This is a genomic window from Hoeflea prorocentri, from assembly GCF_027944115.1.
Taxonomy (GTDB): Bacteria; Pseudomonadota; Alphaproteobacteria; order Rhizobiales; family Rhizobiaceae; genus Hoeflea_A; species Hoeflea_A prorocentri.
Genome location: NZ_JAPJZI010000001.1, coordinates 4182009 through 4296727 on the forward strand (window position 1 = coordinate 4182009; position 114719 = coordinate 4296727).

Sequence of the window (114719 nt, forward strand, 5' to 3'; positions counted from 1 at the left end):
ACATGGTGTGGGCGAATGAGACGATACCGGTATAGCCAATCAGCAGATCGTAACTTGCCACCAGTACAATGAAGATGCAGATGCGGGCGGCCACCTCCTGGCTGCGCACATCGGGAAACAGCATCGGTGCAAAGAGAAGGCATATCCCGATGACGCCGATGATGGCATAGACGATCATCCGCCCGGTGCGGCCGGTCGCCTCGGTCTGATCTGCGCTAATCGCTACATCGCTCACGGGGCCACTCCTATTTAACCGCAGGTCTCAGCCCGTAGGGCCGCCAGAGCAGAATCGCCATCATCAGGATCATGTTGGAGGCGAGCGCCATCTTCGGCGCCAGGAACGCCACATAATTGCCCATCAGCCCGACCAGCAGCGCTCCAAGGAGCGAGCCTTCAATGGAGCCAAGCCCACCGATTATGATGACGATGAAAACGATGATCATCATTTCGGAACCGATCGCCGCCGTGATCAGCGTCTCGTAGCCTGCCCACATGGCGCCGCCGACTGCGGCAAGCGCCGAGCCGAGCACGAAGACGCCGACAAAGAGCCGGTCGATGCGAAAACCGAGTGCCTCGACCATTTCCCTGTTCTCAACGCCGGCGCGTACGAGCAAACCGACGCGGGTGCGGTTAAGGACCACATAAAGCGCCACATAGGCGACAAGCCCCAAAACGAAGGCAAACAGCCGGTAGAGCTCGATGGACACATCGCCGATGATCAGGGAGCCGGTGAGGAAATGCGGCCGCGGCACGGAGATGGGCGAGCCGCCCCAGACAGCCAGGATGATCTGCTCGGCAACGATCAGCGCGCCCATGGTGATCAGGATCTGGCGCAGGTGATCGCGGTAAACCGGCTTGATGATCACCTTTTCAAAGACCCAGCCGGCCAGAAGGCCGAACAGGGCCGCAGCCGCGATCGCCAGGAAAAGAGCGGTGAGGTTAAGCAATACGCTGTCAGCCGCCACCCAGGCGGCGAGCGCGGCCAGCACCGATGCAGCGATGAAGGCTCCAAAGGATATAAAGGCCGAGTGGCCGAAATTGAGCACGTCCATCAGGCCGAAGACGAGGCTCAGCCCCGAGGCCATCAGGAAGATCATCATGCCCATCGCAAGGCCGGCGACCGTCAGCGTCAGCCATGTGGAAGGCGAGCCGATCAACACGAAGGCGATCACGGCAAGAATGACCGGAAGCAGATTGATGCCGCCGTAACGCTCGAAATAGCTGCCAAGCTGTTCCACGGGCAGTCCCCCTATTGACTGACTTCGAGTGACAGGCTGAGCAGCCTTGTCTGCAGTTCGGTGTCGGCGACGAGATCCGCCATCGTGCCGGTATGGGCAATGCGGCCATCATCGATGACGGCAACGGTCTCACCCAGAGATTTGGCGAAGAGAAAATTCTGCTCGACCAGGAGGATCGTCGCCTCGCGGGCGATTTCCCTGAACGCATCCACCATGTTGAGGATGATCGATGGCGCCAGACCCTTCGTCGGCTCGTCAATCAGGATGAGATCGCGCGGCTCGATAATGGCGCGGGCAATTGCGAGCATTTGTTTCTGCCCGCCAGAGAGCGACCAGGCCGATTTTGTCCAGAACGTTTCCAGCGCCGGAAACAGGGCATAGATGCGGTCGAGGCGTTGTTTTTCGAAACGGCCGTCCCGGGTCGCAAGACGCATGTTCTCCTCAACGGTCAGCCCGCCGAAAATACCCATATTCTCCGGCACGAAGGCGATCCCCTTCCGGGCAATGTCGCTGGTGTGAAGGGTCGCTATCTCGTCGCCGCGAAACCGGATGGAGCCCTGCCGCGCGCGCCATAACCCCATGATCGTGCGCAGCGTGGTGGTCTTGCCGGCGCCGTTTCGCCCAAGCAGCACATGGACGCCGCCATCCGGGACGCTGAGCGAAATATCGTGAAGGATGTGATACTGGGCAATGTCGGTGCTCACGCCTTCAAGCTCGAGGACAGGGGCCGTCATGCCGCATCCTCCGCCGGAACGCCCAGATAGATTTCCCGGACCAGCGGCAGCGCGATGACGTCATCCGGCTTGCCGTCCGCCACCAGTTCGCCATTGTGCAGGACAACGATGCGGTCCGCCAGTGAACGTACGACATCCATCTTGTGCTCGACCAGAAGGATTGTTTTGCCGGCATCCTTTTTGATCTCCTCGATCAGTTCGAGGATCACCGGCGCCTCGTCGACGGACATGCCGGCCGTTGGCTCGTCGAACATGAAGATGTCCGGCTTGAGTGCCAGGAGCAGAGCGATCTCCAGCTTGCGCTGATCGCCGTGCGTCAGCGCCGTCACCGGCAGTTTGGCCGCCTCCTGAAGCCGGGTGGCTTCCAGATGGGCATAGGCTTCATCGCGCAGGCGGGTAAAAGACCGCGCCCGGCGAAATATCACCGGTCCGATGCCGTGCTGCGCCTGAACGGCAAGGCGCACATTCTCCAGAACCGAAAGCTTCGGGAAGAGGTTGGTGAGCTGGAAGGCGCGGCCGATACCGGCTTTGGCGCGCGCCGAGGCGCTCAGTGCGGTGATGTCCTGGCCGTTCTTGAGGATCCGTCCGCCGGACGGACGGAGCTGGCCGGAAATCAGATTGAAGCAGGTGGTTTTGCCCGCGCCGTTCGGACCGACAACCACGGTGAGTTCACCCGCACGGAACGCACAGGTCACCATGTTGACGGCGGCATGACCTCCAAAACGGATCGTCAGATCCTCGATGCGCAGCGATGCTTGTTCCATGGTCTTTTCCGATGACGTCAAACCGGACCTGAGGGAAGAGCCGCCCCGAAGCAGTCCCGACCTGATACGGTCCGGCACGCTCCGGGACGACAACCCCCGGCGCTTATTCCTGGTTGTTGCGTCCGACCGGAATATCCATTTCGTCGGCCTTGATTTCCCGGACAAGCTCAGGAATGGCCCAGTCGACGTCGTCATCGACCCTGATCTTGAAATGATACATGGACTGGAGTGCCTGGTGATCCTCGGGCCGGAAAGTCATCTCGCCCTTCGGCGTATCCCAGGACATGCCTTCCATTGTCTCGATCAGGTTTTCCGTATCCCAATCATCGGTGCTCTGCAGCGCCTTTGCCACGGCAAGACCTGCCGCCATGCCACCGGCAGTGAAGAAATCGGGCGGTGAGCCGTAGCGCTTGGTGTGTTCCTCGACCAGCCAGTCATTGATCGGATTGGACGGGTTTTCATAGTAGTAGTAGATGGCGCCTTCCATGCCGGGCACGCGCTTGTAGGTCGGCAGAACGGGCAGGATATGGCCGCCGGTCGAAATCTCGATGCCGTAGCGCTCCGGCTGCATTGCCTTGATCTTGCCCATCGGATCACCGCCGCCCGCAACATAGATCAGGATGACCTTGCGGCCTTCCTTGTCGCGAAGGGCCGCAAACATGCGTTCGGCGGCGGCAGTGAAATCGGTGGTCTTGAGCGGCACATATTCTTCTGCGACGATCGTCGCACCGGACCCCTCAAGCGCCTTCCTGAATGCGGCGATTCCGTCCTTGCCGAAGGCATAGTCTTCGGCGAGCGTTGCCACATGCAGGTCGGGGCCGGGCTTCAGCGCCAGCGCCTGGGCTTGCATGTCCATGGAGGAATTGCGCGACGTCTTAAAGACGTAGCGGTTGGAATCGGGACCGGTGAGCGAGTCGGCAACTGCCGGTTCGACCAGAAGGATGCGCTCATACTCCTCGGCAATCGGCAACATGCCTTTGGTGACGCCGGACGAGGTGCCGCCGACAGCGATCAGCACATCGTCATCGCCATAGGCTTCGGCAAGAACGGCGCGCGCCACATCGGGCTTGAACTGGGTATCCTTTTCAATGATCTCGATGTCGCGGCCATTGATCTTCATTGTTCCGTCGGTGGCATATTCAAGCCCGAGGCGGAAGCCGGTATGGCTCTGCTTGGAAAAAGCCTCGAAGGTCGAGCCGGACAGGCCGTGAACCAGTGCAATCTTGACCGGATCGTCAGCGGCGATCGCCGAAAATCCTGCGAGCGTCAAAGCTGTCGCCATGACAAGTGTTGATATCTGCTTTTTCATTCTTTCCTCCTCAAGGCGCGATGATACAAAACTCCGTCCCCGGCACGGCTCGCCGGGGCCCGCGTCTCATCGGACCTTTCCTGTATTGGATAGCCGACTATTCCGCGTTTTGCGGCCAGCGATCAAGATGGTAGAAATACGCTAGACGGTCAGATGAGCCCCGGAATGCCCGTGACATGAGTATACCCAGGAACCCTATGGATCCGCGTGCCATGCTGGAGATGGCCTTCAATGAAGCGCCCATCGGCATTGTCATGACCCAACACCGGATCATCCGCTACTACAACAAGGCCTTTGCGGAGATGTTCGGCTATTGCGGAGACGAACTGCGCGACCAGTCCTTTGCGATCCTTTATCCGTCGCTCGACGAGTTCGTGAAAATCGGCAATATCGGTCTTCGTCCGCTTCGCGAAACCGGGCGCTATTCGGACGAGCGCATCATGGCGCGGCGCGACGGATCGCTGTTCTGGTGCCGGGTGCGCGGCAACTCGCTGACGCGCGACGACCCGCTGGCCCATGCGGTGTGGAGCCTGGCCGACCTTTCCCACGAGCGGCCGGTCATCGCGCTGACGATGCGCGAGCGGCAGATTGTCATGCATCTTGGCGAGGGGCGCACCAGCAAGGACATTGCACGCATCCTGGAAATCTCGCCACGCACCGTCGAGGCCTACCGCGCGCGGCTTCTAAAGAAGGTCGGCGCAGCCAATGTTGCGGAACTTTTGTCCAATGTCGGCGGAATGCCGGGCTAGGCGCGGGTAAATGGCAAGACATTTCTGCCTCGATATCGGCGGCACATATATCAAGTTGGCGACCGGAGACGATGACGGGCTGGAGGAGGTCGATGCCATCGCCACGCCGGCTGATCGCGCTTCGTTCCTGGACAGAACCGCCGGGCTGCTCGTCGCAGCCGGCATTGCGCCACCTGACAGGCTTGGCGTTTCCATCGCCGGAAGCATCGATGCAGACAGCGGCTCGGTGGACGCGGCGCAATTGCCGCAACTGGCCGGAACCGATTTTGCGTCGGATCTGGCAAGCGAAATCGGCAAACATATCGGCGCATCCCTGTTGCATCGTGTCAGCGTCGAAAACGATGCCAACTGCTTTGCACTGGCCGAAGCACATTTCGGCGCAGGGCGGGAGTTCGACAATGTCTTTGCGATTATTCTCGGCACCGGCGTTGGCGGTGGGCAAGTCTGGCGCGGTGACCTGGTGCGCGGTTTCGGCGGAGCGGCCGGCGAATGGGGACACGGGCCGTTCGTGCAGAAGCAGGACCCGCTGAACGAAGCGTATATTCCGCAATTTACCTGCGGGTGCGGTCTGACGGGCTGTATCGACACGGTCGGCGGCGCGCGCGGGATGGAATCCATCCATGCGGCCGCCGGCAACACCTTGATCGACAGTAAAGCGATTGTTGCGGGGTGGCTGGACGGCGATCAATCCTGCAATACCACAATCTCGTCCTATGTCGGGGTGGTGAGCGACGCGCTGGCCGTTGCGGCAAATGTCACCGGTGCCGGGATCATACCGGTCGGTGGCGGCTTGTCGAATGCCGCGGAATTGCTGACGGCCATCGACCGCGAGGTTCAGCGCAAGGTGCTGAAACCACGGCCGGGGCGACTGGTGGTCAAGGGCCAAACAGGGCACAATGGCGGTCTGTGGGGCATTCATGCGCAGTTGATGAGAGAGGGGCAAAGGGGTGCGGAAGGTCAGCATTGAAATATGCGTGGACAGCCTTGCGTCCCTGCAAACGGCAGCAGAGGCTGACGTCGATCGCATCGAACTGTGCGCGGCGCTCGACGTGGGAGGGCTGACGCCGAGCGCGGGCTTCATGCTCGCCGCTTCGGAGATCCGGACCCCGACCTATGCGATGATCAGGCCGCGCGCGGGCGACTTTGCCTTCAGCAGCGAGGAAATCGATCTGATGATCGGGGATATCCGCGCCTGCCGGGAGGTCGGCCTTGCCGGTGTCGTTGTCGGCGCCGCAGCCGATGGCTGGCTGGATGAGGCGGCGCTTGAAACGCTGGTGCATGCGGCCGACGGGCTTGGCGTGACGCTCAATCGCGCCTTCGATCTCGTCGACGATCCGATACTGGCGATAGACATTGCCGCTGATCTGGGCATCGAGCGCATCCTGACATCGGGCGGCGCCCGGACCGCGCTGGAGGGCGCGGATGCGATCCGCCGCTATGTCGAGCATGCGGACGGACGGCTTTCGATTATGGCGGGCAGCGGGATCAATGCCGACAACGTGGCACAGGTGATCGAGCGATCGGGCGTTGAAGAAATCCATGGATCATTCAGCAGCGCGTCAGAGACGTTGCCGGGGAAAGTCAGCGCCTTCGGCTTTTCACTGGCCGATAGAACAAAGGCAGCTGATCAGACTGATATACAGGCCGTGCAGCAAGCGGCTGAAAATCTGCCACTTGCATCAGACTGATCCAGGAACGGCTATGACCTTTGCCGGGCGTTAATCTGTGAACTCATACTCATATTCTTCGTAATAGCAGAATTCGTCGCGACATTCGTCCATGTCTTCCGGAATCTGATTGTCGAACAGCTCGTCGTCGAACAGATCGTTCAGCGGCGGGAAGTCGCCGCCCGGAAGGTTGAATGAGTCCTGACCCGACAGGCCTTCGCCGGTTTCCGTATCGCCCCGGAAGGCGGGGCCGTTCGGCAAGGTGCGCAGGTAGAAATCGAAATATTCCAGGATCGCATCGGTGATCTTGATCGGGCCGATCGGCGCCTGTCCGGGGCCCGGAACGAAGACGGCGTAGTTCGGCGAGGAAATGGTCTTGGTGCCGGCGCCATTGCCGACCCGGATGATGCCGTTATTGGACAGCGAATTGGTGCCGCGGCCCGGGCCACGCAGAACCACGAGAAGCGCCTTTCCCGAATCGGCACTGTCGGTTGAAAATCCGAGGAGTTTCGCGAGCTTGATCGCATCCTCGCCGACGACGCCTTCGAACATCGTGCCGCGAATGCCGATCGTTGCCGACGGCGTTTCAATATTGGCCTTGGTGGGATTGGCCTTGCCGATCCGTCCACTCATGAAACGGAATGCGCCTTTGAGGACCTTTCCGCTCATCTCGCCGGCCTTTTGATCCGGATCGTAGACAAACCGGTCGATGATCATCTCGCAGTTCTCACCAATGGTGAAAACCGATTCGTCCAGCAACAGGATCTGCAGGGCGCTTTGCTGTTTGGTCAGAACCTCGTCCTGCAGCAGGATGCTTTCATCGACACTGGCCCGGCGCTGGTCGGCGGCCGCGCCACTCCTGACGAACACTTTGCCCCGGATGGCGGCGCTGACGCCAATCTTGGCTTCAGCATAGGCGTCGGCGGTCCAAAGCAGCGGTCCGGCCATCAAAGCGGCAAGGCTCATTGTCATCAATTTGCGGGCATTCATGGGATTGCTCCGTCTCGGTTTGTTCGCCCCGGTCATATCAGGCGGCCTTAGCCGCTCTAATTTGCGAACCGCTTGATCAGCATAATGTCGGCGGACACGCTGTCGGCGTCAAAATTCGGTATATTGGAGTTCTGGTTCAGGTAGTTCACGCCGACCTGCAGATTGACATTGGAAGTCACTTCGGAGCCGGTGATGTTCACCTTTTCCAGGAGCAGGTCCAGCGGCGCGCCATAGGCCAGCCGTGTCTTGAACCGCCTGTCCTCGCGTGTCACCGTTGCCGAATAGTTCGGATCGGGTTGCTCATAATCCTGCCAGCGATAGGAGGCGGATGCGAGGACGTATTGGCCCTGTCCGATCAGTACAAGCGCGTTTGCGGCGATTTCCAGCGCATCGTAGCTGTAGCTGTCGTTGCGGGCGTCCTTGAAGGAGCCGCTGACGCGTGCCGTAAACCTGCTTTTTTCGGTGGGACGAACGGTGACACCGCCTGTGGCTCTCGCCAACCAGCCGTTGCGGGCGCTCCCGACCGAATCGGTCGAGACAATCTGGTAGTTCTGGAACACGCCCTTGCCGCCGGCAAAAACGGTCAGCTGCGGGTTGATAGCATATTTTGCCGTTGCGCCGCCGCCATTATCGTTGCGGTAATTCTGGCCGTCGAGCCACAGCGTATCGACCGTGCCGTAGGGCGTGATCTGCAAGTCTTCGAAGAAGAAGGTCGCACCGGCCTTCACACCGCCGGTGATGTAGTCGGCTTCGTCGACCTTGAACTGCTCGTTGAGATCGGTCGCACCCTGAACAAAGAGGAAGTTTCCGCCGCCGCCGGGGATATCATGTTCGATCCGCGCCGTGGCCCCCGCCTGGAACGCCCCGTCGACCCTTTTGTCGGTATCGAGCGGATTGCCGTTCAGGTCGTTATCGGAATTGGTTGTCAGGTCCGGATTGCTGTCGACACGCAGGCCGGTCGCAATGCGTCCGGTCAGGCGTGTCGCTTTGGACTGCGCGGTTGCCAGCGCCAGATACCTGTTGACCTCACGGCTTTGCGACGGGCTGAGCGGCCGATCCGACAGGATCGTCAGCTCCCGCTTCGCGCCGGCCATGTCATCCAGCCGATAAAGGACCAGCGCATAAAACAGACGCGCGGAGTCCCAATTGGGCTGAAGCAGCAATAGCCGTTCCAGCGCCGCAGAGGCCTGCTCGAGATCGCCCTTTATCACCTGCTGTTGCGCATAGAGATAATTGAGCTCAAGATCGTCGGGATTGGCGAGAATCTGATCATACGTCACGTCATCCGCAGCCGCTGTCGTAGCGGTTGCGATCAACAAGACCGTAGACAAAACAAAATTCTTCAATAGTTTCAGCATGTCCCCACTCAACATGCGCCTGGTGAAGAAATACATTAGGACAGTTTTAATGCATTTGTAAATGAATTGCTTGTTTCATTCGTTTAAATTCTTTTGCGGCAAATATAATCAAGAGGCAAAACTTGTATTTCTGGAAAAGCCGCTCCCCAACATTGATGGCTGCCTATGCCGGCTTGATGTCCCTCATTATACTGTTTGCCGCAGCATCTTTCGGTGCTCCGCTCTTCGACCGGCTGTCGTCGCTTGTATTTGACGAGTACCAGCGGATCAACCCGCGCGAACCGGCCGGCGCTCCGCTGTTAATCGTTGATATTGATGAGAAATCACTGGACGAGCTCGGACAGTGGCCCTGGCCGAGATCACAGATCGCGCTTCTGGTCGAGCGGCTCGGAGAGCTGGGCGCGGCGGTGATTGCCTTCGATATCGCCTTTGCCGAGGCGGACAGAACATCCCTTCAGCAGACGCTGGACGAACTGCGGGCTGCGGGCGCGGATATCGCCTTTCCCGAGGGTGTTCCCGAACTTGACAATGATGCTGTGTTTGCCAGGACACTGGCGGCCAATCCGACGGTGACAGGCCTTGCGCTGACCAATGAGCTCGAATCAGAATTGCCGGGACCGAAGGCCGGTTTCGCCTTCGCGGGCCGGGACCCAACGGAAATCCTGCCGTCCTATCGCGGCGGGCTTCATAACCTGACCATTTTTGACGAAGCGGCACTTGGGCTCGGCTTTTTCAGTTTTCCGCCCGCCGTCGACGGTATTGTCCGCAAGGTTCCTCTGGTCGCCTCGGCCCATGGCAAACTCTATCCCTCCCTCGGCATGGAAGCACTGCGCGTTGCCCAGCAGGCGTCGAATTTTGTCGTCGTCAGCACGGGAGCCAGCGGCGAGGCGGAAGCCGGCGCACCGGCCATCGTCAGCGTACGCACCGGTGCGTTCGACGCGCCGACCGACGGGGCCGGTCAGCTTTGGCTCTACTATTCCGGCAAGGTCGCAGACAATACGATGTCGGCGAGTGAAATCCTCGGCAAAGCTCCCGACCTGCCAGCGCTCGAAGGGCGTATTGCAGGGCATATCGTGCTCATCGGCACCAGTGCCGTCGGGCTGCGCGACCTTGTGGTCACGCCGCTCGGTTCCGGCGTTCCGGGCGTTTCCGTCCATGCCGAGCTTATCGATCAGGTCCTGTCCAGGACCTTCCTGAGCCGGCCGGATTACATGCCGGGGCTTGAATATTTTCTCGCCATTTCCGTGGCCGCGCTGCTCATTTTCACCATTCGCCCGGGCCGTCCGTTCATGGGCGCATCCGTTGCAACACTTCTTTTCGTCTCGGTCTTCGGCCTGTCCTGGTATCTGTTTTCAGAACGGCATGTGCTGCTTGATCCGCTTTTGCCGTCGCTGGCGACGGTGCTTGTTTTTGTTGCCGTGACAATCGCTCAATATCTGACCAGCGAGCGCGAAAAGCGCTTCATTCGCAGCGCTTTCGGACGGTATCTGTCACCGGCCATGGTGAGCAGGCTGTCCGTCGATCCGAAATCGTTGAAGCTGGGCGGTGAGTTGAAGGAACTGACCCTGCTCTTTTGCGATATTCGCGGTTTTACTTCTCTTTCGGAAAATCTCGATCCGGAAGGCCTCACACGTCTGCTCAACGAATTCCTGACGCCGATGACCGACGAACTGCTCCAGTCCGGCGCAACAATCGACAAATATATGGGCGATGCCATCATGGCGTTCTGGAACGCGCCGCTTGAAGTGCCCGATCACCGGGCTGCCGCGCGCGGCGCGGCTCTCGGAATGATACGCCGGCTCAGTGAACTCAACAAGGAATCGCAAGCCGAAATCCGCATCGGTATAGGCCTTAACACGGGCCCCTGCTGCGTCGGCAATCTCGGTTCGTCTCAGCGTTTCAACTATTCCGCAATCGGTGATGCCGTCAACGTTGCGGCGCGGATAGAAAGCATCACAAAAAGCTACGGGCTTTCCGTTCTCCTGGCCGAGTCGGTGCTCGACACGGTCAGCACAGAAGACAATGGACAGGTTCTTTTCGAGGTCGACAGCGTCCAGGTTGTCGGCCGCGACGAACCGCTGGTTCTCTACACCGTGTTTGAGGAGGCCGAGCTTGATGGCATGAGCCGGCTCGAACTTGAGCGTGCGCAGAGTGCATTTCTGACCAGTTACCGGTCGGGCGATTTCGAATCAGCCTTCGTACAGGCAAAGTCTCTTGAGGAATCGGCGCCGCAGGTGCTGCGCCAACTCTACGGGGTTTACATGACGCGACTGTCTGAATTCGTTACGTCACCGCCATCAAACTGGACCGGCGTCTTCCGGTTCGACCAGAAGTAAGCCGGTCCGATCTCGTGTCGGCCGCCATTTGCCCAAAATCAGGCCGCGGCGGTGCCCGCTTCGTCGATAGCGCTCCCGGCCTGTGCGTTGTCCGCCAGGGTGAACGGCCTCATGGGCTTTGAAACGAAAGTCCAAAGGGCAGCCGGGCGGGTTCCAAAAGCCGGCTACGTATTGCCAAGCCGCTCCATATTCCTCTGAAACATTCTTTTGGCATTGTCGTGCGCATGCGCCGCTGAAAAGACCTGGGGCGCGGACCAGTTCGGATTGTCACCGACAAACAGCTCAAAGAAACCGATGGCGGTCGCGCTGTCCTCGCAGGCGTTCTCCTTGAATGACCACCAGGTCCGTATGTTCTCGAACTCCGGCGCTATGTCCGTCTCGAGATCGAGTTCCTGAGCAATGACTGCCGCTCTCACATTCATGCAGAAAGCGAGATAGGCATACCCTTCCGGCCAGAAATAGGCCGGGTTGCTGCGATTGACATTTTCCGGAAGCCGCACCGCCTTGAGCGGTTTCCCATCAACAAGTTCCCGCAACATGGCGCCCGCCGCGAATGTGATGTAGTTGGCCTTCGCCTCGGCATCGGACGGTTTCTGCCCCTCGAAGGTCTTGACCCAGTCAAGAAAGACGGCGCGCAGTTTCGACCGGTCGATCTCGAACTCGATACCGGTATCAGCCGAAAGCTCGCTGATCTGGCTGGAAAACGCCTGGACAAACCAGCGCAGGCGCCGGACAGCCTTACGCAAGGGCTTGTCCTCAGCCTGCGGGAAATGTGTGCGCGGCAATTTTGCCAAACGATCCTCCCAGAGCAAGTCTAGACAATATTGAGGAGCTGTTCGAACAGTTCAACGGTCTGGCCGCTATCGGTCCGGGCTTCCAGGATTTGTGCCAGATGATCCTGGGTCACGGCGCAGCAGATCTCGACCAGGTCCTGCTCACCGGCAACATCGATATCGCGCGGCAGGAAAAACCAAAGCGCCGTGGAAAACGCCGCGCCGACAACAGCGGGAATGCGCTCATCCTCGTCTGCCGACCGGGTCGGCTCGACAAGGCGGAAGGCGCCTCTGTCGAGAACGGTGCGGAACAATTTGTCGGCCATGGCTGCTGGCTGTTCCGGTGCATTCCTGCGGATCTGGTTGATGCAATCAAGGCAGATCGTCTCGCTGAGCAGAAGGTCGTCGGACCCCAATTGCCCGGCCGACCAGGCAAGCCCGAAATACAAGGCGGCTGCGGCTTCTTCGGGCGTACGGCCCGCATCTCGCGGATTGTATCCATTCGCTCCGAAAAACGACCTTTCAGGCAAAGTTGCCTTTTTCAACGGTCCACCGATGATCGACGATGACGTTGTCTCGATTTCCTGGGAAATCCTGTCCATTTTCTTCACGACGCGCGACGTGATATCGCCGATCGGCCTCGGCAGGACCTTGTGTTCCTCATCGGCGATCAGATGACCCGACTTGCGCACGGCATATCGCAAACCCCTCAGCGCATCGCGGACAAAGAGGTCAGGCAGGTTCTGGGGCTGCGTTGGCTTGCGCTTATCCATCGTCACTCGAAAATCCAGTTACAGAGCCTATTTTGTGGGCGTTCGCTCCATGAAATCAATAGTGTTTTTCAGGTTTGTGATCACGGCCTGGGACCCGAGACCCATCGCATTTTGAGCAGACGATGCCTGACCGAGCCTTATACAGTCTTCAACCGGGCGGCCCAGATGCAGGCCGGTCGCAAAGCCCGCGTTGAAACAGTCGCCGCATCCGCAGGTGCATACGACATCTATATCATAGGCCGGAATCTCAAATGATTTTCCGGACTGGTCGCGGTACATGGCACCCATTTCGCCAAGCGTCAAAATGACGGCGCCGGCACCCTTGGAAAGTATATAGTCCGAAATCTCGTTAAAGTCAGTCAATCCCGACAGAGCCATGGCCTCTTCCTCGGAGGGCATGAAATAGTCGGTATAGGGCAAAAGCGGCTCAACAAGACCCGCATCGTCCTTGGTGGATGCGAATACATCAAGCGTTGTCTTGCAGCCCTTATGCCGTGCCGCCTGCATGATCTCCCGCGTGCGGCCCTTGTCCATACGGTCCATCAGACCGACGCCGCCGACATGAAGGATATTGGTATCGAGCACCCGGTCGACATCCTCGTCTTCGATATAGAACGCGCCGGTCGCGCCTTTCTTGTGAAGGGCGGGGCGCGCGCCATCGGGGCGGGTCGTGACAATCGACGAGGAGGTCGAAACCCCCTCGCAGAGCTGCATGTTGGCGGTATCGACCCCGAAGCTCTGCAGTTTTGCAATCACCCAGGCGCCCATATCGTCAGGGCCAACACCTCCGACAGCCTGGACTTTCAGTCCGTGTTTTGCGGCGACAATCGAGGCCGAACCGGCCGCTCCCGAGACGGCCAGCGTCAACTCGTCGATAAAGTAGGTGTCGCCTCCGGGCGGGATGTTGGTGACCGGGCGGCCGAGGCAATCAAAAGTGTAGAACCCAATGGAGGTATAGTCGAAGCTCATATGCGTTACGTTATCCGTCTGCCACTTTCGGAATCAAAGAAATACACCCGTTCGGTATCGAAGACGATCCGTTCCTCGCTTCCCAGATCCGCGCGGTAACTGCGATCGGTCTTGACCTCAAAATTCAAATCGCCGGTTCTCATCGTCAGATAGGTAAGGTCTCCGGTCGGTTCCACACCATAGACAGAGCCGCGGAAGTGGCCGGGACCGGCATCGCCCCTTGCCACCATGCAGTCCTCCGGGCGTATACCCAGCGAGGTCGGCCCGCTGTGATCGATCTTAACGTCGGGAATTTCTATCCCATCAGAGCGGAACGTACGGTCCTCGATCACGCCCGAGACGATATTCATCGGCGGTGAGCCGATGAAGGAGGCGACAAATGTGTTGGCCGGGTCCGAGTAGATTTCATCAGGCGTTCCGATCTGCTGGATCAGGCCCGATTCCATCACAACGATCCGGTCGGCCAGGGTCATGGCCTCGATCTGATCGTGGGTGACGTAAACCGTGGTGATTTTGAGTTGGCGCTGCAGATGTTTGATCTGAACCCGCATGGCCTGGCGCAGCTTGGCGTCCAGATTGGAGAGCGGCTCATCCATCAGGAACACTTTCGGCTTGCGCACAATTGCCCGCGCCAGCGCGGCGCGCTGGCGCTGGCCGCCGGACAGGGCGCCGGGCTTGCGGTCCAGGTAATCTTCAAGTTCCACAAGTCGGGCCGCCTCGCGGACCAGATTGTCCTGCTCGGCTTTCGGCACATCGCGCATGCGCAGCGGGAAGCGGATATTCTCGTAGATCGTCATGTTGGGATAAAGGGCATAGCCCTGGAAGACCATGGCGACATCGCGGTCGCGGGCATCGACGTCGTTCACAAGTTCGCCGTCCATGCGGATGGTGCCTTCCGACGGTTCTTCCAGGCCGGCGATCATACGCATGGTCGTCGTCTTGCCGCAGCCTGAAGGGCCGAGGAACACGACCAGTTCCTCATCATTGATATCGAGATTCACATCGCGAACGCCCCAGACCGGCCCCCAGCGCTTCTGAATCCCCTCAAGTTCAATCCTAGCCATAGATTTCTACCCCTTTACAGCACCCAGGGTCAGGCCCCGGCTAAGATGTTTCTGGATTGCAACGACGACAATGAAAACCGGCACAAAGGCAAGGAAGGCGACGAGAGCAATCGCATTATAGATCACCCCGTCGGAGCCGCCGGTGAAGTTCGCCAGCGCCACGGACATTGTGTAGGCCTTTGGCGTCGATGCGATCAGCAGCGTGAACAAAAACTCGTTGATGGCGAAAATCATAGCGATGACGGCGGCTGTGATGATGCCGGGCCGGATGGCGGGAATGATGATTTCCCATAAAATTCTGAGATCACTTGCGCCGTCCGTGCGGGCCGAATCCTCAAGCTCCTTTGGAATATCCAGCATGTAGGAGCGGATGATCCAGGTCACGACGCTCAGATTGACCGCCGCATAAATCAGCATCAGGGCCCAGACGCTGTCGAGCAGCCCGGCATTGCGGAACAGGAAAAAGATCGGAATGGCGACGATGGCGGGCGCCATCATGCGGGTCGACAGGATATAGAAGCCGATATCCTCGCGCCCGCGGTACTGGTAGCGCGCCAAAGAATAGGCCGCCGGGATGGCCAGCACGAGGTCGATGATCACCGAACCGATAATGGCCACGACAGAGTTGCGCAGATATTTCGCCATGGGCCAGTCCGACCACAGCATATGCCAGGCATCGAGACTGAATGTCGGCCAGTAGATCGGCTGCGGCGTGATGATCTCGGTTCTGGGGCGCAGACCGATGGACAGGAACCAGAGCACCGGAGCAAGGCAGAAGAGCGCCCAGGAGCCCAAAATGAGGTAGCGGATCCAAAGTCTTTCGCCACCGCTGCGTCTGATCGATGCCATGGCCTAACTCCTGCCCGACACAAAGGCCCGTCTGACGACAAGCTGTGCGATGATGATGGTAAGGATCAGCATGACAACCGAGGCTGCCGATGCATAGCCGAAATTGAAGGTCTTGAAGCCAATCCTGTAGATGAAATAGCTGATCGTTTCGGTCGCGCCGCCCGGTCCGCCCTTGGTGATGATGAAGACGTTGGCGAACATGGTGGTGATGTCGATGCCGCGCAGGATCAACGCAACGGCGATCACCGGACGCATCAGCGGCAGCGAAATATTCCAGAAAATTGCCGGCCAGCTTGCGCCATCCAGGCGCGCCGCTTCCTCGACCTCCTCATCCTGGCCCTGCAGTGCGGCCACAAAGATAATGAAGAGAAATGGCGTCCACTGCCAGGTGTCGGCGAGGATAAGCAATCCGCGGCTCATCCAGATCGACGATGGAATGGCCAGATTGCTGTCGATCAAACCGATGCGGATAAGGAGATCGGAAAAGACACGACCATCAAGAAAGGCAAGCTTGAAGATGAAGGCCACGGCCGAGGGCATGAAGAGCATGGGAACCAGAAAGACGATCCGCCAGCCCTGCACCCAGGGGTCGCGATAGGCATAAAAGGCCAGAAGCAGCGCCAGTACACATTGCAGGCACAGCGAGATCGACCCGATAACCAGCGTGTTCCAGAGCGCTGCCCAGAACTCCCGGTCGTTGAAAAGGTCAATATAGTTCTCAAGGCCAACCGGCCGCCACGGGCCGAACTTGACGAAATAGAAACTCTGAACGATGGCGTAGATGCCCGGGTAAAGCGTGATCATCAGAAGATAGATCACGGCCGGGGCCACCAGCAGATAGGGGAAAAGGCGTTTCAGCCGCTTGCTGCGGCGGCGCACAATCTTCTTTTTGGTCGATCCCGGGGCAACGGGAGCTGCCCCGGGGTCTTTCAGCAACGAATCCACCATCAAGATAAATCCTGACAATCAGTCATTGCGGTGTCGCGGCGAAGCGGATCAGAACGGGAGTGGTTTTCCTTCACCCACGTAGAGTCCCGGTGCCGCCGCGGCATACTCGACAGGAGGTTTGCCGGAGTAGAAGCCGTTATCATCCATGATTTTCCGCACAGCAGCCACACCATTGTCGAGCGCTTCCTTCGCAGTGATTTGGCCGACGACGGCACGGTTGATTTCATTGCCGATTGCCTGCTCCATGTTGAACATGCCGGGCAGACGCGGAGCGCACCATGCATGGTCCAGACTGTCTCCCCAGACCTTGGCCGGCTGCGAAACCGCCTGAAGTCTTGGGTTGTTCAGTACGGACCGGTAGCCGGGTGCAACGCCGTTCGCATTGGCCTCGTTCATGGCCATTATGGACGCTGTCGTCAGGAATGCCAGCATCAGGAATGCGCCTTCGGGATTTTGTGCGGCAGCCGATACACAAGATGTGGAGCCGGCAATGTTCGGAGGCGCAAAGCGGCCACCTTCGATCCGCGGTTCGTAAATCGTTACAAAGTCTCCGACGATCTGGCTTTGGTCCGGACGCATGGCCTGGGTTCCGCTGTCCTGCCAGGAGATGTTGGTGGCAAGCTGACCGCCAAGCCAGGCGGCACGGTTTTCCGGCCAGCCGGCGCCCGCAAAGCCCTCATTGGCGTTCTTTGAAAGCTCCAGAATGATCTCCAGGCCTTTCATGCCGGCATCATTGTTGAAGATCGGCTCCCAGTTCTCATCAAAGAGCATCATGCCCGCCTGCGCGGCAATGTGTTCCCAGGTATAGGTGGACCAGAAACCGCGCGCGGCCATCAGGCCGACACCGGCCACGCCGGGCTGCACATTGTTGAGTTCGGACGACACACGGATCAGTTCATCATAGGTCGGGATCGACTTGGACTTGTCGACCTCTCCACCCAGAAGCTCTTCCATCGCCGTCTTGCGCACATGCACCATCTGAATGTCGCAGTCGAACGGAATGCCGTACATGACGCCATTGAAGAAGCCGTAGTTCAGGCGGTAGGTGTCATAGAAGTCATCCAGCGGCAGACCCCATTTCTTGGCGTAGTCGTCAAGCGGCGCCAGGAAGCCGGGGGCGGCGAAATCGCCAAGCCAGGGTGAGAAGAACTGCAGTGCGTCAAAGGAGGCATTGCCCGAGATGAACTCGGCCAGCGCCTTGTCATAAAAACTGTCATCGGGGATCGGAACCAGCTCGACCTTAATACCCGAAAGCTCCTCGAACGGGACGAGACCTTCGGCAGCCGATTCCTGGTCGGCCGCGCCAATGGCGAAACGCACCGTTGTGCCAGCCAGTTCGGACCGGACCTTTTCCCAGTCAACCGTTCTGATCCAGTCCTTGCCCGGATCCCAGAGCGGGTCGGCGCTCATATCGTAGAGTTTCTGATAGTCCTCACGAACATATTTTCTGACGCTGATATCGGCCAGAATGCTTGCCGGATCGCGAAGGTCCTGTGCAAAAGCTTTGGCGATGAACGGCGAACCCATTGTCGATGCAACGGCTGACGTCACGCCGACTGCGGCGCTGGACTTCAGAAATGAGCGACGCGAAACGTCACTCAGCCTGGCGCTCTTACCCTTGTTGTTGCGAAACATATGCTTCTCCTCCAGTTTGACGGTGGGGAAGGATAGCCACTGCCAAAGTGTGACGCATTCCAAAAATCAGCACAGGCCGGCCGCGCTTTATGTTGCGTCTTTGAATTGCGTATTCCTCCCATTCGATATTGCGCACTGCACATATGATCGAATATGAATACTAATGTTCATTACCAGCACTTTGTCAAGCTATATTAACCAATACACACTTTGATGATTGAACATATGGATTGACTTTGTTGCAAAAGTTCTCAAACTATGGACATCCCATGGAGGAGAATTTATGGCTTCAAACGTTGCCCTGACCGGTCTGGCCAGCGAGTTGCAGGCACGATCAAAGGATAGCGCGCCTATCCGGATCGGCCTTATCGGCTGCGGTGAAATGGGAACCGACATCGTCGCCCGCGCCTCGCTGATGGACGGAATCGAAGTCAGCGCCATTGCCGATATCCGCCCCGATGCCGCCGAAGACGCTGTGCAAACAGCCTTTCAGGAAGACGGCCACGCGCGTCACGCCAGCACGACCGATGACCTCAACGCCGCAATTGAATCGGGAAAAGTCGGCATCGTCGACGATGCGTCCATCCTTTTGGAGAGCGGCCTTGTCGACGTTGTCGTCGAGGCGACCGGGCTTCCGGGCGTTGGCGCACAATTCGGTCTGGCCGCCATGGAGCGCGGAAAGCACCTGGTGATGATGAATGTCGAGGCCGACGTCACAATCGGCGCCTATCTGAAAAGCCAGGCGGACCGGCTGGGCGTCATCTACACGCTCGGAGCCGGCGACGAACCTTCCTCCTGCATGGAACTGATCGAGTTCGTCACAGCAATGGGACACAGGATCGTCGCTGCCGGAAAGGGAAAGAACAACCCGCTCAAGGTCGACGCCACGCCCGATGAATATGAAGAAGAAGCAACCAGGCGGAAAATGAACCCCCGAATGCTGGTGGAGTTCATCGACGGGTCCAAAACCATGGTCGAAATGGCGGCCATCGCCAATGCGACCGGTCTTTTGCCGGACAAGCCCGGCATGCATGGCCCGCAGGTGGCCGGAGACCAGCTTTCCTCGGTGCTCATTCCGAAGCAGGACGGGGGCATCCTGTCCGGCGTTGGACGCGTCGACTATACACTCGGCAAGGGACTAGCGCCGGGCGTCTTCGTGGTTGCCGAGATGGCCCATCCCCGCATCAGGGAGCGCATGGAAGACCTGAAGATGGGCAAGGGGCCCTATTTCACCTTCATCCGCCCCTATCATCTCACGTCGCTTGAAGTTCCGCTGACCTGTGCCCGTGCCGTCCTGCACAGGAAGGCGGATATGGTCCCGCTGTCGCGCCCGGTCGCCGAAGTATGCGCGCTTGCAAAGCGCGATATCATGCCCGGCGAAACGCTCGATGAGATCGGCGAATACTGCTATCGCGCCTGGATCCTCGAAGCTGCGGAAGCCCGGCAGAAAAAGGCCCTTCCCTGTGGTCTCCTTGCCGGCGGCACCGCCACAAAGGCAATCAAGAAAGGCGAGCTGTTGACGGCTGACTGCGTGTCTCCCGATGCCGGTTCGAAGATCGTTGAACTCAGAGCGCTGCAGGACCAGATGCTTGCGGCGCAGACCTGACGGATATGGGCGCATGCCAAAGACCAAAAACGCCAACATTCCCTTTGCGATAGCACGTTACAGCCGCGATCAGCTCGTCGAGGCGCTGCGGCGGATGTTTCTGATCCGAAAATTCGAGGAGGGGGCTGAGGACAGCTATATGCGCGGCCTCATTCACGGCACGATGCATCTGTCCATCGGCCAGGAAGCAAGCGCCGTCGGCAGCTGCATGCCGCTTCTGCCCGATGACCAGATCACCTCCACACACAGGGGTCACGGCCATTGCATCGCAAAGGATGCGGATATCTCCAAGATGTTTGCCGAGTTCTTCGGCAAGGAAACAGGCTACTGCAAGGGACGCGGCGGCTCGATGCATATCGCCGATGTGGAAAAGGGCAATCTGGGCGCCAACGGCATTGTCGGCGGCGGCATACCCATTGCGGTCGGGGCGGCGCTGACGGCAAAGACACTGAAAACAGGCAAGATCGTCATCTGTTTCTTCGGTGACGGGGCCAATAATGAGGGCGCGTTCCACGAGGCGCTGAACATGGCGTCCGTGTGGAAACTGCCGGTGGTCTTTGTCTGTGAGAACAACAAATACGGCATGTCGACCTCGACGGAACGTTCCACCTCCGTTGAAAATATTGCGGACCGGGCGGTCGCCTACTCCATGCCGGGCAAGACGGTCGACGGCAATGACTTTTCCGCCGTCTGCGAGGCGGTGAACGAGGCCGTGGAGCGGGCGCGTGCGGGACAAGGACCATCGCTTGTCGAGAACGTGACCTATCGATGGCGCGGCCACTCGAAATCGGACCGCAACCGCTACCGCACCAAGGAAGAAATCAGCGAGTGGATGAGCCGCGATCCCATCAAGCGCTATGCGGCAGTGCTTGAGGAGCACGGCGTCATGACAGCTGCGGACATCGAGGCGCTTGAAGGCGATGTCGACCGCGAAATCGAAGCGGCGATCGACTATGCGAAATCCTGCCCCGACCCGTCGCCGCTTGAGGTGACGCGGGATGTCTACACGGATATGGCGCAATGAATATTCACAGTGCGCCCCAAGAGGAAGACCTCGTTGAGATGTCCTATGCGGAAGCCATCCGCGACGCACTCGATATCGCCCTAACAAATGACGAGCGTGTTGTCCTCATGGGCGAGGATATCGGGGTCTATGGCGGCGCGTTTCAGGTCACCGGCGACCTCGTCCACAAACACGGAGACGCGCGGGTGATCGATACACCAATCTCCGAACTCGGCGGCGCGGGCGTTGCCGTCGGCGCGGCCGCAACCGGTCTTCGGCCGGTTTTCGAATTCCAGTTTTCCGATTTCGCCATGCTCGCGATGGAGCAGATCTGCAACCAGGCGGCAAAGATGCGCTATATGCTGGGCGGCGCGGTCTCGGTACCCGTCGTTATGCGGTTTCCGGCGGGATCCGGGACGGGCGCGGCCGCCCAGCACAGCCAGAGCCTTGAAGCCTGGCTTGGACATGTGCCCGGCCTGAAGGTGGTGCAGCCGGCCACGCCGCGCGATGCCAAGGGCATGCTGCTTGCAGCGATCGAAGACCCGGATCCGGTGATGATCTTCGAACACAAGTTGCTCTATAAAACAAAAGGCATGGTGCCTTCCGGCCACTATATGACACCGCTGAACAAGGCCGAAATATGCCGGCAGGGCAGCGATGTGACGATTGTTGCCGGTTCGATCATGCTGCATCGCGCCCTGGAAGCTGCCGAGGCGCTGTCTGCCGAGGGCGTTAGCGCGGAGGTTATCGATCTAAGGTCGGTTCGGCCGATCGATCGCGATACAATCATTGAAAGCGTGAAGAAGACGTCGCGCCTCATCTGCGTTTACGAGGGTGTCAAAACGCTTGGCATCGGTGCGGAAATCAGCGCCCTGATTGCCGAGAGTGAAGCCTTCGATTTCCTCGACGCGCCGATCATCCGGCTGGGCGGGGCTGAATCGCCCATCCCCTATAATCCGGTGCTTGAAAAGGCCGCGGTTCCGCAAACCGAGGATATCGTCTCACACACCCTGCAACTGTGCCGCGGAACGCTTTGATATGCCGACCGAAGTGATCATGCCGAAAGTCGACATGGACATGGATGCCGGCACGATTGCCGCCTGGCATGTCCAGGAAGGCGAACAGGTGGAAAAGGGTGCGGCTCTTTTTGACATTGAGACCGACAAGGCGGCGATGGAGGTTGAAAGTCCGGCTTCGGGAGCCCTGCATTATGTGAGCGCCCAGCCCGGCGACATCGTTCAGATCGGCGGTCGTGTTGCATGGATTTTTGCCGAAGGAGAGGCTGTTGAGCCGCCAGAGAACGGCTCGCAGCAGGAACCGGCAGAGACCTCAGCACCAAAGCAGGACAGTGGAATACCGGCGACGCCCAACGGTGCGCCGAAACACCTGCCCGCGGCGGCTGGCGAAAAAACCCACGCCACACCGCTCGCAAGGCGCATGGCCAGAACAAGCGGCGTCGATCTTTCCTCGATTGCCGGAAGCGGGCCGCGCGGACGCATAACCCGAAAAGATGTTGAGGCAGCGGCGGCAACTCCCGTTTCAACCGCTGCTCCGACTGACGCCGATCGCCAGGCCGATGCGAGCAGGGCGCGGCTCGATGCGCTCGGCATCGTTTATGATGCGGTCGGCGTCGACAGGATGCGCGCCCGTATTGCAGAGCGTTTGACGACCAGCAAGGCGACGGTTCCGCATTTTTATCTGGAGGCCGATTGCCGGCTCGACAAGCTGCTCGCCTTCCGCAAGGAGGTCAATGAGGCGCTGGCGGCTTCGGATTCCGGAAAGATTTCGATTAACGACCTGCTCGTCAAGGCGAGTGCGCTCGCGCTTTGCGCCGTTCCCAAGGCCAATGCAAGCTGGGCCGGAGACGAAATCCTGCGCTATCGCGATGCCAATGTCTCCGTCGCCGTATCCGTTGACGGCGGGTTGATGACGCCGGTGGTCAGACAGGCGCAGACAAAATCCATCCTGGCGATTTCCAGGGAGATCGCCGATCTGGCCGAACGGGCCAAGAAGGGCAAGCTGGCGAGCCATGACTATCAGGGCGGATCCTTCAGTATTTCAAATCTCGGCATGTTCGGCGTGAAGGCCTTCAGCGCGATCATCAACCCGCCGGAAAGCATGATCCTTGCCGTTGGCAAGGCCAACCGGCAATTCGTCGAGGCTGATGACGGCTCTCCGGTCGCTGCAACGATCCTGTCGGTGCGGCTATCGTGCGATCACCGTGTTGTCGACGGGGTGCTGGGCGCGCAATGGCTGAGTGAATGGCAACGCCTGGTGGAAAATCCGTTCCTGCTGGCGCTGGGTGAAACCCAGGGTTCGCCAGACGGTCGTGCTTGAGAGCCTGAAGGCCTTGATCCGGTGCCGGCGTGAGAATTCCCGGATGGATAAAAATCTGTCCATCCACACGCGAAAATTGACATGGGCGCAATCAATCGTGCAGATGATCACCGAGCAAAAGCCATGGCCAAGAACGCGATATCCAAGCAAACAGATGCAGGCAGGAAACGCCCCGAAGGTGCCCTGATCGACGCGATTCAGGAACAGAGGATCCGCGCCGCCTGGCTGTATTACATCGAAGGTCTCAACCAGCAGGAGGTGGCGACGGTCCTCGGGATCACACGCCTTCAGGTCACACGTTTGCTCGCAGATGCGCGCAAGCGGGGCGAGATCAATATCCAGATCAATTCCGATCTTGAACCGATTGTCGCGGTCCAGCGGACAATCGAGACCCGTTTCAATATCGGCCGCGTCATCGTTGCGCCGCGCTCGGACCCGGCAACAGATCCGATCAAGCCGATTGCCGTCGCGGCCGGCCGGTTCATATCCGATTACGTCCATTCGGGCATGACCATCGGCGTCGGATGGGGACGCACACTCTATTCGACACTGCCTCATATCGAGGGGCGCGCACTTGAGGATATCCGTGTCGTTTCACTGCTGGGCGGCATCGCGGAGGCGAAGCGCTTCAATCCGGCAGAATTTGCATGGCAGTTTGCCGAACGCTTCAACGGCGAAGGTTATCTCGTACCGGCACCGGCCATCGTCGACAGCGTGGAAACCAAACACGCGCTTCTGGAACACTGCGGCATCAGCCAGATCTTCGAATACGCCAATTCGCTCGATGTCGCCTTTGTCAGCGCCGGCGGCATTGCGAGCCTCAACACATCCTACCGTGTCGGCCATGTCTCCGAGGCCGATCGCAGATCGCTGATCGATGCCGGTGTTGTCGGTGACATCCTGTACAATTTCATCAATATTGACGGCGAGATCGTGGATCACCCGGTCAACGACCGCGCCATCGCCATCGATATTTCGAAGCTCAAACGCGCCAAGGATGTCGTGCTGATTTCGGGTGGCGCCGAGAAGATCGAGGCGCTCATCGGCACCCTGAAGCTCATCAAGCCATCTTATTTCATCACAGACGAGATCACGGCGGCCACCCTGGCCGACTACGAGACCGCGGCGGGTTGAACAGCCGGCTGCGTCAACTCAGTGACCGTCAAGGAAGCAGGCGCAGGCATGCCGGTTGCCGCGGTCGCTGAGCGCGGGTTCGGATTGGCTGCATTTGTCGAAGACCATATTGCAGCGGGTGCGAAAATTACAGCCGCTCGGCGGATTGAGCGGGCTCGGAAGCTCGCCCTTCAGGATGACCCTGTTTTCCTTGTCCTTCGGATCAAGGGACGGGGCGTTTGACAAAAGCGCCTTTGTGTAGGGATGCTTCGGGTCACGATAGATTTCCGAGCAATCGCCGAATTCGACTATCTTGCCCAGATACATCACCGCCACCTGATCGGATATGTGACGCACAACCGAAAGATCGTGGGCAATAAAGACATAGGACAGACCAAGCCGGCTCTGAATATCCTTGAGCAGATTGATCACCTGTGCCTGTACAGAAACGTCCAGAGCCGACACAGGCTCATCGCAGACAATCACCTCCGGGTTCAGCGCAAGGGCCCTTGCAATACCGATACGCTGTTTCTGGCCGCCCGAGAACTGATGCGGATAGCGAACGCCATCGTTGGGGTTAAGGCCCACCTGCGTCAGCAATTCGGCAAGCCGCTCCCGGCGCTCATTTACCGGAACAACCTCGGGAAAGATCTGCCAGGGTTCGGTGATGATATCCGCAACCGTCATCCTCGGATTGAGGGACGCAAAGGGGTCCTGGAAGATCATCTGCATTTTCTTGCGATGCTGCCGTGTTTCTTCCTTTGACAATTTGAAGATATCGCGCCCATCCATCAGCGCACCGCCGCTGGTCGGCGTGACGAGCCTCATCAGCGTGCGCGCGAGCGTTGACTTGCCGCAGCCCGATTCGCCGACGACCCCCAAGGTCTGACCCCGGTAGAGTTTGAAGCTGACGCCATCAAGCGCGCGCACCGTACCCTGATTGCTGGAGAATTTGCCGCCGATGCGGTAGTGCTTCGACAGGTCATGCACGTCCAGGATCGGGGTTTCCGTCTGCTTGCTGTTTTCGACCGTCATATCTAAGCGCCACCCCCAAGCTGTTCGGCGAAATGGCAGGCACTCGAGCGATTGCCGGGCAGGGCCATGCTTTGCGGCACCTCAGTCAGGCAGCGTTGCTGCTTTCCCACACAACGCGGCGCAAAGGCGCAACCCGGCGGCAAGGCCGACATCACGGGAGGCGAGCCTTGAATTGCGCCGAGCTCCTGGCCTTTCTTGTCGGCCGTCGGCATCGAGTTCATTAATCCGATCGTGTAGTAGTGCATCGGCCCGTTGATAATATCGGTTGTCGGTCCGCTTTCGACGATTTGTCCCGCATACATGACAAGAAGCCGGTCGGTGTTTTCCGCCACAAGACCGATATCGTGGGTGATGAGCACCATGGCCATATTGGTTTCAGCACGCAGCTCCTCGAGCAACTGCATGATCTGGCCCTGAACCGTCACGTCGAGAGCGGTCGTCGGCTCATCGGCAATCAGGATATCGGGTTCAAGGGCGATCGCCAGGGCAATCATGATGCGCTGGCACATGCCGCCTGAAAACTCGTGCGGGTAATAGCCGACACGCTGGCTGGCGGCCGGAATCTTGACCTGCTCCATCAGTTCGATGGCTTTTTTGCGCGCGTCCTGCCTGGACGTGCCAGGCCGGTGAACGCGATACATTTCGGCCAGTTGATATCCAACAGTCAGGGCCGGGTTGAGCGAGGTGATCGCGTCCTGGAAAACCATCGATATCCGGTCTCCATGGACTGATCTCTTGACCTCGGCAGAGGCGTTGAGGAGATCGATATCCCCATAACGGACATTGCCTTGAATGGTCGCCGGCGGCGTTTCCAACAGGCCCATGATCGAGTTGAAGCTGACGCTTTTTCCGGACCCTGATTCTCCAAGCACACCCAGGGCCTCACCGCGCCTGATATCAAGGCTGACGTCCCGCACGGCATGAAGCTTGCCATGGGGCGTGTCGAAAAAGACGTTCAGGCCCGAGACCTCGAGAATCGGAGCTTCGGTCGTGTTTTGATCGGGCATTAGATCAGCCATCGCCACCTCTGCACGGGATCGCTGATTGCGCGAACCCAGTTGGCCAACAGATTGAGACTTAATGTCGTGAGAAAAATCGCCAGTCCGGGGAATGTGATCATCCACCAGGCTTCGCGCAGATACTCTCTGCCCCTGGCGATCATGAGGCCCCAGGAGGGCTCTGGCGGCTGCAGGCCGAAGCCGAGGTAGCTAAGGCCCGCCTCCGCCAAAATCATCAAGGCGACTTCGAGCGTTGCCAGAACCAGCAGCGGAGACACCATATTGGGCAGAATATGGCGAAACATGATCCGCGCATCGCCCGCGCCGATGGTGCGGGCCGCCTCGACAAAGGACGACTCGCGATAGGACAGCGTAATGCCGCGGGCAAGACGCGCATAGACAACCCAACGCACGGCCGCCAGCACCAGCACCATGTTTACGAGGCCGCCGCCGGCGATGAAGAGTACAAACATGGCAACGAGCAGTGACGGCACCGCCATGAAGCCGTCCGCCGCCCTCATGACGACGGTCTCGAGCCAACCGCCGTAATACCCGGCCAGGAGACCGAGGCTCGTTCCAAGGATCGAGGAAATGAGCACGGCGATCACCCCGACAGCCACGGAAGCCTGGGCGCCATACATCAGCCGTGAAAGCAGATCGCGGCCAAGAGCGTCCGTACCGAGGAGGTGGAACTGCAACGAGCCATCGGTGCCCTTCGCATAGGATAAAGGCGGCAGTTGGCCGTGAAAAATGTTGGGCAGTAACGGATCGTATGGAGCCAGGAACTGCGCGAACAGGGCTGCAATGAGCAGGATCAGCAGAAAGATGACAGCCGGCAGGACGACCGGCTCGCGCAGCAACGCCTTGAGGATGTGCACAAAGGTGATCTTCTGCTCGCGGGCTTCTTCCTCGGTGCCGACCGGCATGTCCAGCTTGCCTTCCATGGCCCTACCCTTTCCCGAGTTTAGGATCGAGGATCAGATAGCTCAGATCGACGAGCAGATTGATGGTCAGGACAACGATGAGAAGCACAAAGATGGTTGCCTCGATCAGCGGGACATCGCGGATCGCCAGGGCATCCACGGTCAGCGCACCCACACCCGGCCATCCGAAAATGCTCTCGACGATGATGACGCCGGTAACCAGGGTCACGGTCTCGTCGCCGATTGTCGTGATGACCGGCACGGCCGAGTTTCGTAGAGCGTGAATATAGGCGATCCGCCAGCGGGGAATTCCCCGGCCCCGCGCCGCTGCGACATAGGGCTTGGCCAACTCATCCATGATCGACGACCGGGTGATCTGTGCTATTCGCCCGATGGGCCGTAGCGCCAGTGCGATCGCAGGAAGGATCACGTGGGAAAAGGAGCCGTATCCGGAGGTCGGCAGCCAGCCCAGATGCACTGCGAAGATCAGGATCAGAACAAGTGCGAACCAGTATTCGACAACGGAAACGCACCCGAGCGCGAAGACCCCTATGATGCGGTCGGCCACCGTTCGCGGGTTCATGGCCGCGTAGATGCCAATGGGTATCGCCACCATAATGGCGACCAGTATGGTCACCGCTCCCAGAAAGAAGGTTGCGGGCAGTCTCTCAAGTACGATCGGCAATGTGGCACGTGATTCCGGGAAGGCACCATGAACCAGCGGCTTGCTGATACCATATCGAAACGTGTCTCCCAGATCACCGGTAAAAATCCCGCCGATGAAGCGCACATATTGCTCGGACAGCGGGTCCTCCAGACCCATGCGCTGACGCAACTCGAGCACGGCTTCCTCGGTTGCGGCATTGCCGAGCACCATTCGTGCAGGGTCACCGATCTGCCGGTCCGCTAGAAAGACCAGCGTCATCACCACAAGCAGCACGGTGATTGAAGAAACGATCCGTCGAATTATAAAATTGATCTGGGCTCTATTCATCTTCATCCAAACCGTTGAGGTTCTCAACACTATCTGCGCAGTCTGCGGGCTGCCCGCGCAAACCATGCGGACAGCCCGTCTCGGGAGTTATCCTGCTTCGTAAAATTCCTGTTGCTTCACGTTGACCGAAATAGCGCGGTGGTCCGCCCCGAAATCCCGGTCAAATCCCGTCGCCACATCACCGCCCCGCCGCAAAAGTCCGACGGGAACAAACCATGAGACAGGTCGAAACAAGGATCGTGCTTCGGATGGTTTATTGCGCATGGTTCCCCCCAAAAGACATGGCTCTTCGATCCGCTTCCCGGTCGGACGGCAATCAATCTGTCCGGTGAGCATCGCCAAATGGAGCAAGCTGCTTGCCCCACCAAAGGCACCCTCCCAAGAAGCCTTATCGGGAGAAAGGCTAGCACCTCCGTGGTCTTTTGCAACCGGTTGCAAAGACAAAATCGTCACGGGCGCAAAGGTCCGGACTGACGCGTAATTCTTACTCGCTTGATTTTAATCGGTTTTATCCTGCGGTTGGTATTTCGATTTTTTTTCAATTCCTCTGCAATTCACAGCTCCAGCAAAAAATTGCAAAGCTTTGCAATGGCTTACTTCCGGAGTCTTGCCGGCGTGCAGCGCTTGAAAACCACAATTTTTGATGGCGCCGGACGTTGCCGGGTCGCCATTGCTCGGATCAGGCCTGCAGTCGCTGATCCAGAAGCTCGAATTGTCTCATCGTCGCATCGAAGCCCTGCTTCGCCTGCTCAAAAAGTGGCAATTGCCGATGTTTGTCGGAGAGGATCTCGACACCATAGGGGCCTTCATAGCCGGCATCATGCAGTGCGTGGAGAAAGGCCGGAACGTCGAAGCAACCGTCTCCCGGAAGTTCGCGGCAGTGGACCGTGTCGTAAAAGAGCGTGCCCTGAACCTCAGGCAGCGCATCGTTCAGTTCCACCCAGGTGATCGCCTCCTTCGGCATATCCCTGACCTGATCATAACTCATGCCGCCGCGGGCAATGTGCCAGATGTCGACGAGCACCCCTCCATTGTCGACTCCTGCTCCGTTTCTCAGCGCCACGCCCTGGTCAATCGTTGCCAGATTGGCGAAGGGAAGAATCTCGAGGGACAGGCGGGTGCCGGCATCGGCTGCCTCACGACAAAGGATTTCATACTCGCGGATCATGTGATCCATGGGCCAGTCGTTCCTGCCGTCGTTGTCGAAATCGCCGCCAATCTTGATATGCCAGGCTCCGAGGCGTTCGGCGGCGTGCAGGAGATCTTTTCGAACCTGATCCGAACGCTTTCTGCGTTCACCGCTGACGAACCAGTCGGTGATCATCTCGACTTCGACATATTTCATGCCGTTGTCGTCAAGTATGCGCTTCATTTCATCGAAGCCCAGGCGGGCTGAGACCGACATGACGTCAGCATGATGGAACCCGATACCGACATAACCGACGTCACGCGCCATCTCGACCCGTTCCCGAAAGTCGATCGGGCTGACCAGGTCCTGACCGTCAGGGGCGCAATCGCCGTTCATTGTCCAGTAGGTCGCTACGAGTTCCGGTTGCTTCATTGTGTTTCTCCTGTCCGTGGCCCGATCGAAGAGATCATCCGGGATCATTGAGAACTGGCGGGCGGAACGCGCATTGCCGCATTCCGCCCGGGTCCAAACTATTCCTTGGCCCAGTGGTTTTCGATTTGACCGATGTTTTCCGGCGTCACCACACGGCCGGATTTGAGGCAACCGCGATCGCTGCACTCCGGATCGCCGCCGTTCATCAGTACGATTGCAACCCGGATCGCTTCCTGTGCCTGCTCAAAGGCATCATAGGTCGTTCCGACATCCAGGTAGCCCTGCTCCATCAGGGTCACGGCTTCCGGGAACAGATCCTGTGTCGCGATATAGACGTGATTGGGCTCACCGACGGGCGCCCAGCGGTCCAGACTTTCCAAAGCGGCTCTCACCGCAGAAATCGGAAAGTCGCTGGCAAGGAACATGCAGTTTGCTTCAGGGTGCGCAGTGAAGCCATTCACCGTGCCGGACCTGAAAATTTCAGGGTTCCATTCGGTCGGAACGGTTTGCAGCGTTTCGACTGAATCGGATTTGTCAGTCACCAGATGCCACGCGTCGTGGCGGTAGACCGCATTGTTGTCCTTCAGCGCACCCTGCAACTCGATACATTTGGCCTGAATGCCCTTGTCCTCGATCATTTTGACAAAGGCCTCGGACGTCGTAATCGCCTGATTGTAGGTGTCGCCACCCACATGCGCATCCGGTTGCGATGTCGATGAGGTTTTGTCGAAAGTGATAAACGGAATGCCTGCACGCGCCGCGGCACGAATGGAGGCGCCGATCGCGGCAGAGTCCTCACCACGGGCAATGATCACATCCACATCCTGGTTGATAAGGTCTTCAATATTGGCGGCTTGCCGCGTCGGGTCCGCATCCGCAACATTGATGACGAATTCCAGATCAAACCCCGCTTCCGGCCCCTGTATCTCGGCCTCCTGCTGCATGTAGCGTTCCCAGGCCAGCACGATGGCGTTTTCCTTGGCGTTCCAGGCAAGGCCAATGACCTTTTTTTCGGCCGCGACCGCTGCTCCGGCATACAGAAATCCGGCCACCGCGATTGATGCAACCGCCAACTCCCTTGCTCTCAACATGTTCTCACTCCCTTGTTGCTATTTCGCGGAACTTGGTCTGAAGCCACGTGTCAACCTTGAAAGCCAGGACGCATTTCCGCGTTTGAGTGCGTCCACATACATGGCGGCAAATATCAGAGCGCCGGTGACGACCTGATAAATGTAAGGGTCCGCACCAATCTGGTTCAGACCGTTGAAAATCATCTGAAAGGCCAAGGCGCCCAAAACGATGCCGGGGAAAATCGTTCCACGGCCGCCCGACAGGCTGATGCCGCCGACGACGGCGGCTGCAATGGCGTCAAACTCGAGGCCGCGGCCGAGGAACCCGCTGACCGAGCCTACCTGATTGAAGCTGGCGGTTGCCGCAAGTCCGGACAAAAAGCCCGACAAAGTGAAGACAAGAAAGATGGTCTTGCCGGTCGGTATCCCAAGTTGAGTGGCGTTGGCTTCATTGTCGCCAACGGCATTGATGTGGCGGCCCAGAACCGTTCTGCGATAGGCGTAGTGTACGACCAATATGACCAGGGCAATGATGAGAACATCGACAAAAACAGGACCAATCCTGGTGTTGCCCCAGGATCGCGCGACCTCAGGCAGGCCAACAACGCGCGCTTCCGTATACACAAGGCCAAGGCCTCGATAGGCGATCATCGTGCCGAGCGTTGCGATGAGTGCGTCGATGCGCAAAACGGCGATCAAAAACCCGTTGAAGGCACCAAGCGCCGTGGCCGTCACAAGAATGATCGCAAAGCCGAAAACGGGATGAAGTCCGGTGCTCTCCATGATCAGGGCACCTGTCGAGGCCGACAGGAACACCATCGAGCCAATGGAAATGTCGATCTTTCCGGCAAGGATCGTCACGCCGACGGCGCAGGCCGCAAGGGTCATCGGCCCCATGTCGTGCAGCATCGTCATCAGATTGGAAAACGTGCCAAAGCTTGGTGCCGCAACAGCAAAGCCGATTGCAATGAGAACAAGAACGGCAACGATGCCGATATAATCATCGGCGCCGGCAAACCAGGACGGTTTTCCACTTGTTTTCATGCCGCCTCCTCGCCGTTGTCGCGCGATGAGACCGCTTCCATCAGATCATTCTGGGAGGCGCTCCCAGGCAGGGTGTTGGCGATGTGTCCGCGCTTTATGATCAAATACCGGTCGGCCACCCGCATGAGCTCCTCAAGCTCGGAGGAGATCATCAGGATCGCCGCACCGTCCTCGGCCAGTTGGACAATGAGTTTGAGGATTTCAGTCTTGGCGCCTGTGTCGAGGCCCCGTGTCGGTTCGTCGAAAATGTAGATCTCCGGCAGCAGGTTCAGCCAGCGCGCGAACACGACCTTTTGCTGATTGCCACCGGACAGGGTGCCGACGGGCTGGGTCACCGAAGATGCTTTGATCCCTATGCGGTTGACCATTGCGCTGGCCATATCGTTTTCCTTGCGACGCTGCAAAAGGCCAAACGGTCCGGTCAGCGGTTTCATATTCGGCAGGGAAATATTGCCAGCAATCGAGAACGGCATCACCAGCCCCTCCGCGCGCCGATCTTCGGTCACGAGCCCGGCCCGCTGACGCAGTTCAAACGGTTTCAACGGGATCGTAGTACCGTCCGTTTCGCGGTATGCGATCCGGCCGCCATTTGTCGGGTCAAGCCCGGTGAAAGCACGCACCAGTTCTGTGCGGCCCGAACCCAAAAGCCCCCAGAGCGCCAGAATTTCGCCGCGGTGCATTTCGAAACTGATGTCGTTGACAAGCGGCCCGCCATCCAATCGATCGACGCTGACCAGCACCTTACCGGGATGGGTATTGGGCTGGCGAATACGGTCGGTTTCGTGAATGCTGCCGAGCATTTGCTCAACAACCTTCGTGCGCGATGTGTCGGCAACATTCTCCGTCGAAACGGTGTGGCCGTCGCGCATGACCGTGACCCGGTCGCAGACGGTAAAAACCTCTTCGAGAAAATGGCTGATGAAAATGATCGAGGCGCCCATGGCTTTCAACGAGGCCATCAACTCAAAGAGCTTTTGCCTCTCGGGCACCGAAAGGGAGGAGGTCGGCTCGTCCAGAATGATGATTTTCGGCTCGGCCTTCATCGCCCTGGCAATCTCGACCAACTGCCGGTCACCGGTGCTGAGTGACGACGTCGGTTGATGAGGCGACACCTGGCAGCCGACAAGCGCCAGAAGCTCAGCGGAGCGCTCGTACATCTGCGCCCTGTCTATGCGATAGCCGGGCCCCGGAAAGGCATCGATGAAAATGTTCTCCGCCACGGTCATCGTGTTCAACGTCGTCAGTTCCTGATGGACGAAGGCAATGCCGTGACCCATTGCGTCCTTGGCGGATTGGATTGAGACCGTATCGCCGTTGAGCTTGATGACGCCGGCATCCGGCTGCAACACACCGCCGAGGATGTTCATCAACGTGCTTTTTCCAGCGCCGTTGGCTCCCATGAGTGCGCAGATCTCGCCTTGCCTGACCGACAGGTTCCCGTCCGTAAGAGCTTTGACGCCGCCGAAGCTCTTGACGATCCCGCTCATCTCCAAAATGTTCTGGCCGATCATGCGCGCCTCCGCATGATCGTGTCGATATAGACAAGCAGCAGGATGATTGCGCCTTTCACGACCAGACTGGCAAAGAACGAAATCCCGAAAAGGTTGAGCGAGTTGGTGATCAGTGTGACGACCAGGGCTCCAAGCGCGACGCCAAGAGGCGTGCCGATGCCGCCATATATGCTGACACGCCCGATGACACAGGCGCTGATCACATCAAGCAGCAAGGCATCGCTACCCAGTTTGGCGGATGCCGACCCCAGACGTGCGACAAGGAAAATAGCCGTCAGACCTGCGGCTGCGCCTGCAATGACGTAGGACCCCCAAACGATTTTGCCGGTTGACACACGCGCGATAAGCGCCGCGCGTTCATTGTATCCCACGGCGCGCAGTTTCTGTCCGTAGGGCGCTTTTTCAAGGCACAATTGTCCGGCAATGATGGCCAGGAAAAATACCCATACCGATACCGGCAGACTGAGAAAACGGCAGAGGAAAATGTCTTCGAAAACATACGGATGCCCGAATACGCTTTGTGAAGCCGTAATCCAGATCGAGAAACCACCGACGACGGTCATTGTCGCAAGCGTCACCACAAATGGCTTCATCGACAGGAAACCGACGGCAAAGCCATTGAATGCCCCGACAAGCGAGCCGACCGCGAGCATGGCCAGCGGGCCGATCCAGACCATCTGCGTATCGCGCATCAGCATTGCGCCGATGATGCCGGCGAAGGCCATTGTGGCGGGAAGTGAAAGATCGATCCCGCCGCCGACAAATACGAAGCACAGGCCAATGGCCAGTGTGCCCAGTATGGATGCCTGGACCAATACGTTGATGAGATTGTTAACACGGAAGAACGAGGGCGCGTTCACATACATGACGGCAAGCAGGCCGATCACAAGCAGGCCGATGACGAGGTTTCCCAGATACTGGGAATGTCGCCCGGCCAGAAGGGCAGTCATTTCACCCCCTCAAACGGCTTGTTGCGATCAGTTAAAACGCCGGGATACATGACTATTTTGCGCCTTTCCGACCGGGTGCTTCGAGCTGCCTTTGGCTGCGCGCGCTCCTATTGCGGTCAGGATCGAGCCCGTCCTGGATCACAACAAAGCCTTCGGGATCGTCGTTGTTGACGATATTTCCGGTGCGGTTGATGAACCTGTCTGGTGGCGCCGAAGCGTTCCAGCCGGCCTCAGCGGAAATGTCTTGATCTCTCATCTGCTCCCTCGCATTTGGGCTTTTTGTGAGTTTGTTTATGACTTGCCCAAGTCTCTGCGCGCCTCGACCGAGCGGACTGCCCTGGGGGCGCAATTACCCGCTTTTCTCGATTTCCTCCCTATGCTCTCCCCGACCGTTCCATGCTGTGCAGACCGTCTCGTGCATGAGGCGCAACTGGCTTGAAAAATACGCCCCGTCGGGGCGAAGAACGGCCAGTTCACTCATGCTGAAATTCGGTATTCCCGTGCACCATTCCGTCGCCCAGAATTCGTCATCGGAACCCAAATTCAAACAAGATCAAAGAAGTTCATTTTGAACAATTGTTTGTTTACAGGGGCTTACGACAACTGATCAGCGCGTTCCTGCGATCGTTGCAATGTCGTTGAGATCGACTGCTTGCCGCTGAGCATGTCGTGAATCTCTTCCCCAAGGATGGAAACCACCGAGGAAAAACTGGAAACAGGTGGACGTGGCCACAGTCTTATTTGTCCTCGCCTGGCCATCTGATCCACTGCGGTGATCATGGGCGACAATTGTTGTACGTCCGGATCAGATCCGACACTCAGGCGCGGCGTAACATGCCCGCCATGCTGCACAAGCAGCTTTATCACTTCCGGTGAAGATATCCATTCAATCGCATTCCATGCGGTCCGAAGGCGGTTAGGAGCGATATTGCTTGGAATGCCGAACGCAAAGCCGCCAATGGGCGCCACACTGGACCGGGGCTGCCTGTCGCCTTCAATCGCACCCCTCGGATGGGGCAGATAATCAAGTTCCCGAGCCGCTGCAAAGCCATTTAACTGCGCCTCTCGGCTTGCCCATTCATAGGCAATAGCCACTTTGCCTTCACGCAGAAGATCCACCTGACCATCCCAACCCATGGAAAGAACGTCAGGCGCGGAAACGGCCAGCAAATCGATCATGAACCGAGCCGCCAGGTGACCGCGATCCGTATTGATAAGCGGCTTTAGGGCCTTGTTGCTAAGGCGGCTGGTTTGAAAGCCGCCAACCGACCGGTCAAGCTGAAACACAGGCTGTCCGAAATCCGCAAGGAACTGAATAAATGCCTGCCCCACCGGGCCACCGCGCGCGGCGGTCCATGACACCCCGTACTGTCCGATTGACGGACGGTGCAATACACGCGCTGCCTCAAGAAGCTGGGCCGTTGTGTGCGGCGGCGGGATATTCAAATCCGCGAAGAGATCCTTGCGATAGAACAGCAATTGGGGATTGATGAGAATGGGTATTCCGTACTGGTTGCCGGCGAAAACCGTGCCACGCCAAGCAGACGACACAAAGTCTGAGCTGTTGAGCTGACTGTCGCCAGCCACATCATCCAGTGGGGCAAGCACTCCACGCTGCGCGAATTCGGCGATCATCGGCAAGTCGACCGCAACCACATCGTAACGGGATTGAGGCAACTCGCTGTTGTCCAGAATCTTCTGGCGAAGCGAATCGATGGAAGCTTCATGAAATCGGGCCTGACCGCCCATAAGATAGTTTAACTCCCGCCTCAAAGGCTTGCCGAAGGAATAGGCGGGATCTTCAACAACGAGAATTTCCAGGCCGTTGCCAAAACCAAGACTGTTGCTGGCTATCGGAGGCGCACCGATGAAATCGCGGCCTGCCGGCCTCCGGGACCGCCGGGAGCCGACCTTTGCCGTGCCGCTGATGGCGACTGCGGATTGGGTTGCCATCAACAATGATGTCATCTTGGCAATGAGCTTGGGGCTCGGGTGCACCGAAAAAGAGCGGCCCGACTTGGTCCGGGGCCGTAGGTCGATAAGGCCTTGATTGCGCATCTGCGCCACCCGGCGCGTGGCGGTTGTGTAAGGCACCTCAGCGGCCTGGGCCAAACTGGTGGGTGTCGTCAAATACCCCATGAGATGGCGCTTCATCAGGAAGAGCGACATGACCATAAGTGGATCCGAGATCGGTTCTTCAACCCAAAGATGTTTGAGGTTACGCAGACGTTCCAGCAACTCGATGGTCTGGATCAACTCCTCTTTGGTCATCTTTTTGAGCCCTCACCCCGACGGTAATACATTCAGAAAGTTCAAAATGAACATTTTCCAGCTAGCGGAATCCGAGCATTGTGATTGAATTCCTTCCGTCGGGGATATTTTTTGCAACCGGTTGCAAATTAGATTTTAGTACCACTCCTGACAGAAAATAGAAAGGGAGGAAGTTAATGGCACGATCACCATGGACGAAAATGCTCGGCGCTGCTTTCGCGGTATGCTTCTACGGAAGCGCGCATGCCGCCGGAGGGGGCGGGGAGCTTGTTGTCGTCGCCAACCAGGAGCCGCAATCCATGCAGGCTCAGGTCACTTACAAGGAGATCAACGGCGTTGGACTGCGCAATGTCATCGAAAACCTGACCCGGCTGGATCCGGCTACCAATGAAGTGCTGCCCATGCTCGCGTTGAGCTGGGAGCAGGTTGAACCGACATCCTGGCACTTCAAGCTGCGCGAAGGTGTGAAATTCCACGACGGCACCGACCTGGATGCCGAAGCTGCGGCCGTCAGCATCAACTGGCTTTACAGCGATGAGAACAACTTCAGCATCCGCGAGATGATGGGTCCTCAGATAACGGCCGAGGCTGTTGATGACATGACCCTTGCCATTAACACCGAATCCCCAGACCCATTGCTTCCGAGGCGGATTTATCTGGCAGGCCTGACATCGGCCAAACAGATTCTGGAAAATCCGGCGGATCATGACGTCCATCCCATCGGCACCGGCCCTTATATTTTCGACGAATGGAAACAAGGCCAGTACTGGACTGCAAAGGCCAATCCGGACTGGTGGGGCAACGACGCGGAAGATACCTACGGGGATATCCACTTTGACAGCCTGCGTGTCATATGGAGACCGGAGCCAGCCGTCCGTTCGGCGATGGTGGAAAGCGGCGAGGCCCAGGTTGCGATGTTCCTGACCAAGGAGGAATGCGACCGTTTCAATGAGGCCAGCGGCGTTGATTGTATCGTAAAGGGATCCGACACATTCCTCAGCGTTCGCCTGGACTATCACGGCGCACAACCGGTTCTGGAGGACCTCAGGTTCCGCGAGGCGGTCTTCACCGGCATCGACTGGGAAGGAATCCGCATCAACCTGATGGGGCTGGGCGAGCCGCTGGCAGGCCAATTGCTGCCGTCGGCTGCAACCGGCTTCCATGATGGTATTTCCCAGTATGCGTATGACCCGGTCAAGGCCAAGGCTCTGATTGAAGAGCTGAAGGGCGAAGGTCAGGACATACCGACGATCCATATCGCGACGCGGCTTGGATCCACGCCAAGAAACGGCGAGATGATTGAAGCCATGGGCGCGATGCTGAACGGTATCGGGGTTCCAACGACAGTTGCCGTTGAAGAGCCCGGTGTCTTCAACCCGTGGGTGACCACCAAGCCTGATCCTGCCCGTTCGGGGATGTGGCTCCACCCTCAAGGCAATCCGCTCATGGACTATGCCGCTCAATTCAGCGCCCACTACCTTTGCGGCAGCATCATTTCGGTCTTCTGCGATCCGGACTTTGATGCCCGGGTTGCCGCGGCCGGAGCACTGGTCGGAGATGAACGTCACCAGGCCTTGCGCGAGCTCGTGAAGGAGGGTCATGACCGTTACATCATGGGCGCGGTCGGCCTTCTGCAGAGAGCTTATGGAGTTCCTGAAGGCTATGAGTGGGACTTCGGTCTCGATCACCGCATCCTTGCAGTGAACATGAAACCCAAAGACTGATTTGTGACAACCAAAACAGGCGCTCCCGGTCCATCGGGGGCGCCTCAATCTTTCCTGACGTGATTCAGCTGTAAACTCAGCTTTGTGGAGCATAACCGCGTTGGGGGCGGCGCCCGGCCCGTAAGGCTCGCAGGCTCATCGCGTCAGCGATCACGTGTTTCTTTCTTATGTCCGCCGCCTTCTGCGCCAACCATATAGTTTTATATGTCGTCCTTCTGGCGCCTGACTTGTCTCCAAGGCCTTTAGAGAGATCATCAATTCTGCAAGATTTGGCGACGCCTTCTATCCACGCCATCGCTTCGACAATGGCCGGTGCTTTTACGGATGCACATGTCCAAAAGCGGGGCTTTGTGCGCACGTGCTAAGGCAAGACTGGAATCTCGGGGACTGAATGGCGGAGAGAGAGGGATTCGAACCCTCGAGACGGTATCACCGCCTACACACTTTCCAGGCGTGCGCCTTCGACCACTCGGCCACCTCTCCGCTGCGGTCCGGCCTCGGGAACAAAACCGATTGCCGAACCGGCGCGCAATATAGTCAAGCCATGGCCAGGATCAACCAGAATCTGACGCTTTGATGACGGTGCGGCAGACGGACGCCCCGAAAACCGGTTTCCGTACGGCGGTGTGAGTTTCCGCACAGAAAACAAAACGCCGGTAAGTATATTTCAAGCAGTTGATTTCCACGTGATGCCGACTTGCGCTATGCATGTTGGAAAGAGCCGGGGGGCGACCGGCCGAGCGTGGAATCAAAAAGACAAATAAGGGGATGGGAGTCCAACCGTCATGCGGTTTCTTCTGCGGGCAATCAGCCTGTTGGCGCTGATCGTGGCCGTCATCAGCGCTGTGATCGACGCAATCCGTTCTTTGGCCGCCTCCGAGGTCATCATAACGCCGCTCGGCTCGGCGTGGTATTCGTTCAGCCCGGACACACTCAACCTTGCCCAGGCATTGATCCAGCGAAACGTTCATCCATATATATGGGATCCAATCGTGCAGTGGATCCTGCTGCAGCCGACATGGGGCGTTTTTCTTGCCCTGTCGCTGATCCTTTATCTCGTCGCCTGGCGGCGCCCGAGACCGGCAGGCAGGTTCGCTGCGCGCTAACCTTTCGCGGGGCCCGAACCATGTTCAGTATTTTTAGCAGGAAGTCTGAAATGCCCGATCCGGCGGATGCCTTGCCGGGCAGAAACGAGCCGCTTCAAACGGCGAGCCGGCATTTTGTCAACGGACATGAACTCAAGGGACCCTACCCGCAAGGCCAAGAAACAGCCTATTTCGCCATGGGGTGTTTTTGGGGCGTCGAGCGCCTGTTCTGGCAGCGCGACGGCGTTTTCGTGACCGCGGCCGGTTATGCCGGGGGCACAACTCCCAACCCGACCTACGAAGAGACCGTGACCGGCATGACCGGACATGCCGAGGTCGTGCTTGTTGTCTACGATCCGCTAAAGGTCAGCTATGGCGATCTTTTGAAGATCTTTTGGGAAGGGCACGACCCAACGCAGGGCATGCGCCAGGGCAATGATGTGGGCACCACCTACAGGTCCGCCATCTATACGGTGGACGACGCTCAGCTCGCGCAGGCACGCGCCAGCAAAGATGCCTATCAGGCATCGCTCGAAGCAGCCGGCATCAGCCACCGGATAACCACTGAAATCGCGCCCGCCGGTCCGTTTTACTTCGCCGAAGAGTACCATCAACAATATCTGGCCAAAAACCCGAACGGTTATTGTGGCGTGAGAGGCACCGGGGTTGCCTGTGCCACCGGATAGACTCTGGCGTAAACCGTAAGCCGATCATTCGATTGCGTTTGTTGATCAAACGGTTCATTTTTCACGTGATCTTTGCTGGTAGCCATGCAAGGATATGGCAGAGCCTTGCCGGAATTCCGGCCTCAAAGGCTTTGAATAAGCCGTATGAACGCGGCGAAAAGGATAAAACGGAACAACACAGGGTTGGTGAATATGAAGCGAACACTACTCAGCATCTTTGCACTGGCAGCGATGTCCGCGACCGCACTGGCGGCCGATATCAAGCCTGCCATCATCTACGATCTGGGCGGAAAATTCGACAAATCGTTTAACGAATCCGCCTATAACGGAGCTGAAAAGTTCAAGGCCGACACCGGCATTGAGTATCGCGATTTCGAGATCCAGAACGACGCACAGCGCGAGCAGGCACTGCGCAAGTTCGCCCGCGACGGCAACAACCCGATCGTCATGGCAGGGTTCTCATGGGCCGCAGCGCTTGAAAAGGTCGGCGCTGAATTTCCCGATACGAATTTCGCCATTATCGACATGGTCGTCGACCTGCCGAATGTACGCTCCGTGGTCTACAAGGAACAGGAAGGTTCCTACCTCGTCGGTGTGATGGCCGCCAAGGCCTCCGATTCGGGCACGGTGAGCTTCATCGGCGGAATGGACATTCCGCTGATCCGCAAATTCGCCTGCGGCTATGCGGGCGGTGTGAAAGCCACCAATCCGGATGCAACGGTTCTTGAAGCCATGACAGGCACCACACCGGATGCCTGGAACGATCCGGTCAAGGGCGGCGAAATCGCCAAGTCACAGATCGCACAGGGTTCAGACGTTGTCTATGCAGCCGCTGGCGGCACCGGCATCGGCGTCCTGCAGGCGGCTGCCGATGAAGGCAAGCTGGGCATCGGCGTCGACTCCAACCAGAACGGTATTCAGCCCGGTTCGGTCCTGACCTCTATGCTCAAGCGCGTCGACGTGGCTGTCTACAATGCCTTCAATGACGCAAATGACGGCAAGTTCACCTATGGCTTCAACGTACTTGGCCTTGCCGAGAACGGTGTCGACTACGCCATGGATGACAACAACGCCAAGCTGGTCGATCAGGACATGCGCGACGCTGTCGAGCAGGCAAAGGCCGACATCATCGCCGGAAAGATCACCGTGCACGACTATATGTCGGACGAGAACTGCCCTTACTAAGCAGCAATCCCGCGATAGAAATATCAGGCCGCCGGACATTATGCCGGCGGCTTTTTTGTCAGAAGGCTCCGGGGAAATGCCGAGGCCAGCGCCAGGGCAGCACCGCGACAATGTCACAGCGCAGCGAAAGCCTCGCTGCGTCGGGCTGGCGCGAAAGCCAGATATCGCCGGCAGCAGCGATGCGCCGCGCCGACGTCGCGGTAACAGCATCCACCGCCTCGCGTTCACCTGCCCGAGCCTTGACTTCAATCAGGGCAACAAGATCACCCTTGCGGGCGATCAGGTCGACCTCGCCTGCCTTGGTCCTGAACCGGCGCGCGACGATGCGATATCCTTTCAGGCTGAGGGCAAGCGCCGCCAGCCACTCGGCAATGTGGCCGCGCCGATAGGCCCGTTTCTTCTTTTGCAGGGCCGTCGCCGGATCGTCCTTCAATCCGCTTCGTCCTTGATTTCCAGCAAGCGCCGGTAGAGGGTCTTTCGGGGAAGCCCGGTGCGGCGCGCGGCTTCGCTTGCGGCCTGCGCCGGAGAGTGTGTCCGGATAAGTTCGCGCAACAAGGCCTCGGCCTCCTCCTCGCTTGTGGCCTGCGCCGGCGGCGGCCCGATGACCAGCACGATTTCGCCCTTGACGGTATCGGCGCTGCGGTAGTGCCCGGACAGATCCGCAAGGGTGCCGCGGCGGATTTCCTCGAATGCCTTTGTCAGCTCCCTGCAGACGGATGCGGGCCGCTCGCCGCCCAACACGGACGAAGCCGTCTCGAGCGAAGCGGCCAGACGCCGCGGCGATTCAAAAAGGACGAGGGTTGCGGACACGTCTCGAAGGCGCTCAAACCGTTCGCGGCGCGCCTTGTCTTTAGCCGGCAAAAACCCGGCGAAAAAGAAACTGTCTGTCGGAAGGCCCGAGCCGACAAGCGCCGCAAGCGGCGCCGATGCGCCGGGGATCGGAATAACCGGCAGATCGGCGTCAAGCGCGTCACCCACAAGGCGAAACCCCGGATCCGATATGAGAGGCGTTCCGGCATCGCTGACAAGTGCGACGCTTTTTCCCTCTTTCAGCGCCGCAATCAGCTTCGGGCCGGCCCGGTCCGCATTGTGTTCATGATAGGCGACAGGTTTTGTCGCGATGGCATAGCGGTTCAGCAACGTTCTTGTGACGCGAGTATCCTCACAGGCAAGCACATCGGCCTTTGCCAGCACCTGCAAGGCGCGCAGGGTGATATCGGCCAGATTGCCGATCGGGGTTGCCACCAGATAAAGACCCGGCTCCACGGCAGGGGCCTGGAGGCTATGCGCGCCGATTTGAAACGATCCGTGCATTCGTTCAGTTTTCCATTATCCTGTGGGACGCGCCAGCTTGCCCTTGATCTTTACCCGGGGGCCGATAGGCAATATGTACGCATCTTGCCACAGCGGCAAATGCCACAGAATGGGACCCGGCACAAACCGGGCACGGGCCGGGAGATGGGATGAGACGTATTTTTGGCAAGGCAGCGCAAAAACTCACGATTCCGGCCCTGTTGGGTGCGGCGTTGGTGCTGTCCTCCTGTCAGGCAGCCAATTACGGTCTTCCCCAGGGCAGTGGCCCGACGGAACCGGCGCCGCTGACAAGTCTTCCGGTCAAGACCGGCCCGGCAACTGGCGAAGTGCTTGGCACCGGTGTGACACGGGTCGCGCTGCTGCTGCCGCTGTCCGCACCGGGCAATGGCGCCACCATTGCCCGCGAATACCGCAATGCGGCCGAGCTTGCGATCGAAACCCGAGGCCAGCAGTCGATGGAGCTGGTGATCAAGGACACAACCGGAACGGCTGCCGGCGCGATTGCCCGCACCGAGGAAGCCATTCGCGAGGGCTCGGCCATCATTCTGGGACCGGTGTTTTCGGGAAGCGTGACATCCGCGGCCTCAGTTGCCGGCCCGCAAAACCGCGTCATGATCGCCTTTTCGTCCGATCCCTCCGCAGCTTCAGGCGGCGTGTTCCTGATGTCGTTCCTTCCCAACCAGGTGGTGGACAGGACCGTTTCCTATGCGACCGGAATCGGGCTGACATCCTTCACCGCCATATTGCCCAACGGAGCCTATGGCGCGCTGGTGGAACGCCAGTTGCGTGCGACACTTCAGGCGCGCGGGGGCGTACTGAACGGCGTATCGCGCTATGACTACAACAATGAATCCGTTGTCGCCGCCGTCCAGCAGGTGCTGCCGGCGGTCGAACAGTCCGATGCGATCTTCATTCCCGATGGCGGAACGGCACCGATCGCGATCGCGCGCGTATTGCAAAGCGAGGGTGTCAAGCTGCGCGACAAGCGCTTGATCGGTACGGGCCAGTGGCGGTCGTCAAAACTGTCGTCGCCCTTCCTTCAGGGCGCAATCTTTGCCGATATGGATCAATCGGGGTTTGAGGCCTTCAAGGTGCAATACAAGGAACGCTTTCAGGCCGATCCGACGGTCAATGCGGGCCTTGGATATGACGCCGTGACAATGGTTGCGGACCTGCTGACGACCGGCAACCCGGCTGCGCTATCGCGCCAAAGCATAGAGCGGCCGCGCGGCTTTCGCGGTGTGACCGGTATATTCCGTTTTCAGGCGAACGGCGACACGCAGCGCGGGCTTGCGGTCTATCAGGTTCAGGAAGGCGACGTGACTGTCGTCGATCCGGCACCGCAGCAGTTCAGCACCTTTGATCCGGCGCAGTTCTAGCAGGCAATCAGTTCCGGCGCACGGTGGCGAGCGCTCCGGCAAAAGCCTGCGCGAAACTCTCGCGGTCATCCGGATTGAGGAAAGACCCGACATCCGTCGACCTTCCCTCGCCGGTCACGCGCATACCGGTTATGCCGAACTCTTCATGTCGCGCAATGTGAAATCGAGCCCAGAACGGATTGAAGCGGTGTTCACGCACCCGCCCCGAGGGTGCGACTTTTCGGATCGACAGATCAGTACGCGAGACGCTGACCACCTCACGCGCCCTGGCGGCCCGGTAGTTCAACCAGAATGCGCCGCCAAGAAGAACAAGATCGAAAATAAAAAAGCCGGTCACCGGCCAGGCGCCGGCGACGGCGAAAATCAGCCCGTGGAAGGCCGTGGCAGCGACGACAATGACCATCAATATAACAAAGCCCGTCCGCGACAGCGAGCGGTGCGGCGTCAGCAGCGCCTCGAAAACCGGCGCCTCATTGTCGCGGACCTTGTTGACCGGTCCGTCGCCATGGATGGCATTGCGTTCCCTCATAGCGTCAGAATATAGAGTGTTCATGGAAAAGGCCAAAATGAAATCCGCCCGCGCCGGCACCAAAACCGGCACGGCCGCTCCGCGAAAGCGCCGCAAAAGGTTGCCCAAGGGCGCCTACAGCCAGGATGAGGTCACCGAGATCTTCCACCGCTTCAGCGTGCAGCGGCCGGAACCGAAGGGCGAGCTGGAACACGTTAATGCCTATACGCTTCTTGTCGCGGTGGTTTTGTCCGCGCAGGCGACCGACGCCGGGGTCAACAAGGCAACGAGAGCGCTGTTTGCCGCCGCCGACACGCCGCAAAAAATGCTCGGGCTTGGCGAAGACAAGGTGCGCGAGCACATCCGCACCATCGGCCTTTACCGCAACAAAGCAAAAAATGTCATCGCCCTGTCAAAAGCACTAATTGAAGATCATGGCGGCGAGGTTCCGCCTGACCGCGATGCGCTGGTGGAGCTGCCGGGCGTTGGCCGCAAGACGGCGAATGTGGTGCTCAACATGGCCTTCGGACAGCCGACGATGGCTGTTGACACGCATATCTTCCGGATTGCGAACCGGGTCAGGTTGGCGCCCGGAAAAACCGTCGACGATGTCGAGGAAAACCTGCTGCGGACAATCCCGGACCAGTTCCTGCAGCATGGCCATCACTGGCTGATCCTTCACGGGCGCTATGTGTGCAAGGCCAGAAAGCCCGATTGCGCGGCCTGTGTGATTGCCGATATCTGCAAATCAAAGGAAAAGACCTGCGACATTCCGGCGGCTCTGGTGCCAGTGGAACAGAAGGCGATCAGTTGAGAGCGAATTCTGGGTCTTTTGCCGACAACATCTTGTGCAGATGCACCATCAGGCCAGCGGCAAAAAGCGGCGTCAGCAAATTGAGCAGCGGGATGGACAGGAAGGCGGCAATGACCAGGCCTGCGGCAAAGATGGTTGCCCGGTATTTGGAGCGCATCATTCGCACCTCCTCTTCACTGCGGTAACGCATGGCGGCGAACTCGAAGAATTCGCGGCCAAACAGGTAGCCGTTCACGAGCAGGAAAGCGACGATGTTGATACCCGGAACGAGCAGCAACAGCAGCGCGATGATATTGCCGGCGATGACGATACCCAGAAATTTCAGCGTATAAACAATCGCCCTGCCAATCGGCACGGATTCGCCCGGCCGATCACCCGGATAATCGCGGCCTTCGATGATCTCGGCAACGCCGTCGAGAAAAAAGCCGGCGACAACAGCAGTGACCGGCGCAATCAGCAGGGCCAGACCGACGGCAAGGCCAAGCCCGGCGAAGATTGCCAGGACAAAGCCCAGCCAGCCAGCCCAGTCGGGGACGCCGGGAACGAGGTGCTCAAGCCATGGCAGCGCATAGGCCATGAAAAGCCCGCGCAAAAGCGTCCATAGCCCGACAAGCATCAAGACCGTGATGCCAAGGATCTTCCAGAAGACGGACCGGGATTCAGGCGCAAGAAGATTGCGCCCGGCAAGACGCGCGGCTTCAATGATCATGGGAGGTTTCCGGGTAGTTCATGGCATTCAGATAGGGATTTGATGCCCGGATTCAATGCAACTGCCGCAAACCAAAGGTTTTCCACCATCTGACGCTTCAATTTGACATCGAAACCGTCTAGGACGGTCGGCGGACAACACAAAGGGAGCCTGTTGCCCCATGGAAGAACTCGATGTTCTTTGCGTCGGCAATGCCATTGTCGACATCATCGCACGCTGCGAAGACACGTTTCTCATTGAAAACGAAATCACCAAGGGGGCAATGAACCTCATTGATGCCGACCGCGCCGAGCTGCTTTACAGCCGCATGGGACCGGCGGTGGAGGCATCGGGCGGCAGCGCCGGCAATACGGCCGCCGGGATCGCCAGTTTCGGCGGCAAATCGGCCTTTTTCGGCAAGGTGGCCCGAGACCAGCTCGGGCGGATTTACGAACATGATATCCGCGCGCAAGGGGTCGTCTTCAGGACGGAACCGCTTGACGGCCCGCCACCCACCGCCCGCTCGATGATTTTCGTCACGCCCGATGGCGAGCGCTCGATGAACACCTATCTGGGCGCCTGTGTCGAGCTGGGACTGGGCGATGTCGACGAGGAAATCGTCGCCGCGTCCAAGGTCACCTATTTCGAGGGTTATCTCTGGGACCCGCCAATGGCGAAGGAGGCGATCCGCAAATGCGCGGACATCGCACACGCCAATGGCCGGGAAGTCTCCATGACGCTTTCCGACCCCTTTTGCGTGGACCGCTATCGCGACGAATTTCTCGACCTGATGCGCAGCGGGACGGTCGATATCGTCTTTTCCAACGAGCATGAGGCGATGTCGCTTTACCAGACCTCGTCACTGGACTCAGCGGTTGAGGCGATGGTGCAGGACTGCAAGCTGGCCATCGTCACGCTCAGCGAACGCGGATCGACCGTTGCGCGCAATGGCGAGCGCATATCGGTCGATGCCATCAACATCCGCGAGCTGGTGGATACGACCGGCGCCGGGGATCTCTACGCCGCCGGGTTTCTTCACGGCTATACGAGCGGGCGGTCGCTCGAAGATTGCGCCAAACTCGGCAGCCTTGCCGCCGGGCTGGTGATCCAGCAGATCGGACCGCGTCCGCACAGTTCCCTCAAACAGGCCGGTATCGATGCGGGGCTGATGTCGGCCAGCCTTGTCGGTTAAGAACTGTTGTGCGGCGGACGGCCGCGCTTGTGACGGTAGGACGGCAGCCGCCAGCCGAACCGAAGCGCGCCGCCACGAATAGTGAAGGCCACCGCGAAGGCGAGGATGGATGCTGCAGCGCCGGCAACGTCCAGCCTGATCGCCAGCACATAGGCGCCGGCTCCCAACAATGCGGCGGTTACATAGATCTCACGGCGCATCAGCACCGACTGTTCTCCCGACAAAAGGTCGCGCAGGACGCCGCCAAATGTTGCCGTCAGGACGCCGGTCACAATTGCAACCGCCGGCGATGAGGTTGCCGAAAGGCCGATGGCGGCACCCATGACCGAAAACAGGGCAAGGCCCGCCGCATCCAGCCACAAAAGCCATCGATACCGCGACTCAAGCCTGTTTGCGGTAAAGAAAATCAGCACCGCAACAACCGCGCATATCAGCAGATAGACATGTTCGCGCACCCAGAAAACCGGGGTCAATCCAAGGACGAGATCGCGCAGGGTTCCACCGCCGATGCCGGTGATCGAGGCCAGAAACAGGAAGCCGATTATATCAAGCTGCTTGCGCGAGGCAGCCAGCGCCCCGGTTGCCGCAAAGACCGCGACACCGGTGTAATCGAGCAGGTTCAGAATAGTCACGCGGCCAGCATATAGCGGCACCGACAAACGGCAACCGCCATGGGTATTGCCCGGATCACAGGCTTCCTATTCGGCGTCACCGGTCGTTGTTTCTGCGGGGCTCTCAACAGGCTGCTTGGGCCCGCCCTTGGCAACCCCGACCATTGCCGGACGCAGGACACGATCGCCGATCACATAGCCGTCCTGAACCACCTCGACGACGGTATTGTTGGGCACGTCGGGATTGGGTACCTCGAACATGGCCTGATGGAAATTCGGGTCGAATTTCTGACCGGCGGGCGACAGGCGTGTCACGCCGTGGCGCTCTAGCGCCGAGAGCATGGAGCGCTCGGTGAGTTCAACACCTTCCATCAGCGCCTTCAGACCGGCGTCGGCAGTTTCGCGGGCTTCGGCCGGGATGGCGTCGAGCGCCCGGCGAAGATCATCGGAAACGGCGAGCATGTCACGCGCGAAGTTGGAGACGGAATAGGTCTTGGCGTCACGCACATCGCGCGCCGTGCGGCGGCGCAGGTTGTCCATTTCCGCCGCAAGACGCAGATATTTGTCCTTCAGCTCGTCGCGTTCGGCGGCAAGAAGCTCAAGCGGCGAAGGCTGGCCTGCCTCCGGACCGTCGTTTGGCGAAGCCGTGTCGGCCGGACCGGGCTCACCCGGCTGGTTTGCCTCCGCAGGACCGGCTGCAGCGGAATTCACGCCATCTTCCGCTCCAATATCCGTTTTTTTGGTTTCGTCGGACATCGTGCGAGTTTCCTTTATAGCGGTTTTTGCTTTGTTGCCCCGCATATCGAGGTTTCAGCGGAAAAAATCAAGGGACAGGGCCGCCCGAATTCACCGCATTCGCAACTTTCAGCGGATCATGCGGGAAACCATCTGGGCGGTGTAATCGACCATGGGAACAATCCGCGCATAGTTGAGGCGGGTCGGCCCGATCACGCCGACTGCGCCAATGACGCGATCTTCCCCGTCCCTGTATGGCGCGACAATCAGCGAGGAGCCGGACAGGGAGAAGAGCTTGTTTTCCGAACCGATGAAAATACGCACTCCGGAGCCGGCTTCGGCCAGCTCCAAGAGCTCAATGAGGCCGTCCTTTTTCTCCAGGTCGTCAAACAGAAGACGCAGGCGTTCGATTTCCTCCATGTCCGAAATCGTATCGAGAAGATTGGCGCGGCCGCGCACGATGAGCTGCGAGGGCTGACCGTCGGCGCTTCCCGACCACACCGCGACACCGCGTTCGACAAGTGTCTGGGACAGCGCATCCAGTTCCCGGCTGACCTCGTTCTTCAGCTTTTTAAGCTCGCCCCTCAGCTCGTTCAGCGTGCGGCCGGCAATATGCGCATTGAGAAAATTGGCCGCTTCCGTTAACTGCGACGCCGTCACGCCTGCCGGCAGGTCGATGATGCGGTTTTCCACCTGGTCGTTGTCGCCGACGAGCACGACCAGCGCCCGTTTGGGCTCGAGCCTGACAAATTCGATATGTTTGATGACCGCATCGTTCTTGTTGGTGATCACCAGCCCGGCACCGCGCGACATGCCCGACAAAAGCTGGCTGGCCTCCGTCAGCAGGGTTTCAACCGACTGGTTGCGCTCAACGCTGCTGACCTGCCGTTCGATCATGTCGCGTTCTTCATGGGACAGATCGCCCGATTCCATGAAAGCGTCGACAAAAAACCGCAGCCCCTGCTGTGTCGGCAAACGGCCGGCGCTGATATGCGGCGCGTAGATCAGGCCCAGCTCCTCAAGATCGCTCATGACATTGCGCACCGAGGCCGGCGACAATGCCATCGGCAGGACACGCGACAGGTTGCGCGAACCGACCGGATCGCCGGAATCCAGATAGAGCTCGACGATGCTGCGAAATATCTCCCGGGTCCGGTCATCAAGGCGAGCCGGGCGCTCGATACCCATTTGCGAATCCTTACTCATGCAATCGGTCTCTTGGCTGCTGCAGCGTCCATACACGTAGTTTCCCGGTCACCGCGAAAAAATCAAACGGCTTGGACCCTATATAGTGCATTTTCTTTGCAAGCGCCGCAAAGGAAGGCTAGGACCGGTTACGGATTGAACAGGAGTACCTCTATGCGCCCATCAGGCAGAAAAACCGATGAGATGCGGGCCGTTTCCTTCGAGCGCGGATTTTCCAAGCACGCAGAAGGATCCTGCCTCGTCAAGTTCGGCGACACCCATGTGCTGTGCACTGCAAGTCTGGAGGAGCGCGTTCCACCATGGCTGCGCAATGCGGGCAAGGGCTGGGTGACGGCGGAATACGGCATGCTGCCCCGGGCAACCGGCGAAAGGATGCGCCGCGAAGCATCCGCTGGCAAACAGAGCGGAAGAACGCAGGAAATTCAACGCCTTATAGGCCGCTCACTCAGAGCCGTGGTTGATCTTGAAGCCCTCGGCGAGCGTCAGATATCCGTCGATTGCGATGTCATTCAGGCCGATGGCGGAACGAGGACGGCGTCGATCACCGGCGCCTGGATTGCCTTGCATGACTGCCTCAAATGGATGGAAGCGCAGGGCATGGTATCGGCCGACAAGGTTCTGAAAGACCATATCGCGGCCATCTCCTGCGGTATTTTCCTCAATCAGCCGGTCATCGATCTCGATTATGTCGAGGATTCCTCCGCAGAAACCGATGCGAATTTCGTGATGACGGGTTCGGGCGGCATTGTCGAGATCCAGGGCACGGCCGAAGGCGAACCGTTCAGCGAGGACGAATTCGCCAGTCTTCTGGGCCTTGCCAAGAACGGCATCTCGAGCCTCGTGGAGATGCAGCGGCTGGCAACAGCCGCCTGAGATCCGCGCCATGAAACCGATCAGCCACATATTGGAAACCGGTCTTTATGCCGATGACCTCGATGCGGCCGAGCGGTTTTACGGGGATGTGCTGGGCCTTGAAAAGGTGACGCGCGCGGGTAATCGGCACGTCTTCTTCCGCTGCGGCGAAGGCATGCTGCTGATCTTCAATCCAGCTGAATCGGTCAAGCCCCCGGGCAATCCGGCAATGCCGGTACCGGTGCACGGTGCAAAGGGCGAAGGACATATGTGCTTTGCGGCAACGGCCGAGGAGATCGCCGCGATGAAAACGCGGCTCGAAGCCTCGAATATCGCTATTGAGGCCGATTTTCACTGGCCGGGCGGTGGCCGATCTATTTATGTGCGCGATCCGGCCGGCAACAGTATCGAATTCGCCGAACCCCGCATCTGGGGTTTCGGAACAGAAACGGACACGGGCATTGAGACAACTTGAAGACAGGAAGCTGGTCATCGCCAGCCACAATCAGGGCAAGGTGCGCGAGCTGAGGCAGCTTCTCGACCCTCTGGGTTATACTCTGGTAACAGCGACGGAGCTGTCCCTCGACGAGCCGGAAGAAACCGGCGTGACGTTCGAGGAGAACGCCGAACTGAAGGCCCGGGCGGCCGCATCCGCGTCCGGCCTTCCATCGCTCTCGGACGATTCCGGCCTTGCAGTCGACGGCCTCGATGGGGCGCCGGGTATTTATTCGGCCCGCTGGGCCGGGCCAAAAAAGGATTTCGGCGAGGCGATGCGCCGCGTCAACGAGGAACTTGAGGCCAGGGCGCCGGACAACCGGACGGCGCGGTTTGTTTCGGTCATCTGCCTGGCCTGGCCGGACGGTCACGTGGAGTTTTTCCGCGGCGAGGTGGAAGGCACGCTTGTGTGGCCACCGCGCGGCGACCAGGGCTTCGGCTATGATCCGGTCTTTTTGCCGGAAGGATATGAAAAAACCTTCGGCGAGATGAGCGCCGAGCAGAAACATGGCTGGACACCCGGACAGGAAAAAGCGTTGTCGCACCGCGCGCGGGCATTCAAGCTGTTCGCCGAACAGTGCCTAACGAGCTGACAAGCGGAAACGGTTATGCGTCATCAAGCAGATGCCGGATTTGGCGTTTACGTACATTGGCCCTTCTGCGCGGCCAAATGCCCCTATTGCGACTTTAACAGCCATGTGCGGCACAGGCCGGTCGACGAGGGCCGTTTTGTCGCCGGATTTGAGCGTGAAATCCGTCATATGCGCTCCATGACAGGCCCCAGAACCGTCACCAGCGTCTTTTTCGGTGGTGGCACGCCATCACTGATGGCGGCGGAAACGGTCGGGTCGATCCTGTCGGCGATTGCCAATGCGTGGCACATGCCGGACGACATTGAAATAACATTGGAGGCCAACCCATCGAGCGTGGAGGCTGAGCGCTTCCGCGGTTACCGGGCCGCGGGCGTCAATCGCGTCTCGCTGGGCGTTCAGGCGCTTGATGACACGGATCTGAAATTTCTCGGCCGTCTGCACAATACCGAGGAAGCGCTTCGGGCAATCGGCCTTGCACGCGAGACCTTTCCGCGGCTCTCATTCGATCTCATCTATGCAAGACCCGGTCAAAGCATTGAAGCATGGACCGGGGAACTGGACCGGGCGATCGGCCTGGCGGCCGATCATCTGTCCCTTTACCAGCTGACAATCGAGCAGGGCACGCCCTTTTTCGAACTCCACCGCAGCGGCAAGCTGGTCGTACCGGACGGAGAGTTGAGCGCCGATCTTTACGAAGCAACGCAGGAACTGACCGAAGCGCGGGGACTTCCGGCCTATGAGGTTTCCAATCACGCGGTGCCGGGCGCTGAGAGCCAGCACAACCTGACCTATTGGCGCTATGACGATTATGTCGGGCTCGGCGCCGGAGCGCATGGCCGGCTGAGCGGACCCACTGACAAAACCGGAACCATCAACCATCGGCTGCCGGAGCGATGGCTTGAGCAGGTGGAAACGCTTGGTCACGGTATGGAGACCCAGGAGCACCTTGATGCGGGCTCACAGGCCGACGAATTGATGCTCATGGGATTGAGGCTGCGCGAGGGCATGGACCTTGCCCGCTGGCACAGCCTGACGGGCCGCAGCGTCGACCCGGACAAGGAGGGCTTTTTGATATCGCATGGCCTTCTGGAGCGGCTCGGCAACTCGCGGCTGCGCTGCACGCCGGCCGGCATGATGGTGCTTGATGCCGTGGTGGCGGATCTGGCCGCCTGATCAGGCCATTTCAAACAGCAGGTAAGCCGGTCTAACCGGCCAGGCAGCGACGGAAATAGAGCTGCCGCGGTGTCCGATTGTAGTCCCAGGCGGTGCCTTGATCGGCATAGTAGGCCGCGCTGGCCGGCGGACAGAGGCTGCCGCTGCCATCCGAGCAAGGCACCCAGCGGTCGCCAATGTAACCCGGCTCCTGATTGATAACGAGTTTCGGCGGGAATTTTCTCGCCGCCGCGGCGCGGCACTCGGCATAGCTGCTACCGCCGGACGACACCGCCACATCCGTTTGATCTGCGACCTCGGATACACAGCCGGAAGCGATCAATGCCAGAGCGGCCAGAAAAAAACTGCGTAGGATAGCGGTGTCCACAATAGGCCTCGCAACTGGTTTGATGGGAGCACGAATCGGCCGATCCCGGTCGGCTTTTGCCACACTAGCCAGTCTGACAGTCAATTTGAAGCTTTTGATGGCGGAACGTCTATCTCCAGCAATGGAAGAGTGCGGCCCGGGATTGCATCGGACGGGGCACGGCCAATCTCTCGGGCTCCCATCTTGAGATAGAACGCCACTGCATTGGGATCGGACAGAATGGTCAGCCTTGCGATCTTGTGTTCGCCGGCAAGCGCCAGCAACGCAGTAAAAAGACGTTTACCGACGCCCATGCCCATGGCTTCGGGGTCAATAAAAAACTGATCGATTTCAAAACCGTCATCATCCGGGCCGATCGCTGCGATCCCGACAAGTTCACCGTCAAGTTCGGCGGCGAGAACGTGGCCGGCTTCAATACATCCCGGATCGACGGTCAGGGCGTCCTTGCAGCGACGCATAAAGTCTTCGCCATAACCCCAATGGGATTTGGAGCGCACACAAATGGCGCTCAGCGCCGCCGCCTCTTCCGCCTTGGCATTCCGGATGACAATCGGCGCCATTCAATGGGCCTTGGACATATCCCCGAGCACTTCCTTGGATGCAACGGTGGAATCGGCGTTGAGCCGGTAGACCATCGGAACGCCGGTCGCAAGATTGAGCCCCGTGACCTCGTCTCGCGTCAAACGGTCGAGCACCATGACCAGCGAGCGCAACGAATTCCCATGGGCGGCCACGAGAACCTTCTGGCCGGCGAGCACGCGCGGCAAAATCTCCATCATGTAGTAGGGCCAAACGCGCGCGCCGGTATCCTTGAGGCTCTCGCCGCCCGGCGGCGACACGTCATAGGAGCGGCGCCAGATGTGAACCTGCTCTTCACCCCATTTTTCTCGTGCGTCATCCTTGTTGAGCCCGGCGAGATCGCCGTAATCACGCTCATTGAGCGCCTCATCATGGATGGTCTCGAGGTCCGGCTGGCCAACCTTGTCGAGAATGATGTCGCAGGTGCGCTCTGCCCGCACCAGCACGGAGGTAAACGCGATGTCAAAGCGGATGCCATAGGCGTGCAGCGCCTCACCACCCTCTTCGGCTTCCTTCAGACCCTGTTCCGTCAGGCCCGGGTTCTTCCAGCCGGTGAAGAGGTTCTTCAGGTTCCATTCGCTTTGGCCGTGCCGTACGAGAACGAGTGTTCCGGACATAATGGCTACCTTTCTGATTCTAATGCGTATTTTCCGTTTGCCTTACTTGCCGGCAAAAGGTTCTATTGATCTGAAATCCCGAGGACATCCAACATGGAATAAAGGCCTGGCTGGCGGCCGCGCGCCCATAGGGCCGCCTTGACGGCACCGCGCGCGAAGATGGACCGGTCAAGCGCACGATGTGTCAGTTCAATCGCCTCACCCTCGCCGGCCATCACCACCGAGTGCTCTCCGACAACCGAGCCGCCGCGCAACGTGGCAAACCCGATTGATCCCACAGGTCGCGGACCGGTCTGGCCGTCCCGCACGCGCACGCTGCTTTCAGAAAGATCCACACCCCTGCCCTGTGCTGCGGCCTCACCGAACAGGTAGGCGGTTCCGGACGGCGCATCCACCTTGTGGCGGTGGTGCATCTCCAGCACTTCGATATCCCAGTCAGCCGCATCGAGCGCGCGCGCGGCCTGTTTCACCAGAACGCTCAAAAGGTTGACGCCGAGGCTCATATTGCCTGATTTGACGATTGCCGTGCGGCCGGAGGCAGTACGAACGGCCTCTTCCTGGGCGCTTTCAAAGCCGGTGGTTCCGATGACGTGGACGAGGCCGGAGCTGGCGGCAAGTTCGGCAAAGCGCACCGAGACGGCAGGCGCGGTAAAGTCCAGAACGCCATCGGCGGAAGCAAAGGCCACCTTCGGATCGTCGGTTACGAGAACACCGTTGCGGCCGAGACCTGACATCTCCCCGGCATCGCGACCGATAGCATCTGATCCATCACGTTCAACGGCGCCTGCGAGCGTTGCTCCTTCGATCGCGCTGATTGCCTGTATGAGCGCCTGGCCCATGCGTCCGGCCGCTCCGACGACGGCCAGTTTCATATCAGCCATTGTCCACCTCACTGACTGCGGGTTTCCTTTCAAGCCCGAGATCTTCGCTCCCGTCGAGACCGAGCGCCTGAAGCTTGAGGAACCTGGCGTATATGCCGCCATCCATGGCGGCAAGCTCCGCGTGGGTGCCCTGTTCTGTTACCTTGCCGCGCATCATGACGACGATCCGATCGGCGCGTGCGATTGTGGAGAGCCGGTGGGCAATCACCAGAACCGTACGACCCGACATTGCCTCATCCAGAGCTTTCTGGACCAGGACCTCGGATTCGGTATCAAGGGCTGAGGTCGCCTCGTCGAGAAGAAGGATCGGCGCATTGCGGATCAGCGCCCGGGCAATCGACAATCGCTGGCGCTGCCCGCCTGAAAGCGTCGAGCCGCCCTCGCCGATGGGCGTCTCGTATCCCTCGGGCTGCTCCAGAATGAAATCATGTGCAAAGGCCAACCGCGCCGCTTCCTCGACCTCGGCGTCGCTGGCATCGGGCCGGCCATACCGAATGTTGTCGCGTATCGTACCTTCGAAAAGATAAGGGTGCTGTGAGACGTAAGCGATACCGGCACGCAGGGAGTGTTTCGTCACCTTTCCGATATCCTGCCCGTCAATGAGGATCCGGCCTTCCGGCAAATCGTAAAAACGCGGCAGCAGGTTGACGATGGTCGTCTTTCCGGCCCCGGACGGGCCGACCAGTGCGGTTGTCTTGCCGGCTTCGGCAACGAAACTCACATCATGGAGGACGGGGCTAGTTTCCGCGTATCCAAAACTGACATGCTCGAAGCGGATCTCGCCGCCCGATATCTCGATCGCCTTGGCACCCGGCGCGTCCGGCTGATGCGGAACGATGTCGAGCACTTCGTAGATCATACGCGCATTGACAATGGCCCGTTCCATATTGACCTGCAACTTGGCCAGCCGGCGTGCAGGATCATAGGCGAACAAAAGCGCGCCAATGAAGGAGACAAGGGCGCCGGGCAACTCGTTCGAATTGATGGTCTGGCTGGCGGCATAGGCAAGGATGCCGGCAACGGCAAGGCCGGCCAGCGAATCCGTCAGTGGCCCGGTGCGTTCGGTCAGCCGCACGATACGGTTGGACCTCGCCTCGGCATCGGAGACGAGATAGTCGACCTTGTGACGCAACTGATCTTCCATGGTGAATGCCTTGACGATGGCAATGCCCTGCATCGTCTCCTGCATCACGCCATAAACGCGGCTGTTGACCAGCACAGCCTCACGGGTGACGGCACGCAGGCGCTTGGAGATATAACGCAGCGCCACAACCACAGGCGGGCCGACGAGGAAAACGGCAAGCGTAAGAACCCAGTCCTGATAGAACATCACACCGACCAGCGCGACCAGGGTCAAAAGGTCCTTGGCAAGCGACGTAACCGTCAGATTGAGAACATCGCGGATGCCGCTGGCGTTCTGGCCGATCCGTGCAGCCAGCTGCGCCGATCTGGTTTCGCCGAGATAGCCGACCCCCAGCTCCATCAGATGTGAGAAAAGACGGCGCTGGTAGCGCGCCACGATATTGTTGCCGATTTGTGCAAGCGCGACCGCCTGGCCGTATGTTGCCGCTCCACGCACGACGAATGCGGCAAAGATGCCGGCCGTAATCCACCAGATGACGTCCGCACGCTGACGGGCAAAGGCCTCGTCGACAATGTCTTTCAATATCCAGGCAAGAAAGGCAGTCGACATGGAAATCGCGACCAGGCAGGTGATCGCAAAGGCATAGGTGCCGATGTAGTCACGGCCGTTCTCAGAGAGAATACGCCGTAGCATGCCGATAATCGTATAGGTGTCGACCCGCGTTTCGTCAGATTCGGCCAAATGAAAATGCCCTGAATTGATTGGATACAGCGGCTCTATATACGCTTCGGGACCGTTTGCCTATGCCCTCCAGCGGCGCCCTTCCGTCGCCACGCCAAAACGGACCGGTGTGCGCGCGAATGAGGCGAGGCCGAACAAAGCCGCCAGTGGGTGAGTGATGACGCAGGTCGGGATAGAGCGCATCATCTCTTCGTGCGGCGCCTTGTCCTCGAAAGCCGCCCGAAATTCCGGTTTTTCAAGCACCGGGATGATCTTCTGGGCTATGCCGCCCGACAAAAACACACCGCCGCGCGCCATAAACACCAGTGCGAGATCGCCGGCGACCCGGCCGAGAAATGTCGCAAAAAGTGATAGTGTTTCGGCGGCTAAGGGATCGCTGCCGTCAAGGCCGGCCCCGGTTATCTCATGCGGCGCACTATAGGCCGGCTTAACCTCGTCTGCCTTGCAGATGGCGCGATAGAGGTTGACCATGCCGCTGCCGCACAGGATCTGCTCTGCTGAAATGCGACCGCCGATCGCCTCCAGATGCGGGAAAATCGCAAAATCACGATCGGTGCGCGGACCGAGATCGATATGCCCGCCTTCTCCGGGAACCGGAATCCAGTTGTGATTGGAGTAAACCAGACCGGCAACGCCGAGACCGGTTCCGGGCCCCAGCACAACGCGTGACGTATTGGCCTCGATCGCACCGCCGCCGATACCGTGGCGATGCTGCTCGTCCAGCGAGGCGGCGGCCAGGGCCTGCGCCTCGAAATCATTGAGAACGATGACGTCATCCAGGAAAAAATCCTTCATCATCTGCTTTGGGCGCACCACCCAGGGACAGTTGGTCAGTTGGATTTCGTCGCCGTCGACGGGGCCGGCTATCGCGAATATGGCCGCACGCGGCTGCACCGATGTCTTGTCGAGCACACAGACCTGGATCGCTTCTTCGATCGAGCCGAAATCCGCCGTCGCCAGAATCGGGAATTCCTTTGGCTGGGCAAATGCATCCACCAGGATGGCAAACCGTGCATTGGTTCCGCCGATATCGCCGATCAGGATCGGGAAATGAACGATGGCTTCCTGGTCCATGATATTAGGCATAGGTCCGTCCGTCTCCGAAATTGGCCGTTCCGGCGTGCGCGCCGAAGCGTCTCGCCGGAGGCTATTTCTGCCGCATTAAATCGATTTGAATTCTTCCTATAGGGAATTGCGAGCGCAAATGAAAGCAGCGGCAAGGGCTTATTTTAGCGCAAAACCGCTTTAATCGGGAAATGTTGCAGTTCTATTGCACGAAGGGCCGCGGCTTTGGCACCGGCACAAGCGCCGGCAATGAAAAGGGCGAACGCACCGGCTTGACCGGCGCAAACGCGGTACGGGCGCCCGACACAGCCTGGAACGTCACTTCCGTCTCGGTCGCCGGACCGGCCGAGTTAAGCACGACCGCACACGCCGTCGGCAGGTCCGACAGCAAAATGTGCTTCGGCTTCTTCGGTTTTTTCGGCTTTGCCGTCTTTTTGGGTTTCTTGGCGGGCTTCTTCGGCTTCAGCGCCACATCGAACCACCAGTCAAGTTCCTTGCCGCATCCGGCGCTTGCAGGAACCGCGTTCTGGGCCCGGCAAGAGGCGGATCCGTCCGGGCACCGCAGCCTTATATGCATGTGATAGTGATGGCCGTAATAGGGCCTGATCTTGTTGAGGTTCGAACGGTCGCCCTTATAGGTTTCGCACAGTCTCTTCTTTATGCCGGGGTGAACCAGCACCCTTTGGACTTCCGGATAGCTGGCGGCGCGCATGATCAGCCTGCCATGCGCGTCTGTCCAGACCGCCGGATCAACCACCACCGATTTTGCCTTCAGCACCGAAATGGCACTGGTTGATTCACGCTCCTGAGCGCTGAAACGCCGGTTTGGCATCGGTGTCAGCCAGATATCGGCGTCAAGGCCGATCTGATGGGAGGCATGGCCGGTCAGCATCGGTCCGCCGCGCGGTTGCGACAGATCTCCGACGAGAAGACCCGGCCAGCCATCCTTTTCGGCGGCGTCGCGAGACAGTTTATCGATTGTGGCAATCAGTTGCGGGTGACCCCAGCGCCGATTGCGCGACAGCCGCATGGCCTGCCAGTAAGGCCCGTCTGTCGCGATGGCTATGCCACCGGAGAAGCAGCCTTTGGAATAGAAGCCATGAACTTCCGCCGGCATCGCCGAGGGCAGTTTCTTGCGGCCGAAAAGCTGCTTGGCCGGCGTGCCGTCGGCGGCAAGGGTCGGAAAGGCCAGCGCCAACACGCCGCAAAGGGCAGCCAGAAATTTAATCGGAAATCTTCTTGCGATCATGGCAAAGGCCTCACCCGGACCAAATCATTCTGTCTCATCATATGGCAAAACCCGGACAATCACTATCCACCGCGCAGTATGACCTCATCGAAGGACACGAAACACTTTGAGCGGGCCTTGCGGACCCGGCCTTGCCGGCTGGAGGAACGATGGCACGTTGCCGGCGGCCAGATTGGCGTAAAGACCGTCAGGGTAGGTCCTGACGATCTCCCGGGTCTCCGGGTCGCCGGCACAAAACGCTACAAGCGTTACGCCGGCACCGCGCAGAAAAGCTTCTGCGTCGCCTTCGCTTCCCATGGCGATCTGGTATTGGGTCAGAATCCCGCCCTGGTTCCGGTGATATGGCGCTGAAAGCACACGGTGCGATGTGAAACGCAAGATCGCCGACCCAAGGCCGGTGCCGGCGGATACAACACCGGCGGGTTCTGCTGCGAGGACTGCCAGGTTCCCGGAAGAATTGCAGGCCGCATGGTGCTGCCCCCGGTCTGCGGAATAGGTGGTAACCGCATCAATCCCGCCGAAAGCCGCTGTTCCAGCAAAGGCCCAGAAAAGCTGCAAGGAAACGAGCATCAGAGCCAGATACTGCACCGCCGCCATACCCAGACTTTTGTTGCGGCGCGCGCTGGGGCTCTTTTGAGCGATCAATGCGGAAAGCGGGACAATGGCGATCAGATTGGCAAAGACCGCACCGCGCACCTGATGGAGCGAAAGCGCATAGGCGACAGTGAGGATCGTGAACAGAACGAGATACCGGACGATTTCTGCTCCCCGCGCGACCTGCCAGGCGCATAACGCCAGCGCGATGAGGGGGACCGCGTAGAAGGCACCAAGGCTTTCAGGGCTGATCCGCCCCTGGCTGACGACCGATCGGGCCTCGCTCACGCGATCCAGCCAAAGCGAACGCAACAGCGGGTCAAGTCCCGCATAGGGCTCCTGGAGGCAGGACGGCGCAATCGCCACGACCGCTGCACCCAGGCCCAGGCCGACAACCAGAAGAGATGTCAACCGGAAGCGTCTGCTGCGATCGCTCCAGCGCGCCGCAAGCAGGAACAGCACAACACCGCCCGCCGTGCCAAGCAAATAGGACCCGCCGGAGAACGCGTCGCATGCAATGCGTGCATAGGCTGCGGGCGGCGTCAGAAGATAAAAACAAACCGCAAGCGTTGCGGCAAATGCCATGCCGAAGGCGCGCGCACCGCGACGCGCCGGGCGGCCGACCCAGGCCCACAACACGGCAATTGCACAACAGCCGGCGGCAACAATGGGAACGGTTTCTGCCCCGACGACAATGGCAAGGGCGCCAGCAGAACCGGCGACGGAGCACCACAGGCGGCTGAGCTTCGGCTCGGTGAGCCCCGCCACCATGAGCATGATGAGTATGAGCTGGACGTTGTGATGGTCAATGGAGCCGGGCTGGAAACGGTTGTGGGCGACAACAAAGAAAGCCGAAAGGACCAGCGCGACAACCATTCCCCCACGGTCGCCGAAATTTCGGCCGGCAATGGCGGCTGCCAGGAAAAGCGGGACGAGAAGCGCCAAAGGCCAGACAAACAGCGCTGCGGCCTCGGCTGTTCGAATGTCTGTAAACAGGGAAAAGAACCCGATGAGATTGGCAAGCGGCACATCGATGAGCCGCGACCAGTGCATCGGCGTGCCGCCCTCGAGCCCAAGCCGGTACTGGGTCAGGTCGAACCAGCCCTGCCCCGCCATCAGGTCCCGGACCTGGACGAGACGCATCACGTCGTCATTGTCGGCACCGACATAGTCCGTGCCGAAATAGATATGCATCACCGAGAGAAAAGCAGCCGTTGCAGCCGAGGCCGCTGCCACCGGCAAAGCCAGGGCCGCACGATCACGGTGTTCGTCCGCCTGCGTGTGAGCAGCATTCGAATTCGGCAAAATCTTAACTCCAGGCAGCCACCCAGGGCGGCAATTCCAACGGACACAGCCTAGCCCCAACCTTCCGAAGAAAAGGTAAAGGCCTGATCCTGCGCCACTATCCGCCGGCCCTGACCGGCCGATAGGATATTTTGGATTCCGTTTGCGTAGGCCGTGCAGAATGGAAAAGGATGCTGTATATGGGTCACCGGACGGCGTGGCGGCAGACCGAGCGCCGTGAATAATCAGCGCCGGTCCGGCGGCAAGGCAAGGAAAACAATCGCTGCATGAAAAAACGACTGCTGAGTTTCGTCGTTGTCGGCGGAATTGCCTTTGCGACGGATGCCGGGCTGCTGATGGGACTGTTACGCTGGACTGCGCTGGACCCGTTCACGGCACGACTGATCGCGATAGCGGCTGCCTTGCAGGTGGCCTGGCTGCTCAACCGCAATTTCACGTTCGGCAAGAGCACGCGCCACGCCGCTGTCGAGGGCATTCGCTACAGCAGCGTCGGCATAGCGACGAGCCTTTTGAACTATCTGGTTTATACGGGACTTCTTGTGTTCGTGCCGGAATTGCGGCCCGTCTTCGCGCTGACCATCGGCTCGGCGGTTGCAACGGTGTTTTCCTATACAGGCTACGCGAAGCTGGTGTTCGGGCGATAATCTACCAGGGCTCGACGGACAGTTCGGGCCAGACCTCAAGCGCTCTTTTTGCCTTGGCCGAATAACCCGGCTCGTTCAGAAGGACACGGTTGGGAATGACCCTGAACGAAAAAATGTGGTCGAGCCCGAATGGAGCGCACAGATCGAGCGTTCCGTCGTTTTCCAAACGCAGACCGACGGCATGGGTTTCGGAAGAAAACCGTTTGAGCGATTCATCGGTGCACGTCAGCGGCGAAACCTCCTGACCGAATTTTTCCGGATACCAAAGGTGAACACGCGCCTGATTGCGGATTTCGACGGGGATTTCGGAAGCCGCAAAAACACCTTCTCCGCGCTTGATCACCTGGTCCTCGGCATCCCATGACAGGTCACCATCATCGAAGTAGAACAGATCGACGTCGCGGATGCCGTTGCCCGGCGGCCTTTCGGTCAGAACATTCCAGACCGTGTTGTAGATAATGCCCGCGACCATGCGCCATTGCGGCAAACCAAAGGCGCGTGCCGTTACGAGCGGATCGTAGACAACCGGCTGCGAACGGACGATATCGAAAAGGATGTCCCGCTGCTCTTCAAACGTTAATCCGGCGTAGCGAAGATGGTTCACGGTCAGCTCCCCGGCTCAGTCGTCACCGACCCGAATCGCGGACCGGCGCTTTGCGATGATGCGGGCCGGCCGACGCGAATTCAACCGCCTTGAACGGGCTCCCAGCCGTCATGTTCGGCGGCGCGGTAAACCGCGTCGATCATTTCCTGGTTGGCCTTCGAACTTTCAAGGGAAAACAGCTCACCGCCGGCGCCCTGCGCCACGTCGCCAAAGGCCTCCAGCATGGTGCGATACTGACGCTCGCCGCCGAAGCGGAAGGTCCCGGACACCGCGTGCGACTGGTCATGCAGGGTGACGACGGGGTGGCCATAGTCGCCAGCGTTAAACGGCGCGGACACCACGATGGCGCCCTCGTCGCCGTGAAACACCATCTCCTGGCGCAGCGCCATTTGGGTCGCACAGTAGAAGTTGAGAGTGAATGCTCCGAAATCGGCCGTTACGTGGGCGTAGATGTCGGTTCCGAATGCCGGATCGCGTTCGACCACGGCGCGCACACGCGATGGTTCCGCGCCTGTCACCATGCGTGTTGCAACGGTCGGGTAGACACCGATATCCGGCAAGGCACCGCCGCCCAGTTCCAATATGTTGCGCATGTTTCCCGGATCGCGATTGAAATAGGTGAAGACGCCGCTGACATGCCGCAACGTTCCGATCGCACCCTCGGCAACGAGTTCGCGCACCTTAGCCCACTGCGGATGATAGTAGACCATGAATGCTTCGCTGATCAGCAGGCCGGAGCGGTCGCGCTCTACTATGAGACCGTCAATTTCACCGGCGTTGAGCGCGATCGGCTTTTCGCAAAGCACATGTTTGCCTGCCTTGGCCGCCTTGAGGCTCCACTCGATATGCTGGCTGGTCGGCAGCGGGATATAGACACCGTCGACCTCAGGCGAGGCGAGGAGTTCCTCGTAGGACCCGTAGGCGTGCGGTGCGCCGAAACGGTCCGCCACCTCGCGGGCACGCGCCAGATCGCGGCTGGCAATGGCCGTGACAACCCCGTTTCGGGCATCCTGCATAGCCGGAAGCAATTGAGTGCGGGCAATATTGGCTGTCGACAAAACGCCCCAACGAAACAAGGCCATATCAGGCTCCTTTAGCTGCTCTTTCGCGAATTTCTGAAAATTTCCAGTCCTTCAGCAGTTGCCCGTCTTCCCAGACCGGCTGCATCAGGTTCTCCCGGTCACCCAGATCCTTCAGGGGGACGGCGGCAAAGTCGCCGTTCTCACAGATGACCGCCTGTCGGAAGGGTTTCGAGGCCTTGCCCGGATCGGTCTTCGGATCCTTGTGGATGCCGGTCCATTTGCCGGAGGTATCCTGCCTGGCATTGGCCTTCATGGCGAAGCGCAACGTGTCGCGGTTAACCTTCTGCAGCAGTCCGGCGCCCATGCCGAAGGCTATATTCTCGGCCGACCAGCCGCGTTCCATCAGCCGGTCAAGGATGATCCTGATCGTCTCCGGCGTCACGCCATCGCCCTGGATGACGCGAACAGCCGGGTTCAGGACCTTGTAGCCCTTGTTGTTGACGGAATGTCCGAAAATCGAGCCCAGCATGTCAACCGTGTCGACCGGCACGACCTGCGGATCGCCCGAATCCGGCCTTACAACCAGCGTGCCGCCCATCTGTTCGACCTTGGAGCGCAGTTCCTTGCCCCAGATTTCCGAAACGGCGCGATAAAGATCGTAGGAATCTGACACGACAGCGACCATCTTTCCCTCGCCGCCGAAGGCTTCGATCATATTGCCGTAGGCTTCCGCCTCGCGTTCCTCGCCCCAGGCTGTCATGGTCGAGTGTTCGGCGGCGGGAATAGAAAAACCCGCCATTTCCTCGCCGTAATATCTGCGTGCGTAGACAAGGCCAGACACGGTGTCCGTTCCCATAAAGCTGACGAGATGCGCAACACCGCCAATGCCCGCCTGCTCAAGCGACGTGGCGCCGCGCGCTCCGAAATCATGCAGGCGGAAAGGAAGAACATCACCGTAATCGTCACAGGAGCGCTCAAGCGCCGTGGTGATGATACGCCGCACGTAATGAGAGACGGTCGCAACGGTTGCCGGATACCAGACGGCACGCAGGAGTGCCGTTTCGATGAAGGTCGGCAGCCAGAAAAAATCAGGATCCGTGTTCCTGATCTGAACAAGGGGCGTTCCGACTGGTGCGATGGAGCCCTCGGGCAACGCTTCGATCAACAATGGAAAGCTGCCGCCATGGCGGTTTACCAGAAGCTCCCATCCCTCGCGGTTGAAGGGCAGGCCGTGCGCCGTGACCAGTTCATCCGCGTCGTCCACATCCTGCATGGAGATACGGCGCGTCAGGTATTCCTTCAAAAACATCTGCAGGCCGAAGAACAGCACATGGTCGTGACGTCCTCCGGGGCGGCTCTCGATATAGGCCGAAATCGCCGCGGTTTCCGGCGGATACTGGGCGAAATGGGAATATTTGTAACTGTCCGTATTCAGGATCATGTTCATGATTTCGCCCTCGACCGGTCCGTTATGCTCAACTTAAGCATAACCGAGCCGGCAAAGCATACACTATGCGCGCAGAACGCCACCGGTTTTTTTGCCGACATTTTCGATGATGCGCTCGGCCAGCGCTTCCAGATCGGCATCTGTCAGAGTGCGTTCATCCGGCTGGATATCGACCTCAACGGCAACCGACTTCTTGCCCTCGCCCAGCGACGGGCCTTCAAACAGATCGAAGACGCTGACATCGGCAATTAGTTTCTTGTCAGCAGCGGCGACAGACCGGGTGATATCGATCGCGGCGACACTTTCGTCGACAACAAAAGCAAAATCGCGCTTGAGCGCCTGGAAGTGCGACACCTCAAGCGGCGTTTTTGTCCTGGTCGCCTTGCGTTTCGGCTCGGGGATGACATCAATTCTGACCTCAAAACCGCATACCGGCCCCGATACGCCGATCCGATCGAGCGCCTTGGGGTGGAACTCCCCGAAGGTTCCGAGAATAACCTTCGGACCGAGTTTGATGGTTCCGCTGCGTCCCGGGTGATACCAGTGCGGACCGCCTGCCTCGATCTGTGCCCGCTCGACTGGCGCGCCACAGGCTTCAAGCGCGGCCAGCGCATCCGCCTTGGCATCAAAGACACCCACAGCTTCGGCGGCACCGGCCCAATGGCGACCGCTGCCCTCGAGCCGCGCATTGCCGCGTCGCACGCCGGCGGCCATGCGATGCTGGCTGGCATAGGTGTCACCCTCATAGACGTCGGAGACTTCGAACAGCGCCAGATCGCCATGCCCCCGGTCCGCGTTGCGCTGGACAGCGGCCAGAAGGCCAGGCAGGAGCGACGGGCGCATGTCGGACATGTTGGCGGCAATCGGATTTGCCAGCTTGAGCGTTTCACCGCCGCCACCGAACAATTCGGCAAGATCGCCCGGGATAAATGACCAGTTGACCGCCTCTTTCATGCCGCGTGCCGCAAGGGCCCGCCGCGCCGTGCGCGTGCGGATTTGAAGCGTCGTCAGGATACGTTCACCGATATGGGCTTCACGCGGCAGAGGTTGCGGGTCGATGCGGTTGACGCCATGGATGCGCATGACCTCCTCGACCAGATCGGCCTTGCCGTCGATATCCGGGCGCCACGTGGGTACGACAACGTCCACCGTCTCACCGTCACCATGCGGTTCAAAACCGAGGCGCTTCAAGATGCCGATGGCGTCATCGCGCGGAACGTCGATGCCGGTCAACCGCCGGATTTCCGCAAGCGGGAATGTCACTGTTTTCGGCTTCGGTTCCTCGTAGCCGCTGATGATGGGCTGAGTCGGATCGCCGCCGCACAGGTCCAGGACCAGCTTGGTTGCCAGCTCCATGCCCTCGGCCATGTAGGCGGGGTCCACGCCACGCTCAAAACGGTAGCGCGCATCGGTGATGATGCCGAGGTCGCGCCCGGTGCGGGCGATATTCTGCGGATCCCACAGGGCCGATTCGATGAGCACATCTGTCGTGCTCTCATCGCAGCCCGAGTGCTCGCCGCCCATGATGCCGGCGATCGATTCAACACCCTTGTCGTCGGCGATGACGCAGATGTCCTCGTTGACGTCATATTCGCGCTCATCGAGCGCCAGCACGCTCTCGCCCTGGCGGCCACGACGGACGACAAGATCGCCGTGCACCTTGCCCGCATCGAAGACGTGCAGCGGCCGTCCCCGGTCGAAGGTGACATAGTTGGTGATGTCGACCAACGCGTTGATCGGCCGAAGACCGATTGCGGTCAGGCGTTGCTGCATCCATTGCGGGCTCGGGCCGTTCTGGACGCCGCGCACCATGCGCAACGCAAAACCGAGACACAAAGGCTGCGTGTCGCCAAATTCCAGAGACACATTGACCGGGCACGGGCCATTGCCGCCCGCAGGCGGGGTCCGGGCGTCCTTCAATGTGCCGAGGCCGTAGGCTGCAAGATCACGGGCTATGCCGCGCACGCCCGTGCAATCGGGCCGGTTGGGCGTCAGGCCGATTTCGATCACCGGATCGTCAAGCCCGGCATGGGCGGCAAAGCTGCTGCCGATCTCCAACTCGCCTTCAAGGTCGATTATGCCGTCATGCTCGTCCGACATCTGCAATTCGCGTTCAGAGCACATCATGCCATGGCTTTCGACACCGCGGATCTTGCCGACCGACAATGTCAGATCGATGCCCGGCACATAGGTTCCGGGCGCTGCGAATGCTCCGATCAGGCCGGCGCGTGCATTGGGCGCGCCACATACGACCTGCACCGGTTCGCCGCTGCCGGTATCCACACTGAGGACGCGCAGGCGGTCGGCATCGGGATGCTGCTCGGCCGTCAGCACCTTGGCAATCACAAAGGGCTTGAGGCCGGCCTTGTCATCAACCTCCTCGACCTCGAGCCCAATCATGTTGAGCGCATCGACGATTTCTTCGAGCGTGGCTTCGGTCTCAAGGTGGTCCTTCAGCCAGGAAAGCGTAAATTTCATCGGTCTATCCGTCGTCCAGATGGGTCCGCACGCAGCGGTCTAATGGGTTGCCTGCCGCCCGCTTCAGGGCGTCAGACCTGAAAACAGGGTCGGCATATCGAGCGGGCGGAAACCGTAATGGTTCAGCCAGCGCACATCGGCGTCGAAGAAGGCGCGCAGATCAGGCATGCCGTATTTGAGCATGGCGAGCCGGTCTATGCCGATGCCCCAGGCAAAACCCTGATAGACATCGGGATCGAGCCCGACATTGCGCAGCACGTTCGGATTGACCATGCCGCAACCGAGGATTTCCATCCAGTCTTCGCCTTCCCCGAACCGGACTTCATTGCCGGACCGGTCACACTGGATATCAAGCTCCAGACTCGGCTCGGTGAAGGGGAAATATGAGGGCCGGAAGCGCATGTTGATGTGCGGCACCTCGAAGAATGCCTTGCAGAATTCCTGCAGCACCCATTTCAGATTGGCGACATTTGCGCTCTGGTCGACCACAAGCCCCTCAAGCTGATGGAACATCGGCGAGTGAGTCGCGTCGCTGTCACAGCGATAGGTCTTGCCGGGGATGACGATCCGGACCGGTGGTTTATGCTTCTCCATCGTATGAATCTGTACCGGGGATGTGTGGGTGCGCAGCAGTTTGCGCGCACCATCCTCGCCCGCATTCAAAAAGAAGGTGTCGTGCATTTCCCTTGCCGGATGGCCTTCCGGGAAGTTCAGGGCGGTGAAGTTGTAATAGTCCGTCTCGATATCCGGACCCTCGGCGATGGAGAAACCCATATCGGCGAAAATCGCGGTGATCTCGTCCACCACCTGGGAAATCGGGTGGATGCGCCCGACTTCGGCAGGCGAACGGCGAACCGGCAGGGTCACGTCGACCGTTTCATTCGCCAGGCGCGCCTCGATGGCAAGATCGTGCAGGGCCGATTTGCGTTCGGCAATTGCGTCGGCGATACGGCTCTTCAGACCGTTGATTGCCGGACCCATGACCTTGCGCTCGTCTGCGCTCATCTTTCCGAGCGTCTTCAGCTTTTCGGAAACACTGCCTTTCTTGCCGAGCGCCGCCACGCGGACCGCCTCGATTGCCTGCTCGTCCTCAGACGCGGTGATCTCGGCGAGAATGGCCTGTTCGAGTTCTTCCAGATCAGCCATGGTCGTTGTTTCCGTCGTCCCGTTGTCTTTCAGCATCTTTTGCTGCTCCGTAAAAAAACCCGCGCCGGTCCAGCCAGCGCGGGTTTCCCAAATTCATGATGTCGTGCCTGGGAAAGCGCTGGCTTAGCGGACAGCGCCTTCAAAAGCATTGGGTGTGGTGTCTTTAAGATAGGCGAGCGACGCCTTGGCGCTCTCCACCAGCGCACCGAAAGCCTCGGGCTGGTTGATCGCCATATCGGACAGAACCTTGCGGTCGACCTCGATGCCGGCCTTGTTGAGACCGTCGATGAAACGACCATAGGTCAGGCCATGCTCGCGCACGGCTGCATTGATGCGCTGAATCCACAGAGCGCGGAAATTGCGCTTGCGGACCTTGCGGTCGCGATAGGCATATTGCTTGGCGCGATCGACGGCCGCCTTCGCGGTGCGGATCGTGTTCTTGCGGCGGCCGTAATAGCCCTTTGCCTGCGACAGAACCTTTTTGTGTTTTGCGTGGGAGGTCGTACCCCGTTTTACGCGTGCCATGATCTAAGCTCCTTGATCTAACGCCCGGCCCTTAAAGGCTGTTCGGCATAAATTTCTTCACGATGCGTGCATCCGGTTCGGACAGAACCATCGTGCCGCGTGCGTCGCGAATGAACTTGTTGGATCTTTTGATCATGCCGTGGCGTTTGCCTGCGGCGGCGGATTTGACCTTGCCCGAAGCGGTAATCTTGAACCGCTTCTTGCAAGACGATTTCGTCTTCATCTTGGGCATTTTGCTACTCCGTTTTCAGACCGGACAAGCGGCCTATTTGTTGTTTGCCCCGCATGACGTCCCGCCCTTTCGGACCGGACCGACAAAAACCGCGTTGAAGCCCTTTCGGGCCGGGACGGATTTTCGATCGGGGACATTGTTGCATTCAAAACCGCCACGGCATGCCCTGCCGGACGGTTCGGACGCGGCCTTATAGCGGCCAATGAACGCCAGCGCAAGCGGTTTCGAGCCCTCATCTCGCGCCGGCGGCGTTCAAACTGCTGTGGGTTATTTCGGCGCCAGCACCATCATCATCTGCCGGCCTTCCAATTTGGGCTCGGCTTCGACCTTGGCTATTTCGACCGTGTCTTCCTTGACCTTCTGGAGCAACTGCATGCCGAGCTGCTGGTGGGCCATCTCGCGTCCACGGAAACGCAACGTCACCTTGACCTTGTCGCCGCTGTCAAAAAAGCGGTTCATCGCCTTCATCTTCACCTCATAATCGTGGGTGTCGATGTTCGGCCGCATCTTTATTTCCTTGACCTCAACGGTCTTTTGTTTCTTGCGGGCCTCGGCGGCTTTCTTCTGAGTCTGGTATTTCAGTTTTCCAAGGTCGAGAACCTTGCAAACCGGAGGATTGGCGTTGGGGGAGATTTCCACGAGATCAAGTCCCGCGTTCTGCGCGACCTCGAGCGCTTCTTCTATAGAAACGTCGCCGCGATTGTTCCCCTCATCGTCGATAAGCTGCACCTGGGGAGCCCGGATGTCTTGGTTGGCGCGCGGTCCGGTATTGGTCGGCGGTGGCGCTCTGAATGGTCTGCGAATGGCCGTAGTCTCCTTGGCTGTTTCGTATCTTACTAAAATGCCTGCATTGCACACGGCGCAAGCAGACAGGGGCGGCAATGTCACCATCGCCGCAATCAAGTCAATAGCATGACTTGTGAAAAAAATCACCCGCCGAGGGCTTTCCACGCCGCCATGGCCCGTGCTTTTGGTTTACGATCCGTTCGCCGCACGCAAATCGCGGCGACATTCGGGCGATACAAACAGGAAGGTGCAATGACGCAACCAGCAGAGCAATTGGACGTGGGCGCCGGCGAGAATGAACGGACCATCGCCGTGCGGCACCGTGGCGGCACCGTGAGCGGCAAACCCGGCCTGGTATGGCTCGGCGGGTACAGGTCCGACATGGCTGGCACCAAAGCTGTTGAGCTCGACCGTTTCGCGGGCGAAAAAGGCCTTGAATGCACCCGTTTCGATTACTCGGGACACGGGGAATCCGGCGGCGACTTCCGGCGCGGCACCATCTCCCGCTGGCTTGAGGAAAGCCTTGCGGTCTTCGACCGGTTCACCAGCGGGCCGCAGGTTCTGGTCGGATCGTCCATGGGGGGATGGATCGCCCTTCGGATGGTGCAGGAATTACAGAAATCCGGGCTGAAAGGCCGCCTCCACGGCCTTCTGCTGCTGGCGCCCGCGCCCGATTTTACTGCCGTGCTGCATGAACCGCTGCTGACGGATGCCCAACGAAAAGACCTTCAGGAACAGGGCTATTATGAAGAGGAGACGCCCTATGGGCCGGACCCAAACGTTTTCACACAGGCGCTTTTTGAAGACGGCCGGGACAATCTGGTGCTGGATGGCATGATCGAAACCGGATGCCCCGTGCACATCCTGCAGGGAATGGAAGACCCGGACGTACCCTACAGTCATGCCTTGAGGCTGGTGGAACATCTGCCCGCCGACGATGTGGTGCTGACACTGGTGCGGGACGGCGATCATCGTCTCTCGCGGCCGCAGGATATCACTCTCCTGCTGAATGCGGCCGCGCAGATGATCGAAGCATGACCGAAGTGCAACACTCGTCCACTGTCTCGGTAACCATAAACAGAACTTGAGCGGTTTGTTTGTTGACTCGGCACCTGTCCCCAATCTTAACTGTTTGTTAAGAATAATGATGGGCGTACAGGGACGGGTCGTCTATGAAGGGCGTGTTTTTAAAGGCTGCAATTGCCGGTTGTCTTGTCGCAATGTCGTCGACTCCGATTGTCATGGCGGCACAGCCCATGGGCTCGTCCATGGTTGTCGGCGACGTCACGTCCCAGCCCATCGGTCACTATGAATTCTGCAAGCGGAATCGCGAGGAATGCCGCGGGACCGGGGTTCGCACCGCGCCGCCACGCGTAACCAATTATGGCTGGACCGTCGTGCAAGAGGTCAACAAATCAGTCAACTATGCCGTTATGCCGATGACGGACTACGAAATTCACGGCCGCGAGGAAGTCTGGTCCTATCCCGATGTTGTCGGAGATTGTGAAGACTATGTGCTGCTCAAACGCGCCATGCTGATCGAACACGGCTTTTCTCCATCCGATCTGCTGATCACCGTCGTACGCAAGCCCAATGGCGAAGGCCACGCAGTGCTGACGCTGCGCACCTCGGACGGCGACTATGTGCTCGACAATCTCGAGGACGAGGTGAAACTGTGGGTCGACACGCCCTATACCTACCTCAAACGCCAGGCGTCGTTCCATGCCGGGCGCTGGGTGGATATTGAAAATGGCGACGAACTGATGGTCGGCTCTATCCCCGAATAGACCGCTTCTCCTTCACATCCGAGCGGACGCAATCATAAGACCAAGCGCTTCAAGCACTGAAGCTGCGTCGGCGAGTTCCTGCGCCTCGAGATATTCCAGTCCGATCAGGGCACCGTAAAGCAGCCGCGCCATTCTTGCCGCGTCTTCACTGTCATAGCCGATATCCGAAACGATGCTCTGAAGATATTCCAGGCGCCGGCGATCGACGTTTTTTGCCGTCGAGGCCGCCTTGCCGTCGAGCTGGGCCCACTCGCGAATGGCCGCCTCGGTGCGCACACCGCCATATTCGGCGCTGCGTTCGCTTGTCACCAGCGCGATCAGGTCCTGCAGACGCGCCGATGCGTCCCTGAAGGGCCCTGCGTTAAGGGCAATAATATCTTCCGTCGCTCTCTTGCTCCAGGTTTGAAGCATCGCTTCCTTCAACGCCGGAACGTCCCGAAAATGCCAGTAGAACGAGCCTTTGGTTGTGCCCAGATCCCGGGCAATCGCTTCAGCGCGAATGGCCTGAACGCCGCCGGCGGACAGGGCGCGAAACGCGGCCTTTATCCAATCCTCGGCCGAGAGCTGATTTTTCTTTTTTGCCGCCCGCGTCATTGCGCCTCGCTGTCATTTGTCAAAACCATACGCCAGCGTATTGAAACCTTCAAGGCGAACTGTTACATACGGTAGCGTATGGTAGACGAAACAGATGTATAGGTGAGGACCGGTCAATGTTTGTCGCAATAACCGTCGCTGTCATTCTCTTCGCGATTTCATCACTCCACTTCCTCTGGGCGGCGGGCAGCCCCTGGCCGTGCGCAGACGAAAGGAGCCTCATACGCACGGTGGTCGGACACCCTGAAACAAAGGGCTTTCCGTCTCCGGCCCTCACTGCGGCCGTCGCCACGGCAATCCTGCTTGCCGGGTTGATTGCCCTTTGGGCCGGCAACGTCGTGAGCCCGCCTCTGCCCGACTGGATCAGGATCGCCGGCCTCGTCGTACTGACCGGCGTCTTTCTGCTTCGCGGTTTTGCGAGCTATTTGCCGCGGCGCTTGTGGGGCGAAATGACCGAGCCGTTCGCAACACTCGACCGGCGTTACTTTGCACCGCTCTGTATCGTGCTCGGCCTTGGTTTTCTCTGGCTGCTTGCCGGAAACCTTCCCAACTAACCCTGGAAGGCGCGGCGCTGCCGCGCCTACCTACGCCGTTCCAATCAGCAGACCCGCAGCAAAGACCAATGCGCCGCCGAGCACCACCTGGAAAATGGCACGCGACCAGGGCGTTTCCATGAAGCGGTGCTGGATCCAGGAAATCGCCCACAGCTCGACAAAGACGAGGGCGATGGCAATCGTCGTGGCAATGGTAAAATGCGGAATGAGGTAGGGCAGCGCATGGCCGAGGCCGCCGACCGTTGTCATGATGCCGGTCGCAAGACCGCGCTTGATCGGTGCTCCGCGGCCGGAAATCACCCCGTCGTCGGAGGCGACTTCGGTAAAGCCCATGGAGATGCCTGCTCCGATGGAGGCGGCAAGGCCGACGAGGAAGGTCTGCCAGGTATCGCCGGTCGCAAAAGCGGCGGCAAAGATCGGGGCAAGCGTCGATACCGAACCATCCATCAGACCTGCAAGGCCCGGCTGGATATAGGTAAGGATCATCTGGCGGCGTTCGATTGCCGCCTCTTCCTTTTGCACATCCTGCGGCGCGTGCGTTTCGGTCAGCCGGTGCGCCATGGAGCCGTGTTCGCGCTCCTCCTCCGCGAGGTCGCCCAGGAGCTTGCGCGTTGCCGCATCTTGCGTCTGCTGCGCCGCCTGCAGATAAAACCGCCAGGCTTGGCGTTCCATGCGCTCGGCTTCGTCGCGGATGTTTTCAACCGAATGATTCTTCGTCAGCCATAACGGCTTGCGCTCCATGTAGCCGCGCACATGTTCGCGCCGGATCAAAAGGATGCGCTCCCCGAAACGCTCGCGGTAGAGGTCGATCAGGCGGCGCCGGTGCTCGTTTTCCTCCCGCGCCATCTCTTCGAAAATTTCGGCGCTGCCGGGATAATTGTCCTTCAGCGCATCGGCATAGGCGAGGTAGATGCGGCCGTCATCCTCTTCATTGGAGATGGCCAGCGCCAGAATCTCCTGCTCGCTGAGGTGGGAGAATGAGCGGCGGGCGGCACCGGTAATGCGGTTAAGCATGACTAGATTTCCTATTTTAGAATAATTCTAAAATATAATCCCTATCCTGCCAGTCAAGGACAGGCTGACGTGCCGTTGAATTCCGCGTGACGGAAAACGGCAGCCAATTCAACAGAACTTGTCGGCGTGTGTCGAAACGCATCTTGATATCGGGCGCGTCCGGCCAAATAGTATGGTTATGGCGGAGGACAATTTGAAAACGGTGTCAAAGGATACGTTTCTCGACCGGCTGGGCCATTGGGTCGCGGGGCGCTTGCGCAGCGAGACCTCCGGCTACCAGCCCTATACGCCCTCCGATCCCGAAACGCTGGAACGTACCCTGCAGCCGGGCGACATTCTGCTTGTCGAGGGCAACCAGAAGATTTCGGCGGCGATCAAATATCTGACCCAGTCGACATGGTCGCATGCGGCGCTTTACGTGGGCGATGCGTGCGGCGAGCCGAAGAAGGGATCGGAAAGGCTGCAACTGATCGAAGTGGTGATCGGCGAAGGCTGTGTCGCGGTTCCGCTGAGGAAATACGCCACCTACAACACACGGATCTGCCGGCCGGTCGGCCTGACGGGTGACGACCGCCGCGCCGTGGTCGATTTCATGGTCTCCAGCATCGGCACCAAATACGATCTGAAAAACATATTCGACATGCTGCGCTATTTCCTGCCGACACCACCGGTACCGGTCCGCTGGCGCCGCCGCATGCTGTCCTTCGGCTCTGGCGATCCGACCCGGGCGATCTGTTCCTCGCTCATCGCACAGGCCTTTCAAGGGGTCTATTATCCGATCCTGCCCGAAATCCGCCGTATGCCCGGCCACATGACCGCGCAATCGAAATATTCGAGGCGCGAAATCCTGCATATCAGGCATCATTCGCTGTTCACGCCCCGCGATTTTGACCTGTCGCCCTATTTCCGGGTGGTCAAGCCGACCCTGGAACACGGGTTCGACTACAAGGCGCTGAACTGGCACTCCCGCCAGGGCCACGGGCCGAAGACAGCCGACCGGGAGTTCGTGATCGAAAGCAGCGAAAAGGGCGACTGAATCGGGCCACATCACGCTCGTATGCACATTCGCCGCGGGCAGACGGCTTGTTGAAGCCTCGAAATGACTTTTCAGCGCCCTATGAATTGCTCTATAGGGCCTGCCATGAACGCTTCATCCCGAATTCCGCTCTCGCGAATCCGCAACTTTTCGATCGTTGCCCATATCGATCATGGCAAATCGACCGTGGCCGACCGGCTGATCCAGATGACCGGCGGCCTCGCCGAGCGCGAAATGTCCGAACAGCTCCTCGACAGTATGGATATCGAGCGCGAGCGCGGAATCACCATCAAGGCGCAGACGGTGCGGCTGCACTATGAGGCCAAGGACGGAGAGACCTATATCCTCAACCTGATCGACACGCCCGGCCATGTCGATTTTGCCTATGAGGTCTCGCGCAGCCTTTCGGCCTGCGAGGGCTCGCTGCTTGTGGTCGATGCCAGCCAGGGCGTCGAAGCGCAGACGCTCGCCAATGTCTATCAGGCGATCGACAACGATCATGAGATCGTCACCGTGCTCAACAAGATCGACCTGCCGGCGGCCGAACCGGACCGGGTCAAGCAGCAGATCGAAGAGGTGATCGGCCTTGACGCGTCCGACGCCGTCGAAATCTCGGCAAAGACCGGTTTCGGGATCGACGATGTTCTGGAGGCGATTGTTCACCGGCTGCCGCCGCCGGGCGAGGGCGATGAGAACGCACCGCTGAAAGCGCTGCTGGTGGACAGCTGGTATGACGCCTATCTCGGCGTCATCGTTCTGGTGCGGGTGATCGACGGCGTTCTGAAAAAAGGCCAGACCATTCGGATGATGGGCACGGACGCCAAATATCCGGTCGACCGAGTCGGCATCATCACGCCCAAAATGGTCAATGTGGATTCGCTCGGCCCCGGCGAGATCGGTTTTATCACCGCCTCGATCAAGGAAGTGGCCGACACGCGTGTCGGCGACACGATCACCGAGGACAAACGCCCGACGGCAGAGGCGCTTCCCGGTTTCAAACCGGCACAGCCCGTTGTTTTCTGCGGGCTTTTTCCGGTCGATGCAGCGGATTTTGAAGATCTGCGCGGCGCCATGGGCAAGTTGCGGCTCAACGATGCGAGCTTCTCCTTCGAGATGGAATCCTCAGCCGCGCTCGGCTTCGGCTTCCGTTGCGGGTTCCTTGGGCTTCTGCACCTGGAAATCATCCAGGAACGGCTGGAGCGCGAGTTCGATCTCGATCTCATCGCCACCGCGCCATCCGTCGTGTACGAGCTGGTCATGACGGACGGCAGCCGCCGCGAACTCCACAACCCCGCCGATATGCCCGATGTGGTCAAGGTTGCCGAGATCCACGAACCGTGGATCCGCGCAACGATCCTGACGCCGGATGAATATCTCGGCCCAATCCTGAAACTGTGCCAGGACCGGCGCGGCATCCAGGTCGAGATGACCTATGTCGGCACGCGCGCCATGCTCTCCTACGATCTGCCGCTCAACGAGGTCGTGTTCGATTTCTACGACCGGCTGAAATCGATCTCCCGCGGCTATGCCTCGTTCGACTACCAGATCACCGAGCTCAAGCCGGGCAATCTCGTCAAGATGCAGATTCTCGTCAATGGCGAGCCCGTCGATGCGCTGTCGATGATGGTGCACCGGGACGCGGCGGAAAAACGCGGCCGCGACATGTGCGAGAAGCTCAAGGACCTGATCCCGCGCCACATGTTCAAGATTCCAGTCCAGGCCGCCATCGGAGGCACGGTGATCGCGCGCGAAACGGTCTCTGCGCTGCGCAAGGATGTGACGGCCAAATGCTATGGCGGGGACGCCTCCCGCAAACGCAAGCTTCTGGAAAAGCAGAAGGCCGGCAAAAAGCGCATGCGTCAGTTCGGCAAGGTGGATATTCCGCAGGAAGCTTTCATTGCGGCGTTGAAGATGAAGGATGATTAGGGGAATTTGTTTTCGGGTTTCCTTACGTCCTCACGGTTGAGCGCGGCTCTGCCGCTAACCTCCGGACGGGGCGGGCCACAAGGCCCGACGCGCGGTCGCGCTTGCGGTGCTCACGCACCGGGTTCTTGTTCCATGATGTCTTTGCAAGGAAAATCGTTCGAAGCTCGCAGAGCTTCGCAAGGCCGACCGGCCGCCGCCGCACATGCGGCGCGCCCGTGCAGGCCAGCCGCGTAGCGGCGGTGCGGCCGTGAGCGAAAAGAAAATTGTGCAGCGGTGCGCAGCACCGCAAACAAAGAACCCCCGCCACGGGTCTCATGGCGGGGGTCCCGGCAAAAGCGCCTTTCAGCCAGTAGCACACATGTTCCGAATATTGCCCGTAGGGAACATGTGAGAGGGGTAGCGCCAGTTACTGGCTGATCAACGCTTCGTATTCGGATACGGTGAGAACCCCGTCTCCGTCACTGTCTGCCGCGGCTACAGCGTCGGGAGACACGTCAGGCATGGCTGCCTGTGCTTCTTCCATGGTGACCACACCGTTGCCATCGGCATCGGCGGTGGCGAAATCAACCGTTTGGGCATAGGCTGCCATCGAGAAAGCGGTAAATCCCATCGCCAAAAGAAGCTGTTTCATTGGTACTCTCCTTATGTTTACAGAGCGGGTCGAATGTCTTGGGAGGTGACCCGTTCGCCCGACCCAACGCCGGACAGCTGCGAATGTGATCCGGATTTGTGGTTTCAAATGGGAAGAAAAATGACCCGTTGGGGATCATTTCAAGACAAAACTATGGGTAACTGTGATTAATATAACTTGTTGAAATATTGAGGTTATTAATCAAAGTTGACTGTGTTTCCCGGCACGTCTAAGCAGCGGATTGGAAAGTGTTATTTTACTTCGCCGGCGCGCAAAGCGGATATTTGACAAGCCATCATGCACGGCTACGATCACACCATGACCAAGCCACTCGCACCGCTGGATATCGAAGACACGTCTTCTGCGGAAAAAAGCCGCCACGTGGCGCATGTCGACACGCCCCTTGGCACGGTCGTGGTGATCGAAGAGGGCGGGAAAATTATCCGTTTGTTTTGGGACCGCGATACCGGCGCCTATCCGCAGACGGAGCGCACGGACCTGCTTGACGAGGCCGAGCGTCAGCTCAACGCCTATTTCGACGGCACGCTGAAACGCTTCGACCTGCCGCTGGCTCTGTCTTCCAGTCCGTTCGAACGCCAGGTGCAGGAAAAGATGATCGCCATTCCCTATGGCGAGACCCGCACCTATGGCGATATCGCCAGGGATCTGGAGACCTACGGCCAGCCGGTCGGCCAGGCCTGCGGCGCCAATTCGATCCCGATCATCATCCCGTGCCACCGGGTGCTTTCGGCCACCGGAATCGGCGGCTTTTCAGGCGAGGGCGGCATCGAAACCAAAATACAGCTGCTCAAGCACGAAGGCGGCTTTCCCTTCCTGCTCTAAGCCCTCCGGCGCGGCCAAATAAACCGTTGACATAAAAGGGCAGCGGCCTTACATCACGCCGGCACAGTTGCAATGCCCAGATGGCGGAATTGGTAGACGCGCCAGCTTCAGGTGCTGGTGACCGCAAGGTCGTGGAGGTTCGAGTCCTCTTCTGGGCACCAGTCTTTCTCACACATATCCGCAAATTCAAGATACGCCAGCTGCGAAGGATTTTGTCGCCATGGCTGGCCTGGTTTGTGTGACCATAACGACCCGGCATCATGCCGACGATCAGCCCGTTTTGTTATGATTGAGAGCCGGCCAGCCCTGATGTATGTCCACAATAAATTTCCATGTGTCGCATCGCAGGGTATCCGCTCTGCCTGCAACAGTCTGATTGCTTCATCCTGAAGCCACACAGCTACCATATTGGCGATTGGAACCAGCCAAATGAAAAGAGCAGACTCTATATCAGACGACTTGGCGACAATCGTGGATTTTCACCTTTCGTTGGGGCGGGACAAATGTGTGAGCTACTTACCGATAAACACTATCAATAATGTGCTGAACAAAACGACTGAGGCTATGTGTCAACAAGCTATGCGTGCAAATCTGAAGTGTATGGTGTTTGATGACGGTAGCTGTTGGGTCAAAGGCGGGGCGGTGTACTTCTATTCGGAAAGCGAGCTAAGCGGGCTCATAAGAAAACACAGAAATCTCCTGGATTCCTTGGGTTGGGAAGCCAATTGCGAAGATGTCGTAGCGAAAATCGCAGCCGAGTATTTTGAGGCTGATCACGCCGTTATGCCATTTATTGTCGAGGCTTTTGGAGACGACTTGATATTGAGATGAAGCGGAAAGGGGAAACCCATGGGCGGTAAAAAAGCCCTCAAGGAAATAGACGCAACCTGGATACCGGGAGAATCGGTTGGACCAATTGTGTTGGGAAACCCTGCTGAGTCCATTTCTTCGTTTCTGACAGTTGAACGTAAAAATTACGACTGTGGGCCCGAAGACGAGACTTTTTGCGACGTGGATGATGAATGGATGATCAGCGCGGAAAACGGGTATATTTCTACAATAGCTTGTTTCCGCAAATGCGTCTATGAGGGGGTCAATCTCGTTGGCTTACCGATAGAAGATTGTCTGGAACGACTTGGTTGTGATCGAAACAAATCTGCCGACGATTCGGTGTGGTTCGAAGACGGAGACCAAGACGTTTACGAAGTTGACTCATTGGGTGCCCAAATATGGGTGTTCAAAGGGCGCGTTGACAGCATTGCAGTCATGGAGATTTACGACGAAGACGGCGTGACGGTCATTCACCCCTTTCGGAAGAGCTAGTGTATTTTAAATTCCAAACCGGTCGCGAGTTGGCCCGTTCATCATTGTAACCGCGACCTCACGAAAATTCTTAAGCCCACTAAGCCCTGGCACCCGAGATTCTAAAAAATAATCGTTTGAGAGATGTGATTATTAGAAAACGTTTCAATGGAAAAGATAGATAAAAGCAAAATTGCAAGTTTCATAAATTTTGAAGCGGATACATCGAATAACAAATCCCTTGATGACCTATTTTATCGTGATCTTGGTTATCTAGACTACTTTGCGATGCCTATCGAGCCTGGAAAGCTACTTGGTCTACTGGAACTTGTTTCTGATAATTTTTTCGTCGGCAAAGATGTACTTATAATGATCGATTCCGTTGTGTGGCCAAGTTGGGAGGATAAAAACCTTATTGATATTTCACTTAACGGAAAGGGCATTTCCAAATTCTATTACGGATCGGATTTTCTGTATTTCGATGAAGATGAGACAACTGATGTAGTGTCTTTTGCATATATATTTTCCATGTTCCGATATGATTTCAGGATAATAGATACAGACGCTTCAGCGCACATATTTTTTTCCCATGATGATTGGTTTGTTATTCATGTGCAGGGAGATGCGGCAGAGAGGTTGGGGGCCATCTACGAATATGCGGATGTTTTAAAGAGGCCTACCGCCTGAAGCCCGATCACGTTGGCGCTGTGCTGAGGAACTATGTCCATCTTTTGCAGGTAGGTTTTATCAGACATCTACTCTTTGGGTGGGTTTTCGGACAAAAATGTAGCTATCAAAATCCGACTCTTGCCTGTGCATCGCGTTCTTGTTCCGGGCATCGAGGGTGAATATGCCGTCCGATATATTCGCAATCTATTTGACTAAGCCAATTTCAACTAAAGCAAACCCGTAGAGTGGTTTTGCATATCGTTTGTGCTTCACCGAAATGACCCCCTTAGGCGATCGCCGGTTCGGGTGTTTGGTTGTCTGTTTCCCTTTCCGGAACAGTCGCAAGCAGCCCCGGCAAAAGCGCCTCGGCAGCATAGGCGCCCGAGATCACAACGGCCTCGATGCCGGGGCCGTGGGTGGCGGCGCCGGCGAGGACGAGGTTGCGCATCGGGGTTTTGACGGGGACCGTATCATCCTGTGTGCGAACGCCATAGATCGCGCCGTGCGCCGTGTGGGTGTAGCGCTGGAAGGTGACGGGGGTGGCGTCGGCGCGGTAGACGATGCGCTCGTCGAGATCGGGGATGACCTGGCGGGCGCAGGTTACCATGTCGTCGCACAGCTTCGTCTTGCGGCCGAGATAGGCTTCGGAGCGCCGAAAGGCGGAATGGTCGAGATCATCGCCACCCTTCTCTGCGGCAAACCAGTCCTTCGCCTCGTCATTCGGGATGAGACGCAGGAGTTCGAGCGTCGAATAGCCCTCGGGCGCGCTGGTCGGATCGACGATGGACGGCATGATCATGCCGAAAGCCCCCTCCTCGCCATCAAAATGGATGATGGGCGGCAGATCAAGGTCGCCGCGCAGGCCAAGATGAACGGCGATTGCCGAACAGGCCGGACGGATCGGGCCGGTCTGAGCCTCAAGCTGTGCCGCAATCGAGCGGTCTTCAATCAACCGGTCCAGCATCAGGCGCAGATCGCCATTGCACAGGACGGCTTTGGCGCGGATGCGGCGCTCGACCCCCCGGTAATCCTTGACGACAAGGCCGGACGCCGCCCCGTTTTCCTGAACAATCCGGGTGACAGTGGTGCGCAGATGAACCGACCCGCCGAATTTTTCCACCGCGGCGGCAAGGCTTTCGCCCAAGCCGCCCGATCCGCCAACGGGATAGTAACCGCCGTGAAAATAGTAACCGAAGAGCGGCACCATGTCGGAGACAGGCGAATGTTCGGAATCGTCCGTCACATAGTCGGCGAGCATATCGATCCATTCGACCGCCTCGGGCGAGGTGACATGGCGGGCGACAAATTCGGTCCACGGACGATCCATCCAGGCAACGGCCAGCGGATGGGCATCGGCAAAGGCAAGCAGGCCGTCCGGCGTCGCCGGCGATCCGGGGATGCCGCCGCGTTCATCGACATTGGCATACATGGCCGTATAGACCTGATGGATATCCTCAAACAGAGCTCTGATACCGTCGGCCTCTTCCGGGAACATGGCTGCCAGATCATCCGCGTAAGCGCGCCAATCCCGCGAAACCGAGACCGTTTTGCCGGCGAGCGTGTAGCGGTGATCCAGCCGCTCCCAATGGCAGTCATCGGCAATGCCGAACCGTTCGAACATCGCCCGGACCGGGCCGCCCGAATGCCAGCCGGAAACATCGTGTACGCCTGAATCGAAGCGGAAAACAAGCGCCTGGCCGGTCTCAGGGTCGCGCGCCTTGCGCAGCCATGTGTGGGCAAAACCGCCCGGCACCACATGCTGCTCGAAGACCTGCACGTTTAGGCCGGCCTGGGCCAGCAGCGCCGCTGCCGTCAACCCGCCTACTCCGGCACCGATCACGGCGACATCGCAGATCTCATCCGCGTCAGCTACAGCCGGCGACGCCTTAGCGAAATCGGGTGGCGACCAGTCGTTGCGGCGGTCACCCCTGGCTGCCTGTCTCAAGGCGAAGGCGACGATGGCCTTGGGAAGAGCGATGGAGACAATTGCGCCGAATGCCGCCGGGAGCCAGTTGGCAATAGCCGGCAGACCGAGAATGACGGCAATACCCATCCAGGCGAACAGGACGGCCCAGAAGGCCGACATGATCATGTTGACGAGGAGGAAAAGCGGCGTCTGGCTGGCGCCGCCATATTCGGAGGCCGAGAACGCCGCCGTCCAGGGCTTGCGGATGGCGACACTTGCCGCGGCCCCGACGGCGAGGCACAGAAGCACAACGCCTGTCGGCGCTTCCATCAGAGGCTGCACGTTGAACAGGCGGTCGACGAGGACAAGAAACAGACCGGCGATCAGGCCGATTTCGAACACCGGCGGCATTTTCAGCCCGCGCGTCGCCAGCGACCAGACAATGGCATAGGCGAAGGCCACGCCCGCGCCGATAAGCGGTGAAAACAGCCAAGCGCCCAGAAGATAAAGGGGCAGCGACAAAAGCGCGACATTCACCAGCAGATAGGTCTTCATCTCTTGTTCCGGCGATAGGAGTGATTGCGAAAGATCATCGCGTTTACACTGTAAACTAGCGCAATGTGTTTACAATGTAAACATCATTTGCGACAATCGGTGCGGCACGACTTTGACGGGGTCCCTCTTGGCAAGCGAATTGAAATCGAAGCTGGTGGACATAGCGGCCGGCATCCTGGAAAGGGACGGCCCCGACGCCTTGTCACTGCGCGTCGTGGCGCGGTCCGCCGGTGTCTCGCATATGGCGCCCTACCGTCATTTCGAGAACAAGAACGCCCTGCTCGCCGCCGTCGCGGAAACCGGGTTTCGCGCGCTTGTCGATTCGATTGACCGGGCAGTCGCCAAGGAGGAAAGCGGCCCGCTGATATCGCGCGCGATCGGCCTTGCCTATATCGACTTTGCCCGCCGCAGGCCGGCGCTCTACCAGTTGATGTTCGGTCCGCAATTTGCAGATCACGAACACTATCCGGACCTTGCGGAGGCCGCCCTGTTGGCCCGGGACCGGTGTGTGGCGGCGGTCGGCCTTCTGGGTCCGCAGACAGGGTCCGAGGGCGCGCCGGAACTCGATCCGCTTGGCATCGCCATCTGGTCGATGGTTCATGGATTTGCCCAGTTGCTTATCGACGACTGGATCGATCTTCCCGAAAAGAGCAGCGAGCAACAACGGTTTGTCGAACAGGTTCTTGACGTTCTTGGCCGGGCCGTTCCGGCAAGCGGCGGGCAACAGACAGAGCCTGGTGCGGCGCGCCGCACGAGTCTCTAAGGACGGCTCCGGACACTATTCTGCAGGATCGTTTCAAGCGCGCTGATGTCCGGGCGATGTCCGTCTGATTGTCTGTAGAGGGACAAGGCGACGCTGTTGAGAGACGGCAACCCCTCATCCTCGGCCACGATACGTAAGGGCGGCAGCACGGCGACCTTCGGCATCACTGTGAGCGCGACACCGGCGGCAACAAATGAGCGAACACCAACGGGATCGGGACTTGTATGGGCGATGAAGCCACGGCGGCCGATCCGGTCGAGCGCCTCAAGGGCAAAGCGCCGCAGATCGCGTCCGTCGGTCAGGAAAACCAATGGTACGTCCTGCCCGAAATTGCCGTCAAAATGCTCGCCAGCCGCCCAAACCAGCGGAGAATCTTCCACAAAGACACGGCCGCTCCGCCGGCCCTGGTCCATCATGAATGCCAGATCGAGTTCACCGGCGTCAAAGCGGCCGGCAAGGGCATCGCTTCGATCACAAGAGATGTGAATCTGAACATCAGGATATGACCGGGCAAAGGCCCGCAACGCGACCGGAAGCACCGAGAGCGCAAGCGTAACAGTCGTGCCGAGACGGATCGTTGTTTGCGCGCCGGAGCTGCGCATCGTGTCCACTGCCTCGTCCGTCAGCGCCAGAATACGCCGGGCATAAGCCAGGAAAACCGTTCCTTCATCGGTCAGACGGACCCGTTTTCCGCGGCCCCGCTCGAAAAGCGTTTGGCCGACGAGTTCCTCCAGCTTGGTGATGTGGGAACTGATTGCGGACTGAACGGTGTTTCGCCGCCTGGCGGCCTCGGAGAAATTCAACGTCTCGCAAACGGCCACAAAGCTCTCTAGAGCAACAAGATCCATATATATATCTCATTTTATGATTTTATTGATAGTAATAAACTGTTTTTCTGATCTATCCAATTGTTCTATGCCTCCCGCATTCAACAGGGAGACGTGATGTGACGCTGCCAACCGAGTTTTATGTCGTAGCGGCAGTCGCGGTGCTGCTCACCGGTCTTTCCAAGAGCGGTTTCGGCGGTGGGCTGGGGATCATGGCGGTGCCGCTTATGAGCCTTTTTGTTGCGCCGCAATTCGCTGCTGCGACGATGATGCCGATCCTCCTGGCAATGGATATCATCATCGTATGGCGCTATCGGCATGACTGGTCTGCTCCCGTGGTTCGGCTGCTGCTGCCCGGCGCGATCATCGGCCTGGGGGCCGGAGCGCTGGCGTTTCACCACGTGGACGCAGCTCTGATCCGCTTTGCTGTCGGCCTGCTCGCTCTTTCCTTCGTCGCTCAATACGTTCTGTCGAGACGACGGTATGACGGAGACCGGGCTGCGCGAAACGAAACCGTGCTTGCGCTCGGCGCCGTTTCCGGCTTTGCAAGTTTCATCGCCCATGCCGGTGGACCTCCGGTCAAAGGCTTCCTGCTGCGGAAGCGGCTTGAAAAATCGGCCTTTGTCGGCACCAATACGATATTTTTCTTCTTGCTGAATGCCACCAAAGCGGTCGCATACGGCGCGCTTGGCCACTACTCCGCCGAGAGCCTCGGTCTCAGCCTGACACTCTCCCCGATCCTTGTGCTGGGTGTGCTGATCGGATTCAAACTTCACGGGCTGATCGACCAGACACGGTTCACCGCAGTGGTCTACACACTGCTCGCTGTCACCGGCTCCAAGCTGGTTTGGGACAGCGTTCCGCTTTTGCTTCAGCCGGCTACCGGATGATCGGGCGATCTATTCCGGCCTGACGGCGTCCGCGGCCGTTCTATATTTTCTCCCGACGGGGATTTTCGTACCGTTTGCAAGCATGAGCACGACCCTGCCGTTCAACCGGCAGCGGCCGGACACCGCATGGCGTGCTACCCAGTGGGAGCGGTGAATCTGGGCTCCGGGTTCGGGCATGGCCTCGGCGATCGCATCGCGAAACCGCATGGCGACGAGTGTCCTGCCACGGGTGGTCACGACCTCGACATAATGGTCCTGTGCTGCAAGGCGAACCAGCCGTCCGCGTTTTTCCGGCGGCAAACGCGATATGAGTTGCGGAGCGACTGGCGCAGCCGGCAGCGGCGTCTTCTTCGGCAGCAATGACGGCAACAGCGCGATGCCCATTGTGACAACGGCGCACTGGCCGAAGATGGTCAGCAGATCGGCAGCACCGGGTTTCGATCCAAAGGCAAAAAGAAGCGCGACAACAACACCGAAGACAGGCATGGCGGCAATGATCGCGGCGACCGGCAGGCGAAGCCGGTGAGGGCAGCCCAGCCGCTCAGCCAGGATCTCGGCGGATGTTCCGGCCACATGTCCGGCGAGGGCTGTTCCGGCAACGACCAGCAACCAGAACAGGTGCCGCTCAAACGGTGCAAACGCATCGTAACTGCCGAAAGGGCCGGACAGCCCGGCAAAAATTGCGACGAGCAACAACAATACCAGCGTTTTGGTCGATCCGAACACCGCCGCGCATTGGCGTTTGACATGCGCGGCCAGCGGGTCGTTTGCGAAGCTTTGGTGCATTTTACGAAGTCCTGCTTGGTTCGGCCCGACGAGCTGCCAGTATGGCGCTACGAGGTCAATATTAACATGCGGGAGAGATTTCCATGCGGACCGTCACCTTGGCAAACTGGCGGCGGGCAAGCCGACTGCACAGCAGCCTGTTTTTCTGGCTGTGGGCCTCGGCGGCCCTTGCCTGTTCGACCGTCGCGCTCGGGCTTCCTGACAGGCCGATCGTTGCCTACAGTTTCGACTATGCTGCCACGGGAGACGGTTTTGTCTTCGTCAATCCGGCAAACGGCGCACGGCGTTCCATTATGGACGGTCCGGCGGCAAAATGGCCGGTTCGCTACGGCAGCGTCACCTTTAATCAGATGGGCCCGGGCATGCCGGCTGCCGGAATGAACACGAAAGGGCTCATTGTTACACTGATGTGGAATGAGGATGCTGTTTTTGGGACAGAAGGCACAGTCGTCCTCAACGAATTGGAGTTCATCCAGCGGCTGCTCGACACGTCCGGTTCGGTGGACGAGGCCTTGGCGTCGCTGCCGGGTCTTCGCATTGAAGGGCTTGTCCCCATTCACTTTTTTCTCGCCGATTCCAACGGTGCCGTTGCGGCGATCACGCCGGCGTCGACCGGATTTATCATCCACCAGGATGAGACCATGCCTGTCCCGGCCCTGACGAATACCACCTATGGCGACCTGATCGCACGCCTTGCCGATTTTGCGGGGCATGGCGGGAAGAGGACCGTGTCCTCCGAACCCGGTACGGGCGACCGAGGCAGCCTTGAACGCTTTGTCATCGCTGCAAATGCGTCACTGCATGGCGACCCGATGACAATGGCGGATGCCTTTGGCGTTCTGGCAAATGTCGCCAATGACGAGACCCGTTGGCAGATTGTCTTCGATCCGAAAAGGCTGGAGATCGGTTTCAGGATTGCCGGCCGCAAACGGGCACACCGGCTTGGGCTCAACGAGATTGATTTTCGCTGCCGCGACCGTCCCTTGTCCGCCGCACTTCAGGGTCTGACAGGCGAGGGCACGGCGGCAATGCTCGTCCCGGCCGATCCGGCAGAGGTAAGCAAGGTGTCCGCCGCAGTCCTCGCATCGCTTCGCGGCGCCGGTTTCGGGCCGGATGCAGCCGCGGGCCTCACCATGGGTCTGCTCGCTTCCCTGAAATGCGAAGATTGACATGGAGCTCTATGGGCGCTGCTCAGATACTTCCTTGGCGATGGATTGAAGCATCGTGAGAACCCGATATTCCATGTCTTCATCCTCGTTGTATTCCGGATAGGTCGCATTCATCGCGATCACGATCTGCCGTTCGGGGTTGATGTAAAGAAACTGGCCGTGGATGCCGATTGCGGCGAAGTCACCGCTATCCTGCTCCAGTGGTATCCACCACTGGTTCTTGTATCCGAGGCCGTAATCCGAATTCGGGTTATCCCGCCCGGGCATGAGATGAGGCGCATCAGGCCGGGCGGATCGTTTCAGCCAGTCCTCCGAGACAATCCGATCGTCCCCAAAGGTGGTACCGCCCTCCAGAACAAGCAGACCGATGCGGGCAAGATCACGAGCGGTCACACTCAGCCCGCCCATGGCCGACGGTTCGCCAACGGCATCGGTGAGAATGTAGGCATCGCTCTCCGCACCGATTTTCTTCCAGAATTCATTCTCCAGGTAGTCACTGTAGGACCTCTTCGTCGCCCCGCGGATCACCATGGCAAGGATCTGGGTGTCGATGCTTGCATAACGGTTGAAGGTGCCGGGTTCGAATTCCCGCTGCAAGGTGATTGCAAAATCGTCAAATGAACCGGTCAGGGAGGCTGCCACCATTCGCACGATGTCGGAATTGAGATCGTCATAATCCTCGTCCCAGCGAATTCCGGAGGACATGTCCAGTATCTGCTGCACGGTCACGCCGTCGTAGGCGGACCCGACAAGCGACGGCGCATATTTCGTGACCGGGTCGTCGAGGCTCTCGATGTCTTTGTCCTCAAAGGCCTTTCCGGCGAGGATCGACGCGACCGATTTGGACACGGACATGATAATGGCATGCGTGTCCCCGGTGTTGCCGCGCCGGTAATCCTCATAGAGAAGCGTGTCGCCTTTCAGGATCACGAGGCCCGTCTGGTGGATTTCTTCAAGCGTATCCTCGACCGAATAGGTTTGTCCGTCGAACCGATAGTGCGCGGGCAGCCGGATTTCACCATCAACCGGTTCAAGCGACCTGACCGTTTGTCCCCTTTCTATCCTGATGGCCGGATAGGTCTTGTGGAAAGAGCGAAACGCTTCGTCGATGTTCTCCGCTTCAAATGCGCTGCCATAAGCTATCAGCGCTCTGATGTCGCGAATGTCATTCCAGTAGTATGTCGCACCGCCAAGGACGGCAAAAAGGACGACCGCAAGGGCGATCCAGATTTTTCGGGCCATATCAACAACCATATTCGCAAGAAGAAGACGGCTTTGATGTAATCCTTTCTTATGTTAAGTAAATGCTTAATTTTGTCGCATCCCGAAGCGGGGTACTGGTCCAGACGGACGGGAAACAAATAAAGAATGCCCGATAAACTACGCACACAGCCGACGCAGGACCGCGCGCGGCTTCGGATAGACGAGATCCTGTCCGCGGCGCGGCGCCTTCTCGTGCGGGAAGGCTACGAAAAATTCAACACAAACCTCCTCGCGCAGGAGTCAGGCTGCAATATCGGAACGGTTTACCGTTACTTTCCTGAAAAGAACGGCGTTATTGTCGCCGTTTACAGGGAATGGTTGGCCGAGGCTGCCGCGAAAAACGACGAGGTGCTCAGCGCACCGGGCGAGTGGTCACACCCGGCCGATCTGGCGGCTCTTCATTTCGAGGCTTTTGTTGACGGCCTTTCGGACGACGATCACAAGCTGGCGGTCGAGCTGACAAAAGCGCTGTTCATGAATCGACATGTCCGCGATGCCGACGACCTTCACAAGGCCGGGTTGATCAAGGCTTATCGCGATGTTTTGACGGAAACAGGGTTCAGCGATGTCGATCCCCGCCTTCTCGATTTCTGGGCCGAACTCTGCTTTTCGCTGATGCTTATGGTGAGCATGGCTCCGCCCGCAGAACGGAGTTTTGTCAAACGTCAGGCCGGGCAGGTCATCCGCAGCACAATCAACCCGGGGGCCGGAGACAAGACCGGCTGACAGCAACGCCGATTCCGGGACGGAAGCTGACCGGTCGCCCAAAACAGGCAACGCGACTGACTGTGCGGCGGCGTTCAGGCGAGCCGTCGTTTCTTCCCGGCGGTTGGTTGAGGGAAGTATTCGGCATTGATTTCGTCTATCGGCCGGGCGGGGCTGATGAGGAATCCCTGCATCTCCGAGTAGCCGGCCGCCTTGACATGTTCGCGCTGATTTTCCGTTTCGACGCCTTCGGCCGTTGCCGTGATCCCGAGATCCTGGCTGAGGCCAGCGACAGCCTTGACGATCACGTCGGCCTCCTCCTGATTGGACAGGTCCTTGATGAAAGACCTGTCGATCTTGATCTTGTCGAATGGGAAACTGCGCAGGTAGCTGAGCGATGAATATCCGGTGCCGAAATCGTCCATCGCGATGCGCACGCCCATATCGCGCAGCGCATGCAGCTTGGCGAGCGTTGTTTCATTGTGCTGCAGGAGCACATGTTCGGTTATTTCCAGCTCAAGGCGCTGCGGTGCGATCCTTGACGTCGCCAGGGCATTGAAGACCGTGTTGACCAGCTCGTCGTTGCGGAACTGCGCTGGAGACAGGTTGACCGCCACCTTTGTGTGGGTCGGCCAACCGGCTGCGTCGACGCAGGCTCGCCTTACCACCCATTCGCCCAACGGCACGATCAGTCCGATTTCTTCGGCGACCGGGATAAACTCAGCCGGCGAAACGTTTCCGCGCTCGGGGTGACTCCAGCGCAACAGAGCCTCGAACCCGGTGATCTCATCCGTTTCCAGATCGACCAATGGCTGGTAGTGCAGCTCGAACTCGTCCTTCTGGAACGCCTTGCGCAGATCGATCTCGAGATTGCGCCTGATCTGCATGCGCGCGTCCATTTCGGCCTCGAAGAACCGATAGATCCCGCGGCCGTCATTCTTGGCCCGGTAGAGCGCCATATCGGCGTTCTTGATGAGCTGATCCGGATCGACACCGTCCTCGGGCGCGACCGCGATCCCGACACTGGTTCCGATCACGACCTGATGGTTGTCGAGGTCGAAGGGTTCGGCCAGCACCTCGCAAATGCGCTGGGCGGTCAGTTTTGCGGCCTTCGGCTGGTCGTTCGATATCTGCAGTATGGCAAATTCGTCACCTCCAAGGCGCGCGATCGTATCGGTCTCGCGCACACAGTTTCTCAAACGGTCGGCCACCGCTTTCAGGAGTTTGTCACCCATGGGATGGCCGATCGTGTCGTTGACGTGTTTGAAGCGGTCCAGATCCAGACACATGATGGAGAAATTCTGCCCCCTGCCTATCCCGGGTATCGCCATTTCGACGCGTTCGCGCAGAAATGTCCGGTTGGGCAGATTGGTCAGGCTGTCATGATGCGCCATATGGGCCAGGCGCGCCTGAATACGCTGTATCTCAGTCGTGTCCTCATGTGTGGACACCCAGCCTCCATTGGGCATGGGCTGATGGTTGACGGCTATCGTGCGGTCCCCGATCAGGGTCTGAATTTTCATCCCCGGCTCGCCGCTCTCGATAATCTCCTTCCACTCGTCCAGATATGACTGCGGGTCGCTACATTCTTGATCGCCGCGTTGCTCCCGGAAGCGGACAATATCGTCAAACAACGCACCGGGCTTTACCAACTCCTCGGGAAGATCGTAGAGCTCGATGTAGCGGCGATTACAGACCAGAAGCCGTCGGTTCCGGTCGAACAGACACAGGCCCTGAGACATGTTGTCGAGGGCTGCGTTGAAACGCTCATTCTGCTCGGTCAGCTCCTGGTCGCGCTTTAAAAGCGCTTCCTCGTATCTGCGGTGCTCGGTGACATCCGTATAGGTTGTCACCATGCCGCCACCCGGCGCCGGCGTTCCGCGGATCTCGACAACGCTCCCGTCAGGCCGCACGCGCTCGAACAGGTGCGGCTGGAACTGTTTTGCCAGATCGACTCGCTCCCTCACCTGCTGATCGCTGTCGCCGTCGCCATATTCGCCGCGCTCCGCATTGTAGCGAATGAAATCATCAAATTTCGTCGCGGCGTCCCCAAGTTCGGGAGGGAAATCGAGAAGCTCAAGGAATCGAGGATTGAACGCGACCACGTCCAGATCCTTGTCGAACATGCTGATACCCTGGTCGATCGATTTCAAGATGACCTGAAGCTGCTTACTGGTGCGGTCGGCGGCCTCCTTTTGTCCATAGAGCTCGGTCATGTCGACATGGATGCTGATTGTCGAGCCGTCTTCATTGCGCTTTTCCGATGTGCGCAAGACGCGGCCGTCCGCCAGACGATGTTCAAAGGGCCCGTCGGAGCGACGGCGTTTGGCGAGCCGCCGCTCGATCCAGTCTGCATCCATCCTGTCGGTAGCCGAAGGGCTTTTGGCGGCAAAAAGTCGCAACAGCTCCTCAAATGTCATGCCGAGGACAACGATATCCTCCATGCCCGGGAAAAACCATTTCTTGTAAAGGGAATTGCAGGCAACGATGCGTTCCTGAGCATCGCACATCAAAAAACCGGCGGGGATGCTCTCCACAATGTCTGTCAATTGGCACTCAAGCGGCGAATCCATAAAGATTCTCCCTGACAACCCATAATAAAGCAATGATTCGGACTGTAATGTCGGCCATCATGCCGCATGGCTTCCCGGCTTGATTTGCGATAGGAAGTCCCGAACACACATTAAGCGCAACAGGATAGGGGCGGATTGCTTCAATTTCGTTGAAGGGCTTGGTTAACAAATTGCTTAAAAAGCCCATGCCCCAGCGCCCGTGTGGGACCGCATATGAAGAACTGCAGCCATAGAAACCTTCTATTGGAGTAACCGACAAGACGGACGTAACAAAGGGATCAGGCACTGAGGATTGACTGAGGGGCGGCGACTCGTTTGACGAGCAGAATTTCAGCAGCGCCAGGCGTGTATATTTCACCAAATTATTTTTAGGCGCGATGGAAGGTCCTCTCTCTTAGGGAGGGCCTTCTTTCTTTGATGTCGTCGCCATGTGCACAGAGCGCGGCTAGTGTGCCTCATCCCAATTATCGGCGGCGCGGGCGTCCACCTTCAACGGCACCTTCATGGAAACGGCCGGCATGGAGGCGCTCTCCATCACGTCGGTGACAATACCGATCGTCTTGTCAACCTCCGGCTCAGGCACCTCGAAGATCAACTCGTCATGAACCTGCAGCAACATACGGGCAGTCAGTCCCGCATCCTCGAGCGCTGCATCCATCCGCACCATGGCACGGCGGATGATGTCTGCGGCCGAGCCCTGGATCGGCGCGTTGATCGCGGCCCGCTCATTGAAGGCCCGCATGTGCGGATTGCTGGTGGCGATATCCGGATAGTGCGCCTTGCGTCCAAAGATCGTCTCCACATAACCATGCTCGCGGGCATAGGCCTTGGTGTTGTCCATATAATCCTTAATGCCCGGGAAGCGCTGGAAATAGGTTTTGATATAGTCACTTGCCTCGGAGCGCTCGATACCAAGCTGATTGGCAAGGCCGAAGGCGGATATGCCGTAGATAATACCGAAATTGATCGCCTTGGCGCGCCGTCGAACTTCGGCCGGCATGTCCTTGACCGGCACGCCGAACATTTCCGAGGCGGTCATCGCGTGGATATCCATCCCGTCGGCAAAGGCCTGCTTGAGCGCGTCGATATCAGCAACATGGGCCAGCACCCGCAGCTCGATCTGGGAATAATCGGCCGAAACCAGTTTGCAGCCCGGCTCGCACACGAATGCCGTCCGGATTTTCCGGCCCTCGGCGGTCCGCACCGGAATGTTCTGCAGGTTGGGATCGGAGGACGACAGCCGCCCGGTTGTGGTCGCGGCCAACGCATAAGAGGTGTGGACGCGTTTCGTCTCGGGATTGATGAAATCGGGCAGCGCATCGGTGTAGGTGGATTTCAGCTTGGTCAGCTGGCGCCAGTCGACAATCTTGCGGGGAAGCTCGTGGCCTTCCGCCGCCAGATCCTCCAGCACCTGTGCGGATGTCGACCACTGGCCGGTCTTGGTTTTCGATCCGCCGGGCAGGCCGAGCTTGCCGAACAGGATCTCTCCAAGCTGCTTTGGCGAGCCGATATTGAATTTCTCACCCGCCAGTTCCTGAATCTCTTCTTCGAGCGCCGCCGCCCCTTGTGCAAAATCGCCTGAAAGCCGCGACAGGATCTGCCGGTCAACGCGGATGCCGCGCGATTCCATCCGGGCGAGAACCGGCACCATCGGCCGCTCAAGACGCTCATAGACCGAGGCAACGCCTTCGGCGGCAAGGCGGGGCTTGAGAACCTGCCAAAGGCGCAAGGTCACATCCGCATCTTCGGCGGCGTAGGCCGTGGCCTTGTCGATGTCGACATAATCGAAGGTGACGGCCGATTTGCCGCTGCCGGCAACCTCCTTGTAGGCAATCGGCTTATGCCCGAACCAACGGTCCGACAGCGCATCCATGCCCTGGCCACCGCGCCCGGCATCAAGCGCATAGGAGATCAGCATCGTGTCGTCGTAACCACGCACCTCGATGCCGTAGCGCTTCATGATCAGCCAGTCATATTTGAGGTTCTGGGCGATCTTCAAAACCGACGGATCCTCAAGCAGATCCTTCAAATGAGACAGGGCGGCATCAATGGGAATCTGGCCCTCGGCCAGACCGCCACCGAGCAGATCATCCTGACCGCTCTTATGAGACAGTGGGACATAACAGGCCTTTACCGGTCCGCTGGCACCGGAATGGGCGTCCTGCGGCTGATAGGCCAGTGAAAAGCCGACGAGGTCCGCCTGCATGGCGTCAAGCGATGTCGTCTCGGTATCGAAAGCGACGACGCCCGTCTCACGCGCCGTTGCGATGAATGCGGCGAGCGTTTCAGCGTCGCGGATACAGGCATAGCCGGAATGATCGATCTTGACGTCAGCAGCCGCTTTTGTCCGTGCAGCGGCAAAGTCGCCAGGGGTCCAACCATCGGATGCACCTGCGATCCCGGTTGCGGATGAGGGGTCGGACGCGTCACCGGCATCAAGGTCCGGGCCGTGAGCCGCAGCGCCCCATTCAACCGCGACCTCGGCCGGCTCGATCTGCGCCGCGTCAGTCTCGGTCGCCTCGGCAACGCGCCGTGTCAGCGTGTTGAAACCCATGGCCTTCAGAAAAGCGATCAGCCGCGGTCCGTCCTGCTCCTCAAGCAGGAAATCGCCAGGCGTATCGGTGACCGGCGCGTCGGTGCGCAAGGTGACAAGCTCGCGTGACAGGCGGGCCTGATCGGCAAATTCGATGATGTTTTCGCGGCGCTTGTTCTGCTTGATCTCACCGGCGCGCTGAAGAAGCGTGTCGAGATCGCCGAAGGTCTCCAGAAGCTGCGCCGCGGTTTTCGGGCCAATGCCCGGAACGCCCGGTATGTTGTCGGTGGAATCGCCGGTGAGCGATTGCAGATCGATCATCTTTTCCGGCGGCACGCCCCATTTTTCGATCACCTCGGCCGCTTCGATCCTGCGGTCCTTCATGGTGTCGTACATGGCGACATGATCGGTCACGAGTTGCATCAGGTCCTTGTCGGACGAGATGATCGTCGTGTGTGCACCGGCTTCCTCCGCCTGCCGCGCATAGGTGGCGATCAGGTCGTCGGCCTCAAAGCCTTCCATCTCGATGCAGGGCAGATTGAATGCCCGGGTCGCCTCGCGAATGAGCCCGAACTGCGGCACGAGATCTTCCGGCGGCGCGGACCGATTGGCCTTGTATTCGGGATAGAGATCCTTGCGGAAGGTCTGTGACGAGTGATCGAAGATCACCGCCAGATGGGTCGGCGTCACACCAACCGACGTATCGCGGGCTTCCGATAACAGCTTCCACACCATGTTGCAGAAACCGGAGACGGCGCCAACAGGCAGCCCGTCCGTCTTGCGCGTGAGCGGCGGCAAAGCGTGGTAGGCGCGGAAGATGTAGCCCGAGCCGTCGACGAGAAAGAGATGATCGTCCTTTTTCATGGCGACAGGGATAACGCAGCCTCAGGGCGACGTCCATGGCGATGATGCGCAATCATACAGACGCTGCCTGGTCGGTACGCAGTTCGGCACTGCGGCGGGTTCCGAGATAAAGATTGGTTTCGCTGGCGCGGATACCGTCAACCAGCCGGATCTTGTGCAGCACCGTATCGAGCGAGGACAGCGTATCGGTGCCGAGCTCCAGCACCAGATCCCATTTGCCGTTGGTGGTGTGGATCGCGGTGATTTCCGGCATGCCGCGCAATTGGGAAACGATCCGGTCCGTCCCGCGACCCTCGATCGACAGCAGCATGATGCCGCGCACGGGCTGCTCGAACGCATCGCTTCGCAAGATAACGCTGAAACCGAGGATCTCGCCCGACTGCATCAACCGTTCAAGACGGGTGCGCACCGTCGCACGGGAGACTCCGAGTTGCACCGCCAGATCGGATATGGCGGCCCGTCCATCATGACGCAGGGCCGATATCAGCTTCTGATCTGTTTTATCCATATCGATAAACATAGCTGCCGTTTCGGACAGTTGGCAAATCAATTTGCTTTGTTTGCCAAGTTTTTTCCGCCGCTCTCCGGCCCAATAATAGAAGCAGCCAGAATTTGGAGACCGAATGAACACCAACCTGTCCCTGATCGGAGCGCCGGTGGAAACCGGGGCCAGCCAGCCCGGATGCCTCATGGGTCCGGATGCGCTGCGTACCGCCGGGATGGCGGACACGCTGCGAAGCCTCGGCTATGAGGTCAGGGATCACGGCAATGCCGGATCCATCGCCGACAACGATGTCTCACACGACAACGACGCCATCCGCAATCTGCGCGAAACCGTCGGCTGGAGCCGGTCGCTCGACGATATCGGCTACCGGTCCGCGACAGAGGGAAACCTGCCGGTTTTCCTTGGCGGCGATCATTCCATATCCATGGGCAGCATACCGGCAGTGACCCGGTATGCAGCGGGCAAGGGCCAGCCGCAATTCGTTCTTTGGCTCGATGCCCATCCGGACTTTCACACGCTCGACAGCACACGCAGCGGGAACCTGCACGGCACGCCCGTCGCTTACGTGACAGGCCAACCGGGCTTCGAGGGTGTCTTTCCCGCTCTTCCGGTTGCGGTCGACGCGCACAACGTCTGCATGTTCGGCATACGCTCCGTGGACGAACGGGAGCGGGAGAACCTGACACGCTGCGGGGTCACAGTGCACGATATGCGCGCCATCGACGAATACGGGGTGCCGGTTCTTCTTGATGCGTTTCTTGAGCGGGTGCGGGCTGCGAACGGCGCATTGCATGTCAGCCTCGATGTGGACTTTCTCGACCCGACCATCGCGCCGGCCGTCGGCACGACCGTTCCGGGCGGCGCGACGTTTCGCGAAGCCCATCTCATCATGGAGATGCTGCACGACAGCGCACTTGTGTCGTCACTCGACGTTGTGGAGCTCAATCCATTCCTCGATGAGCGGGGAAGGACAGCAAAACTGATGGTGGATCTTGTCGCCAGCCTGTTCGGAAAACGGGTGATGGACCGCCCGACCCGATCCTACTAACCAGCGCAGGGAGACGTTGAAATGGTACATTTTGTCGGTGTTGAAGCAATGATCCGGCTCGTTGGAAAGACCGGACCAAGAGAATTCCTCACCGGACTCGGCAATGCCATAGAACATGATTTTCGCCGCTGGGAACGGTTTGAAAAGACGCCGCGGATCGCCAGTCACTCGAAAGACGGCGTGATCGAGCTGATGCCCACCAGCGACGGCGAGCAATACGGCTTCAAATATGTGAACGGGCATCCGAAAAACATGAAGGAGGGCCTTCAGACGGTGACCGCTTTCGGTGTCCTGTCCGATGTTTCGACGGGCTACCCCGTTCTTGTCAGCGAGATGACGCTGCTCACAGCCCTCAGGACCGCCGCCACATCGGCTATGGCCGCAAAGCACCTTGCCCGCAGCGGGTCGCGAACAATGGCCATCATCGGCAATGGCGCGCAGTCGGAGTTCCAGGCGATCGCTTTTGCCGCGATGACCGGTATCGAGGCCGTCCGGCTCTATGACATCGATCGCAGCGCAAGCCGCAAATGTGCGGCCAATCTTTCGCGACACGGTCTCGATATCGCAATCTGCGCGTCAGCCCAGGACGCGGTGGCCGGCGCCGATATAGTCACAACCGTGACCGCGGACAAACAGTGCGCAACCATCCTGACGGACAATATGGTTGGGGAGGGTCTTCACATAAATGCTGTCGGCGGCGATTGTCCCGGCAAGACGGAATTGCACAAAGACATCCTTCACCGCTCGAAAATCTTTGTCGAATTTACGGCACAGACACGCATTGAGGGTGAAATCCAGCAATTGCCGCAAAATTATCCGGTAACCGAGTTGTGGCAGGTCATTGCGGGACGGAAGGACGGGCGATCGTCTCCTCGAGACATCACGCTTTTTGATTCCGTCGGCTTTGCAATCGAGGACTTTTCAGCACTCAATTTCGTCCGGGATCAGGCGCTAAGCCACGGAATTTTTGAGGAACTTGATCTTGTTGCCGATCTGCCGGACCCACGCGATCTGTTTGGTGTGCTGAGACACGGGCAAGGCCCTCTTTGCGGACCGCACAGACCCGTTGCCGCAGCTTAAGGCGACGGGAATTCTGGGTTGTTACACCGGGATTTTTCCACTGTAACATAGTCGTGACCCGCAATCTCCCGGTTGTGTCCTTGAATTGCCACATTCATCGGCCCAAATCACAATCACCGGCAAGCAAAAATGCCGATGTCTGGCGAGAGGCATGTCCCCCGCCACGCCGGACACGAGCGGCGACCTCATCCCCCCCTCTCCGGGTCGCCGCTCACATCCCCAACGCCACCGTGACTATCCCCTCCAGCCACGGTGGCACTTTTTTGTCTATTTCGATGTTCCCGCATCCGGCGCTTTAATCTGCCGGTGAAACCGTCTAGATCGTCTCCAGTTTCATTGTTTCAAGTCATTAGTCAGGAGCCGGGCATGGCCGATCTCGCCGCAACGCTTTCACAAGCCGATAAGAACCTCGACAACAGCCTCGAACGCTTGTCGGACCTCATTCGAATCAAATCCATCTCGACCGATCCCGCCTTTTCCGACGATTGCCGCAAGGCCGCCGGCTGGCTTGTCGGCACGCTTGAGGATATCGGTTTTGAAGCAGGTGTTCGCGAGACAACCGGGCATCCCATGGTTGTGGCGCATCAGGCCGGCCGGGAGGGTGCACCTCATGTTCTGTTTTACGGCCACTATGACGTTCAACCGGTCGATCCCCTCGACCTTTGGACCAAGGACCCGTTTTCTCCCGGCGTTGAGGAACTGACGCCCGGCCGAAAGGTCATCACCGGCCGCGGCGCCGCGGACGACAAGGGTCAGCTCATGACATTTGTCGAAGCATGCCGGGCCTACAAGGAGACAAACGGCACCCTGCCCTTGACCGTGACGATCCTGTTCGAGGGCGAAGAGGAATCCGGCTCGCCTTCGCTGAAGCCGTTTCTTGAGGCCAATGCCGATGAGCTGAAGGCCGATCTTGCGATGGTGTGCGATACGGGCATGTGGGACGCGGATACGCCGGCCATATCGGTGAGCCTTCGCGGACTGACCGGCGAAGAGGTTACGATCAAGGCCGCAAACCGCGACCTGCATTCGGGCCACTATGGCGGAAACGCCGCCAATCCCATCCATATCCTGACATCCATCCTGGGCGACATCCACGATGCGGACGGGCGCGTGACCATCCCGAACTTCTATGACGGCGTGCACGAGACGCCCGACAACATCAAGTCCATGTGGGAAGAACTCGGTCCGCCAAAGGACTTCCTGGAAGATATCGGCCTTTCTGTTCCATCGGGAGAAAAGGGCCGCACGATCCTTGAACGCTGCTGGGCCCGCCCGACTGCCGAGGTCAACGGCATTTCGGGCGGCTATACCGGTGACGGTTTCAAGACGGTCATTCCGGCGGAGGCATCGGCAAAGGTATCGTTCCGCCTGGTAGGCGATCAGGATCCCCACGCAATCCGACGCAACTTCCGGGCCTTCGTCGAGGAAAGGCTTCCGGCCGACTGTTCGGCGGAGTTTTCGCAGCACGGAACTTCCGGCGCGATACAACTACCCTATGATGCTCCGGAGCTGGCGGACGCTCAAAAGGCGCTGGAAGATGAATGGGAAAAGCCGGCGGTGATTATCGGCATTGGCGGATCAATCCCGATCGTCGGCGATTTCCGTTCGATGCTCGGCATGAATTCGCTGCTCGTCGGTTTCGGACTGGACGACGATCGCGTCCACTCACCGAACGAGAAATACGACCTGCGCTCCTTCCACAAGGGCATTCGTTCCTGGATCCGCATTATGGATGCGCTGGCGGCAGGGCAGTAGACAGCTGAAGATCAGTCGTTGCCGACACGCGCCCATTGCGGCCGCTCAAACAGGAAACGGCCGAAGCCGGTCGTTTCCACCAGCCAGAACAGGATGAGCGGTCCGGCAATCGCAGCAATCCATACCAGAAGCGAGATGGTGCCCACGTCCGGGATGATCCCGAGCTTGAGCAGGACGACGCGTGTCACAGCCATCGGCAGGAAAAACGCGAGATAGATGACGATCGAGTGGGACCCGCACCAGCCGATAAAGCCGGCCCATCGATGCGACGACAAAAGCGCGCTTGCCGATACGAGGACGATCACGCCGCCGATCCCAAGGACGAGCGAGACAAATGGCAACATCGATATCGCCACCTTTCCGTGACCGGCCGGGCCGAGGGTAACGGGCACGGCGGTTGCCGTGGCCAGGGCCGTCACCGCAATGATCGCCACCATGGCGGCAATCGCCGGCACAACGTTGCGTTTTGCATAATCGGCGAGCGCGAACACCAGCGGCGCAAATGCATAGCCGGCAAAGAACCAGACGAAATAGCTTGCGAACTCGTCAATCAGAACCGCACCGGTATGGATGGGGAGAATCTGCAGGAGGATTGCTAGACCCAGGACCAGCGAGACCGGGATCGGACGCAGCAGCCGCGTCGCAATGAAAAACACGGGCAATATATAGATGAACCAGAGCGTCCCGAACGGCTGAACGAAGGCCAGGAGATAATTCTCTACCGGCGCCGCGGCGCCTCCCTCGGCCGCCATGCCCGGAGCCTTGAATGCGAACTGTATGGTCAGCCACAGGACGTAGAAATAGGCAAAATGCACGATCTTACCGTCAACGAACTGGCGCAGTGGATTGTCCACGCTGCGCATGAAGAACAGTCCCGAGGCCAGGAAAAAGGCCGGCATGCGCATGGGCTGGCTGACTTCCACGAATATATGCATCCAGCCATCCGCTCCGGCTGCCTTCTCCACGCCGATAACGGAGTGCAGCATGACAACAAGAAGGATGCAGAAACCCTTAAGATAGTCGACCCAGGCCACCCGGCCTGATTCAATGTGGACATAATCCCTGGCGCCGCTCAGCGTCGCGGCGCGATCCTGCTTTTCTACATAGGCCATAGAAGGTTCCATCCCGCACAGATTGCGACTGTCAATTTACCAGGGAGCAGGAAGAGAACCGTTAAAATCGGCGGCCCGATTTGCGAACGTTAACAAAACGATTAACGCCCCCTTAAATTGCCGCAATTAAGGTTCAAGCGCCCACCGTCACAAAACCCGCTGGAACGCATGGCCGGAAAACGCAAAAAGCAAACCCGTATCGAACCCTCCATGGGCAAACGCCGCGCGCGCTCAGGCGACCTTCGCGCCAGTGCCAAAGATCGCGTTGCCGGCGGAAACCGGACAGCAAAACGCAAACGCGGCAAAACCTCCGGCGGACGGCGCAAATCGCGTTCGGGCTCCGCGCGGCGCGGGTTTTCCGGATTTGTCCGGCGCAGTTTCTACTGGTGTTGTGTCATCGGCCTGTGGCTGGCTATCGCCGTCGGCGGTGTTGTCGCTTTCTACGGCGCCAAGATGCCGAGCGCGACAACCTGGTCCGTTCCCGACAGACCGCCGAATGTCAGGATTGTTTCAACCGACGGACGCACCATGGCCAATCGCGGTGCGACGGGCGGAGAAGCGCTGCCGCTGTCGCGCATGTCGCCTTATATTCCTCAGGCCGTACTGGCCATTGAGGACCGTCGCTTTTACTCCCATTTCGGGGTCGATCCCATAGGCCTTGCCCGCGCCATGGTCAGCAATGTCATGGCCGGCCGCATGGTTCAGGGCGGATCGACGCTGACACAACAGCTTGCAAAGAACCTGTTCCTTTCGCCCGACCGGACCATTGAACGCAAGGTGCAGGAGGTTCTGCTCGCGGCCTGGCTGGAGCACAAGTTCACCAAGGACCAGATACTGGAGATGTATCTGAACCGGGTCTATTTCGGCTCGGGCGCATACGGCGTCGAGGCGGCCTCGCGCCGCTATTTCAAAAAACCGGCCCGCGACGTGAACCTTGCCCAGGCGGCGCTTCTTGCCGGATTGCTCAAGGCACCGTCGCGGCTGTCCCCGGCGCGCAATCCGGACGGCGCGGAAGCCCGCGCCCAGATTGTGCTTGAGGCGATGCGCGAAGAGGGTTTTGTGACCGACCGTGAGATCACCACGGCAATGACGCAGCCACCGACACGCGCCAAGAGCTACTGGACCGGGGCGGAGAATTACGGCGCGGACCTCGTCATGGACCGGCTTGAGGAGGTGATCGGAGGCAAGATCACCACCGATCTCATCGTTGACACCACCATCGATTTCAAGCTGCAGCAACAGGCGGAACAGGCCATCCGCGAGGCGATCGACGGAAACGGCCGAAAGCTGAAGGTCTCGCAGGGCGCGCTCGTATCGATCGACGGATCCGGCGCGATCCGGGCGCTGGTCGGCGGCTATGATTACTCGGTCAGCCAGTTTGACCGGGCAACAAAGGCCAAGCGGCAACCGGGATCGGCATTCAAACCGTTTGTCTATGCGGCTGCGCTGGAGATGGGCCGTACGCCGGATTCGGTGCGCAACGACGCGCCCATCAGGATCGGCAAGTGGACGCCCTCGAATTACGATGACAAGTACCGTGGACCGGTCACACTGTCGGAAGCGTTGTCCAAGTCTCTCAACACGGTGGCCGCGCAATTGGTCATGGAGGCCGGTGCCGGCAGTGTTGCAAAGACCGCGCGGCGTCTCGGTATCGAATCGAAGCTTCAGACCAATGCGTCTATTGCGCTTGGAACATCGGAGGTCACGCTCACAGAACTGACGGCCGCCTACGCACCTTTCATGAATGGCGGCTACAAGGCTACGCCACATATCATCAGACGGGTGCGGACCGCCGACGGAAAGGTGCTTTACGAAAACACCTATGACAACCCGCCGCGGGTTCTGCGGCCGGACATCATCGCGATGATGAATTCCATGCTGGTGCGGGCCGTCAATGAAGGCACCGGCCGAAGGGCCCAGCTCGGCGGCCATCAGGCAGCGGGCAAAACCGGAACCAGCCAGGCATTCCGCGACGCCCTGTTTGTCGGTTACACGTCCAACCTGACGACGGGTGTCTGGTTCGGAAACGACGACGGCAAGCCGACAAAGAACGTCACCGGCGGATCGATACCGGCGGTGGCCTGGCAGAGCTTCATGGAAGCCGCCCATAGCGGCCGTTCAAGCGCGAGGCTGCCGGGTCAGTATGACGTGCCGAGCGATCCGAGCCGGATCGCGGTGCCGGTGACACGGCCGTCGCAACTCCCGGCCCGCAGACCCGAGGGCGAAATCGCCAGCCACAGCGAACCGGCCGGCGAATGGCAACAGCGCGTCGCATCGGAACCCACCGGCTCGACCCGCGGACCTGTACCGCCGGCGGATGTCGGGCGACACCAGCCCAACGAAACCACAAGCCTGCTCGACATCATACTGGGACGCTGACCGGAAAAGCGGCAGCCCGCTCCCACGCGCAACAGGAGCTGATCAAACCGGTCCTGCCCGAAAACGGCTGCATCGCTCGGAAAGCCGGGCTGAACCAGCCCCAGATCGAGCGCGACATCGGTACGCGCTCCAAGCGCCAGCAGCCGGTCAAGCACGAAATAGCAATGGGGCTTTGGTGAAACCAGTAGACCTCAATCTATTTCGTTGACGCCCGCTCCTTTGTTCAACCGGCAGCCGGAACGGGAACTGATGCAAAAGAGCAACAGTAGATTTGTTAACACATGCGTCACGATTTGCAGTATTGCAAAAATAACTGGGGCGCGGTTTGTTGCTTTTTATTCGACTACGTTTTCTTAAATGACGTGGCGGGGGACCTTTTTAGAATGCGATTTCTTCTTGGGATCGCCGCGTTGGGCATGGCGCAACTGTGTTGGGGCACAGTTGCGCATGCGTCCGACGGTGATTTTAACCGGATTGAAATTGGCAAATACGCCAAGACCTGGGAAGCACGCTTCGGCGCCGGGGCCTTTGATACAGGACCTGCCTCTCCGAACGATTTTGACGGTACGGTGATCAATGGCGAGATACTTGCGCCATCGCCCTATTTTCTCGATGCAATCGGCTCGCCGCGTCCGTATGTCGGCACCGACATCGCCATAAGCGACAATCCGATCAACGTTGTCTATACCGGCCTGAACTGGCAGGCGCATGTTATGCCCTGGCTCTATGTCGGACTGAGCGGCGGTGGGGCATGGGCCGATTCACGTGTAACAACCGACACGACGACCGGTGCAACCAAGGATCTCGGCTCGAACTGGCTCTTTCACCTTCAGGCCAGTGTGGGGATCGATATTACGCCCGAACTGATGATCGAAGTCTTCTACAACCACTTCTCGAATGCCAGCCTTGCCGATTTCAACGTCGGTCTCGAGGCGGTCGGCGGGCGCATGGGATACCGTTTCTGAACGCCTGTTGAACCGGGCACTCCCCAGGATTGATTTCCGCCGCCGGCTTCAGCCAAGGATTGCACACCGCTTAAAAAACGCCTTAAGCCGCAATTCAGGGGTTTTCAGACCCGTGTCAGCAATGCTATCGGCGGTCACGCAAAGAGCGAAGGTCGAATCCGAATCCTGCCTTGCAGTCCCATAACGGCTTTCTTATATACGCTTCAACTACGGCGTCCTGCCGGACGCTGGGGGATATACCGCTAGGGACTGTCACATGGAACGCCTCCAAGGGTCCTGACAGTTCGCTTCAAGGAGAATGTAAAAATGGCAAAAGTTATTGGTATCGACCTGGGAACGACCAATTCCTGCGTCGCCGTCATGGACGGGAGCGACGCCAAGGTCATAGAGAATGCGGAAGGCGCCCGCACAACGCCGTCCATGGTTGCGTTCAGTGACGATGGAGAACGTCTGACCGGCCAGCCCGCCAAGCGGCAGGCCGTCACCAACCCCGAAGACACGCTTTTCGCCGTCAAGCGACTGATCGGTCGCCGCTATGACGACAAGATGGTCGAAAAGGACAAAGGCCTCGTTCCCTACAAGATCGTCAAGGCCGACAATGGAGACGCGTGGGTGGAAGCCGGCGGCACTGCCTATTCACCGTCGCAGATTTCGGCGATGATCCTTCAGAAGATGAAGGAAACGGCGGAAGCTTATCTCGGCGAAACCGTCGAAAAGGCCGTGATCACCGTTCCCGCCTATTTCAATGACGCACAGCGTCAGGCCACGAAGGATGCCGGCAAGATTGCGGGCCTTGAAGTTCTTCGCATCATCAACGAGCCGACGGCGGCCGCGCTTGCCTACGGTCTCGACAAGAAAGAAGGCAAAACCATCGCGGTCTACGACCTTGGCGGCGGCACGTTCGACATCTCGGTTCTCGAGATCGGCGACGGTGTCTTCGAGGTCAAGTCGACCAATGGCGATACCTTCCTTGGTGGTGAAGACTTCGACATGAGACTGGTCGATTATCTGGCCACCGAATTCAAGAAGGACCAGGGCATTGACCTGAAGAACGACAAGCTGGCTCTGCAGCGCCTGAAGGAAGCTGCCGAAAAAGCCAAGATCGAACTGTCGTCTTCGGCCCAGACCGAAATCAATCTGCCCTTCATCACCGCCGATCAGAGCGGACCGAAGCACCTGACCATGAAGCTTTCGCGCGCCAAGTTCGAAAGCCTCGTCGACGATCTGGTCCAGCGCACGGTCGAGCCGTGCAAGGCGGCCATCAAGGATGCCGGTATCCAGCCGGGTGAAATTGACGAAGTGGTTCTTGTCGGCGGCATGACCCGCATGCCGAAGGTCCAGGAAGTCGTCAAGAAGTTCTTCGGCAAGGAGCCGCACAAGGGCGTGAACCCGGATGAGGTCGTCGCCATGGGCGCCGCCATCCAGGCCGGGGTTCTGCAGGGCGACGTCAAGGACGTTCTGCTGCTCGACGTTACCCCGCTGTCCCTGGGCATTGAAACGCTGGGTGGTGTCTTCACCCGCCTGATCGACCGGAACACGACGATCCCGACCAAGAAGTCGCAGGTCTTCTCTACGGCCGACGACAATCAGAACGCCGTTACCATCCGCGTCGCACAGGGTGAGCGTGAAATGGCGGCCGATAACAAGATGCTCGGACAGTTCGACCTGGTCGGCATTCCTCCGGCGCCGCGCGGCGTACCGCAAATCGAGGTCACCTTCGACATCGATGCCAACGGTATCGTCAACGTTTCGGCAAAGGACAAGGGAACCGGCAAGGAACATCAGATCCGCATTCAGGCATCGGGCGGCCTGTCCGATGACGATATCGATCAGATGATCAAGGACGCCGAAAGCAATGCCGAGGCCGACAAGGCGCGGCGCGATGCGGTTGAAGCCAAGAACCAGGCCGAAAGCCTCATTCATTCGACCGAGAAGTCGCTGGCCGATTATGGCGACAAGGTTGGCGAAGAAGACCGCAACGCCATCAGCGACGCACTTGCAGCCCTGAAAGCTGCCGTGGAAGCTGAAGAGCCCGACGCCGAGGACATCAAGGCCAAGACACAGACGCTTGCGGAAGTGTCGATGAAGCTCGGCCAGGCCATGTACGAAGCACAACAGGCTGAGTCTGCCGAATCCGATGCTGCAGCCGACGCTGCCGCATCCGGTGAGGATGTCGTCGATGCCGATTTCGAAGAAATCAACGACGACGACGAGAAAAAGTCGGCTTAAACCGGCCGGCCGGTGCGCAATTTTACAAAACGGCGCACCGGCCGAGCGACCCGGTCGGGTATCAGGAGACCGGCTTTTGACAACCCTGAAAAACCCATTCAATCATTCCGCCGGGCGTATCTTCAGAGCCATTGCGCAGGACAACCGGATAGTGACAGGCGTATTTCGTTCCGCGGAGCATATTGATGGCCAAGGCTGATTTCTATGAAACTCTGGGCGTGTCGAAAGGCGCCAGCGAAAAGGACCTGAAAAGTGCCTTCCGCCGTCTGGCAATGAAATATCATCCGGACAAGAACCCGGACGACACAGACGCCGAACGCCGCTTCAAGGAAATCAACGAAGCCTACGAAACGCTGAAGGACCCGCAAAAGCGGGCCGCCTACGATCAGTTCGGGCATGCGGCGTTCGAACAGGGCGGGCCGGGCGGCTTTGGCGGTGGTTTCGGCGGCGGCGCAGGCGGATTCTCCGACATTTTCGAGGACATATTCGGCGAGATGATGGGCGGCGGGCGATCCCGCCGCAATTCCGGCGGGCGCGAACGCGGCGCTGATCTTCGCTACAATATGGAGATCACGCTCGAAGAGGCCTATGCCGGTAAAACCGCGCAAATACGCGTGCCGACGTCCATCCAGTGTGAGGAATGTTCCGGCTCGGGTGCCAAGCCCGGCAGCCAGCCGGTCAATTGCACCACCTGCCATGGCTCGGGCCGGGTGCGCGCCTCACAGGGCTTCTTCTCGGTCGAGCGGACGTGCCCGAGCTGTCATGGCCGCGGCGAGACGATTTCCGATCCTTGTTCCAAATGTTCCGGCCAGGGCCGGGTTACAGAGGAACGCTCGCTGTCCGTGAATATTCCCGCCGGTATCGAGGACGGCACACGCATTCGCCTTGCCGGCGAGGGCGAAGCCGGCCTGCGCAGCGGCCCCTCAGGAGATCTTTACATCTTCCTGTCGGTCAAGCCGCATGAGTTCTTCCAACGTGACGGCGCTGACCTTTACTGCATCGTGCCCATTTCCATGACCACTGCAGCGCTTGGCGGCCAGTTTGACGTGGTCACGCTCGATGGTGCAAAGACCCGCGTGAAAGTCCCGGAAGGAACACAGGCGGGACGTCAGTTCCGTTTGAAATCGAAGGGCATGCCTGTCCTGCGTTCCTCGCATTCCGGCGATCTTTACATCCAGATCTCAATCGAAACACCGCAACGGCTGACCAAAAAACAGCGGGAGTTGCTTGAGGAGTTCGAAGCGTTGTCATCGCAAGACAACAATCCGGAATCGCACGGGTTCTTCTCCAAGATGCGGCATTTTTTCGACACGTTGAGTGAATAGACGAGGAGCACCAGCCAGCAGGTCGGTAAAGAGGAGGGCTCTGATTCAGATGCGGCAGCACCTGCAGCAACACGTCGACAAATTCGGTAGAAAACTTCGTTTTTTCAAAGGCCTGATGAGCCAACCGAAAACCGTGGGTGCGATCGTGCCGACATCGGTCTTCATGGCCCGGCGCATGGCCAGCGTCGCCAATCCGGCATCGGGTCTTCCCGTTCTCGAACTCGGACCGGGAACCGGCGTGGTCACCAAAGCGATCCTGCGGCGCGGCATCGCGCCGGAAAAACTTGTTTCCGTCGAATTTTCCGATGAGTTCTGCCGACATCTCAAAAAGGAGATGCCCGATATCGGTCTGGTCCATGGCGATGCATTCCGGCTCGACGAAACACTGGGGTCTTTGAAGTCCACGCGGTTCGACTGCGTCATATCCGGTTTGCCGTTGCTTAATTTTCCGGTTGCCGACCGCGTAAAGCTGCTCGAGGACGCGCTCAACCGCATCCCTTCCGGACGGCCGTTCCTGCAATTTTGTTACGGCCCGCTGCCTCCCATACCCCATGGGCGCGGACACTATACGATCAAACGTTTCGGCTGGGAGTTCAGAAACATCCCTCCGGCTCAGATGTGGCTCTACAGGAAAGGCGAAGCATGACAGACGGGCAAACGGCCGGACCGCGAATTCTTGTTTTTGCCGGCTCGGTCAAAAAGACGTCGATCAATGCGCGGCTTGCCGATTCGGCACAGAACGCCCTTACCGAACTCGGCGCCGCCGTCACACGTGTTTCTCTTGCCGATTATGACATGCCGCTGGTCAATGAAGACCTGAAAAATAACGAGGGTATTCCAGACGCCGCGATGGATCTTGGGCGCGTGGTCGCGGCCCATGACGGGGTATTCATCGCCAGCCCGGAATACAATGCCTCGATACCGCCGCTTGTCAAAAACACAGTCGACTGGATCAGCCTGATCCGCGAGATTGACGGACAGGCTGCCAAGCCCTGGCAGGGCCGTTATGTGGCTCTTGGTGCGGCATCGAACGGAAAGCTCGGCGGCATTCGCAGTCTCTATCAGCTTCGTGCGGTCATGATGGCCGTCGGTTGCCAGGTCATAACCGAACAATGTGCCGTCGGCGGCGCCTCGGATGCCCTTGGCGCGGACGGTACCATTGCCGATGAGAGAACCATGGCATTGCTGGGGAGAACCTGCAAATCGCTGGTCGACCACTGCAAACGGCACGCGCTTTCCGTCTGACCAAGGTCGCTGCCGTATCGCAGGCGCGTCACCTTGCCCCCGGCTGCGTCACGGTCTAGACCGATGCCGCCATATATCGTCTGAACAAACGGGGAGAACCAAGTCATGCAGGATGCCAAATCGCGCCTGATCGTCGGACTGGACGTGCCGACAACCGATGAGGCCGCCGCCATAGTGGCGACGCTCGGCGATGCTGTCGGTTTCTACAAGATCGGTTATCAGCTGGTTTTCGCCGGCGGTCTGGAATTCGCCCGCGAGCTGATTGCCGACGGCAAGCGCGTCTTTTTGGACATGAAGCTGCTTGACATCGACAATACCGTTGCCAAGGGCGTTGAAAACATTGTCAAAATGAAAGTCACCATGTTGACGCTGCATGCCTATCCAAAGGCAATGCGCGCGGCTGTAGCGGCAGCACACGGCTCTGATCTTTGTCTGCTTGGAGTGACGGTTCTGACGTCGATGGACGACGGCGACCTGAGAGAAGCGGGTTATGCCGACGATCCGAAAACGCTGGTGATGAAACGTGCCAGGCAGGCGGCTGACGCCGGCATGGGCGGCATTGTCTGTTCGGCCGCCGAGGCCGCCACCGTACGCGAGGCCGTCGGACCGGATATGGCCGTCGTGACACCCGGCATCCGGCCGGCGGGCGCCGACCATGGCGACCAGAAGCGCGTGGTCACACCGGCGGATGCCTTGCGCAGCGGCGCCAGCCACCTGGTGGTTGCCCGCCCGATTGTCGCCGCGCCCGACCCGCTTGCCGCCGCGCGCGCCATTCTGTCGGAGATGGATGGCGCTCTGGAACAAAATGCGGTCTAGTGAACAAAAAGGAGGAAACCATGCCAAAAGCCTATTGGATCGCCAGCGTCGATGTGAAAGACCCCGAACGCTACAAGGATTATGTGTCGACCGCCCGGCCGGCATTTGAACGCTACGGAGCGAACTTCCTGGCTCGCGGTGGCGCGATCGACGTACTTGAGGGCGAACCGCGCGCACGCAATGTGGTGATCGAGTTCGCATCGATGGAAGAGGCACGCGCCTGTTACAACTCCGAGGAATATCAGGCCGCAAAGGCCATCCGCCAGACATGTGCGGAGGCAACCATGCTGCTGGTCGAAGGTCATGAACCCTGATCCGATACCGGCCTGGGGTGTCTGATCAGGTCCATGGAGGCTGGTAATGAACTGTGCTGAAACACCGCAAATCGGTTATATAATTAGGACCTGCGGCCTATTGGCTCTTCACCTCGACCGCCCTATTGACTAAGAAACAGCCAGACAACGCTTTTACTGCGGGAAGCAAGCATGACTTTGAGCAACGAACCCAAACTGATCACGGTATTTGGCGGCTCCGGTTTTGTGGGGCGCTACGTCGTCAGCGCGCTTGCCAAACGCGGCTATAATGTGCGGGTCGCGGTGCGCAGGCCGGACCTTGCGGGCTTCCTGCAGCCCCTCGGCAATGTCGGCCAGATCGTCGCGATCCAGGCCAATCTGCGCAACCGCGCTTCCGTCGACCGCGCGGTCAAGGGTTCGGACCATGTGATCAACCTCGTCGGAATCCTCTTTGAGAGCGGCCGCAACAATTTCGACAGCGTCCAGCACTTCGGTGCCCAGGCGGTGGCCGAAGCCTGCCGCGCCGAGGGCATTGGCCTGACCCACATGTCGGCGATTGGCGCCGACAGCGCCGGACAATCGGACTATGCAAGCAGCAAGGGTCTTGCGGAAGAGGCGGTGCGGAAAATTGTTCCGGACGCCACAATCATCCGGCCTTCGATTATCTTCGGTCCGGAAGACGGGTTTTTCAACAAATTCGGTGAAATGGCCCGGTTCTCCCCGGCACTGCCCTTGGTCGGCGGCGGCGAAACCCGGTTTCAGCCGGTTTATGTCGGGGATGTTGCCGAAGTGGTGGCCAGAAGCGTCGACAGAACGATTGAAAGCGGCAAGACATGGGAACTGGGCGGCCCCGAGGTCCTCAGTTTCAAACAGTGCCTGGAATTGCTGCTGCAAATCATCGGCCGGCGACGGTTTTTCATGCCCATACCGTTCTGGGCAGCCGGCATTCTCGGCAAGATCATGCAGAACGTCCCGTTCATTGAACCCGCACTGACACAGGATCAGGTTGTTTTGCTGCGCAAGGACAATGTGGTGTCGGACGAAGCGCAAGCGGACGGGCGCACCCTCTCTGGTCTTGGCATTGAGGCCACCACGCTGGAGGCGATCCTGCCGTCTTATCTGGTGCGCTTCAGGCCCGCCGGCCAGTTCACCAAAGACCTGATCGCCTGACCGCGAGCCGGTTTGGAGCCGCTGCTTCATCTGCTGCTGCCGGAAAGTCTGCCGGTCCAGTTTGCAGCACTGCTCATTGCCGCCAGCCTTGTGACATCCTTCATCACCGCGTCCGTCGGCATTGGCGGAGGCGCCGCGATGATCGCTCTGATGTCCTATCTGGTTCCCGCAGCGGCGCTGATCCCCGTGCACGGAGCCGTTCAGCTTGGCTCGAATGCGGGCCGAACCTTTATATTGCGGGCGCATGTCGACCGGGTTCGCATCGCTGCCTTCGCAGCGGGTGCGGTCTTCGGCGCCGCAGTCGGCGCAGTGATCGCCGTTCGGATCAGCAGCGGGTTTATTCTGGTCGGTCTCGGGCTTTTCATTATCGCATCGACATGGATCCCGGTCCGGCGCATGGCGGCGATCAAGATGCGCGGATTTGCGGCAATCGGCGCGCTGACGACATTTCTCGGTATGTTTTTCGGCGCCACTGGGCCAATCAACGCAGCGCTTCTATCGAGCAGCTTTGCCGATCGGCAGACCCTCGTCGGTTCGCTCGCCGCTCTCATGAGCATTCAGCATGGTTTCAAGATTGTCGGTTTCGCCGCCGTCGGCTTTGCCTTTGCGCCATGGTTGCCGCTGATTGGGCTGATGATCGCAAGCGGATTCATCGGCACGCTCGCCGGATCGAGGCTGCTTCACGCCCTGCCGGAGAAAGGCTTCCGGCTCGCCTTCAAAATCGTGCTCACCGTTCTTTCCATCGGCATGATCCAGCGCGGTGTTAATATTGTTTACTGATTATTAAAGAAATACTATTGAACCGGATGGCGACAGAGCTTACATCCTGTCGTAAATCATTAGGAATTGGCTGATACATTCAGCTTCGCCGTTCGGCGAGGCTACCGTTTGCGGCAAGGGGACACAAGTCAAAGCCGCTGTTGGGGATAAGACGGGTTTCGGGTTCATGACAGAACAAAAAATGATGGGCAGGGCCATCTTTTCATCCTTCATCATTGCTGGCGCCGTTATCCTGGCCGCCGCTTTCCTGGCCCCGAAGGCTGGAATGAGCAGTGACAATGGCTGCAATGCTGCCTATGGCATCGACAACTGCGCAGCCGTTTCCACCGCAACAAACCAATAATCGACAGTTCAGGCCGCGATTTCGGGTTTCGCTGACCGTAGCGTGACCCGCATTGGCAATCCGCCCTCCGGCTGCACCGTCAGCTTCTGCACGGGCCAGGGATTCGTCTTTGGGGTGCAGTCGAACCTGTATCGGCTCATCAATACACCGAGCGCAATCACGGCCTCCTGAAGGGCGAAGGTCGCGCCAATACATATGCGCGGTCCGACACCGAAAGGCAGGTATTGAAAACGGCCGATTGAATCCCGGTTTTCCGGCAGGAACCTTGAGGGCATGAAGGCGTCCGGATGATCCCAAAGCATACGGTGACGATGCAGGATCCAGGGCATGACAAGAACCGTGGTGCCCGGCTCGATGACCGCATCCCTGAAGCGGTCCTCTTCGATCGCGGCCCGGTTGATCGACGGCGCCGGCGGATAAAGCCGCATCGCCTCCTCGAAGGCGGCACGGGTGTACGGCATCTTCTCCAGCCAGTGAACGGGGTTGGGCTCCTCGGCGACAACCCTGTCGACCTCGGCCTCGACCAGGTCGCGCTCGTGCGGCGCCTTGGCGAGACAATAGAGCGTCCAGCCAAGGGCGCGGGCGGTTGTCTCATGTCCCGCGCCGATAAAGGTGATGATATTGTCCTCGATTTCGCCGAGCGTCAGCCCGTCAGGCTTATGCTGCTGCAGGAGCAGCGTAAGGAAATCCTGCGGTGCGTTGTCCGGATCGCGCTGCATCAGTTCCATGCGCGCATGCATCGTGTCGGAAACGATCTGGCGGAAGAAAGCGAGCACCTTTCGCCCGCGAAGACGCGTCAGGCGGGGGATCCATTCCGGCGCCTTTAAGAGATCGAGCGGGTCGACCCGGCCCATTGTTTCCAGCAGTCTTTCCACCCGGTAGCCAAAATCTCCTTCCGGCGTCGATATCTGGTCGGAAAACAGCGTTGCCGACAGGATCTCGTAGGTCAGATCGGTCATCGCGTGGGCGATCTCGTGAACGCTGCCGTCGCCGTCGAAACGATCGCAGAACTGCTGCGAGCGCTGCAGCATGATATCGGCGAAACCCTGCGCATGACGCGGTGTGAACACTGGCGCGACAGCCTTGCGCGAACGCTTCCAGACCTCGCCCTCCGCGGTCAACAGACCGTCCCGCAGGATCGGGCGCAGGACAAGTTGTCTGACCCGTGCCATCTTGTAGTTGCGGGCATTGTCGACCAGAATGTGTCTGATAAAATCAGGATCGTTGGCGAGCACCATCCGCTCGTTGAAAAACGCCGCAGAAATCCATGGCTTCGTATAGGAAGGCTCACCCCACAACTCGATGGGATTGCGGTATATTATGCGAATGACCTCGAGCCAGCCGGGCGGCGATGTGCGCGGCGCAGGGGCCGGCGGAACGAAGGGTTGAACGGTTGCATCCATGATATTTTCAAGGCTCCCGTGCACAATATAGGACGGCTGTTGCGTCGACCCAACGAATCATCGGCGAAATAAGCTAAAAACGCTTGTGCGGCAGCCCCTTGAGCCTGTAGCTTGGATTTGGATTTTACGCTTGAATTCATTATATTACATCAAAACAGCTGGTGATTCGCGGCACCACATCACCGGCCATACCCTACCCAGGAAAGATCATTTTTATGAGCGATATGCCCGAAAACGAAAATTCGGCGAATCCGGAATATGACGCCGATTCGATCAAGGTCCTCAAAGGCCTTGATGCGGTGCGCAAACGTCCGGGCATGTATATCGGCGACACGGATGACGGGTCGGGTCTTCATCACATGGTCTATGAGGTGGTCGACAATGCCATCGACGAGGCGCTGGCAGGTCATGCGACCGACGTGACCGTGACTCTCAATGCCGACGGCTCATGCACGGTCACCGACAATGGCCGCGGCATTCCCACCGATATGCACCCGGAAGAGGGCGTGTCGGCTGCCGAAGTGATCATGACCCAGCTTCACGCCGGGGGAAAGTTCGACCAGAATTCCTACAAGGTGTCGGGCGGCCTGCACGGCGTGGGCGTTTCCGTCGTCAATGCCTTGTCGGTCTCGTTGAAGCTGAAGATCCGCCGCAAGGGCAAAGTTCACGAAATGAGCTTCACCCATGGGGTTGCCGACGGTCCGCTGACGGTGACCGGAGATGCCGGGGACGAGACCGGCACGGAAGTCAGCTTCCTGCCGTCGACCGAAACCTTCACCATGACGGATTTCGATTACGGCACGCTGGAACACAGGCTACGCGAGCTGGCGTTCCTGAACTCGGGCGTACGCATCACGCTGACCGACAACCGGCGTTCGGATGTGCGCCGTGACGAGATGGTCT

At 59.0% G+C, this 114719-nt stretch carries 109 protein-coding genes and 2 tRNA genes (2 of these 111 cut by a window edge); 50 read left to right on the forward strand and 61 right to left on the reverse strand.

The window, feature by feature from the left end:
• From OQ273_RS19685 to OQ273_RS19705, 5 genes are all read right to left on the reverse strand, one after another.
• Positions 1-235, reverse strand: the 5' portion of a protein-coding gene (locus OQ273_RS19685; protein ID WP_425493395.1) for a branched-chain amino acid ABC transporter permease. It extends 866 nt beyond the left edge of the window; 235 of the gene's 1101 nt are visible here — the first part of the coding sequence; the start codon lies at positions 233-235; its stop codon lies beyond the left edge, outside the window.
• 10 nt (positions 236-245) lie between these two features.
• A complete protein-coding gene (locus tag OQ273_RS19690) occupies positions 246-1238 on the reverse strand; it encodes a branched-chain amino acid ABC transporter permease (protein WP_267992630.1) in 993 nt (330 codons plus the stop codon).
• 11 nt (positions 1239-1249) lie between these two features.
• Positions 1250-1972, reverse strand: coding sequence for an ABC transporter ATP-binding protein (locus OQ273_RS19695; RefSeq protein ID WP_267992632.1), 723 nt, complete (start codon positions 1970-1972; stop codon positions 1250-1252).
• Positions 1969-2736: an ABC transporter ATP-binding protein gene (locus OQ273_RS19700; RefSeq protein ID WP_267992634.1), complete on the reverse strand. Its 768-nt coding sequence runs from the start codon at positions 2734-2736 to the stop codon at positions 1969-1971. Before OQ273_RS19700 ends, OQ273_RS19695 begins: the two co-directional genes overlap by 4 nt.
• Positions 2737-2839: 103 nt before the next feature.
• Entirely contained in the window at positions 2840-4045 is a 1206-nt protein-coding gene (locus tag OQ273_RS19705; protein WP_267992635.1) for a substrate-binding domain-containing protein, read from the reverse strand.
• A gap of 176 nt (positions 4046-4221) precedes the next feature.
• On the opposite strand from OQ273_RS19705, the gene OQ273_RS19710 reads away from it, so the two are divergent.
• From OQ273_RS19710 to OQ273_RS19720, 3 genes are read left to right on the forward strand one after another with little or no spacing between them, the layout of a single operon-like run.
• Positions 4222-4794, forward strand: coding sequence for a LuxR C-terminal-related transcriptional regulator (locus tag OQ273_RS19710; protein WP_267992637.1), 573 nt, complete (start codon positions 4222-4224; stop codon positions 4792-4794).
• 10 nt (positions 4795-4804) lie between these two features.
• The gene (locus OQ273_RS19715) at positions 4805-5761 is read left to right on the forward strand and encodes an ROK family protein (protein WP_267992638.1); all 957 of its coding nucleotides are present in this window, start codon (positions 4805-4807) and stop codon (positions 5759-5761) included.
• Between the two features lie 7 nt (positions 5762-5768).
• Positions 5769-6482 (forward strand): copper homeostasis protein CutC, encoded by a 714-nt coding sequence (locus OQ273_RS19720; protein ID WP_267992639.1) that lies wholly within the window; start codon positions 5769-5771, stop codon positions 6480-6482.
• Positions 6483-6512: 30 nt separating this feature from the next.
• Here the strand turns inward: OQ273_RS19720 and OQ273_RS19725 are convergent, their stop codons facing one another.
• Together OQ273_RS19725 and OQ273_RS19730 are read right to left on the reverse strand one after the other, a co-directional pair.
• Complete coding sequence (locus OQ273_RS19725) at positions 6513-7451, reverse strand: FecR family protein (protein ID WP_267992640.1); 939 nt, start codon at positions 7449-7451, stop codon at positions 6513-6515.
• A 56-nt stretch (positions 7452-7507) separates the two neighbouring features.
• A complete protein-coding gene (locus OQ273_RS19730) occupies positions 7508-8809 on the reverse strand; it encodes a hypothetical protein (protein WP_267992641.1) in 1302 nt (433 codons plus the stop codon).
• 176 nt (positions 8810-8985) lie between these two features.
• Between OQ273_RS19730 and OQ273_RS19735 the strand changes: the two genes are divergently transcribed.
• A complete protein-coding gene (locus OQ273_RS19735; RefSeq protein WP_267992642.1) occupies positions 8986-11145 on the forward strand; it encodes a CHASE2 domain-containing protein in 2160 nt (719 codons plus the stop codon).
• A gap of 164 nt (positions 11146-11309) precedes the next feature.
• Here OQ273_RS19735 and OQ273_RS19740 read toward each other — a convergent pair whose 3' ends face one another.
• From OQ273_RS19740 to OQ273_RS19770, 7 genes are read right to left on the reverse strand one after another with little or no spacing between them, the layout of a single operon-like run.
• A complete protein-coding gene (locus OQ273_RS19740; RefSeq protein WP_267992643.1) occupies positions 11310-11939 on the reverse strand; it encodes a hypothetical protein in 630 nt (209 codons plus the stop codon).
• 20 nt (positions 11940-11959) lie between these two features.
• Positions 11960-12691: a hypothetical protein gene (locus OQ273_RS19745; protein WP_267992644.1), complete on the reverse strand. Its 732-nt coding sequence runs from the start codon at positions 12689-12691 to the stop codon at positions 11960-11962.
• A 27-nt stretch (positions 12692-12718) separates the two neighbouring features.
• Complete coding sequence (locus tag OQ273_RS19750; RefSeq protein WP_267992645.1) at positions 12719-13660, reverse strand: carbohydrate kinase family protein; 942 nt, start codon at positions 13658-13660, stop codon at positions 12719-12721.
• 5 nt (positions 13661-13665) lie between these two features.
• Positions 13666-14724: an ABC transporter ATP-binding protein gene (locus OQ273_RS19755; RefSeq protein WP_267992646.1), complete on the reverse strand. Its 1059-nt coding sequence runs from the start codon at positions 14722-14724 to the stop codon at positions 13666-13668.
• Between the two features lie 6 nt (positions 14725-14730).
• The gene (locus tag OQ273_RS19760; RefSeq protein ID WP_267992647.1) at positions 14731-15573 is read right to left on the reverse strand and encodes a carbohydrate ABC transporter permease; all 843 of its coding nucleotides are present in this window, start codon (positions 15571-15573) and stop codon (positions 14731-14733) included.
• A 3-nt stretch (positions 15574-15576) separates the two neighbouring features.
• A complete protein-coding gene (locus OQ273_RS19765; RefSeq protein WP_267992648.1) occupies positions 15577-16521 on the reverse strand; it encodes a carbohydrate ABC transporter permease in 945 nt (314 codons plus the stop codon).
• 48 nt (positions 16522-16569) lie between these two features.
• Entirely contained in the window at positions 16570-18156 is a 1587-nt protein-coding gene (locus OQ273_RS19770) for a substrate-binding domain-containing protein (RefSeq protein ID WP_267992649.1), read from the reverse strand.
• 283 nt (positions 18157-18439) lie between these two features.
• Here OQ273_RS19770 and OQ273_RS19775 point away from each other — a divergent pair, with 283 nt between their 5' ends.
• From OQ273_RS19775 to OQ273_RS19795, 5 genes are all read left to right on the forward strand, one after another.
• A complete protein-coding gene (locus tag OQ273_RS19775) occupies positions 18440-19762 on the forward strand; it encodes an NAD(P)H-dependent oxidoreductase (protein WP_267992650.1) in 1323 nt (440 codons plus the stop codon).
• A gap of 13 nt (positions 19763-19775) precedes the next feature.
• The gene (locus tag OQ273_RS19780) at positions 19776-20786 is read left to right on the forward strand and encodes a thiamine pyrophosphate-dependent dehydrogenase E1 component subunit alpha (protein ID WP_267992651.1); all 1011 of its coding nucleotides are present in this window, start codon (positions 19776-19778) and stop codon (positions 20784-20786) included.
• Positions 20783-21802 carry an alpha-ketoacid dehydrogenase subunit beta gene (locus OQ273_RS19785; protein ID WP_267992652.1) on the forward strand — a complete coding sequence of 340 codons (1020 nt, stop codon included), beginning with the start codon at positions 20783-20785 and terminating at the stop codon, positions 21800-21802. The genes OQ273_RS19780 and OQ273_RS19785 overlap by 4 nt, the downstream gene beginning before the upstream one ends.
• Position 21803: 1 nt before the next feature.
• Positions 21804-23102, forward strand: a complete 1299-nt coding sequence (locus tag OQ273_RS19790) for a dihydrolipoamide acetyltransferase family protein (protein WP_267992653.1) — start codon at positions 21804-21806, stop codon at positions 23100-23102.
• Between the two features lie 123 nt (positions 23103-23225).
• Complete coding sequence (locus OQ273_RS19795; RefSeq protein WP_267992654.1) at positions 23226-24236, forward strand: sugar-binding transcriptional regulator; 1011 nt, start codon at positions 23226-23228, stop codon at positions 24234-24236.
• Positions 24237-24254: 18 nt separating this feature from the next.
• Here the strand turns inward: OQ273_RS19795 and OQ273_RS19800 are convergent, their stop codons facing one another.
• From OQ273_RS19800 to OQ273_RS19850, 11 genes are all read right to left on the reverse strand, one after another.
• Entirely contained in the window at positions 24255-25250 is a 996-nt protein-coding gene (locus tag OQ273_RS19800) for an ABC transporter ATP-binding protein (RefSeq protein ID WP_267992655.1), read from the reverse strand.
• A gap of 2 nt (positions 25251-25252) precedes the next feature.
• Positions 25253-26269, reverse strand: coding sequence for an ABC transporter ATP-binding protein (locus OQ273_RS19805; RefSeq protein ID WP_267992656.1), 1017 nt, complete (start codon positions 26267-26269; stop codon positions 25253-25255).
• A complete protein-coding gene (locus OQ273_RS19810) occupies positions 26257-27192 on the reverse strand; it encodes an ABC transporter permease (RefSeq protein WP_267992657.1) in 936 nt (311 codons plus the stop codon). The genes OQ273_RS19805 and OQ273_RS19810 overlap by 13 nt, the downstream gene beginning before the upstream one ends.
• Positions 27193-27196: 4 nt before the next feature.
• The gene (locus OQ273_RS19815) at positions 27197-28165 is read right to left on the reverse strand and encodes an ABC transporter permease (protein WP_267992658.1); all 969 of its coding nucleotides are present in this window, start codon (positions 28163-28165) and stop codon (positions 27197-27199) included.
• 679 nt (positions 28166-28844) lie between these two features.
• Complete coding sequence (locus OQ273_RS19820) at positions 28845-29726, reverse strand: sugar phosphate isomerase/epimerase family protein (RefSeq protein WP_267992659.1); 882 nt, start codon at positions 29724-29726, stop codon at positions 28845-28847.
• A gap of 98 nt (positions 29727-29824) precedes the next feature.
• On the reverse strand, positions 29825-30817 hold the full coding sequence (locus OQ273_RS19825) for a sugar ABC transporter substrate-binding protein (protein ID WP_267992660.1): 993 nt from the start codon (positions 30815-30817) through the stop codon (positions 29825-29827).
• Positions 30818-30835: 18 nt separating this feature from the next.
• Entirely contained in the window at positions 30836-31840 is a 1005-nt protein-coding gene (locus tag OQ273_RS19830; RefSeq protein WP_267992661.1) for an ABC transporter permease, read from the reverse strand.
• Complete coding sequence (locus tag OQ273_RS19835; protein WP_267992662.1) at positions 31837-33351, reverse strand: sugar ABC transporter ATP-binding protein; 1515 nt, start codon at positions 33349-33351, stop codon at positions 31837-31839. Before OQ273_RS19835 ends, OQ273_RS19830 begins: the two co-directional genes overlap by 4 nt.
• Positions 33348-34301 (reverse strand): ABC transporter permease, encoded by a 954-nt coding sequence (locus OQ273_RS19840; protein WP_267992663.1) that lies wholly within the window; start codon positions 34299-34301, stop codon positions 33348-33350. The genes OQ273_RS19835 and OQ273_RS19840 overlap by 4 nt, the downstream gene beginning before the upstream one ends.
• A 52-nt stretch (positions 34302-34353) precedes the next feature.
• Positions 34354-34557, reverse strand: a complete 204-nt coding sequence (locus OQ273_RS19845) for a hypothetical protein (RefSeq protein ID WP_267992664.1) — start codon at positions 34555-34557, stop codon at positions 34354-34356.
• Positions 34558-34895: 338 nt separating this feature from the next.
• Positions 34896-36572, reverse strand: coding sequence for an extracellular solute-binding protein (locus OQ273_RS19850; protein ID WP_267992665.1), 1677 nt, complete (start codon positions 36570-36572; stop codon positions 34896-34898).
• A gap of 176 nt (positions 36573-36748) precedes the next feature.
• On the opposite strand from OQ273_RS19850, the gene OQ273_RS19855 reads away from it, so the two are divergent.
• Complete coding sequence (locus OQ273_RS19855) at positions 36749-38296, forward strand: ABC transporter substrate-binding protein (RefSeq protein ID WP_267992666.1); 1548 nt, start codon at positions 36749-36751, stop codon at positions 38294-38296.
• A 392-nt stretch (positions 38297-38688) separates the two neighbouring features.
• On the opposite strand, the gene OQ273_RS19860 is transcribed toward OQ273_RS19855, so the two are convergent.
• A tRNA-Ser gene (locus OQ273_RS19860) sits at positions 38689-38779 on the reverse strand.
• Between the two features lie 302 nt (positions 38780-39081).
• Between OQ273_RS19860 and OQ273_RS19865 the strand changes: the two genes are divergently transcribed.
• The 3 genes from OQ273_RS19865 to OQ273_RS19875 all read left to right on the forward strand — a co-directional run bounded on the left by OQ273_RS19865 (position 39082) and on the right by OQ273_RS19875 (position 41252).
• Positions 39082-39402 carry a hypothetical protein gene (locus OQ273_RS19865; protein WP_267992667.1) on the forward strand — a complete coding sequence of 107 codons (321 nt, stop codon included), beginning with the start codon at positions 39082-39084 and terminating at the stop codon, positions 39400-39402.
• A 20-nt stretch (positions 39403-39422) separates the two neighbouring features.
• Positions 39423-40067, forward strand: a complete 645-nt coding sequence (gene msrA / locus OQ273_RS19870; protein ID WP_267992668.1) for a peptide-methionine (S)-S-oxide reductase MsrA — start codon at positions 39423-39425, stop codon at positions 40065-40067.
• A gap of 192 nt (positions 40068-40259) precedes the next feature.
• The gene (locus OQ273_RS19875; protein WP_267992669.1) at positions 40260-41252 is read left to right on the forward strand and encodes a BMP family lipoprotein; all 993 of its coding nucleotides are present in this window, start codon (positions 40260-40262) and stop codon (positions 41250-41252) included.
• Between the two features lie 58 nt (positions 41253-41310).
• On the opposite strand, the gene OQ273_RS19880 is transcribed toward OQ273_RS19875, so the two are convergent.
• On the reverse strand, positions 41311-41685 hold the full coding sequence (locus OQ273_RS19880) for a YraN family protein (protein ID WP_267992670.1): 375 nt from the start codon (positions 41683-41685) through the stop codon (positions 41311-41313).
• Positions 41682-42566, reverse strand: a complete 885-nt coding sequence (gene rsmI, locus OQ273_RS19885) for a 16S rRNA (cytidine(1402)-2'-O)-methyltransferase (RefSeq protein ID WP_267992671.1) — start codon at positions 42564-42566, stop codon at positions 41682-41684. Before rsmI ends, OQ273_RS19880 begins: the two co-directional genes overlap by 4 nt.
• Before the next feature lie 149 nt (positions 42567-42715).
• Here rsmI and OQ273_RS19890 point away from each other — a divergent pair, with 149 nt between their 5' ends.
• Positions 42716-43945: a penicillin-binding protein activator gene (locus OQ273_RS19890; RefSeq protein ID WP_267992672.1), complete on the forward strand. Its 1230-nt coding sequence runs from the start codon at positions 42716-42718 to the stop codon at positions 43943-43945.
• Between the two features lie 7 nt (positions 43946-43952).
• Here the strand turns inward: OQ273_RS19890 and OQ273_RS19895 are convergent, their stop codons facing one another.
• Positions 43953-44474: a DUF2244 domain-containing protein gene (locus OQ273_RS19895; protein ID WP_267993158.1), complete on the reverse strand. Its 522-nt coding sequence runs from the start codon at positions 44472-44474 to the stop codon at positions 43953-43955.
• A gap of 22 nt (positions 44475-44496) precedes the next feature.
• On the opposite strand from OQ273_RS19895, the gene nth reads away from it, so the two are divergent.
• Positions 44497-45267 carry an endonuclease III gene (nth, locus tag OQ273_RS19900; RefSeq protein ID WP_267992673.1) on the forward strand — a complete coding sequence of 257 codons (771 nt, stop codon included), beginning with the start codon at positions 44497-44499 and terminating at the stop codon, positions 45265-45267.
• Here nth and OQ273_RS19905 read toward each other — a convergent pair.
• Positions 45260-45976: a sulfate transporter family protein gene (locus OQ273_RS19905; RefSeq protein WP_267992674.1), complete on the reverse strand. Its 717-nt coding sequence runs from the start codon at positions 45974-45976 to the stop codon at positions 45260-45262. The two genes, nth and OQ273_RS19905, sit on opposite strands and share 8 nt — an antisense overlap.
• Positions 45977-46136: 160 nt before the next feature.
• Here OQ273_RS19905 and OQ273_RS19910 point away from each other — a divergent pair, with 160 nt between their 5' ends.
• Positions 46137-47147 (forward strand): adenosine kinase, encoded by a 1011-nt coding sequence (locus tag OQ273_RS19910; RefSeq protein WP_267992675.1) that lies wholly within the window; start codon positions 46137-46139, stop codon positions 47145-47147.
• Here OQ273_RS19910 and OQ273_RS19915 read toward each other — a convergent pair.
• The 3 genes from OQ273_RS19915 to hrcA all read right to left on the reverse strand — a co-directional run bounded on the left by OQ273_RS19915 (position 47144) and on the right by hrcA (position 49699).
• Positions 47144-47779 carry a trimeric intracellular cation channel family protein gene (locus OQ273_RS19915; protein WP_267992676.1) on the reverse strand — a complete coding sequence of 212 codons (636 nt, stop codon included), beginning with the start codon at positions 47777-47779 and terminating at the stop codon, positions 47144-47146. The genes OQ273_RS19910 and OQ273_RS19915 overlap by 4 nt on opposite strands.
• A 66-nt stretch (positions 47780-47845) precedes the next feature.
• On the reverse strand, positions 47846-48514 hold the full coding sequence (gene grpE, locus OQ273_RS19920) for a nucleotide exchange factor GrpE (protein ID WP_267992677.1): 669 nt from the start codon (positions 48512-48514) through the stop codon (positions 47846-47848).
• Positions 48515-48622: 108 nt separating this feature from the next.
• Positions 48623-49699 carry a heat-inducible transcriptional repressor HrcA gene (hrcA, locus tag OQ273_RS19925; protein ID WP_267992678.1) on the reverse strand — a complete coding sequence of 359 codons (1077 nt, stop codon included), beginning with the start codon at positions 49697-49699 and terminating at the stop codon, positions 48623-48625.
• A 153-nt stretch (positions 49700-49852) separates the two neighbouring features.
• On the opposite strand from hrcA, the gene rph reads away from it, so the two are divergent.
• Genes rph through hemW form a run of 4 tightly spaced genes read left to right on the forward strand, consistent with a single transcriptional unit; the run spans position 49853 to position 52812 of the window.
• Positions 49853-50572, forward strand: a complete 720-nt coding sequence (gene rph / locus OQ273_RS19930; protein WP_267992679.1) for a ribonuclease PH — start codon at positions 49853-49855, stop codon at positions 50570-50572.
• Between the two features lie 10 nt (positions 50573-50582).
• Positions 50583-51026, forward strand: coding sequence for a VOC family protein (locus OQ273_RS19935; RefSeq protein ID WP_267992680.1), 444 nt, complete (start codon positions 50583-50585; stop codon positions 51024-51026).
• Positions 51013-51639 carry an RdgB/HAM1 family non-canonical purine NTP pyrophosphatase gene (gene rdgB / locus OQ273_RS19940; protein ID WP_267992681.1) on the forward strand — a complete coding sequence of 209 codons (627 nt, stop codon included), beginning with the start codon at positions 51013-51015 and terminating at the stop codon, positions 51637-51639. Before OQ273_RS19935 ends, rdgB begins: the two co-directional genes overlap by 14 nt.
• A gap of 15 nt (positions 51640-51654) precedes the next feature.
• Complete coding sequence (gene hemW / locus OQ273_RS19945) at positions 51655-52812, forward strand: radical SAM family heme chaperone HemW (RefSeq protein WP_267992682.1); 1158 nt, start codon at positions 51655-51657, stop codon at positions 52810-52812.
• Between the two features lie 31 nt (positions 52813-52843).
• Here hemW and OQ273_RS19950 read toward each other — a convergent pair whose 3' ends face one another.
• From OQ273_RS19950 to OQ273_RS19985, 8 genes are all read right to left on the reverse strand, one after another.
• The gene (locus OQ273_RS19950; protein ID WP_267992683.1) at positions 52844-53179 is read right to left on the reverse strand and encodes a hypothetical protein; all 336 of its coding nucleotides are present in this window, start codon (positions 53177-53179) and stop codon (positions 52844-52846) included.
• An 80-nt stretch (positions 53180-53259) separates the two neighbouring features.
• Positions 53260-53739: a GNAT family N-acetyltransferase gene (locus OQ273_RS19955; RefSeq protein WP_267992684.1), complete on the reverse strand. Its 480-nt coding sequence runs from the start codon at positions 53737-53739 to the stop codon at positions 53260-53262.
• Positions 53740-54375, reverse strand: coding sequence for a 2,3-bisphosphoglycerate-dependent phosphoglycerate mutase (locus OQ273_RS19960; protein ID WP_267992685.1), 636 nt, complete (start codon positions 54373-54375; stop codon positions 53740-53742). It abuts the gene before it with no gap.
• Positions 54376-54437: 62 nt separating this feature from the next.
• Complete coding sequence (gene dapB / locus OQ273_RS19965; protein WP_425493431.1) at positions 54438-55247, reverse strand: 4-hydroxy-tetrahydrodipicolinate reductase; 810 nt, start codon at positions 55245-55247, stop codon at positions 54438-54440.
• Between the two features lies 1 nt (position 55248).
• A complete protein-coding gene (locus OQ273_RS19970) occupies positions 55249-57033 on the reverse strand; it encodes an ABC transporter ATP-binding protein (protein ID WP_267993159.1) in 1785 nt (594 codons plus the stop codon).
• Between the two features lie 108 nt (positions 57034-57141).
• Complete coding sequence (locus OQ273_RS19975; RefSeq protein WP_267992687.1) at positions 57142-58167, reverse strand: glucokinase; 1026 nt, start codon at positions 58165-58167, stop codon at positions 57142-57144.
• A gap of 181 nt (positions 58168-58348) precedes the next feature.
• The gene (gene mepA / locus OQ273_RS19980; RefSeq protein WP_267992688.1) at positions 58349-59395 is read right to left on the reverse strand and encodes a penicillin-insensitive murein endopeptidase; all 1047 of its coding nucleotides are present in this window, start codon (positions 59393-59395) and stop codon (positions 58349-58351) included.
• Between the two features lie 84 nt (positions 59396-59479).
• The gene (locus OQ273_RS19985; RefSeq protein ID WP_267992689.1) at positions 59480-61294 is read right to left on the reverse strand and encodes a hypothetical protein; all 1815 of its coding nucleotides are present in this window, start codon (positions 61292-61294) and stop codon (positions 59480-59482) included.
• 266 nt (positions 61295-61560) lie between these two features.
• Here OQ273_RS19985 and OQ273_RS19990 point away from each other — a divergent pair, with 266 nt between their 5' ends.
• On the forward strand, positions 61561-61938 hold the full coding sequence (locus OQ273_RS19990; RefSeq protein ID WP_267992690.1) for a GtrA family protein: 378 nt from the start codon (positions 61561-61563) through the stop codon (positions 61936-61938).
• Between the two features lies 1 nt (position 61939).
• On the opposite strand, the gene OQ273_RS19995 is transcribed toward OQ273_RS19990, so the two are convergent.
• The 8 genes from OQ273_RS19995 to infC form a co-directional block, all read right to left on the reverse strand.
• Positions 61940-62542, reverse strand: coding sequence for a nucleotidyltransferase family protein (locus OQ273_RS19995; protein ID WP_267992691.1), 603 nt, complete (start codon positions 62540-62542; stop codon positions 61940-61942).
• Positions 62543-62622: 80 nt separating this feature from the next.
• A complete protein-coding gene (locus OQ273_RS20000) occupies positions 62623-63618 on the reverse strand; it encodes a Gfo/Idh/MocA family protein (RefSeq protein WP_267993160.1) in 996 nt (331 codons plus the stop codon).
• Between the two features lie 7 nt (positions 63619-63625).
• On the reverse strand, positions 63626-65011 hold the full coding sequence (locus OQ273_RS20005) for a nicotinate phosphoribosyltransferase (RefSeq protein ID WP_267992692.1): 1386 nt from the start codon (positions 65009-65011) through the stop codon (positions 63626-63628).
• Positions 65012-65074: 63 nt separating this feature from the next.
• Positions 65075-67489, reverse strand: a complete 2415-nt coding sequence (gene pheT / locus OQ273_RS20010) for a phenylalanine--tRNA ligase subunit beta (RefSeq protein ID WP_267992693.1) — start codon at positions 67487-67489, stop codon at positions 65075-65077.
• Between the two features lie 63 nt (positions 67490-67552).
• Positions 67553-68635: a phenylalanine--tRNA ligase subunit alpha gene (gene pheS / locus OQ273_RS20015; RefSeq protein WP_267993161.1), complete on the reverse strand. Its 1083-nt coding sequence runs from the start codon at positions 68633-68635 to the stop codon at positions 67553-67555.
• 123 nt (positions 68636-68758) lie between these two features.
• The gene (gene rplT / locus OQ273_RS20020; protein WP_267992694.1) at positions 68759-69160 is read right to left on the reverse strand and encodes a 50S ribosomal protein L20; all 402 of its coding nucleotides are present in this window, start codon (positions 69158-69160) and stop codon (positions 68759-68761) included.
• Positions 69161-69191: 31 nt separating this feature from the next.
• Positions 69192-69392, reverse strand: a complete 201-nt coding sequence (rpmI, locus tag OQ273_RS20025) for a 50S ribosomal protein L35 (protein WP_220228947.1) — start codon at positions 69390-69392, stop codon at positions 69192-69194.
• Between the two features lie 267 nt (positions 69393-69659).
• Positions 69660-70196, reverse strand: coding sequence for a translation initiation factor IF-3 (gene infC, locus OQ273_RS20030; RefSeq protein WP_267993162.1), 537 nt, complete (start codon positions 70194-70196; stop codon positions 69660-69662).
• A 234-nt stretch (positions 70197-70430) separates the two neighbouring features.
• Here infC and OQ273_RS20035 point away from each other — a divergent pair, with 234 nt between their 5' ends.
• Positions 70431-71216 carry an alpha/beta hydrolase gene (locus OQ273_RS20035; protein WP_267992695.1) on the forward strand — a complete coding sequence of 262 codons (786 nt, stop codon included), beginning with the start codon at positions 70431-70433 and terminating at the stop codon, positions 71214-71216.
• 134 nt (positions 71217-71350) lie between these two features.
• On the forward strand, positions 71351-71965 hold the full coding sequence (locus OQ273_RS20040; protein ID WP_425493396.1) for a transglutaminase-like cysteine peptidase: 615 nt from the start codon (positions 71351-71353) through the stop codon (positions 71963-71965).
• A 12-nt stretch (positions 71966-71977) separates the two neighbouring features.
• On the opposite strand, the gene OQ273_RS20045 is transcribed toward OQ273_RS20040, so the two are convergent.
• Positions 71978-72559 carry a TetR/AcrR family transcriptional regulator gene (locus tag OQ273_RS20045; RefSeq protein ID WP_267992696.1) on the reverse strand — a complete coding sequence of 194 codons (582 nt, stop codon included), beginning with the start codon at positions 72557-72559 and terminating at the stop codon, positions 71978-71980.
• 116 nt (positions 72560-72675) lie between these two features.
• On the opposite strand from OQ273_RS20045, the gene OQ273_RS20050 reads away from it, so the two are divergent.
• Complete coding sequence (locus OQ273_RS20050) at positions 72676-73113, forward strand: DUF3995 domain-containing protein (RefSeq protein ID WP_267992697.1); 438 nt, start codon at positions 72676-72678, stop codon at positions 73111-73113.
• A gap of 30 nt (positions 73114-73143) precedes the next feature.
• Here the strand turns inward: OQ273_RS20050 and mbfA are convergent, their stop codons facing one another.
• Positions 73144-74127 carry an iron exporter MbfA gene (mbfA, locus tag OQ273_RS20055; RefSeq protein ID WP_267992698.1) on the reverse strand — a complete coding sequence of 328 codons (984 nt, stop codon included), beginning with the start codon at positions 74125-74127 and terminating at the stop codon, positions 73144-73146.
• Positions 74128-74320: 193 nt separating this feature from the next.
• Here mbfA and OQ273_RS20060 point away from each other — a divergent pair, with 193 nt between their 5' ends.
• Positions 74321-75163: a C40 family peptidase gene (locus tag OQ273_RS20060; protein ID WP_267992699.1), complete on the forward strand. Its 843-nt coding sequence runs from the start codon at positions 74321-74323 to the stop codon at positions 75161-75163.
• Between the two features lie 105 nt (positions 75164-75268).
• Positions 75269-77089 carry a translation elongation factor 4 gene (gene lepA / locus OQ273_RS20065; protein ID WP_267992700.1) on the forward strand — a complete coding sequence of 607 codons (1821 nt, stop codon included), beginning with the start codon at positions 75269-75271 and terminating at the stop codon, positions 77087-77089.
• 406 nt (positions 77090-77495) lie between these two features.
• Here the strand turns inward: lepA and OQ273_RS20070 are convergent, their stop codons facing one another.
• Complete coding sequence (locus tag OQ273_RS20070; RefSeq protein ID WP_267992701.1) at positions 77496-77720, reverse strand: EF-hand domain-containing protein; 225 nt, start codon at positions 77718-77720, stop codon at positions 77496-77498.
• A 318-nt stretch (positions 77721-78038) separates the two neighbouring features.
• Here OQ273_RS20070 and OQ273_RS20075 point away from each other — a divergent pair, with 318 nt between their 5' ends.
• From OQ273_RS20075 to OQ273_RS20095, 5 genes are all read left to right on the forward strand, one after another.
• Positions 78039-78563, forward strand: a complete 525-nt coding sequence (locus OQ273_RS20075) for a methylated-DNA--[protein]-cysteine S-methyltransferase (RefSeq protein WP_267992702.1) — start codon at positions 78039-78041, stop codon at positions 78561-78563.
• Between the two features lie 74 nt (positions 78564-78637).
• A tRNA-Leu gene (locus OQ273_RS20080) sits at positions 78638-78724 on the forward strand.
• A gap of 268 nt (positions 78725-78992) precedes the next feature.
• A complete protein-coding gene (locus OQ273_RS20085; protein ID WP_267992703.1) occupies positions 78993-79394 on the forward strand; it encodes a hypothetical protein in 402 nt (133 codons plus the stop codon).
• Positions 79395-79412: 18 nt separating this feature from the next.
• On the forward strand, positions 79413-79886 hold the full coding sequence (locus OQ273_RS20090; RefSeq protein WP_267992704.1) for a hypothetical protein: 474 nt from the start codon (positions 79413-79415) through the stop codon (positions 79884-79886).
• A gap of 147 nt (positions 79887-80033) precedes the next feature.
• Entirely contained in the window at positions 80034-80552 is a 519-nt protein-coding gene (locus OQ273_RS20095) for a hypothetical protein (RefSeq protein ID WP_267992705.1), read from the forward strand.
• 268 nt (positions 80553-80820) lie between these two features.
• On the opposite strand, the gene OQ273_RS20100 is transcribed toward OQ273_RS20095, so the two are convergent.
• Positions 80821-82995 (reverse strand): phytoene desaturase family protein, encoded by a 2175-nt coding sequence (locus OQ273_RS20100; RefSeq protein ID WP_267992706.1) that lies wholly within the window; start codon positions 82993-82995, stop codon positions 80821-80823.
• Positions 82996-83122: 127 nt separating this feature from the next.
• Between OQ273_RS20100 and OQ273_RS20105 the strand changes: the two genes are divergently transcribed.
• A complete protein-coding gene (locus OQ273_RS20105) occupies positions 83123-83758 on the forward strand; it encodes a TetR/AcrR family transcriptional regulator (protein WP_267992707.1) in 636 nt (211 codons plus the stop codon).
• Here the strand turns inward: OQ273_RS20105 and OQ273_RS20110 are convergent.
• Positions 83755-84606 (reverse strand): LysR substrate-binding domain-containing protein, encoded by an 852-nt coding sequence (locus OQ273_RS20110; protein WP_267992708.1) that lies wholly within the window; start codon positions 84604-84606, stop codon positions 83755-83757. The genes OQ273_RS20105 and OQ273_RS20110 overlap by 4 nt on opposite strands.
• Before the next feature lie 98 nt (positions 84607-84704).
• Between OQ273_RS20110 and OQ273_RS20115 the strand changes: the two genes are divergently transcribed.
• Positions 84705-85475: a sulfite exporter TauE/SafE family protein gene (locus OQ273_RS20115; protein WP_267992709.1), complete on the forward strand. Its 771-nt coding sequence runs from the start codon at positions 84705-84707 to the stop codon at positions 85473-85475.
• 9 nt (positions 85476-85484) lie between these two features.
• On the opposite strand, the gene OQ273_RS20120 is transcribed toward OQ273_RS20115, so the two are convergent.
• The gene (locus OQ273_RS20120) at positions 85485-86261 is read right to left on the reverse strand and encodes a LytTR family DNA-binding domain-containing protein (RefSeq protein ID WP_267992710.1); all 777 of its coding nucleotides are present in this window, start codon (positions 86259-86261) and stop codon (positions 85485-85487) included.
• Positions 86262-86344: 83 nt separating this feature from the next.
• On the opposite strand from OQ273_RS20120, the gene OQ273_RS20125 reads away from it, so the two are divergent.
• Positions 86345-87430, forward strand: coding sequence for a hypothetical protein (locus OQ273_RS20125; RefSeq protein WP_267992711.1), 1086 nt, complete (start codon positions 86345-86347; stop codon positions 87428-87430).
• 9 nt (positions 87431-87439) lie between these two features.
• On the opposite strand, the gene OQ273_RS20130 is transcribed toward OQ273_RS20125, so the two are convergent.
• Positions 87440-88672, reverse strand: a complete 1233-nt coding sequence (locus OQ273_RS20130; protein ID WP_267992712.1) for a serine hydrolase domain-containing protein — start codon at positions 88670-88672, stop codon at positions 87440-87442.
• 126 nt (positions 88673-88798) lie between these two features.
• Here OQ273_RS20130 and OQ273_RS20135 point away from each other — a divergent pair, with 126 nt between their 5' ends.
• The gene (locus OQ273_RS20135; protein ID WP_267992713.1) at positions 88799-89419 is read left to right on the forward strand and encodes a TetR/AcrR family transcriptional regulator; all 621 of its coding nucleotides are present in this window, start codon (positions 88799-88801) and stop codon (positions 89417-89419) included.
• A gap of 74 nt (positions 89420-89493) precedes the next feature.
• Here OQ273_RS20135 and OQ273_RS20140 read toward each other — a convergent pair whose 3' ends face one another.
• The 3 genes from OQ273_RS20140 to OQ273_RS20150 all read right to left on the reverse strand — a co-directional run bounded on the left by OQ273_RS20140 (position 89494) and on the right by OQ273_RS20150 (position 95876).
• Complete coding sequence (locus OQ273_RS20140) at positions 89494-91971, reverse strand: sensor domain-containing protein (RefSeq protein WP_267992714.1); 2478 nt, start codon at positions 91969-91971, stop codon at positions 89494-89496.
• 445 nt (positions 91972-92416) lie between these two features.
• Complete coding sequence (gene polA / locus OQ273_RS20145; protein WP_267992715.1) at positions 92417-95368, reverse strand: DNA polymerase I; 2952 nt, start codon at positions 95366-95368, stop codon at positions 92417-92419.
• 52 nt (positions 95369-95420) lie between these two features.
• Positions 95421-95876 carry an Lrp/AsnC family transcriptional regulator gene (locus OQ273_RS20150; RefSeq protein WP_267992716.1) on the reverse strand — a complete coding sequence of 152 codons (456 nt, stop codon included), beginning with the start codon at positions 95874-95876 and terminating at the stop codon, positions 95421-95423.
• Positions 95877-95991: 115 nt separating this feature from the next.
• Here OQ273_RS20150 and rocF point away from each other — a divergent pair, with 115 nt between their 5' ends.
• From rocF to OQ273_RS20165, 3 genes are all read left to right on the forward strand, one after another.
• The gene (rocF, locus tag OQ273_RS20155) at positions 95992-96921 is read left to right on the forward strand and encodes an arginase (protein ID WP_267992717.1); all 930 of its coding nucleotides are present in this window, start codon (positions 95992-95994) and stop codon (positions 96919-96921) included.
• 21 nt (positions 96922-96942) lie between these two features.
• Positions 96943-98001, forward strand: a complete 1059-nt coding sequence (locus OQ273_RS20160; protein ID WP_267992718.1) for an ornithine cyclodeaminase — start codon at positions 96943-96945, stop codon at positions 97999-98001.
• A gap of 366 nt (positions 98002-98367) precedes the next feature.
• Positions 98368-99756 carry a M20/M25/M40 family metallo-hydrolase gene (locus tag OQ273_RS20165; RefSeq protein ID WP_267992719.1) on the forward strand — a complete coding sequence of 463 codons (1389 nt, stop codon included), beginning with the start codon at positions 98368-98370 and terminating at the stop codon, positions 99754-99756.
• 11 nt (positions 99757-99767) lie between these two features.
• Here OQ273_RS20165 and OQ273_RS20170 read toward each other — a convergent pair whose 3' ends face one another.
• Positions 99768-100868, reverse strand: coding sequence for an acyltransferase family protein (locus OQ273_RS20170; RefSeq protein WP_267992720.1), 1101 nt, complete (start codon positions 100866-100868; stop codon positions 99768-99770).
• A gap of 168 nt (positions 100869-101036) precedes the next feature.
• Here OQ273_RS20170 and OQ273_RS20175 point away from each other — a divergent pair, with 168 nt between their 5' ends.
• The 11 genes from OQ273_RS20175 to OQ273_RS20225 all read left to right on the forward strand — a co-directional run bounded on the left by OQ273_RS20175 (position 101037) and on the right by OQ273_RS20225 (position 112413).
• Positions 101037-103247 (forward strand): transglycosylase domain-containing protein, encoded by a 2211-nt coding sequence (locus tag OQ273_RS20175; RefSeq protein ID WP_267992721.1) that lies wholly within the window; start codon positions 101037-101039, stop codon positions 103245-103247.
• Between the two features lie 383 nt (positions 103248-103630).
• Entirely contained in the window at positions 103631-104212 is a 582-nt protein-coding gene (locus OQ273_RS20180) for an acyloxyacyl hydrolase (RefSeq protein ID WP_267992722.1), read from the forward strand.
• Positions 104213-104518: 306 nt separating this feature from the next.
• Positions 104519-106441 (forward strand): molecular chaperone DnaK, encoded by a 1923-nt coding sequence (dnaK, locus tag OQ273_RS20185; RefSeq protein WP_267992723.1) that lies wholly within the window; start codon positions 104519-104521, stop codon positions 106439-106441.
• Between the two features lie 185 nt (positions 106442-106626).
• On the forward strand, positions 106627-107766 hold the full coding sequence (gene dnaJ / locus OQ273_RS20190; RefSeq protein ID WP_267992724.1) for a molecular chaperone DnaJ: 1140 nt from the start codon (positions 106627-106629) through the stop codon (positions 107764-107766).
• 49 nt (positions 107767-107815) lie between these two features.
• Positions 107816-108412, forward strand: coding sequence for a phospholipid N-methyltransferase PmtA (gene pmtA / locus OQ273_RS20195; protein WP_267992725.1), 597 nt, complete (start codon positions 107816-107818; stop codon positions 108410-108412).
• Entirely contained in the window at positions 108409-109011 is a 603-nt protein-coding gene (locus OQ273_RS20200) for an NADPH-dependent FMN reductase (protein WP_267992726.1), read from the forward strand. The genes pmtA and OQ273_RS20200 overlap by 4 nt, the downstream gene beginning before the upstream one ends.
• Positions 109012-109116: 105 nt before the next feature.
• Entirely contained in the window at positions 109117-109827 is a 711-nt protein-coding gene (gene pyrF, locus OQ273_RS20205) for an orotidine-5'-phosphate decarboxylase (RefSeq protein WP_267992727.1), read from the forward strand.
• Between the two features lie 20 nt (positions 109828-109847).
• The gene (locus OQ273_RS20210) at positions 109848-110141 is read left to right on the forward strand and encodes a DUF1330 domain-containing protein (RefSeq protein WP_267992728.1); all 294 of its coding nucleotides are present in this window, start codon (positions 109848-109850) and stop codon (positions 110139-110141) included.
• Positions 110142-110312: 171 nt separating this feature from the next.
• Positions 110313-111290, forward strand: a complete 978-nt coding sequence (locus tag OQ273_RS20215; RefSeq protein WP_267992729.1) for a complex I NDUFA9 subunit family protein — start codon at positions 110313-110315, stop codon at positions 111288-111290.
• Positions 111291-111302: 12 nt separating this feature from the next.
• On the forward strand, positions 111303-112070 hold the full coding sequence (locus tag OQ273_RS20220) for a sulfite exporter TauE/SafE family protein (RefSeq protein ID WP_267992730.1): 768 nt from the start codon (positions 111303-111305) through the stop codon (positions 112068-112070).
• A 166-nt stretch (positions 112071-112236) separates the two neighbouring features.
• A complete protein-coding gene (locus OQ273_RS20225) occupies positions 112237-112413 on the forward strand; it encodes a hypothetical protein (protein ID WP_267992731.1) in 177 nt (58 codons plus the stop codon).
• Positions 112414-112421: 8 nt separating this feature from the next.
• Here OQ273_RS20225 and OQ273_RS20230 read toward each other — a convergent pair whose 3' ends face one another.
• Positions 112422-113816 (reverse strand): cytochrome P450, encoded by a 1395-nt coding sequence (locus tag OQ273_RS20230; protein WP_267992732.1) that lies wholly within the window; start codon positions 113814-113816, stop codon positions 112422-112424.
• A 215-nt stretch (positions 113817-114031) separates the two neighbouring features.
• On the opposite strand from OQ273_RS20230, the gene gyrB reads away from it, so the two are divergent.
• Positions 114032-114719, forward strand: the beginning of a protein-coding gene (gyrB, locus tag OQ273_RS20235) for a DNA topoisomerase (ATP-hydrolyzing) subunit B (protein ID WP_267992733.1). The gene runs 1748 nt beyond the window's last position; 688 of the gene's 2436 nt are visible here — the first part of the coding sequence; it begins with the start codon at positions 114032-114034; its stop codon lies off the right edge, out of view.

Excerpts from the sequence above, each read along its gene's own strand:
- OQ273_RS19770 (WP_267992649.1), bottom strand. The coding sequence starts at position 18,156 with ATGTTTCGCAACAACAAGGGTAAGAGCGCCAGGCTGAGTGACGTTTCG.
- OQ273_RS20120 (WP_267992710.1), bottom strand. The coding sequence starts at position 86,261 with ATGCACCAAAGCTTCGCAAACGACCCGCTGGCCGCGCATGTCAAACGC.
- OQ273_RS19730 (WP_267992641.1), bottom strand. The coding sequence starts at position 8,809 with ATGCTGAAACTATTGAAGAATTTTGTTTTGTCTACGGTCTTGTTGATC.
- msrA (WP_267992668.1), top strand. The coding sequence starts at position 39,423 with ATGTTCAGTATTTTTAGCAGGAAGTCTGAAATGCCCGATCCGGCGGAT.
- OQ273_RS19815 (WP_267992658.1), bottom strand. The coding sequence starts at position 28,165 with ATGAATAGAGCCCAGATCAATTTTATAATTCGACGGATCGTTTCTTCA.
- OQ273_RS20200 (WP_267992726.1), top strand. The coding sequence starts at position 108,409 with ATGACAGACGGGCAAACGGCCGGACCGCGAATTCTTGTTTTTGCCGGC.
- dapB (WP_425493431.1), bottom strand. The coding sequence starts at position 55,247 with ATGAAACTGGCCGTCGTCGGAGCGGCCGGACGCATGGGCCAGGCGCTC.
- rocF (WP_267992717.1), top strand. The coding sequence starts at position 95,992 with ATGAACACCAACCTGTCCCTGATCGGAGCGCCGGTGGAAACCGGGGCC.
- pmtA (WP_267992725.1), top strand. The coding sequence starts at position 107,816 with ATGCGGCAGCACCTGCAGCAACACGTCGACAAATTCGGTAGAAAACTT.
- OQ273_RS20070 (WP_267992701.1), bottom strand. The coding sequence starts at position 77,720 with ATGAAACAGCTTCTTTTGGCGATGGGATTTACCGCTTTCTCGATGGCA.
- OQ273_RS19835 (WP_267992662.1), bottom strand. The coding sequence starts at position 33,351 with ATGATCGGCCAGAACATTTTGGAGATGAGCGGGATCGTCAAGAGCTTC.
- OQ273_RS19905 (WP_267992674.1), bottom strand. The coding sequence starts at position 45,976 with ATGATCATTGAAGCCGCGCGTCTTGCCGGGCGCAATCTTCTTGCGCCT.
- OQ273_RS20225 (WP_267992731.1), top strand. The coding sequence starts at position 112,237 with ATGACAGAACAAAAAATGATGGGCAGGGCCATCTTTTCATCCTTCATC.
- OQ273_RS20090 (WP_267992704.1), top strand. The coding sequence starts at position 79,413 with ATGGGCGGTAAAAAAGCCCTCAAGGAAATAGACGCAACCTGGATACCG.
- OQ273_RS19970 (WP_267993159.1), bottom strand. The coding sequence starts at position 57,033 with ATGCTACGGCGTATTCTCTCTGAGAACGGCCGTGACTACATCGGCACC.
- OQ273_RS20180 (WP_267992722.1), top strand. The coding sequence starts at position 103,631 with ATGCGATTTCTTCTTGGGATCGCCGCGTTGGGCATGGCGCAACTGTGT.
- OQ273_RS19780 (WP_267992651.1), top strand. The coding sequence starts at position 19,776 with ATGCCAAAGACCAAAAACGCCAACATTCCCTTTGCGATAGCACGTTAC.
- OQ273_RS20085 (WP_267992703.1), top strand. The coding sequence starts at position 78,993 with ATGAAAAGAGCAGACTCTATATCAGACGACTTGGCGACAATCGTGGAT.
- OQ273_RS19805 (WP_267992656.1), bottom strand. The coding sequence starts at position 26,269 with ATGGCTGATCTAATGCCCGATCAAAACACGACCGAAGCTCCGATTCTC.
- OQ273_RS20050 (WP_267992697.1), top strand. The coding sequence starts at position 72,676 with ATGTTTGTCGCAATAACCGTCGCTGTCATTCTCTTCGCGATTTCATCA.
- OQ273_RS19775 (WP_267992650.1), top strand. The coding sequence starts at position 18,440 with ATGGCTTCAAACGTTGCCCTGACCGGTCTGGCCAGCGAGTTGCAGGCA.
- hemW (WP_267992682.1), top strand. The coding sequence starts at position 51,655 with ATGCGTCATCAAGCAGATGCCGGATTTGGCGTTTACGTACATTGGCCC.
- rsmI (WP_267992671.1), bottom strand. The coding sequence starts at position 42,566 with ATGCACGGATCGTTTCAAATCGGCGCGCATAGCCTCCAGGCCCCTGCC.
- OQ273_RS20035 (WP_267992695.1), top strand. The coding sequence starts at position 70,431 with ATGACGCAACCAGCAGAGCAATTGGACGTGGGCGCCGGCGAGAATGAA.
- OQ273_RS20135 (WP_267992713.1), top strand. The coding sequence starts at position 88,799 with ATGCCCGATAAACTACGCACACAGCCGACGCAGGACCGCGCGCGGCTT.
- OQ273_RS19715 (WP_267992638.1), top strand. The coding sequence starts at position 4,805 with ATGGCAAGACATTTCTGCCTCGATATCGGCGGCACATATATCAAGTTG.
- pyrF (WP_267992727.1), top strand. The coding sequence starts at position 109,117 with ATGCAGGATGCCAAATCGCGCCTGATCGTCGGACTGGACGTGCCGACA.
- dnaK (WP_267992723.1), top strand. The coding sequence starts at position 104,519 with ATGGCAAAAGTTATTGGTATCGACCTGGGAACGACCAATTCCTGCGTC.
- OQ273_RS19895 (WP_267993158.1), bottom strand. The coding sequence starts at position 44,474 with ATGAGGGAACGCAATGCCATCCATGGCGACGGACCGGTCAACAAGGTC.
- rph (WP_267992679.1), top strand. The coding sequence starts at position 49,853 with ATGCGCCCATCAGGCAGAAAAACCGATGAGATGCGGGCCGTTTCCTTC.
- OQ273_RS19695 (WP_267992632.1), bottom strand. The coding sequence starts at position 1,972 with ATGACGGCCCCTGTCCTCGAGCTTGAAGGCGTGAGCACCGACATTGCC.
- OQ273_RS19990 (WP_267992690.1), top strand. The coding sequence starts at position 61,561 with ATGAAAAAACGACTGCTGAGTTTCGTCGTTGTCGGCGGAATTGCCTTT.
- OQ273_RS20125 (WP_267992711.1), top strand. The coding sequence starts at position 86,345 with ATGCGGACCGTCACCTTGGCAAACTGGCGGCGGGCAAGCCGACTGCAC.
- pheT (WP_267992693.1), bottom strand. The coding sequence starts at position 67,489 with ATGAAATTTACGCTTTCCTGGCTGAAGGACCACCTTGAGACCGAAGCC.
- OQ273_RS20165 (WP_267992719.1), top strand. The coding sequence starts at position 98,368 with ATGGCCGATCTCGCCGCAACGCTTTCACAAGCCGATAAGAACCTCGAC.
- OQ273_RS19810 (WP_267992657.1), bottom strand. The coding sequence starts at position 27,192 with ATGGAAGGCAAGCTGGACATGCCGGTCGGCACCGAGGAAGAAGCCCGC.
- OQ273_RS19785 (WP_267992652.1), top strand. The coding sequence starts at position 20,783 with ATGAATATTCACAGTGCGCCCCAAGAGGAAGACCTCGTTGAGATGTCC.
- OQ273_RS19755 (WP_267992646.1), bottom strand. The coding sequence starts at position 14,724 with ATGGCTAGGATTGAACTTGAGGGGATTCAGAAGCGCTGGGGGCCGGTC.
- OQ273_RS19825 (WP_267992660.1), bottom strand. The coding sequence starts at position 30,817 with ATGTTGAGAGCAAGGGAGTTGGCGGTTGCATCAATCGCGGTGGCCGGA.
- OQ273_RS19845 (WP_267992664.1), bottom strand. The coding sequence starts at position 34,557 with ATGAGAGATCAAGACATTTCCGCTGAGGCCGGCTGGAACGCTTCGGCG.
- OQ273_RS19725 (WP_267992640.1), bottom strand. The coding sequence starts at position 7,451 with ATGAATGCCCGCAAATTGATGACAATGAGCCTTGCCGCTTTGATGGCC.
- OQ273_RS19840 (WP_267992663.1), bottom strand. The coding sequence starts at position 34,301 with ATGACTGCCCTTCTGGCCGGGCGACATTCCCAGTATCTGGGAAACCTC.
- OQ273_RS19820 (WP_267992659.1), bottom strand. The coding sequence starts at position 29,726 with ATGAAGCAACCGGAACTCGTAGCGACCTACTGGACAATGAACGGCGAT.
- OQ273_RS19875 (WP_267992669.1), top strand. The coding sequence starts at position 40,260 with ATGAAGCGAACACTACTCAGCATCTTTGCACTGGCAGCGATGTCCGCG.
- OQ273_RS20175 (WP_267992721.1), top strand. The coding sequence starts at position 101,037 with ATGGCCGGAAAACGCAAAAAGCAAACCCGTATCGAACCCTCCATGGGC.
- OQ273_RS20110 (WP_267992708.1), bottom strand. The coding sequence starts at position 84,606 with ATGGATCTTGTTGCTCTAGAGAGCTTTGTGGCCGTTTGCGAGACGTTG.
- OQ273_RS19710 (WP_267992637.1), top strand. The coding sequence starts at position 4,222 with ATGAGTATACCCAGGAACCCTATGGATCCGCGTGCCATGCTGGAGATG.
- OQ273_RS19800 (WP_267992655.1), bottom strand. The coding sequence starts at position 25,250 with ATGACGGTCGAAAACAGCAAGCAGACGGAAACCCCGATCCTGGACGTG.
- OQ273_RS19830 (WP_267992661.1), bottom strand. The coding sequence starts at position 31,840 with ATGAAAACAAGTGGAAAACCGTCCTGGTTTGCCGGCGCCGATGATTAT.
- OQ273_RS19975 (WP_267992687.1), bottom strand. The coding sequence starts at position 58,167 with ATGCCTAATATCATGGACCAGGAAGCCATCGTTCATTTCCCGATCCTG.
- OQ273_RS20140 (WP_267992714.1), bottom strand. The coding sequence starts at position 91,971 with ATGGATTCGCCGCTTGAGTGCCAATTGACAGACATTGTGGAGAGCATC.
- OQ273_RS20170 (WP_267992720.1), bottom strand. The coding sequence starts at position 100,868 with ATGGCCTATGTAGAAAAGCAGGATCGCGCCGCGACGCTGAGCGGCGCC.
- polA (WP_267992715.1), bottom strand. The coding sequence starts at position 95,368 with ATGAAAAAGGACGATCATCTCTTTCTCGTCGACGGCTCGGGCTACATC.
- OQ273_RS19850 (WP_267992665.1), bottom strand. The coding sequence starts at position 36,572 with ATGACCAAAGAGGAGTTGATCCAGACCATCGAGTTGCTGGAACGTCTG.
- lepA (WP_267992700.1), top strand. The coding sequence starts at position 75,269 with ATGAACGCTTCATCCCGAATTCCGCTCTCGCGAATCCGCAACTTTTCG.
- OQ273_RS20160 (WP_267992718.1), top strand. The coding sequence starts at position 96,943 with ATGGTACATTTTGTCGGTGTTGAAGCAATGATCCGGCTCGTTGGAAAG.
- OQ273_RS19955 (WP_267992684.1), bottom strand. The coding sequence starts at position 53,739 with ATGGCGCCGATTGTCATCCGGAATGCCAAGGCGGAAGAGGCGGCGGCG.
- OQ273_RS20045 (WP_267992696.1), bottom strand. The coding sequence starts at position 72,559 with ATGACGCGGGCGGCAAAAAAGAAAAATCAGCTCTCGGCCGAGGATTGG.
- OQ273_RS19760 (WP_267992647.1), bottom strand. The coding sequence starts at position 15,573 with ATGGCATCGATCAGACGCAGCGGTGGCGAAAGACTTTGGATCCGCTAC.
- OQ273_RS20095 (WP_267992705.1), top strand. The coding sequence starts at position 80,034 with ATGGAAAAGATAGATAAAAGCAAAATTGCAAGTTTCATAAATTTTGAA.
- OQ273_RS20005 (WP_267992692.1), bottom strand. The coding sequence starts at position 65,011 with ATGAACATGATCCTGAATACGGACAGTTACAAATATTCCCATTTCGCC.
- grpE (WP_267992677.1), bottom strand. The coding sequence starts at position 48,514 with ATGTCCGACGAAACCAAAAAAACGGATATTGGAGCGGAAGATGGCGTG.
- OQ273_RS19865 (WP_267992667.1), top strand. The coding sequence starts at position 39,082 with ATGCGGTTTCTTCTGCGGGCAATCAGCCTGTTGGCGCTGATCGTGGCC.
- OQ273_RS19700 (WP_267992634.1), bottom strand. The coding sequence starts at position 2,736 with ATGGAACAAGCATCGCTGCGCATCGAGGATCTGACGATCCGTTTTGGA.
- OQ273_RS19935 (WP_267992680.1), top strand. The coding sequence starts at position 50,583 with ATGAAACCGATCAGCCACATATTGGAAACCGGTCTTTATGCCGATGAC.
- OQ273_RS20215 (WP_267992729.1), top strand. The coding sequence starts at position 110,313 with ATGACTTTGAGCAACGAACCCAAACTGATCACGGTATTTGGCGGCTCC.
- OQ273_RS19705 (WP_267992635.1), bottom strand. The coding sequence starts at position 4,045 with ATGAAAAAGCAGATATCAACACTTGTCATGGCGACAGCTTTGACGCTC.
- OQ273_RS20075 (WP_267992702.1), top strand. The coding sequence starts at position 78,039 with ATGACCAAGCCACTCGCACCGCTGGATATCGAAGACACGTCTTCTGCG.
- rpmI (WP_220228947.1), bottom strand. The coding sequence starts at position 69,392 with ATGCCCAAGATGAAGACGAAATCGTCTTGCAAGAAGCGGTTCAAGATT.
- OQ273_RS19795 (WP_267992654.1), top strand. The coding sequence starts at position 23,226 with ATGGCCAAGAACGCGATATCCAAGCAAACAGATGCAGGCAGGAAACGC.
- OQ273_RS20150 (WP_267992716.1), bottom strand. The coding sequence starts at position 95,876 with ATGGATAAAACAGATCAGAAGCTGATATCGGCCCTGCGTCATGATGGA.
- OQ273_RS20040 (WP_425493396.1), top strand. The coding sequence starts at position 71,351 with ATGAAGGGCGTGTTTTTAAAGGCTGCAATTGCCGGTTGTCTTGTCGCA.
- hrcA (WP_267992678.1), bottom strand. The coding sequence starts at position 49,699 with ATGAGTAAGGATTCGCAAATGGGTATCGAGCGCCCGGCTCGCCTTGAT.
- mepA (WP_267992688.1), bottom strand. The coding sequence starts at position 59,395 with ATGATCGCAAGAAGATTTCCGATTAAATTTCTGGCTGCCCTTTGCGGC.
- nth (WP_267992673.1), top strand. The coding sequence starts at position 44,497 with ATGGAAAAGGCCAAAATGAAATCCGCCCGCGCCGGCACCAAAACCGGC.
- OQ273_RS19890 (WP_267992672.1), top strand. The coding sequence starts at position 42,716 with ATGAGACGTATTTTTGGCAAGGCAGCGCAAAAACTCACGATTCCGGCC.
- pheS (WP_267993161.1), bottom strand. The coding sequence starts at position 68,635 with ATGGCTGATCTGGAAGAACTCGAACAGGCCATTCTCGCCGAGATCACC.
- OQ273_RS19765 (WP_267992648.1), bottom strand. The coding sequence starts at position 16,521 with ATGGTGGATTCGTTGCTGAAAGACCCCGGGGCAGCTCCCGTTGCCCCG.
- OQ273_RS19790 (WP_267992653.1), top strand. The coding sequence starts at position 21,804 with ATGCCGACCGAAGTGATCATGCCGAAAGTCGACATGGACATGGATGCC.
- OQ273_RS20130 (WP_267992712.1), bottom strand. The coding sequence starts at position 88,672 with ATGGCCCGAAAAATCTGGATCGCCCTTGCGGTCGTCCTTTTTGCCGTC.
- OQ273_RS20210 (WP_267992728.1), top strand. The coding sequence starts at position 109,848 with ATGCCAAAAGCCTATTGGATCGCCAGCGTCGATGTGAAAGACCCCGAA.
- OQ273_RS19750 (WP_267992645.1), bottom strand. The coding sequence starts at position 13,660 with ATGAGCTTCGACTATACCTCCATTGGGTTCTACACTTTTGATTGCCTC.
- OQ273_RS19960 (WP_267992685.1), bottom strand. The coding sequence starts at position 54,375 with ATGTCCGGAACACTCGTTCTCGTACGGCACGGCCAAAGCGAATGGAAC.
- dnaJ (WP_267992724.1), top strand. The coding sequence starts at position 106,627 with ATGGCCAAGGCTGATTTCTATGAAACTCTGGGCGTGTCGAAAGGCGCC.
- rplT (WP_267992694.1), bottom strand. The coding sequence starts at position 69,160 with ATGGCACGCGTAAAACGGGGTACGACCTCCCACGCAAAACACAAAAAG.
- OQ273_RS20100 (WP_267992706.1), bottom strand. The coding sequence starts at position 82,995 with ATGAAGACCTATCTGCTGGTGAATGTCGCGCTTTTGTCGCTGCCCCTT.
- OQ273_RS20230 (WP_267992732.1), bottom strand. The coding sequence starts at position 113,816 with ATGGATGCAACCGTTCAACCCTTCGTTCCGCCGGCCCCTGCGCCGCGC.
- OQ273_RS19910 (WP_267992675.1), top strand. The coding sequence starts at position 46,137 with ATGGAAGAACTCGATGTTCTTTGCGTCGGCAATGCCATTGTCGACATC.
- OQ273_RS19745 (WP_267992644.1), bottom strand. The coding sequence starts at position 12,691 with ATGGATAAGCGCAAGCCAACGCAGCCCCAGAACCTGCCTGACCTCTTT.
- mbfA (WP_267992698.1), bottom strand. The coding sequence starts at position 74,127 with ATGCTTAACCGCATTACCGGTGCCGCCCGCCGCTCATTCTCCCACCTC.
- OQ273_RS19735 (WP_267992642.1), top strand. The coding sequence starts at position 8,986 with ATGTCCCTCATTATACTGTTTGCCGCAGCATCTTTCGGTGCTCCGCTC.
- OQ273_RS19855 (WP_267992666.1), top strand. The coding sequence starts at position 36,749 with ATGGCACGATCACCATGGACGAAAATGCTCGGCGCTGCTTTCGCGGTA.